We start from the raw sequence: 111,519 nt of genomic DNA, 5'->3' as shown, positions 1-111,519 counted from the left end.
GCGGTCAGACCATTCGCTACTGGACGGCAGGGCAAGGCGAACCGCTGCTGCTGATCCACGGATTTCCCACTGCGAGTTGGGATTGGCACTACTTGTGGGCGCCCCTGGCCCAACGATTCCGGGTGATAGCCTGTGACATGCTCGGGTTTGGCGACTCGGCCAAGCCTGTGCAACATGGTTACAGTCTGATCGAGCAGGCCGATCTACAGCAGGCGTTGCTTGAGCACCTGAAGGTCGATCAGGCAGTGCACCTGCTCGCCCATGACTATGGTGACAGCGTCTCCCAGGAGTTGTTGGCGCGCCACCATGAAGGGCAGGCGCATATCGCCAGCTGTGTGTTTCTCAACGGTGGTTTGTTTCCCGAGCGCCATCGAGCGTTGCTGATCCAGAAGTTGCTGCTCAGTCGACTGGGCTGGCTGGTGGCACGCTCGTTTGGCCGCGATGACCTGGTGCGCCATGTCAGCCAGATCTATGGCCCGTGCACGCAGCCCAGCGAAAGTGCGCTGGATGACTATTGGAGCCTGGTTGCGTCGAACCGCGGCACGCGGATTCTGCACAAGCTGGTTTGCTACGTGCCTGAGCGTGCGGTCCATCGCGAACGTTGGGTCGGCGCTTTGCAAAAAGAGGGTGTGCCGCTGCGTTTCATCAATGGTGCGGTCGATCCGGTATCCGGCGCCCATATGCACGAGCGCTACCTGCAACTGGTGCCGAATCCCGATACTGTGCTGCTGCCAGGCATCGGCCATTACCCCCATACCGAAGCGCCGGCACAGGTGCTGCGCCACTATCTGGCTTTTCGCCAGCAATCACGGGAGCCTGTTGCGCAGAAGGTGGCCTGGTCCTGAAGGACCAGGCCGGTTGCATCATCTTCTGGCCTTATCGCCTGCCATTCACTCTGTGCCCGCTTGATTGTGCGCTGGCCGGTGCTGGCCGACACTCGGGCATTCCTTGCTGATTTCCGTGGAGTGTTGAGCATGAGCGATTCTGTGCGCCTGGACGATAAAGTGGTGATTGTCACCGGAGCTGGCGGCGGCCTGGGGCAGGCGCATGCCTTGCTGTTTGCCCGCCACGGTGCGCGGGTTGTGGTCAATGATCTGGGCGGTTCGACTCATGGCGAAGGTGCCAGCGCCTCTGCGGCCGACCGGGTGGTGGCGCAGATACGTGAAGCGGGTGGCACGGCGGTGGCTAACCATGATTCAGTGGCCGACGGGGAGTGTATTGTCGAGCAGGCACTGGATACCTTTGGCCGGGTCGATGTGCTGATCAACAATGCCGGGATCCTGCGCGACAAGACTTTCCACAAGATGGAAGACAGCGACTGGGAGCAGGTGTACCAGGTGCATGTCGAAGGCGCCTACAAAGTGACCCGTGCGGCCTGGCCGCATCTGCGCGAACAGAACTGGGGGCGGGTGATTTTCACTGCCTCGACCTCAGGCATCTATGGCAACTTCGGCCAGGCCAACTATGGCATGGCCAAACTGGGGCTCTATGGCCTGACTCGAACCCTGGCCATTGAAGGACGCAAACACAACATTCTGGTTAACGCCATCGCCCCCACCGGTGGTACCCGTATGACTGAAGGGTTGATTGCGCCGCAGGTATTCGAGCAGCTCAAGCCGGAATTGGTCAGCCCGCTGGTGGTTTATCTGGGCAGTGAGCAGTGCCAGGACAGCGGTGGTCTGTACGAAGTGGGGGGTGGCTGGGTGGGCAAAGTGCGCTGGGAGCGTAGCCTGGGCGTGGGTTTCAACCCGCATCAGGGGTTCAGCCCAGAGGATGTTGCGGCCAACTGGCAGGCAATTGGCGATTTTAATGATGCCGTACATCCACGCGACAGTCTTGAGGCCTTGCAGCAGATGATGGCCAATCTGCAGAAGTTTCCCCGGTAGAGAAGACTGTCTGAGGTTGTGGCCGCCGAATGATCTTGCCTATGCTGGGCGGCCATGATCGATGCAGGAGTACAAAGGATGTACGAGTCCAGAACCGAAGCGGTCATTTCGTCCCGCCAATTCCGCTTTCGATTGCTGCGCCATGCGCTTGCGGCCTGCCTGCTGCTGGTTGCCTCGATTCTCTTCGGTGTGCTGGGACACCTGTACTTCGAACCGAACATTCCCTTGCACGACGCGATCTTCAACGCCACCTTGCTGTTGGGTGGGGTAGGGCCGGTGATCTTGCCCGAGAGTATTGGCGGCAAGCTGTTCTTTGCCGGTTATGGCCTGTATGTCGGGTTGGTGTTTGTCGCCAGCATCGGCTTGATCCTGGCGCCCATCGCGCATCGGCTGTTGCATCGGTTTCACTTTGATGATGCGGATGATGATTGATTGGCGAGAGGGAGCCTCACCACCAGACAGGTTTGTGCAGCAATAAAAAAGGCCGCTGGATTGCAGCGGCCAAGTAAGACGTAGATCAAGGAGCTTCAAAATCAACGTCGGTGAACCTGTTGCCGGGAGGCGGGGTGTGCACGCCTGAAATGCCCAGGCCAGAGAGGCTGCCAGTGATGGCGCGGTCCAGCTGCAAACAGCATAAGCGGCTGACCCGGAAGGAAAAATAGCCAATTGTGACATTCACTGTTGCGCCTCTGGCAACAGTGCTGTCTTGCTCACACTGGCGCAGCATTGTGTGAATGAGTGTGAGCATTCGTAAGCGAATCAAGGGGCTTGTTCGTAGCCCATGCGCCAGCTGATCATCTTCGCCGCTGCCAGCAATTGCTGCGCTGCCGGGCCCTGCTCGTCGGCATGGAAAATCGACGTCGGGCCGACCACGGTCAACACCGCGACAATCTGGCCAAAGGCATTGAACACCGGTGCTGATAGGGCGTCGACGCCAGGCATCAGCAAGCCATGAACATGGTGCAGGCCACGCTGACGGATGCTGGCAAACAGCGCCTCATACTCGCTGGCGGAGTGCCCCAGAGCGGCCAGCTCCTGGTCACGCAGCTCGACAGTCTCACGCTCCGGCAGGTAGGCACCGAACACCAGCCCGGTCGATGAGCTGAGCAGTGGCAATACTGAACCAATCTGGGTAACGACGGTGACTGCGCGGACTGCCGGCTCAATATTGACCACTGTTGCTCCCTGGTTCCCCCAGACGGCAATAAAGCAGCTTTCGTTAAGCGCGTCGCGCAACTGCGACAGGGGCATGGCTGCGACTTTCAGCACATCCATCCCGCCGAGGGCAGCGAGGCCCACGCGCAGCGCTTCGCGGCCCAGGCCATAGTGGTTGGTGGCCGGGTTCTGTTCGGCAAATCCACTGGCAATCAGCGCCTGCAAGTAGCGGTGCACCTTGCTCGCCGGCATGTCGACATGCTCGGCCAGACGCGACAGTGAGGTTGAGGGCGACAGCTGGGCCAGGGCCTTGAGGATGTCGGTGCCGACTTCGGCCGAGCGGACCTTCTGTTTGCCGCTGTTGTCGGCGGCAGGGCTGGCTTTGCTCATGGGAGACAGTTCCGAGTTGACAGGTGGGCGTCTTTATATCTTGACGGCGCCGGGGGATCAAATTACGTTGTGCGTAATTTAGTTACGATAAAAATAACGCAGACGCACTCTCTCCCTTGCGGGGTGAGCAGTTAACTGCTACTAGCCGGCCCAGATGCGGCCAGGAGGCTCGATGAACCTCGATAGCACCCCCGTCCTCGACTACTTGAGCGGTTTCGGTAACGAATTCGCTAGCGAAGCATTGCCTGGCGCCCTGCCGGTGGGGCAGAACTCGCCGCAAAAGGCTCCGTACGGCCTTTATGCCGAATTGTTCTCCGGCACCGCCTTCACCATGACCCGCAGCGAGATGCGCCGTACCTGGCTGTATCGCATCCGCCCGTCGGCCCTGCATCCGCGCTTCGAGCGCCTGGAGCGGCAGCTGGCCGGTGGCCCGTTGGGCGCGGTAACGCCAAACCGTTTGCGCTGGAGCCCGCAGGCTATTGCGAACGAGCCGACCGACTTCATTGATGGCTGGGTCGCCATGGCCGCTAATGCTGGCAGCGAAAAACCTGCCGGTATCAGCATCTACAACTACTGCGCGAACCGCTCCATGCAGCGGGTGTTCTTCAACGCCGACGGTGAGCTGTTGCTGGTACCGGAGCTGGGCCGCCTGCGTCTGGTTACCGAACTGGGTGTGCTGGAAGTCGAACCGCTGGAAATCGCCGTGGTCCCGCGTGGCTTGAAGTTCCGTGTCGAGTTGCTCGACAGTCAGGCCCGCGGCTACATCGCCGAGAACCATGGCGCGCCGCTGCGAATTCCGGACCTGGGCCCGATCGGCAGCAACGGCCTGGCCAATCCACGGGATTTTCTCGCACCGGTCGCGCACTATGAGGATCATCAGGGCCCGGTGCAGTTGGTGCAGAAGTTCCTCGGTGAACTGTGGGGCTGCGAGCTCAATCATTCGCCACTGGACGTGGTCGCCTGGCATGGCAATAACGTGCCGTACAAGTACGACCTGCGCCGTTTCAACACCATCGGCACAGTCAGCTTCGACCACCCGGACCCGTCGATTTTCACCGTGCTCACCTCACCGACCAGTGTGCCGGGCATGGCCAATCTCGACTTCGTGATTTTCCCGCCACGCTGGATGGTGGCCGAGAACACCTTCCGTCCGCCATGGTTCCACCGCAACTTGATGAACGAGTTCATGGGCCTGATCAAGGGCGAATACGATGCCAAGGCCGGAGGCTTCCTGCCCGGCGGCGCGTCCCTGCACAGTTGCATGAGTGCCCATGGCCCGGATGCGGAAACCTGCGCCAAGGCCATCGCCGTCGAACTTGCGCCAAACAAGATCGACAACACCATGGCTTTCATGTTCGAGACCAGCCAGGTGCTGCGTCCGAGCCGCCATGCTCTTGAGTGCCCGCAGCTGCAGGCCGACTACGATAGTTGCTGGGCCTCGTTGCCGAGCACCTTCACCCCGAATCGGAGATAACCCATGAATCAGTCCGCAATTGCCCGCAGCTGGGTCGAACACGCCAACGGGCATCGCGATTTTCCGCTGCAGAACCTGCCGCTGGGGATCTTCACTCACAAGGATCAGGCCAAGCGCTGCGGCGTGGCCATTGGCGATGCGATTCTCGACCTTGAAGGCGCGCTGGCTGCCGGTCTGTTCGAGGGCCAGGCGCGTGCCGCCGTCGAGGCGACCCGTGGTGGTGCCCTGAACGCGTTCTTCGCCCTGGGCCGTGTGGCTCGCGTGGCACTGCGCGAGCGTCTGCTGGAATTGCTCGGCGAGCACAGTCAGTATCAGGCAGCACTCAAACCACTGCTGCTTGCCAGTGCCGAGTGCCAACTGCACTTGCCGGCACAGATCGGCGACTACACCGATTTCTATGTCGGCATTGAGCACGCCAAGAACGTTGGCAAGCTGTTCCGCCCGGACAACCCGTTGTTGCCCAACTACAAGTATGTGCCAATCGGTTATCACGGCCGTGCTTCGACCATTCGCCCGTCCGGCACCGACGTGCGCCGGCCCAAGGGCCAGACCCTGCCAGCCGGGCAGAGCGAGCCAAGCTTCGGCCCCTGCGCGCGTCTGGACTACGAGCTGGAGCTGGGTATCTGGATTGGCCAGGGCAACGAGATGGGCGAGTCGATTCCGGTCGCCGAAGCGGCTGAGCACATTGCCGGCTTCTGTCTGCTCAACGACTGGTCTGCGCGTGACATTCAGGCCTGGGAATACCAGCCGCTGGGCCCGTTCCTGTCCAAGAGCTTCATCTCGACGGTTTCCCCTTGGGTGGTGACTGCCGAGGCGCTGGAGCCTTTCCGTTGTGCTCAACCTTCGCGCCCTGAAGGTGATCCGCAACCGCTGTCGTATCTGCTGGACAAACGCGATCAGGCTGGCGGTGCCTTCGACATCGAGCTGGAAGTGCTGTTGTTGACCGAGCGCATGCGCGAGCAAAACCTGCCGGCCCATCGCCTGACCTTGAGCAATACGTTAAGCATGTACTGGACCGTCGCGCAGATGGTCGCTCACCACAGCGTCAACGGTTGCCAGCTGCAAGCGGGTGACCTGTTTGGTTCCGGTACCTTGTCGGGCGCCCAGCCTGGCCAGTTTGGCAGCCTGCTGGAAATTACCCAGGGCGGCAAAGAACCGGTGCAACTGGCGTCGGGTGAAGTGCGCAAGTTCCTCGAGGACGGTGACGAGATCATTTTGCGTGCCCGTTGCGTGCGTGAGGGTGTGGCATCGATCGGTTTCGGTGAGTGCCGCGGCAAGATTCTTCCAGCCAAGTAAGAGGGCAGGACCATGGATCTGTTCAACTACTTCCGTTCAACTTCGTCCTATCGGGTAAGGATCGCCCTGGCGCTCAAGCAGCTTGAGTACCAGTACGTGCCGATCAATCTGCTCAAGGGGGAGCAGCGCGAAGAACACTTCGTTGCGCTCAATCCTCAGGGGCGGGTGCCGGCCCTGAAGATCGACACCGGTGAACTGCTGGTGCAGTCACCGGCGATCATCGAGTACCTGGAGGAGGTTTATCCACAGCCGGCGCTGCTGCCTGAGGAGCCTGTGTTGCGCGCCCAGGTTCGAGGTGTGGCAGCGTTGATCGGTTGCGATGTGCATCCGCTGCACAACGTCAGTGTGCTCAATCAGCTGCGCGGGTTGGGCCATGACGAGGAACAGGTCAATGCCTGGATCGCGCACTGGATCAGCCAAGGGCTGGCGGCGGTGGAGCAACTGATCGGTGATTGCGGCTATTGCTTTGGTGAAGAGCCAGGGTTGGCAGATGTCTACCTTATTCCGCAGTTGTATGCCGCAGAGCGCTTCAATATCAGCCTGGGTGACTATCCACGGATCAGCCGGGTCAAGGCGCTGGCCGAGGCGCATTCTGCCTTTGTTCAGGCTCATCCGGCAAAACAGCCTGATGCGTCCTGAGGCCTGATGGCTAATGCACCGAGGGGGGCGGTTGATGCAACTGCCCCAGACGCTCGGTCAAGCGTAGGCGCTGGATTGGATCGTCACTGAGCAGCAGCGCGTACTCCAGGTCGTAGCGTTCGGCCTGGGGGCAGTCAAGGTGTTGGTAAAGGGTGGCACGGGCCAGGTAGTCGCTGGCGATGGCCGGTCCCAGTTGCAGCACCCGTTCAGCGTCCTTGAGCGCTGCCAGGTCATCGTCGTGGGTTGAATGCAACTGGCGCAGGTTGCGCGACAGGCGCTGGAGCATCTGCTTGGGGCTGGCGGTGAGCAGGTGATCGGCGTTGAGCTGCAGTTGCGGGCCGAACTGGCGGCCGAGCAGTTCGCGACAGTCGGCAGGGTAGAGCCTGCGACCGCCGCAGGGGTCGAGCAAATGGTCGGCGCCGGGGACGCGCAGGAGAAAATGTCCGGGAAAATTCACCCCTTCCAGCGGAATCGACAGGCCACGCGCCAGCTCCAGGGTCAGTAAAGCCAGGGCCAGAGGCTGGCCGCGGCGCCGCTCCAGCACCTTGTCGAGCAGGGCCGCTTGTGGGCGTATCGGGTGATATTCATCCTGCTGGAACCCCAAGGCATTGAGGCGGCGCAATAACGGCTGGGCCAGCTCACTGAGCGGCAGCATCGGCAGGCCGGCGCTGACTTCCTGTTGCAGCGTTTTGACCTGGAGCATGATGAGCTGGGGCTGGACGCTGCTGTCGTGTTCGGCGGCGACCCATAGCGCGGCCTCCAGCAAGGCAACCGGATCACGTTCCAGGCAGGCGATACAGGCTTGGCGTGGGGTCATGACAATCTCCGCTCAAGCTTATTTTGTAGCGCTGGCCAAGGCTTTCGTCCAGTGGTCCGGGTGTTGTCATCAATCGGCAAAGCGCGGCCTATACTGGGATCAGCACCTCACTGAGGAGCCGATGATGTTCGCGCTGATGCAAAGCACTCGCACGCAATCGCTGCACTTGTGCGTCGACCCGCCAACCGGTCTGAAAGCGGTGGTCGCCATTCACAGCGAGCACTTGGGACCGGCCATGGGCGGCTGTCGTTACCTGGCTTATCCAGACGATGACAGCGCCATGATCGATGCCATACGCCTGGCTCAGGGCATGAGCTACAAAGCTGCGCTGGCCGGCCTGCCACTGGGTGGCGGCAAGGCGGTGATCATACGCAACCCGCATGTGGAAAACCGCGCGGCCTTGTTTGAGGCCTTTGGTCGTTTTGTCGAGACGTTACAAGGACGCTTTATCACCGCAGTAGACAGCGGCACCTCGACGCTGGACATGGATTGTATTGCCCAGACTACCCAGCATGTCACCAGCACCACGGCAGCTGGTGATCCTTCACCGCACGCCGCCATGGGGGTGTTCGCCGGCATTCGCGCTACTTCCATGGCACGTTTGGGCAGCGACAACCTGGAAGGCTTGCGGGTAGCAGTGCAGGGGCTGGGTAACGTCGGTTATGCACTGGCCGAGCAGTTACATGCGGCAGGCGCCGAGTTGCTGGTCAGCGACCATGACTCGGGGAAGGTGCAACTGGCCATTGAGCAGTTCAATGCGCGCCCGGTAGCCAACGAGATGTTGATCAGTACGCCCTGCGACATTTTCGCACCGTGCGGTGTCGGGCCGGTGCTCAATGGGCAGAGTGTGATGCAACTGCGCTGTGCGGCAGTGGCGGGGGCGGCCAACAACCAACTGACCACGTTACAGGTGGCCGATCAACTGGAAAGCCGCGGGATCCTCTATGCGCCTGACTACGTCATCAATGCCGGTGGGCTGATCTACGTGGCGCTCAAGCACCGTGGCGAAGACCTGGGCACCATCACCGCGCACCTGGCGCGGATACCATTGAGACTGACCGAAGTGTTTGCCCACGCCCAGGCAGAAAAGCGCTCACCGGCGCGGGTGGCGCAGATGCTTGCCGAGCAATTGATCTACCGCTGAGCGGCGTTACTCGTCGGCAGTGCCTGCAAGCAGCTCGGACAAGGCGTCTGGCTGGCTCTTGAACGCCTTGGCAAATACGTCGCGGTTCTTGGCCATATAGATGCCGGCGTCCTCGACCTGTTGTTCGCTGAGCGACGGTACGGCTTTTTTCAGGACCTCAGCGAGCAGCTCGGCCAGCTCGAGCATCTTGTCGTGACGGTCAGCTTCGGCTTTATCCATGAACAAGCGCTCCAGATCGCGGCTGCTGCGGTATACCACTTCGACGGCCATTCATCACCTCACATGCCTTTTGAATATCGATGTGTTCGACACTGTTTATTTGTACAGTGTTAATGATAGGGTAATCCACAGGACTAAGATAGTGGCAATTCAGCATTCTGCTTTGCGCCGCCGCTCAAACCAGCCTGAGCGAGTCTGGCGCGGCACTTTTACCGTTCTTGAAGGTCTGGTTGAGCGTGTAGAATTGCGGGCAGGCAGTTGAGCCATTCAGTCAACCAAGGATATGCAATGAACGAGCAAACATCGCGCCTGAACCGGGAACGGCGCTTTCTGGTACTGCTGGGGGTAATCTGCCTGGCCTTGATCGGCGGTGCCTTGTATATGCAGGTGGTGCTCGGCGAGGCGCCTTGCCCACTGTGTATCCTGCAACGCTATGCGCTGTTGTTGATTGCCTTGTTTGCCTTTATTGGCGCTGCTATGCCAGGGCGCCGCAGTCTGACCGTCCTCGAAGGGCTGGTGGTGCTCAGTGCCATCGGCGGCATCGCCGCCGCCAGCAACCATGTGTATATTCTGGCCAACCCTGCGGTCAGTTGCGGTATCGATACCTTGCAGCCTATCGTCGATGGTTTGCCGCTGGCCTCAGTGTTGCCGCTGGTGTTCCAGGTCGATGGATTCTGTTCCACGCCCTACCCACCGGTGTTGGGGCTTTCACTGGCGCAGTGGGCGCTGCTGGCCTTCATCCTCACGGCTGTCCTGGTGCCTTTGGGCATCTATCGCAACCGTCGCAAGCCTTAGACAAAAGTCATGGGTTGATGCAAGCCTGACGTGCAATGGAACTTTCATTCGGTGTCGCACTTGCATTGACCTGGGTCAAGCTTTAAGCCTTGTAATACATGGGCTTCAGGGGTATTGAGCAGGGTGCGACAAACTGTCGCGAAACTGATTTTCCAGACTTGATTGTTGTCAATTCTGTAAAAGACTGTTGCTCAATTAGTCATAGTCATTGAATGACGACCTATCTACAATCGCCCCCAATTTCCGTTCGGCACCGCTTGCGAGTCGCAGGATTAAAGGAGCTTCAGGGCTCTTTTTGCTGACTCTGACGAGCATCGCCTGCGGCGATGCCGGGCTGACCCCCCTCCGTGATTTCCCGCACCAAATGGAATTGGTCTGAACACAGGCCTGTTGCCTACGAAGTCAAAACAATAGACACCGTAATACCCGGTTTATGCCGAGCCGCCGCAGCTGGCCTCAAGGCATGACCGTATTCGATCCCATAAATGCTGACGCTTGGCAGGACGAAGTGTTGGCGACCAAAACACAAATTGCATTGAAGCAAGCTGCTCTAGAGGTCGTGAGATGAGTAAAAAGCGTTACCCCAGACTGTTTGGCATTCTGCCCTTTTTAGGCATGCTTTTACTCAGTGGGTGCAACTGGACCCTGCTCGACCCGAAGGGCCAGGTCGGCATTGAGCAAAAGAACCTTATCCTCATCGCTACCGGCTTGATGTTGCTGGTGGTGATTCCTGTCATTTTCATGACCATCGCGTTCGCCTGGAAGTATCGTGCGTCCAACAAGGCAGCCACCTACACTCCCGACTGGTCGCACTCGACCAAGATCGAAGTGGCGGTCTGGACCATTCCGGTGCTGATCATCATTGCCCTGGGCTATGTGACCTACAAGACCACCCACGAGCTGGACCCGTATCGTCCGCTGGTTTCCGACGTGAAACCGGTGCAGATCGACGTGGTCGCGCTGGACTGGAAATGGCTGTTCATCTACCCGGAACAAGGCATTGCCACGGTCAACAAGATCGTCTTCCCGGCCAACACGCCGGTTAACTTCCGCGTGACCTCCGACTCGGTGATGAACTCGTTCTTCATTCCGGGCCTGGGCGGCCAGATCTACGCGATGGCGGGCATGACCACCAAGCTGCACCTGATCGCCAACGAGAACGGCGAGTTCGACGGTATCTCGGCGAACTACAGCGGTGCTGGCTTCACCGGTATGAAGTTCAAGGCAACCGCCACCTCCCAGGCCGATTTCGAGGCATGGGTGAACGAAGTCAAGCAATCGCCTAAACAGCTGGATGCGGCTGAATACGCGGCATTGGCCAAAACGAGCGAAAACAATCCAGTCGCGCTGTACAGCGTGGCCTCGCCTGAGCAGTTCCAGACCATCGTCGACAAGTACGAAGGCATGAACCGCGGTCGGCCGGTCCACGAAAAAGAGCAGAGCAAAGAAGCGGCCGGTACCGAAGGGATGGACGTGAGTATGCATTCAGCTGCTGGGGCAGAGGAGTAAGAGATGTTCGGTAAACTAAGTCTGGATGCGATTCCGTATCACGAGCCGATAGTCATGGTGACACTCGCCATGATCGCGCTCGGCGGTATTGCGTTGATCGGTGCAATCACCTATTTCAAAAAATGGTCCTACTTGTGGACCGAGTGGCTGACTTCGGTCGACCACAAGAAAATCGGGGTGATGTACATCATCGTCGCGATGGTCATGCTGCTGCGCGGCTTCGCCGACGCCATCATGATGCGCACGCAGCTGGCCATGGCCACCGGCGGCTCCGAGGGCTACCTGCCTCCCGAACACTATGACCAGATCTTCACCGCCCACGGTGTGATCATGATCATCTTCATGGCCATGCCATTCTTCACCGGCCTGATGAACCTGGCCCTGCCTCTGCAGATCGGTGCGCGTGACGTTGCCTACCCGTTCCTGAACTCCCTGAGCTTCTACCTGCTGCTGGCAGGCGTGCTGCTGGTCAACATCTCCCTGGGTGTTGGTGAGTTCGCCAAGACCGGTTGGGTTGCCTATCCGCCGCTTGCGGGTATCCAGTACAGTCCGGGCGTGGGTGTGGATTACTACATCTGGGCGCTACAGCTATCCGGCCTCGGGACAACACTGACGGGCGTCAACTTCCTGGTCACCGTGCTGAAAATGCGCGCGCCTGGCATGAAGCTGATGGACATGCCGATCTTCACTTGGACCTGCACCTGGGCCAACGTCCTGATCGTCGCTTCGTTCCCGATTCTGACCGCTGCTCTGGCACTGCTGACGCTTGACCGTTACATGGATTTCCACATTTTCACCAATGAACTTGGTGGCAATCCGATGATGTACGTCAACCTGTTCTGGGCCTGGGGTCACCCTGAGGTTTACATCCTGATCCTGCCGGCCTTCGGCGTGTTCTCGGAAGTCACCTCGACCTTCGCTGGCAAACGCCTGTTCGGCCACAAGTCGATGATCTACGCTTCCGGCGCGATCGCGGTACTGGGCTTTGCGGTATGGCTGCACCACTTCTTCACCATGGGTTCGGGCGCCAGCGTCAACACCTTCTTCGGTCTGGCGACCATGCTGATCTCGATTCCGACCGGGGTGAAGCTGTTCAACTGGCTGTTCACCATCTACCAGGGCCGTCTGCGCTTCACTGCGCCAGTGCTGTGGACCCTGGGCTTCATGGTTACCTTCTCGATCGGTGGTATGACCGGCGTACTGCTGGCTGTTCCAGGTGCTGACTTCGTTCTGCACAACAGCCTGTTCGTTATCGCTCACTTCCACAACGTGATCATCGGTGGTGCGGTATTCGGCTACATTGCCGGCTTCGCCTTCTGGTTCCCGAAAGCCTTCGGTTTCACCCTGAACGAGAAGTGGGGCAAAGCTGCCTTCTGGTTCTGGATCTCCGGTTTCTACGTGGCTTTCATGCCGCTGTACGCCCTGGGCTTCATGGGTATGACCCGTCGTCTGAACCACTCCGACAACCCACTGTGGGAACCCTACCTGTACGTGGCCGTGTTCGGCGCCGTGCTGATCCTGTTCGGTATCGCTTGCCAGCTGATCCAGCTGTACGTGTCGATTCGCGATCGCAAGGACAACATGGACGTGACCGGCGACCCATGGGGCGGCCGTACCCTGGAATGGTCGACTTCGTCGCCACCACCGTTCTACAACTTCGCCACCATGCCTGAGAACGTCGATCTGGACGCCTGGCACGAAACCAAGCAAGCCGGTAAGGCTTACAAGGTTCCAGCCAAGTACGAAGCGATCCACATGCCGAACAACACCTCTACCGGTGTGTTCATGGGTGCGTTGCTCACCGTATTCGGTTTCGCCTTCATCTGGCACATCTGGTGGCTGGTTGCAGCCAGCCTGGTTGGCACCATCGCTGTCTTCGTTGCTCACGCCGCGCGTGACGACCAGGGCTACATGGTTCCTGCCGAAGAAGTGGCGCGTATCGAAGGTGAGCGCATGAAGGCCCTGGGCCTGGCTACCGGTTCGCCGGCTGGCGCACGTGTCAAATCGTTTGAGCAGGTTTAATCAATGTCCAGTCATGTAATCAATGCAGACACTCATGCTCATGGTCACGACCATGGGCATGACGATCACCACCACGACTCGGGCCAGATGACCGTCTTCGGTTTCTGGCTGTACCTGATGACCGACTGCATCCTGTTTGCGTCGCTCTTCGCCACCTATGCGGTGCTGTCCGGCAGTTTTGCCGGCGGCCCGTCGGGTCACGACATTTTCCAGCTGGACTTTGTCGCGGTTGAAACCGCACTGCTGTTGTTCTCGAGTATCACCTTCGGCTTCGCCATGTTGCAGATGTTCAAAGGCAACAAGGGCGGCGTGCTGGGCTGGTTGGCCATCACCTTCCTGTTCGGTGCCGGCTTCATCGCGATGGAAATCTATGAGTTCCATCACCTGATCGCCGAGGGCTTCGGCCCGCAGCGCAGTGGCTTCCTGTCGGCGTTCTTCGCGCTGGTCGGTACTCACGGTCTGCACGTAACCGCAGGTCTGATCTGGATGGCGGTGATGATGTACCAGATCAACAAGCACGGTATCACTGGCACCGCCAAGACCCGCATGAGCTGCCTGAGCCTGTTCTGGCACTTCCTGGACGTGGTCTGGATCTGCGTGTTCACCGTTGTGTATCTGCTGGGGGTTCTGTAAATGGCTAACGCACATAACAGCCACGCCGAGGGCAACCACGGTAGCGTCAAGTCCTATGTGATCGGTTTCATCCTGTCGGTGATCCTGACCGCGATTCCGTTCGGCCTGGTGATGTTCCCGAGCATGCCGAAGGACATCACCATCATGATCGTGGTGGCCCTGGCGGTCATCCAGGTCGTGGTGCACCTGGTGTACTTCCTGCACATGGACCGTTCCGCCGAGCAGCGTTCCAATGTGTCGACCTTCCTGTTCACAGCGATGGTCATTGCACTGTTGGTCGGCCTGTCGCTGTGGATCATGTTCAGCATCCACACCAGCATGATGGCGAAGTGAGGTAAGACGACATGTCCGTTAAGCACTTTATCCAAATCACCAAACCGGGGATCATTTTCGGTAACGTGCTTTCTGTGGCAGGCGGTTTTTTCCTTGCCGCGCAAGGGCATGTCGACTTCATGCTGTTCCTGGCCACGGTGATTGGCACTTCGCTGGTGGTGGCGTCCGGTTGCGTGTTCAACAACTGCATCGACCGTGACATCGACATCAAGATGGAGCGCACCAAGAACCGGGCCATGGTTCAGGGCCAGATCTCGCTGAAAGTCGCGTTGGCCTACGCCACCCTGCTCGGGGTGGCCGGCCTTGGCCTGCTGTATGTGCAGGCCAATGCCCTGGCGGCGCTGTTCGGCCTGATCGGTTTCATCATCTATGTAGGTTTCTACAGCCTGTACCTGAAGCGCAAATCGGTGCACGGCACCCTGGTTGGCAGCCTGTCCGGTGCCATGCCTCCGGTGATCGGCTACTGCGCCGTGAGCAACAGCTTCGACCTGGCTGCGCTGACCCTGCTGGTGATGTTCAGCCTCTGGCAGATGCCGCATTCCTATGCCATCGCAATCTTCCGCTTCAACGACTACCTGGCGGCCTCGATTCCGGTACTACCGGTCAAACGTGGCATCCTGGTGGCGAAGAAGCACATCCTCTGGTACATCGTGGCGTTCCTGGTGGCGACCTTGATGCTGACCCTGGGCGGTTATGCCGGTATGAGCTACATGGCGGTTGCCGCTGCCATGGGCATGTACTGGCTGTACATGGCCTGGACCGGCTACAAGGCTGTCGATGATCGCCTGTGGGCCCGCAAGCTGTTCGTGTTCTCGATCTTCACCATCACTGCCCTGAGCGTGATGATGTCGCTGGATACCAAGGTGCCGACCGAGCTGTTGCTGACCTACGCACATTGAGTGTGACGGGTTGAACAAAAACGCCCCGGGCCGCAAGCCCCGGGGCGTTTTTGTTTGTGCCCCTGGCAGCGGCGCGGGGCAGGCTTGCCCTCTGCTGCTGCACAGGCTCCGTGAATAGAGTGCGCCAATACTCATCCACGGAGGAAAATCACATGAGTGTACTGACCGTTTATTTCTGCGGAACCGGTTCGCATCGTTTCGATGTTGCCAACCCGAATTTCTGGAATGGCGAGCTGGTCTCGACCCTGGCCGCCAATGATCTGGGCAAGGAATACGCCCATTGGATTGCCGTTGACGGGCCCGGCAGTGGCAACCTGCAAGCCGATGAGCTGTTCGTTGAGCCTGGTGGCTATTACAACTGGAACCAGACCTTGTTCGGCAAAGGCTGGGAAGAGAACGTCCAGCATGCCCTGCAGATCATCAAGGGCCGCAGCAACTGGCAGCGCAAGGAATTGAGCGAAGATGAGTACCAGCGTTTGAAAGCTGCCGGTGTACCTATTCCCAGCTCGACTGCAACGGCCTCCTGGTTCTGGCGCACCTACAGCTACGGAGATCGCAAGATCACTCCTCAGATGCTCCAGGAGCAGATCATCAAACAGTTTCGCAAGGATGGCATCATTCCCACGCAGATCAATCTGGTGGGGTGGAGCCGTGGCGGTGTCAGCTGTCACATGCTGGCCAATGCCTTGCTTGCTGATAGCGAGTTGAAAAAGCTTCCGGTCAATATTTTTGCCATCGACCCAGTGCCAGGAATCGGCAATTTTGATAGCCATCGCGTGCAGTTGGGCGAAAACGTGAAGCAATATGTGGGCTTCTTCTCCCGTGATGAGCGCTCCAAGGGCTTTTCCTGCGTGATTCCGAAAACGCATGCCCGCACACGTTGCCATGTTTATCCGATGCCGGGCCGCCATGCGACGCTGGTGGGTAATGCTTCGGTGGATGGTGCGGCAGGTGGCAAAGTGCTCGCTGAACCAGGTTTGATTGTCCGGCACCTTGCCGAAGTCTGCCTGACCCGCTGGGGGGTAAAATTGGACAAGATGCTCAAACTCAGTGAGCAAGACTTGAAGAGTTGCCATGAGGTGCTGAATCGGGACGATGGCAAGTACCAGGCAATGCGCAAACATTCCTACACGCTGCTGACCGAGTCCAGGAAGGATGAGCGCCTGGTCAGTCTTGGCGACAAGGGGGCAGCGTTCTCTAGTGTCAAAGGCGCGACCTTTCAACCCGACAGTGCCCTGGCGACCCCGGTTGCATGGGGGGCATCGGCGTATAAAGAGATACGCTGACCCATAACGGAGCACGCCAAGGTGTTGGGCCTGCGCTGTCAGTGGTGTAGGCCCACGTTTGTTTTCCTTCGCCGACTGGACAGCCATACCCCCCAGGCTCTATTGTTGGCACTGGCCACCACAGTGGCCAACGTCGCTCGGACGGTTCCGGGCGCTTACGTCTTCGAGGAAGCCATGGCTGACCAAGGTTCGCCGCGCCGCTTTGCGCGCATTGATCGTCTCCCCCCTTACGTCTTCAACATCACCGCCGAGCTAAAGATGGCCGCACGCCGTCGTGGCGAGGACATCATCGACCTGAGCATGGGCAACCCTGACGGGGCCACGCCGCCGCACATCGTCGAAAAACTGGTGCAGGTCGCCCAGCGTGAAGACACCCACGGCTACTCGACATCCCGCGGCATTCCACGCCTGCGCCGGGCCATCTCGCGCTGGTACAAAGAGCGCTACGAGGTCGAGATCGACCCGGAAAGCGAAGCCATTGTCACTATCGGCTCCAAGGAGGGCCTGGCTCACCTGATGCTCGCCACCCTGGACCATGGCGACACGGTGCTGGTGCCCAATCCCAGCTACCCGATCCATATCTACGGCGCAGTGATTGCCGGTGCCCAGGTGCGTTCGGTGCCGTTGGTGCCGGGCGTGGACTTCTTCAACGAGCTGGAACGGGCGATTCGCGAGTCGATCCCCAAGCCGAAGATGATGATTCTCGGCTTTCCCTCCAACCCGACCGCGCAGTGCGTCGAGCTGGACTTCTTCGAACGGGTGGTAGCGCTGGCCAAGCAGTACGATGTGCTGGTGATTCACGACCTGGCCTACGCCGATATCGTTTATGACGGTTGGAAAGCGCCGTCGATCATGCAAGTGCCAGGTGCCAAGGACATCGCGGTGGAGTTTTTCACCCTGTCCAAGAGCTACAACATGGCCGGCTGGCGTATCGGTTTCATGGTCGGAAACCCGGAGCTGGTCAGCGCCCTGGCGCGGATCAAGAGCTATCACGACTACGGCACCTTCACCCCACTGCAGGTGGCGGCGATTGCCGCCCTGGAAGGTGATCAGCAATGCGTGCGGGATATTGCCGAGCAGTATCGCCAGCGTCGCAACGTGCTGGTCAAGGGCCTGCACGAACTGGGCTGGATGGTCGAAAACCCCAAGGCATCGATGTACGTCTGGGCGAAAATTCCCGAAGAGTACGCCCACTTGGGTTCACTGGAGTTCGCCAAGAAGCTGCTGGCCGAGGCCAAGGTGTGCGTGTCGCCGGGCATCGGCTTTGGTGACTACGGCGACGATCATGTGCGCTTTGCCTTGATTGAGAACCAGGACCGTATTCGCCAGGCCGTGCGGGGCATCCGGCAGATGTTCCGCGCCGATGGTGTGGGTAAGGTTCAGAAGTAAAAATCGCGGGGCAAGCCCGCTCCTGCATTCTGTGGGAGTGGGCCTGGCTGCAGTAAAGGCGCTTGTTGAAAGGCTTTAACAAACTGCGTTTCACTTGCGGTGGCGATTGGGTGGAATCTTAGAAGCTCGTTTCGATCCGGCGGAGTAACGAGATCCGCTGACAACCTCCAGCTGTCCGCCGTCACGCACAAAATCACTCACCTCTTTGACCCGGCGACTGCGTAGCCAGGTAATCCAACGAGCAAGCTCGGCGTGCCCCTGCTGCTCAATAATCTGCATAAAGCGCACCTGCCAGCGCTTACAGGCAGCCCCGCAGAGTCCGGTGCGTCGCTGCAAGTCAACGATGCTCTCGCCATTGATCAGCCCCTGGGCAAAGCCCAGCCAGTGTTCTGGATAGCCCAATCGGCACAGCAACGTGCCTTTAATTAAGCTCACCTTGGTCCAACAGCCAGGACAGCGGAAATTAGGGCGTCGTTGATCAATTCGCTGCATATCAGGCGAACCACACTTCGGACAGACAGCCTGCCGAGTGGTCAGCAAGTGCTCTAACCGACCCAGGAACGCCTGGGCTTGAGCGGCAATATGCGCGGGTGGTTCCAGGCTGGTGCGATCTTGTCGCGCAGACCACCAGTGGTACAGCGCTGGAAACTCTTTGGCCATCACCGCACGGCAGGGCTTGATCCAGCGCCACGTGGTAGAGGGGGAAATACCCATGGCTTTGGCAATAGCGGGCGTCGGCCAACCCGCTAGCAAGTAATGACCATAGGTCGACCACAGGTGCATATGCCCATAGTTCGAAAAGGGGTGCTTCGTCAGGCAGTTAAAGCCTTTATTGCACGCGACGCAGCGGTAGAAGGGCAGGCGCAGGTTTGGCTGGGTATCCAGCCTGAAGCGTGGATGGTCGCACTCCGGACACTTGACCGGTGATCTATTGGGTAGCTCATGCAGATAGTGGATGAAGGCATCCGCCTGGCTGTGAAGCTCGACGGGCAGGCACCGGTGATAGTCGGGTGGAGTCTGGGCATCGGACATCGAGCTTGAGTTTTCCATATCACTGCTTTTCACTCTGTTCCTTCCCCTTTTTCACATTCCAGATCGACAAGGCGGGTGGTGGGGCCATTGGCTTTCAATCGCTCAGAAACAAGGCTGGGCCAGCGGTTGCGGGAACGGCGTTTGGCAATGCTGTGGGTGAATTCCTGGATTCGCTCCTGGGGGTAGAGCATTGGCTCGATTATCAGCATTGCAACATCACTACCGCCTAAGTAATTCTTACCACCTGCCTCCTTGTTCGCCTGTTTTATCCGCGCCAGGGTATGTTTGTAGCTGTCGCTCATTTTGAATACACACCGCCCTTTTTGATCGCGTCAATCTGGCCACTGAGCGGCGCCACACCCGGCACAAAAGTACGCATGATGCGCTGACGCACAGCGGGGTCTTGTTTGGCGGCCTGATATTGCGGCTCACCCCAACGCACCGGCGACCACACCAAACCGGCAGGCACCCCGGCCCTGAGCCGCAGGTGGGGTTGGGTCCGGGTATCAATCACCCGCCCTGCACGTGAGGTTTGGGTGAGTTGCGCCGATTCGACCTGATACTCCACCAGCTTGGGGGGCGTGCTTTCCCAAACGTAAAGCCAACCATCACACAGCAAGCGCGAGGTGTAATTCAGCGCTCGCCCGCTCACGTCAGGATGGCGCGGGCCAAGCGCTGGAAACTGACCGGTCAGTGGCGGCCGACCATAGGCACGGGTATCGACAGCTGCCGTGGGCCCACGGCATAGCTTGGGCAAGCTCAAATTTCAGCGCACGCTACCAAGGCAGCAAAGGAATTGATGTAAGACGCATCCTAAAACTCGTGGGAATTTTCGTTATTTCAGATTTTCGAGCGAGCAACGCTCATCCTGCGCGAAACCAACCGCCCGTCAGACGCAATATATTTCTGCATCTCCCCCCTTCTCAAAGCGCTGGCGAAGCATAGAATGGCGGCGGGTTTTCTCCCAATAACGATAAACTTGCCCCCCGTTTCCTCATCATGTCCGAACATAATCCTTGTTTGAACTGCGGCGCCTGCTGCGGGTTTTTCCGTGTGTCTTTTTTCTGGGGTGAGTGCACATCGGCGGGAGGCTTGGTGCCCGACGATCTGGTGGTGCAGATCAACCCTACCCGGGTGGCGATGATCGGCACCGACAGCAAACCCTGCCGTTGTATCAGTCTTGAGGGCGAGATCGGTAAAGGTGTCAGTTGCAGCATTTATGAACAGCGTTCCAGCCCTTGCCGCGAGTTCGAGGCGGCCTGGGTCGATGGTCAGCCCAACCCGAGTTGCGACGCCGCTCGGGCAGCCTATGGCTTGCCACCGCTGGAAGCCAACGAGCCGATCTGGCCAGATGAGGGGGCAGAAGTCGCCTGAAAGTTGAACACGTCAGGCCGCTGTCCTCACGGGCAGCACCTGGCACGCTTGGGGTAGACTGTGCGGCTCTTCGGACAGGACAGGCGTTCTACCCGTGTCGCACCCTCACGCATATCTCTGTGATCATTGATGATCGCTAGCCGCTACGTCTCAATCACACTGGTGCTGTTTTTGGCGAGCCTGTGTTTCAACGCCATGTACATGACGGGCGACGGGCGCCTGCACGCGTTGCAAGCGTTGTTGTATGGTCCTTGGGGCCTGGTGTTCGGCATGTTTGGCTGGTTTGCAAACCCTTTGCTGGGATTGGCGATTCTTTTGCACCGTCGTTGGCGCTGGGTATCGTTGGTGCTGGGGTTCGGCGCGCTGTACCTGGCGTTGACCAGCTTGGGGATCGAGCGGATGCCCGACAACCGCAGCTACAACTTCGTCAACCTGACCCACTTTGCTCCAGGGTTCTATATCTGGCTGCTGTCGATCTTCGGCTTTTGCCTGGGACAAGCCTGGTGGTGTCGTCAGGCACGTCAGGGCGTGCCAGTGCCTGGCTGGCACTGGCTGGATGGCAGCCTGGTCGTGGTACTGGGCTTGGTGATCAGTTTCGCCATTCAGGCCCCCAGCCTCAGGTTCAAGATTGATCGGGCTCTGGAGCCGCCGCATCCTGTTCAACCGCTTGACCGCAACACTATCTAGTCGACGTCGAAGTCCCCATTGCACCACCAGCATGCCCAGCACGATCAGGCCGCTCCTACAGGTTCTACCTGCGGGGTCCTATTGTCGGAGATGCTTGCGCCCTGCATTCTGAGCGCCCCTTACAAGGAGTTTCCACAATGAAGCATCCTCTGCTGCTGGTCACGCTGATAACCGCCATTGCACCCTTCGCCGTCGCCCAAAACGATTCGCCCGCCTATAGCCAATGCATGCAAACCGCTCAAACCACTCTGGACATGAACAACTGCAACGGTGCCGAGATCAAGCGTCAGGACGCTCGCCTCAACAGCGCTTACAAGAAGGCCAAGGCTGCGCTTGAACCGGCTCAGCAGGCCAAATTGCTTGACGCCCAACGTTTGTGGATCAAATACCGCGACGCCAATTGCAAGCTGTACTACAGCCTCACCGGCGGCACCATCGATCAGCTCAATGGCGCAGGTTGTGTGCTGGACATGACCAAGGCGCGTGCAGATGAATTGCTCAAGCTGATCGAGCCTTCATAAGCCAGGTTATCGATGCCGTGCAGCGCGGGCCCGCAAGTATTCACGCACTTCGACCTGATTGCCGGAAAACTCGATGCGCTCAGCCTTGCTGTCGCGATGGAAGGCGTACATCGGGTCGTAGTATTCGCTGAGCAGGCCGCTGATCCAGGCGCGGTGCAGATCGACCGCACCGCTGCGCTGCTGTTCTTCCAGCGCTTGTTGCAGCAGCGCTGAAAGACGCTGGTAACGTTCACCGCCCAGGCGCTTGAGGATGTTGCCCATGCTTTGCTGCAGGCGTTCTGCGAACAGCTTGAAGCCTTGTTCGCCACCGTGCAGGGCAACGAACTCGGCACACAGGTTGATCACGTAGTCGCCCAAGATGCGTTCGACACGGTTGTCGAAACTGTCTTCCAGCCACACCAGCGGGTAGTGCTGCATGCCCTGGTACAGTTCCAGTGGCAGCGAGCAACTGCCGACGATACGGCCTTCGTCTTCCAGTACGAACTGATCGATACCCTGAGCACGCTTTTTCAGCACATCGATGGCCAAGCGGTTTTCGAAGTCGATTTGTGCCGGCTGCCCCGTGGCGCGTTTGCCGAAACTGGAGCCACGATGGTTGGCGTGGCCTTCCAGGTCTACCGCGTTATCCAGCACCTGCAGCACTTCGGTTTTTCCGGTGCCGGTAAGGCCGCCGATCAGTACGAAGTCGCATTCGGTCACCGCTTGCTGGGTGGTTTCAAGCAGGAAATTACGCATGGCTTTGTAGCCACCGATTACCTTGGGGTAGTGAATGCCGGCTTCATCCTTGAGCCACTGCTGGACGATCTGCGAGCGCAGGCCGCCGCGAAAACAGTAGAGATAACCCTCAGGGTTGGCCCGGGCGAAGGCCGCCCAGGCGGCAATGCGCTGATCTTTGGTCTGGCCGCTGACCAGTTGATGGCCGAGGGCAATGGCAGCCTGCTGGCCCTGCTGTTTGTAGCAGGTTCCCACCTTCTGCCGCTCAAGGTCGGTCATCAGCGGCAGGTTGATCACATGGGGAAAGGCGCCCTTGGTAAACTCGATCGGGGCGCGCATGTCCATCATTGCAACATCGTTCAGGAACAGCTGGCGGTAGTCGGTGGTGTCGTCACGCATTACAGCACCTCAACCGCATGGCGCTGTCGCTCGACCAGCTCGCCAATCGGCGCCAGGGTCAGGCCCAGCTCGACGGCGACCGCCAGAAACTCTGCTTCGCCTTCAGGTGTCACTGCCACCAGCAGACCACCACTGGTTTGCGGGTCGCACAACAGGTGCTTCTGTTCATCGCTCAGCGGGGCGATTTTCTCGCCGTAGCTGTCGAAGTTGCGCAGCGTACCGCCCGGTACACAGCCTTCGGCCAGGTAGTGCTCGACGCTCGGCAGGCGCGGTACGGCGCTGTAGTTCAGGCACGCACTCAAGCCGCTACCGTCAGCCAGTTCCACCAGGTGGCCGAGCAAGCCAAAGCCGGTAACATCGGTCATCGCTTTGACGCCTGCCAGCTTGCCGAAGCGGCTGCCGGGGGTGTTGAGGGTGCACATCCAGTCGCGGGCCAGGCCCTTGTCCTGCTCGCGCAATTTGGATTTTTTCTCGGCAGTGGTGAGGATGCCGATGCCCAGGGGCTTGGTCAGGTACAGGCGGCAGCCTTGAGTAGCGGTATCGTTGCGCTTCATGTGGCGCTTTTGCACCACGCCGGTCACCGCCAGGCCAAAGATCGGCTCGGGGGCATCGATGGAGTGACCGCCAGCCAGTGGAATACCGGCCTCGGCGCACACCGCGCGACCGCCGCGAATCACTTCGCGGGCCACTTCCGGGGCCAGGAGATTGATCGGCCAGCCGAGAATGGCGATGGCCATCAACGGGTCCCCCCCCATTGCGTAGATATCGCTGATGGCGTTGGTGGCGGCGATGCGGCCGAAGTCGTACGGGTCATCGACAATCGGCATGAAGAAGTCAGTGGTCGAGACCACACCGCGCTCGTCATCAAGGGCGTAGACTGCCGCGTCATCGCGCGAGGCATTACCGACCCACAGGTTAGGGTCCAGGGCCTGGGTGCCGCTTTCGGCGAGAATCACCTCAAGCATCTTCGGAGAGATCTTGCAGCCGCAACCGGCGCCGTGGCTGTACTGGGTCAGACGAATCGGCTCGCTCATACGCACCTCGAAAAATCGTGAGGCCCGATTGTAGCAAAGCTGGTCTTTGCGCCGATGCCTCTTATAATTCCGGGGCCAGCCTGATGCTGGCTCTTTCCCCGCTATTGAACCGGAGAATCCCTCATGCTCAAACGTCCCCTGGCGCTGTTCGCCGGCCTCGTGCTGTCTTGCTCGTCCCTTTTGGCCCAGGCGGCCGATACCCTGAAGGTCAGTGCCATCCCTGACGAGGCACCGACTGAACTGCTGCGCAAGTTCAAGCCACTGGGCCAATACCTGGAGCAGAGGCTGGGCATGAAGGTTGAGTTCGTGCCGGTCGCGGACTACCCGGCAGTGGTCGAGGCGCTGGCCACCGACCGTCTGGACATGGCCTGGCTGGGCGGTTTTACCTTCGTTCAGGTACACCTGAAGAGCCCGACCGCGACGCCTTTGGTACAGCGTGAGCAGGACGCCAAGTTCACCAGCAAGTTCATCACCGCCAATCCCGAGGTCAAGAGCCTGGCCGACCTCAAGGGCAAGACCTTTGCCTTCGGTTCGATCTCGTCCACTTCCGGTAGCCTGATGCCGCGCTACTTCATGCTCAAGGATGACAAGATCAAACCCGAGAGCTACTTCAGCCGGGTTGCCTATTCCGGCGCCCACGACGCCACCGCCGCCTGGGTGCAGGCCGGTAAGGTCGATGCGGGTGTGCTCAACGCCAGTGTCTGGGACAAACTGGTGGCCTCGGGCAAGGTCGACACCAGCAAGGTCAAGGTATTCGCCACCACCCCGAGCTACTACGACTACAACTGGACCGTGCGCGGTAGCCTCGATCCTGCGTTGAAAGAGAAGATCAAACAGGCCTTCCTGGCCCTCGATCCGGCCAAGCCAGCGGACAAGGCGATCCTCGACCTGCAAGCCGCCAGCCGCTTCATCGAAACCAGCCCGGACAACTACAAGGGCATTGAGGAGGCTGCGCGCGCTGCTGAGTTGCTCAAGTGACAATCAAGCTCAACGGTACGAGTCTGCGTCATGGTCAGGTTCAGGCATTGCACGCGATCAACCTGCGCGTAGAAGTTGGCGAGCGGGTGGCGATCATTGGCCCTTCGGGCGCCGGCAAGTCCAGCTTGCTGCAACTGATCGCCAGCGCCATGGCGCCAACCACCGGCAGCGTTGAGTTGTTCGGTGAAGCGCCGTGGCGGCTGTCGGCGCGTGCGCGCCAGCGTCTGCGTGCGCGGATCGCTCTGATCCATCAGGCGCCGCCGCTGCCACCGCGGCAGCGGGTGGTGACTGCAGTACTGGCCGGGCGTCTGGGGCAGTGGAGCACCCTGCGCGGGCTGCTCAATCTGTTGCACCCCTCGGATGTCCCGGGCGTGCGTGCAGTGCTGGCCAGGCTGGGCATGGCCGACAAGCTCTTCGCCCAGTGCGGGCAGCTGTCTGGCGGACAATTGCAGCGGGTCGGCATCGCCAGGGCGCTGTACCAGCAGTCGGAAATTCTGCTCGCCGACGAGCCGGTCTCGGCCATGGACCCGGTGCTGGCCGAGCACAGCCTGAAAACCCTCAATCAGCATGCCAGCGAGCGAGGTATTACTCTGGTCGCCAGCTTGCATGCGGTGGATCTGGCGCTGACGCATTTTCCGCGGGTGGTCGGTATCCGCGAAGGGCAGGTGGCATTCGATCGCCCGGCTACTGAGGTTTCCAGCGAGATGCTCGATGCGCTCTATGCCAACGAGCACCTGGGCTCGCCACCGCTGCCTGTGCCGACGCTGAACCTGCAGATCCCGCGATGCTGACGGCTGACAAACGCGACCCGGCAGCGCTGCCCAGGCTGCTGCTGACGCTGCTGGCCATTGCCTTGCTGTGGCCCGGCATCCATGTGAGCGAGCTCAATCCCGGTGTGCTGCTGGAGGCTGAAAATCGTCGCCAGATGGGCAATTTCGTCAGCGGTTTCTGGCCGCCTGCGCATGATCGCGAGTTTCTCGCCCTGTTATGGGAAGCGATTTTACAAACCCTGGCGATGGCTACGGCAGGCATGACCCTGGCCTTGTTGTTAGCGATACCGGCCAGCCTGCTTGCCAGCCGGGCGCTGTCCCTGGGCGCCGCCTCGCGCGCGGGTCGCCTGGGGTTCTGGTCGCGCACGGTGCGTTTGCCGGTACGCGGGTTGCTGATCTTCCTGCGTAGCGTGCCGGAAATCGTCTGGGCACTGCTTTTTGTCCGCGCGGTAGGCCTGGGGCCGACCGCCGGTGTGCTAGCCATCGCCATCACCTACAGCGGCATGCTCGGCAAGGTTTACGCAGAGATCTTCGAATCGATCAACCAGCGTCCCGCCCACGCGCTGTTGCAGGCCGGCAGTAGTCGCCTGGGCGCCTTCTTCTACGGCATCCTGCCGGATGCGGCAGCGGAGCTGGTGTCTTATACGGTCTATCGCTGGGAGTGCGCGATCCGTGCATCGGTGGTGATGGGCTTTGTCGGCGCGGGCGGGCTGGGACAGCAGATTGATTTGTCGCTGCGCATGTTCGCGGGCGCCGAGGTGGCGAGCATGTTGCTGGCCTTCCTGGTGCTGGTATGGCTTGCAGATCAACTGAGCCGGTTGTTACGCGGGAGGTTGGCATGAGGCAACTGATCAATGCCACGCTGATTCTCGCCTTGATGGCGGCGGTGCTGGGTTCGTTTGCCTACTTGAGTCTCGACTTGCAGGCGCTGTTCGGTAATGGTGGGTTAGGGCAGATGGGCGCTTATGCGGCGCGCTTCCTCAGCCCTGACCTGAGCGCTGAACATATGCGCGCGGTGGGCAAGGGCGCCTTGGAAACCCTGGCCATGTCCGGCCTGGGCACTTTACTCGCGGTCATGCTTGGCCTGTTGATAGCCTTGCCGGCGGCCGGGCGTTTCGGTTGGCCGCTGCAGGGGGCTGCGCGTTTACTGCTCAATGCCCTGCGGGCAATACCGGAGTTGGTCTGGGCGGCGCTGACCGTGCTGGCGGCGGGGCTGGGGCCGAATGCCGGAACCCTGGCGTTGGCCTTGCACACGACCGGTGTGCTTGGTCGGCTGTTTGCCGAAGCATTGGAAAATACCCCGCCAGAACCGGCTGCGGCCATCCGCCTGCAGGGCGGTAGTCAGGTGGCAGCGTTTTGCTTCGGTACTTTGCCCAATCTCTGGCCGCAGTTGTTGGCGTACAGCCTGTACCGCTGGGAAAACAACATCCGCATGGCCAGCGTGCTTGGCTTTGTCGGCGCCGGTGGTCTGGGGCAGATGCTCTACACCACCTTGAGCCTGTTCCAGGAAGCGCAGGCCAGCACGGTGATTATTTCCATGCTGGTGCTGGTGTTGTTGGTGGATGCCTTGAGTGATTTGCTCAGGCAGCGTTTCGTGCGGGCCTAGCGGATGCCCAGGTAACGGTCCAGCGACCAGCGTCCGCCACCGCGACCGACCACCACCAGTAACAAGCCCGCCCAGCTCAAATGGGTAGGCCAGGCATCGGGGTAAACGAACACCTGGATGACCAGGGTCATGCCCAGTAGCGCCAAGCCGGCAAAACGGGTGAACAGGCCGAGCGCCAGCAACAACGGAAACAGGTGCTCGGCATAGGTGGCCAGGTGAGCTGCCAGCCAGGGCGACAGCACAGGTAGCATGTACTCGGTACGAAACAGCTCATAAGTACTGGGGGTGATGCTCAACAGTCCTTCGACCTTGGTTCGCCCGGAGAGAAAGAAGATCGAGGCAATGCCCAGGCGTGCAACCAGCGATAACAGCGAATCACTGATCAAGCCTTGCAACTGCTCGGCGCAGCGCGACCAGCGTGTGCTGACAGGGGCGGGGTGTTGGTGAGGGGTATTACTGAGTGAGTGCATGGCATGCTCCAATCAAGGCCGCGCAGGCCCTTGGCTGTTCAAGCAAATACTCCGGCCGCGAGCAAGCGGCTGAGCAGAGTAGTGAAGTCAATCGACGAATCGAAGGTCAGTACGGCGTTGGTGGCCTCCTCCAGTGATTGGCCCGCAGCACAGGCGTCAAGAAAGACACATTCGGCTTCGCTTAACAGTTGCCACCGCACCTGACCGCACTGACGGCGTAACAGCAAGCCTTCACCCTTCCAGACCAGCGGTTCGGGCAATGCCGATCCCTGGCGGTTGCAGTGCCAGATGCTGTAGATCGGCTGCCCGCTGAACCACTGCCAGCGCACGTCGAGGCGCGGTCGCAAGTGTTGCTGGCCGAGGTGTGCAGGGCTGATGCCAGTCATCGCTACCAGGTCCAGAGCACGGTCTTCAGGAGCGATGTGGACCTCTATCCACAAACGATCAGCGCGTGCCACATCCGCCAGATAAGGCAGGCTTTGCGCGGGCTCGAATTGTTCGAGGAACCTTGCAAACTGGTCACCGTAAAGGATCAAACGAGCGTCGTGGGGTGGCGATTGCATTACATGAATGGCTGCTGCGGCACGAAACCAATCGGTGCCGACCAGGCGTTCGACGGTCGGGAAGTTGGCCTGTAAGGCATCGACACAACCTTTGAATACCGTGTTGCGATACACCGTGAAACCGGCCTGTTGGCTCAGCGGCAACCGTTCGGCCGAGCCCGGCTGGCCATACAATGCCGCGGTGAAGGCCGACTGGAATGCGCCTAGTGATGAGCTGCTCATGGCCGGGTACCGAGGCAATCGAGCAGACGCTGGGCAGTGTAGCGCTCACCCAGCAACGCTTCGAACGGTGGAATTTGATCATCGCGCTCAATCAACGTCGGGCGCGGTCCGGTCCGCTGTATCAGATGCCGATACAGTGCCCAGACCTCAGCGGCGATGGGCGTGTCATGGGAGTCGATCAATAGGTCACTGTTGGCGTCCTGGCTGAATCCGGCCAGGTGTATTTCGCTGATCAGGTGCGCCGGAAATGCATCCAGATAGGCGCGGGCCTCGAAGCCCATGTTGTGGGCGCTGACGTGAACATTGTTGACGTCCAGCAACAAACTGCAGCCGGTGCGTTGGGCAAGCTCGGTGAGAAAGTCGATCTCACTGAAGTCGTGCCCCTCCAGATGCACGTAGTGGCTGGGGTTTTCGATCGCCAGCGGACGGGCAAGGATGTCCTGGGCGTAATGAATGTTTTCGGCAATGCGTAACAGTGCAGCCTGGCTACGTGGGAAAGGCAGCAGGTCAGGGTGGTACTGGCCTTGCCAGGCGGACCAGGCCAGGTGTTCCGAAAGCAGCTGTGGTTGTACCCGGTTGGTCAGGGCCCTGAGTCGATACAGGTGCTCAGCGTCAGGCAGTTGATCAGCGGCCAGTGACATTGACACACCATGCAAGGACAGTGGATGGCGCTCGGCGATGGCGTCCAGCCAGCTCAGCCTGGGGCCTGCGACCATGTAGTTCTCCGGATGAACCTCAAACCACAACCCGGGGGCATCACAGGCATTGGCGTGTTCGTAATGCTCAGCCTTGAGCCCGAGACCCGCGCCCAGGTGGACGTCGAGGGGTGGTGCAGAGAAACTGTTCATGGTCGCTTCGCCCTATGCGGGTGGCTATGGATCAGGGCTGTTTTGGCGTCAATGAGCCCATGCCGTTGGGCGTCTTGATCGACGTGCAGGTACCGGCAGGCACGTTTTTCCAGGCGTCGGCCTGATAGTCCATTTTTGAAGTCCCGGCGCAGCTGGTGCCGGCTCCGGCTTTACAGTCGTTTTTACCGGCCATGGCCACGCCGTAGCATTTCTCCATGGCAGGCGCCGGGGTATCGGTGGAGGAAGCAGCAATGGCAGTCCCGGCGATCGATGCGAAAGCGAGGGCGGCAGCGGTAGCGGCGAAAGTTTTCATGACGACATACTCCCAAAAGGTGGGGTGGCCGAGCATCTTTGCTTGCGGCTCGTGAAGTAGTTCGTCGGGGTTTGCCGATCGGTTACAGCGCTGGATAATTTTTTCGAGTCATTTCTCCAGGTAGCTAAAACCGCTATGGTTCCTAGCACCATTGTCCGGCTTGCGGACAATTTCTTTTGCCCCCTGTAACCAGAGCCCTGGATGGATCGAACTACTCAGAGTGAACTGTTGCGCGCGCGTGAGGCGGCGCTGCAAGGCTTGCTGGTGTCGGGACTGGACGGCGATGCGCAGGCGTATCGACAGTTTCTGCAGCAACTGAGCGGACACCTGCGCAGCTTTTTGCGCAAACGCCTGCATGCTCGCCCGGATGACTTGGAGGACCTGCTCCAGGAGGTGCTCCTGGCGGTGCATAACGCCCGTCACAGCTATCAGCGCGAACAGCCATTGACCGCCTGGGTGCAGGCTATTGCTCGCTATAAACTGGCTGACCATTTGCGTGGCCAGGGCCGTCGGCAGGCCTTGAACGATCCACTGGACGACAGCGATGAATTGTTTGCCCAAGAGCAGCAAGAGCCGGCTCAAGCCCAGCGCGACCTGGGAAAACTGCTGCAGCAGCTGCCGGACAAACAGCGTTTGCCGATCGTACACGTCAAGCTTGAAGGCTTGTCGGTCGAGGAAACCGCCGAGCTGACCGGGCTGTCCGGTTCAGCGGTTAAGGTCGGCATACATCGGGGGCTCAAGGCACTCGCAGCGTTGATTAGAGGTACCTGATGAAAACTGACGACTTGATTTCCCTGCTTGCAACTGGCATCGAGCCGATTGACCGGCGGCAGTTCGCGCGTCGCCTGAGTCTCGCCATGCTGGTCGCCGTTGTGGGCGCGTGCCTGCTGACGGTGGTGGTGTTCGGCGTGCGTGCCGACATTGTTGCGGTGGCAACGACCCCGTTGTTCTGGGCCAAACTTGCTTTGCCGGCAACGCTGTTGGTTGCGGCGCTGCTGGTGTTCATCCGCCTGGCGCGCCCCGGCCTTGACGTCGGCGTACGCTGGGGCGGCATTGCGATGCCGGTGCTCGGCGTCTGGGCGGCGACGCTGCTGGTGCTGAGCGGGGTACCGGAGGATCAGCAATTGGGCCTGATCTTTGGCCGTACCTGGCGCACCTGTCCGTTCAATATTGTCTTGTTGTCGATACCGGGATTCTTCGCGCTGTTGCGGGTGATGCGGGAGCTTGCCCCGACACGCTTGCGTCTGGCCGGTGGCGTGGCCGGCCTGTTGGCCAGTTCCACGGCGACATTGGCTTACTGCCTGCATTGCCCGGAGATGGAGGTGCCGTTCTGGGGTGTCTGGTATGTGCTGGGTATGGCCATTGCGACCCTGATAGGTGTTTTGCTCGGGCCTCGTTGGCTGCGCTGGTGATTGAGTGTGGGAGCTGGCATTACCTGCGATGCAGGCACCGCGCAACCTGGCTCCTGCATTAGCCAATCAATTCCCCACACTGCGCATCACGCTGCATCGATTCACCGCAACGCTTGCTTCATCTGTACCAACGCCACCCGGGTATTGCCCGGTCCCTGGCGTTCTTCAATGACGAAGGGGGTAAAACCCAGCTGTGGATACAGCAACAACCCCGCGGTGTTGTTGTTGAAGCAGGACACCCAGACTTCGCGGGCATCGTACTGGCAGCGGGCCAGCTCAATCATGCTTTGCACCAGATAGCGTGCCACCCCATGGCCACGGGCCGCGGGAGCTACCACCACATTGCCAAGGGCGCAGACACCGCCGTGCTCAGCCTTGTAGAAGTTGGCAAACGCCAGCACCGTGCCGTCGCCCTCGACCACCGTCGAGCCTTGACGCTGAGCGATGGCGTCGCTCAGTTGTGCCGGAGTCAGCGGGTATTGGGCCTTGGGGAACATGTAGAACAGTTCGTCCGGCCCTTGGGGGAAACAGCAGATAGTGGCGATGTCCGTGGCCTGGACGGGGCGATGGGTCAGCTGCATAAAGTGGCTCGCTCAAGCAGGAGGGGGACTGGAATCCTACACTGCCTGGCGACCAGCGCAGATGCAATCGCCACCCAGGTTCACATCATCGACAATCACCTTGGCCATCTCGCCTAGAAAATGCGCGAAGCGCTCGCAATCAGTTTTGCATTTGAACGCAGACCAGCGCCTGCTCAACACGGCTGCGTGCCGTCTCAATCTCATGCACTGCAGCGCGTACCAGCGCTTGCTCGTGCAGGTCAGGGTGCAGCAGCACCGCCTGCTGGGTTACGGCCAGGGCACAGGTCAGATGCTCGGAGGCATAGACCAAGGCGTCTACAAGACAATAAGGAGAGTCGGTGGGGAGAAGCGGGGGATCGGGGAAGATTTTTAGCATGGTCAACTCCTGTATCAGTGGAGCCGCTACAAACCCGCTGTCAAACAGGAGGGTGGCAGATGTATGTGGGTTGAAAGACCGGTGATACAGGAACCGGCACACACGAGTGGCCCCACGCATAGCTGCCATAAAGCAGTGCGGCTGTATCAATAGCGGTCTGTCAAAACGGGTCGTTGAATGAGCAACGACCGGCCAAGACTAGGCAGCTACCGAGGCAGGTGCAACAGCTGAAGTGCCCGGGGATTATGCTTGGGAAATGGACTACACGAAATAGCGAAACGGATGCGCGCACCACCATATTAGGCAGTGGCATCGTGAGAAAAATCTTCGCACCCGACGATATTCAACTGGCTAGAATACTGGTCAAGGACAATTGATCATGAGCCTGACACTCAGCACATTCGATATGGCAACATTGCTGGACAGCGATGAGGCGATCATGAGTACCTTACCCAAGTGTTAGCTGGTGGTGATCGTGAAGAACTCATCAGGGCAGTTGGATATATGGCGAAAGCCCGTGGCACCGTCTGAGTCAATCAACGCCTTCAGCCGCCAGACTAGCCTGCAACCAAGTACTGAAACTCCGCGTCAACGGGCTCTTCTCACTGTCCCGATGTATCAAACAACTCCAGTCGGGCCCGCGCACCGTTTGCGCACACAACGGCTGTAACAGCCCTTGCGTACACGCCTGCGTGGCAAGCAACTGGCTGACCAGCGCAATGCCATGGCCAGCACACGCCGCATCAAGCAGTAACCCAGGGTCAGAGAAGTTCAAGCCGTTGCTGCGCTGACCTACATCCTCACCGCCCTCAACCACCCAATGACTCCAGTCCATTTCCCGTTCGCCATGCAAGGTGGTGCGCTGCGCTGCGGGCAACTTGAGCAAATCAGGATGGCAGGCCGGATACAGACGGTCGCGGAACAGGGTCTGGTGACTGCACTCGGCCTGGGCGCTGAGGTCATCGCGCAGGCTCAGGTCGATGGTTTGCGTGGCCATGTCCGGCGGATCGAAGCTGGTGAACAACCACAGATCCACCTCGGGATGCTGGCGATGGAAATCCCCTAGCCGTGGCAGCAACCAGTGCCGGGCGAACGCCGGGGTGGTGTTGACCACCAGTTGATTGGGTTTGCGGTACTGCTCCAGACGCCGGATGCCGACCGACAACTGCTGCAGCATCGCCTGGGTGGTGCTTTGCAGGTCGTAACCGGCGTCGGTCAGGCTGACGCTGCGGCCGTTGCGAAAGAACAGCGGCTGCTCGAGGAAAGTCTCCAGGCTACGTATCTGCTGGCTGATCGCCGATTGGGTCAGGTGCAGCTCTTCGGCGGCTTTGTGAAAGCTGCCCAGGCGCGCGGCAGCTTCAAAGCCGCGCAGCGCATTCAAGGGAGGCCAGTGCTTTAGCATTGATAAGCTCTACTGATCAGTTGTCGGCTAAATCTATCGTTTGTTCGCGCAATTATGAAGCCATAGCATTGTGTTAATCACCGCAGCAGCGGTTTTCAGTAATAAATATCCCTTAACTGAAAGGTGAGAAGCATGCAGCGCAATGGCGATCTGAGCAGTGGTTGGTTCATGCCCGCAGAGTGGGTGAACCATGCAGCGACCTGGATGGTCTGGCCTCACAACCAGGCGTTGTGGGAGTCCGGCTGGGGCGTGACCCTGGAGCAGGTTCAGGTGGACTTTGCCCGTGTTGCCAATGCCATTGCCCGCTTCGAACCGGTGAAGATGGTGGTGGATCCTTCCGCCCGAGCCAGTGCCAGCGATCTGTGCGGAGCGAACATCGAGCTGATCGAGCTGGCGGTCAACGACAGCTGGTGCCGCGACTCCGGCCCGAGCTTTATCTGCCATCCGCAGCAAGGGCTGGCCGGTGTCAGCTGGCGCTTCAACGCCTGGGGCGGCAAGTCGGCGCATGACCTCGACGAAAGCCTGGCGCGGCGCGTGCTCAACCAGCTCGGCCTGGACTGCTTTGGCACGGCCTTGAGCAATGAAGGCGGCGCCATTCATGTTGACGGCGAGGGTACCCTGATCACCACCGAATCGGTGTTGCTCAATCCCAACCGTAATCCGGGAATGACCAAGGCCGAGATCGAGGAAATTTTCACCCGTTTTCTCGGCGTGAAGAAAACCATCTGGCTGCCAGGCGATCCGGACTACGTCACCGGCGATATGACCGACGGCCACGTCGATGGCGTCTGCGCCTTTGCCCGTCCCGGCGTCTTGCTGGTTGATGCGACCCATGACCAGAACTTGGTGTATGCCAAGGTTGCGCGAGAGAACCGTCGGGCGCTGGAACTGGCCACCGATGCTCAAGGCCGGCGTTTTGAAATGCTTGAACTGTATGAAGCCAGCGAGGCGGTGGATGTCGATGCCGAGGTGTTCTGCGCCTCCTACACCAACTTCTACATCGCCAATGGCGCGATCATTATGCCGGCCTACGGCATTGAGGCCGACCAGGTAGCTGCAGAAGTATTGGCCAAGGCGTTCCCGGGGCGCGAAGTGGTGCCGGTGCAGATCAACAACCTGGCCCACGGCGGCGGCGGTGTGCATTGCATCACCCAACAGCAGCCCGCCTGGCCAGTGAAAGGGTGATGCCATGACGCTACTGACCGTCGCCAGCACGCAGATGCCGTGCACCTGGAACTTGCAGCACAACCTTGATCGGGCCGAGCAACTGGTACGCGAAGCGGCCGCTCAAGGGGCTCAGGTGATTCTGCTGCAGGAGTTGTTTGCCACACCGTACTTTTGCATTGAGCAGCATCACAAACATTTGGCACTGGCCGAAGAGTATCAACACAGCCAGGTACTCAAACGCTTTGCCGCGCTGGCGCGGGAGTTGGGTGTGGTATTGCCGTTGAGCTGGTTCGAGAAGGCCGGCAATGCCTACTTCAACTCGCTGAGTGTGGCCGACGCCGATGGCCGTTTGCTGGGTGTGTATCGCAAGACTCATATCCCCAACGCTATCGGCTATCAGGAGAAGGAGTACTTCAGTCCTGGCGATACCGGCTTCCGCGTTTGGGATACGGCCTTCGGGCGCCTCGGTGTGGGCATCTGCTGGGACCAGTGGTTCCCCGAGACCGCACGCTGCCTGGCGCTGATGGGCGCCGAGGTGTTGCTGTTCCCGACCGCTATCGGCTCCGAGCCGGGCGCGACCGAGCTGGATTCGCGTGATCACTGGCAGATGGCGATGCGCGGTCACGCAGCGGCAAACATCCTGCCAGTCGTGGCCGCCAACCGCGTGGGGCTTGAGGCAGCAACCACAGACCCCGAATTGCAGATGACCTTCTACGGCTCGTCCTTCATCAGCAACCATAAAGGCAAATTGCTGGTCGAAGCCGACCGCAGCACGCCTGGTGTTCTGGTGCAGCAGCTGGACCTGGCAGCGATGCGCGAGGAGCGCCTGACCTGGGGGATCTACCGCGATCGTCGTCCGGAAATGTACGCCGCGCTGCTGGGGCTCGATGGCCGTCAAGTCAATGCATGCTGGAAGACTCAAGGGGTGTGACATGAACATCAGCCAAAAGCATTTGCTGCTCACCCTCGGCCTCGCGCTGGGGGCCACCCTGACCACGGCGCAGGCCGAGGACAAGACCCTGCGTCTGTACAACTGGGCGGATTACTTTGCCGAAGACACCCTGTCCAGGTTCACCGCCGAAACCGGGATCAAGGTGATCTATGACGTCATGGATAGCAGTGAAGTGCTGGAAGCCAAGCTGATGACCGGTGGCAGTGGCTACGACCTGATCTTCCCCGGCGATACGGTGGCCGAGCGCCTGATGCGTGCCGGCAGCCTGCAGGCGCTGGATCCTGCGAAGCTTGAGGCGCTGGCTGATGTCGAACCGGGCTTGCAGCAGCTGCGCAGCCATTACCCGCACGCCAGCAAAGCCACGGTGCCCTATACCTGGGGCACCATCGGCCTGACCTACAACGACGAGCAGATCCGCCAGCGTATGGCGGATGCTCCGGTGGCGAGCCTGGATCTGCTGTTCAAGCCTGAGCTTGCCGCCAGGTTCGCGGACTGCGGGATCTCGATGATCGATTCGCCGGACGAAGTGCTGGCCGTGGTCCTCAACTACCTGGGCCGCGATCCGCGCAGCGCCAAGCGTGAAGACCTGGCCGCCGCCAGCGAACTGTTGCTGAAGATTCGGCCGTACATCCGCAAGTTCCAGTCGCAACCGGTAACCGACCTGGTCAACGGCAACCTGTGCCTGTCGCTCGGTTACAGCGGCGACATGACCCAGGCCCAGCGCACGGCGGACTCAGCCAGCAAGCAAGTCAGCTTCCAGTACCGTATCCCCAAGGAGGGCACCACGGTGTGGATGGACAACATGGCGATTCCGGTGGATGCCAAACACCCGGAGTACGCCTATACCTTCATCAACTTCGTCATGCGTCCGGAGAACATGGCGGCCATCAGCAATTTCACCGGTTACCCGACCTCCAACGCCAAGGCGCGCCCGGATGTCGACCCACAGATGCGCAACAACCCGGATATCTACCCGCCAGAAGCCACCTTCGAACGCCTGGTTACCGGCAAGGATATTCCGCAGTCCGACATGCGTGCGCGGATGCGCGTGTGGACCAAGTTCAAGGCCGCACCGGGCAGTTGATTGCACGGCGCACGTAAACGAATTGAAAGAGAGTCAAACAGATGCCAACGCGTCGTGAGTTCATAAAACAGGTTTCAGCGACTGCCGGCTTGGGTCTGGTCGCCTCCATGGGGTTTGGTCTGAGCGTACCCCGGTCGCTGGCGGCCGGCGGCAAACAATGGTTCATGCCTGACGAGGGCGACAAGCAGCAGTGCGCTTTCGTCTCTTTTGGCGCGCAGGAGGCCATCTGGGAAGACTTTACCGCCGACGTGCAGGAGGCCGTCGGCCTGATCGCCAGCACCATCGCCCGTTACCAGCCGGTCACTGTGCTTTGCCGTGCCAGCGAGCGTGATCTGGCGGAAGAACTGTGCGGCAGCAAGAACACCACTTTTGTCACCACCGAACTGGATGACATCTGGATGCGTGACATTGGTGCCAACTTCGTCATTACCGAGCAGGGTGATCTGGGCGCGGTCGACTTCAACTTCAATGGTTGGGGCAACAAGCAACAGCACACTTATGATGCCCGTGTGGCGCGGCTGTTAGCTGACAACGCCGAGGCGACCTACCTGCGTAGTGAACTGGTGGGCGAGGGCGGCGGCATTGAAGTGGATGGCCACGGCAGCGCGATCATGACCGAAAGTTGCTGGATCAATGCCAACCGCAACCCCGACTGGAGCAAGGCTGAAGTTGAAGAAGAGCTGAAGGCGCGTCTGGGGTTGCGCAAGATCATCTGGCTACCGGGTATCAAGGGCAAGGACATCACCGATGCGCATGTCGATTTCTATGCGCGCTTTGTTGAACCTGGTGTGATCATCGCCAACCTCGATACCGATTCCGATTCCTACGACCACAAGGTAACCAAGGCGCACCTGGCAATACTCAACAACGCGACAGACGCCGATGGCCGCAAGCTCAAGGTACATACCGTGTCGCCACCGCTGAATCCGCGCAACAGCAAGTTCAGCAAGAACAACCCGGACTTTGCCGCCGGCTACCTCAACTACTTCGTTATCAACGGCGCGGTGATTGCCCCGCAGTTTGGCGACAAGGCCGCTGATGCCAAGGCCTTCGACCTGCTGACGGAGCTGTACCCGGACCGTGAGGTGGTACAGCTCAATATCGATGCCATTGCCGCGGGTGGGGGCGGTATTCACTGCGTGACCCACCAGCTGCCAGTGGTTTGAACTCAGGTTTCACCGAGCTGTTGAGCTGACCGCGCCGGCTGCCCGTGCTTTGGTGGGAATGACCAGCACTCAGAACTACCAGTAGATCCAGTCAATGCTAAAGCCCGAGCCTGGTCGGCATATGGTGTTTGAACTTGGGGCGTACTGACTGAGCGTTAGGCGAACATCTCTCCTTCCGCTTCGAACACCTTTGAAGTTGCATGGCTGAAACACACAAGTTGTTCTAGTCGATCAGTTATCACGATGAACGCACGGCTAAAAAAGGCCAGGCCACATTACCCATGAATATCGATTGGCGTGTTTGTCGATTGCGCCGTGATTGACTCCGATTGCGCCATCGGGGTGAAGGCTTTTTATCGTTCAAGATGGCCTGCAAGCGAGCGCCGTAGCCGACTGGAGAGTTTTACCTGCTTTCCGTATAATCGCGCTTCCGCCATTAAGGCGGTGCTTCATAATTTAAAGGACTTTGTATGAAAAAGCTGTTGAAAGCATCGGTTGCTGTAGCTGTAGTTTCGGGCGTTGCACTGCTCTCGGGTTGCACTGGTCAAGTCTACAACCAGCCAAAGAACTGCTCGTACGACTACCTGTTCCACCCTTCGGTTTCCGTTTCTAAAATTATTGGCGGTTGCGGCCCGATCGACAAGCTGCCACAACAGCAGTAATTTTAGCGCTGCACTGATTAATCCATTCAAGGTTTAATCCAAAGCCCCCTGTTACGAATGTAACAGGGGGTTTTTGTTTTCTGCTTTCCATTTGGGGGCGGGCTTACCCCGCGATGGCGGTTTGTCAGCCACATCGGATCGCGGGGCAAGCCCGCTCTCACCGGAATAGCGCCCACAAAAAAGCCGACTTTTCAGTCGGCTTTTTCATGTGTTTGGTGCCCCGAGGGAGACTCGAACTCCCACTCCTTTCGAAAACGGATTTTGAATCCGCCGCGTCTACCAATTCCGCCATCAGGGCTTGTGGCGGCGAAGTATAGAGAGGTGACTACCGTTGGTCAATCAGGTTTCATGGTCAATTTTAGTCTTTTCGGCTAAACTTTGCGGCCCTGTCGAACCGAACACCATCATGCGCGTCGCCGATTTTTCCTTTGAGCTCCCTGATTCCCTGATCGCTCGCCATCCGCTGGCGCAGCGCCATAGCAGCCGGCTGTTGACCCTGGACGGGCCGAGCGGGGCACTGGCTCATCGCCAGTTCACCGATCTGCTCGAGCACCTGCGCCCGGGCGATCTGATGGTGTTCAACAATACCCGGGTGATTCCGGCGCGTCTGTTTGGCCAGAAGGCTAGCGGTGGCAAGCTGGAAATCCTCATTGAACGCGTGCTCGACAGCCATCGGGTACTGGCCCATGTGCGCTCCAGCAAGTCGCCCAAGCCGGGTACGCAGATTCTCATCGACGGTGGTGGCGAGGCCGAGATGGTCGCCCGTCACGACACCCTGTTCGAGCTGCGCTTTGCCGAAGAAGTGCTGCCGCTGCTTGAGCGCGTCGGGCATATGCCGTTGCCGCCTTATATCGACCGTCCGGATGAAGGCACCGACCGCGAGCGCTACCAGACGGTGTATGCCGAGCGCGCCGGTGCGGTTGCTGCACCGACTGCCGGGCTGCATTTCGATGAAGAACTGATGGCCAGCATCGCTGCCAAGGGTGTGGAAACCGCTTTTGTTACCCTGCACGTCGGCGCTGGCACCTTCCAGCCGGTGCGGGTCGAGCGCATCGAAGACCACCACATGCATAAAGAGTGGCTGGAGGTCGGCCAGGACGTGGTCGACGCCGTGGCTGCCTGCCGTGCGCGTGGCGGGCGGGTGATCGCCGTGGGTACCACCAGCGTGCGTTCGCTGGAAAGCGCTGCCCGTGACGGCGTGCTCAAGGCGTTCAGTGGCGATACCGACATCTTTATCTTCCCGGGCCGGCCATTCCATGTGGTCGATGCCTTGGTCACCAACTTCCACTTGCCTGAATCCACGCTGCTGATGCTGGTTTCGGCCTTCGCCGGTTACCCCGAGACCATGGCTGCCTACGCGGCGGCGGTCGAAAACGGATACCGTTTCTTCAGTTACGGTGATGCCATGTTCATCACCCGCAATCCGGCGCCGCGCGGCCCCGAGGATCAAGCATGAGTCGCACCTGTCGTATGTCCTTCGAACTGCTGGCCACCGACGGCAAGGCCCGTCGCGGCCGCCTGACGTTCCCCCGTGGTGTGGTCGAGACCCCGGCGTTCATGCCGGTGGGCACCTATGGCACGGTCAAGGGCATGTTGCCGCGTGACATCGAGGCCATCGGCGCGCAAATGATCCTTGGTAACACCTTCCACCTGTGGCTGCGCCCGGGTACCGAGGTGATCAAGGCGCACGGCGACCTGCACGATTTCATGAAGTGGCAGGGCCCGATTCTTACCGACTCCGGTGGCTTCCAGGTGTTCAGTCTGGGTGCCATGCGCAAGATCAAGGAAGAAGGCGTGACCTTCGCCTCGCCGGTCGATGGTTCCAAGGTGTTCATGGGCCCTGAAGAGTCGATGCAGGTGCAACGCGACCTGGGTTCCGACGTGGTGATGATCTTCGACGAGTGCACCCCGTATCCGGCCGATGAAGACGTCGCGCGCATCTCCATGGAGCTCTCGCTGCGCTGGGCCCAGCGTTCGAAGAACGCTCATGGCGACAACACTGCGGCACTGTTCGGTATCGTTCAGGGCGGCATGCACCAGGACCTGCGCATGCGCTCGCTCGAAGGCCTGGACAAGATCGGCTTCGACGGCCTGGCCATTGGTGGTCTGTCGGTGGGCGAACCCAAGCATGAAATGATCAAGGTGCTGGATTACCTGCCAGGCCAGATGCCGGCTGACAAACCTCGTTACCTTATGGGGGTAGGCAAGCCGGAAGATCTCGTTGAGGGTGTGCGCCGCGGCGTCGACATGTTCGATTGCGTGATGCCCACGCGCAACGCGCGCAACGGTCATCTGTTTGTCGATACCGGCGTGCTGAAAATCCGTAACGCGTTCCATCGCCACGATGATTCGCCACTGGATCCGACCTGTGACTGCTACACCTGCCAGAACTTCTCCCGTGCTTATCTGCACCACTTGGATAAGTGCGGCGAAATGTTGGGCAGTATGTTGAATACGATCCATAACTTGCGCCATTACCAGCGTTTGATGGCTGGTTTACGCGAGGCTATTCAACAAGGTACATTGGCCGCCTTTGTCGATGCCTTTTACGCCAAGCGCGGGCTGCCTGTGCCGCCCTTGGACTGATGTTCTGTCGATCCCTAACAAGTACTGACTTGCAACTGGAGTGCTAAATGAGCTTTTTGATCCCTGCCGCTTACGCGGACGCCGCTGCCCCTGCCGCCGGCCCAGCCGGAACCGGTTTTGAGTGGATTTTCCTGGTCGGTTTCCTGGTCATCTTCTACCTGATGATCTGGCGCCCACAGGCCAAACGTGCCAAAGAGCAGAAAAACCTGCTGAGCAACCTGCAAAAAGGTGATGAAGTTGTCACCAACGGCGGTATCGCTGGCAAGATCGTTAAAGTTGCCGATGACTTTGTAGTACTGGAAGTGTCCGACAACGTTGAACTGAAGTTCCAGAAGGGCGCCGTTGCCGCGACCCTGCCAAAAGGTACGCTCAAAGCGATCTAAGTTTCAGTTTTTTACCAATCGACGGGGCGCGCAAGGCGCCCCGCGTCTTGAACGGGCGGCGTGATGCTGAACAAATACCCTCTGTGGAAATACGTACTGATCCTGGCGGTACTGGCGATCGGTTTTATTTATTCCGCTCCCAACCTTTACCCTGATGATCCGGCCGTCCAGGTCAGTGGTGCCAACACGGCACTGCAGGTCACTCAGGCGGATCTGGATCGCGCGAGCAAAGCGCTCGTCGAAGCTGGTATCCAGGTCAAGGCCGCGAGCCTGGGCGAGAAGGGCAAAGGCGCACTTTTGCGTCTGACCAAGCAAGAAGATCAACTGCCAGCCAAGGATGTTGTGCGCAAGGCACTGGGCGATGACTACGTAGTCGCACTGAACCTGGCCCCGACTACCCCGCAATGGCTGCGTAATCTGGGCGCAAGCCCGATGAAACTGGGTCTGGACCTGTCCGGTGGTGTGCACTTCCTCCTCGAAGTGGACATGGACAAGGCCATGCAGGCCCGTCTGAAAGTCTATGAAGGCGAAGTCAAAAGCCTGCTGCGCAAAGAGCGCGTGCGCTATCGCAGCCTGCCGCAACAAGATGGCGGCATTCAACTGGGCTTCTCCGATGAAGATGCCCGCGAACAGGCCCGCAGCCTGATCCGCAAGAATTTCAACGATTTCGAGCTGACCACCACCGAGCGTAATGGCCTGTCGGTGCTGCGTCTGGCGATTACCCCGGCCAAGGTCGCGGAAATCCGTGAATACTCGATCAAGCAGAACCTGACCACGGTACGTAACCGGGTCAACGAACTGGGTGTAGCCGAGCCGCTGGTGCAGCGCCAGGGCGCCAACCGTATCGTGGTCGAGCTGCCCGGCGTGCAGGACACTGCCGAAGCCAAGCGTATCCTTGGTAAGACTGCCAACCTGGAGTTCCGTCTGGGTGCCGAGCCGGGTGCCTCGAAAGCCACCACCGAAACCTTCGAGTTCCGTGAGGGGGGGCGTTCGGCAGCCGTCGAGCGAGGCCTGATCATCACTGGTGACCAGGTGACCGACGCCCAGGCCAGCTTCGACGAACAGGGTCGTCCACAGGTGAACATCCGTCTGGATGGTCATGGTGGTGAACTGATGAGTCGTGCCACCCGCAGCAACGTCGGTCGCAGCATGGCGGTGATCTTTATCGAGCAGCGTCCAACCACGCGCTATGTGAAGCAGATGGTTGATGGCGTGGAGAAAGACGTCGCCGTCCAGACCTTCACCGAAGAGAAGAAGATCATCAGCCTGGCGACCATTCAGTCGCCGCTGGGCAGCCAGTTCCGTATCACTGGCCTGAACGGTCAGGGCGAGTCCTCTGAATTGGCCCTGCTGCTGCGTGCTGGTGGTCTGGCTGCGCCGATGTACTTTGCTGAAGAGCGCACCATCGGCCCGAGCCTGGGTGCCGACAACATCACCAAGGGTATCGATGCGTCGTTGTGGGGCATGCTGTTCGTCTCGCTGTTCATCATGGCCATCTACCGCTTCTTCGGGGTAATTGCCACTGTCGCACTGGCCGGTAACATGGTCATGCTGCTGGCGCTGATGTCGCTGTTGGGGGCAACCCTGACCCTGCCGGGTATCGCCGGTATCGTATTGACCATGGGTATGGCGGTCGACGCCAACGTGCTGATCTTCTCGCGGATCCGCGAAGAGCTGGCCAATGGCATGTCGGTCCAGCGCGCTATCCATGAAGGCTTCAACCGTGCTTACTCAGCGATTGTCGATGCCAACCTGACTACCTTGCTGGTGGGCGGCATCCTCTTCGCCATGGGTACCGGTCCGGTCAAGGGCTTCGCGGTCACCATGTCCCTCGGGATTTTCACCTCGATGTTCACGGCCGTAATGGTTACCCGTGCAATGGTCAACCTGACCTGCGGCGGGCGTGATATCAAGAAGCTGTGGGTTTAAGGGGCTGCCATGTTACGTACCATTAACTTCATGGGTGTGCGCAACGTTGCGTTCGGCGTCACCCTGCTTCTTACTGTGCTGGCGCTGTTCAGCTGGTTCTACAAGGGCCTCAACTTTGGCTTGGACTTCACCGGCGGTACGCTCATCGAGCTGACCTACGAGCGTCCAGCCAACCTCGGTCAGGTGCGCGAAGAGCTGGTCAAGGCCGGTTTCGAAGACGCTGTTGTACAGAGCTTTGGCGCGACCACCGACTTGCTGGTGCGTATGCCGGGCGATGACCCGATGCTGGGCAACCGCGTTTCCGAGGCCTTGCAGAAAGTCAGCAGCGACAACCCGGCTGTGGTCAAGCGCGTCGAGTTCGTCGGGCCGCAGGTCGGTGAAGAGCTGCGTGATCAGGGTGGTCTGGGTATGTTGCTGGCCCTGGGCGGCATCATGATCTACCTGGCGTTCCGCTTTCAGTGGAAATTCGCCTTGGGTGCGATCCTGTCGCTGATCCACGACGTGGTCGTGACCCTGGGTATCCTGTCGTTCTTCCAGATTACCTTCGATCTGACGGTGTTGGCGGCGGTATTGGCGATTATCGGTTACTCGCTAAACGACACCATCGTCGTCTTCGACCGGGTGCGAGAGAACTTCCGCGTGCTGCGCAAGGCTTCGCTGATCGAGAACATCAACATCTCGACCACCCAGACTTTGCTGCGGACCGTAGCCACGTCGGTGTCGACCCTGCTGGCCATCGCTGCGCTGCTGTTCTTTGGTGGTGATAACCTGTGGGGCTTCTCGCTGGCCCTGTTCATCGGTGTCATGGCCGGTACCTACTCGTCGATCTACATCGCCAACGTGGTACTGATCTGGCTGAACCTGAGCAGTGAAGATCTGATTCCTCCGGTCAAGGCTGAAGGCGTGGACGATCTTCCATAAGGGTTTTTTCCACGCTGTCCATCGTAGGCGAAGGCGCGAGTATTGAACTCGCGCCTTTTTTTATGCTCCAAGGCAGGGAGAAGGCGGGCAAAGTACCGCAGGCGCGATCAGGAGGTTCACGTGAACAAGTCAATGCTGGTGGGTGCGGTTCTGGGGGCTGTCGGAGTGACCGCCGGAGGTGCTGTAGCCACTTACAACCTGGTCAAGAGTGGGCCGGAGTACGCTGAAGTGCTGGCGGTGCAGCCGGTCAAGCAGACCGTCAAGACGCCGCGCGAAGTGTGCAAGGACGTGACCGTTACGCGTCAGGCGCCGGTCAAGGACCAGCATCAAATTACTGGTACCGTGCTCGGTGCTGTGGCAGGTGGCCTGCTGGGCAACCAGATCGGTGGTGGTACCGGTAAGAAGATTGCCACGGTGGCCGGTGCGGTCGGTGGTGGCTATGCCGGTAACAAGGTGCAGGAAGGTATGCAGGAGCGTGATACCTACACCACTACACAAACACGCTGCAATACCGTCAATGACCTGAGTGAGAAGGTGGTTGGCTATGACGTGAAGTACTCGATTGGCGACAAGGTCGGCCAGGTGCGTATGGATCGTGATCCGGGTGCGCAGATTCCGCTGGATAAAGAGGGCAAGCTGATCCTGGGTGAGGCCCAGCCAGCCCAGTAAGCTCCCGCAGCCATAAAAAAAGCACCCCGAAGGGTGCTTTTTTATGTTCGACCGACGCTTAGCGTTTGATCGAAGCCGGTAGGTGCGGCTGGATAGCGGTCAGTACGGCCTTGAAACACTTGATGTTGCCGGCAACGATATGACCCTTTTCAAGGAAGTCGTGGCCGCCGGTGAAGTCGCTCACCAGGCCGCCAGCTTCCTGGATCAGCAGGGCGCCTGCAGCCATGTCATATTCCGACAGGCCTGACTCCCAGAAGGCATCGAAGCGGCCGGCGGCGACGTAGGCCAGGTCCAGGCTGGCAGCGCCAGCGCGGCGGATGCCGGCGGTCTGGCCGACCAGGGCGCGGAACATGCCCAGGTAGTTGTCCAGGTCAGCCATCTGGTTGTCGCGGAACGGGAAGCCGGTACCCAGCAGAGCGCCTTCCAGGCTGGTGCGGGAGCTGACGCGCAGGCGACGACCGTTCAGTTGGGCGCCACGGCCACGGCTGGCGGTGAATTCTTCCTGGCGAACTGGGTCCAGAACCACGGCGTGCTCAAGGCGGCCACGGTATTTGCAGGCAATGCTGACAGCAAAGTGCGGAATGCCACGCAGGAAGTTGGTGGTGCCGTCCAGTGGGTCGATGATCCACAGGTAGTCCTTGCCTTCCTCGCCGGTGCCGGCGTGCAGGCCGGTTTCTTCGCCGTAGATGGAGTGGTTCGGGTAGGCCTTGCGCAGGGCATCAATGATTTTCTGCTCTGCGGCGCGATCGACTTCCGAGACGTAATCCTTGGCGTCTTTTTCATCAACCTTGATGGTATCCAGGCGCTCGATGGAGCGGAAAATCAATTCACTGGCGCTGCGGGCGGCGCGCAGCGCGATATTCAGCATGGGCTGCATGGACGTTTCACCTGGGTCGTTAAAGAAAGCCGAACATTCTAGCAGAAAACTTTGCGCGAAGAAGGGTGACATTTGCTTTCGTAGCGTAAAGCCGGTCTGTTCTGTAAGATTTGCTGTCTCTTTCCCGTGTCTGTGAGCGCTCGCCTTGCTGCAAAATATTCGTGTTGTTCTGGTCAATACCAGCCACCCCGGCAATATCGGCGGCGCTGCGCGTGCCATGAAAAACATGGGCTTGTCGCGCCTGGTGCTGGTCGACCCGCAGGATTTTCCGTCGCATGAGGCCGATGCCCGTGCGTCGGGTGCCGATGATGTGCTGGGCGGCGCCCAGGTGGTTGCCACCCTCGAAGAGGCGCTGGTCGGTTGCAGTCTGGTGTTTGGCACCAGTGCCCGCGAGCGCCGCATCCCTTGGCCGCTGGTTGACCCGCGCGAATGCGGCAGTAAAGTCATCGAGCATGCCGTGCAGGGTGAGGAGATCGCTTTGGTGTTTGGTCGTGAGTACGCCGGCCTGACTAATGAAGAGCTGCAGCGTTGCCATTTTCATGTGCACATTCCCTCCAATCCCGACTTCAGCTCGCTTAACCTGGGTGCCGCGGTGCAGGTACTGGCCTACGAAGTGCGCATGGCCTGGCTGGCCGCCGAAGGCCAGCCTTCGAAGGTGGAGAAGTTCGAAGTGACGTCGGTGCGCAGTAGCGAGCTGGCGACCATGGATGAGATGGAGCTGTTTTACGAGCATCTGGAAAAGACCCTGGTCGACATCGGTTTCCTCGACCCGGAAAAGCCCAAGCACCTGATGCCGCGTCTGCGCCGGCTGTATGGGCGCAGTTCGGTCAATCGTTCGGAAATGAGTATTTTGCGCGGCATTCTCACGGAAACCCAGAAAGTGGCCCGTGGCGAGCCGCATAAGCGCAAGGATCAATAAATGTTCGAGCGTCTGCGTGAAGATATCCAGAGCGTTTTCCACCGTGATCCGGCGGCGCGCAATGCCTTTGAAGTGCTGACCTGCTATCCGGGCATGCATGCGATCTGGCTGCACCGGGCGGCTCACGCGCTGTGGAAGCGTGACTGGAAGTGGCTGGCCCGGCTGGTATCGAACTTCGGACGCTGGATGACGGGTATCGAGATTCATCCGGGGGCCAAGGTGGGGCGGCGCTTCTTTATCGACCATGGCATGGGTATCGTTATCGGTGAAACGGCCGAGATTGGCGACGATGTCACGCTGTATCAGGGTGTGACCCTGGGTGGCACCAGCTGGAACAAAGGCAAGCGCCACCCGACGCTGGAGGATGGTGTTGTGGTCGGTGCTGGCGCCAAGGTGCTGGGACCGTTCACCGTTGGTGCCGGGGCCAAGATCGGCTCTAACGCAGTGGTTACCAAGGCGGTGCCGGCGGGCGCTACTGCGGTGGGTATTCCTGGGCGCATCATTGTCAAGTCCGACGCTGAGGTCGAAGCCAAGCGCAAGGCCATGGCCGAGAAAATTGGCTTTGATGCCTATGGTGTCAGCGAAGATATGCCGGATCCGGTGGCCCGCGCTATTGGTCAGTTGCTCGATCACCTGCAGGCGGTGGACGGGCGGCTGGAGGGCATGTGTGGTGCGCTGAAAAACCTTGGCAGTGACTACTGCGCCAAGGAGTTGCCAGTCCTGCGCGAGGAAGACTTCGCCCAGATCAAGGACGAAGCCCGCAGCGACGCGTCGACGCATTGACAGAAGGGGCGTGTGCAGGCGCCCCTTAGTTTGCTATCATTCGGCCGCCGTCTTGCGATAAACCCGACTAAAGCACTAGGTCTTATAGTTGACTTAAATGCTCGGGAATAGCATACTCGCTCCCATCCCGTAACCCCGTGGTACCTACTAGCCATGCGACTGACTACAAAAGGCCGATACGCCGTGACCGCCATGCTCGACCTGGCGTTGCACGCGCAGCATGGGCCGGTGTCTCTGGCCGACATTTCCGAGCGCCAAGGCATCTCCCTCTCTTATCTGGAGCAGCTGTTTGCAAAGCTGCGCCGCAGCAGCCTGGTTTCCAGCGTGCGCGGCCCTGGCGGCGGCTATCAGCTGTCGCGAAGCATGGAGAGCATTCAGGTCGCCCAGGTTATCGACGCGGTCAATGAATCGGTCGACGCCACGCGCTGCCAGGGTCTGGGTGATTGCCACGCTGGCGACACCTGCCTGACTCACCACTTGTGGTGTGACCTGAGCCAGCAGATTCACGAGTTTCTCAGCGGCATCAGCCTGGCTGACCTTGTTACTCGCCGTGAGGTACAAGAAGTCGCCCAGCGCCAGGATCTGCGTCGTTTTGCAGGCCGGGCACCGCAGTTGGAAAAGATTGAGACGTCCGCCGTCGAATGAGCATTTCGACGCGCGGCGCGACCGCCTGATAGGAGATATTCAATGAAGTTGCCGATCTACCTCGATTACTCCGCGACCACACCGGTCGACCCGCGTGTTGCCCAGAAGATGAGCGACTGCCTGCTGGTCGACGGAAACTTCGGTAACCCGGCGTCGCGCTCCCACGTCTTTGGCTGGAAAGCCGAAGAAGCGGTCGAGAACGCTCGCCGTCAGGTCGCTGACCTGGTCAATGCCGACCCGCGGGAAATTGTCTGGACCAGCGGTGCCACCGAGTCCGACAACCTGGCAATCAAGGGCGTCGCGCACTTCTACAGCACCAAGGGCAAGCACCTGATCACCTCCAAGATCGAGCACAAGGCTGTTCTGGACAGCACTCGTCAGCTGGAGCGTGAAGGCTTCGAAGTGACCTACATCGAGCCAGGCGCCGATGGCCTGATCACCCCGGCCATGGTTGAAGCTGCCCTGCGTGACGACACCATCCTCGTGTCAATCATGCATGTGAACAACGAAATCGGCACCATCAACGACATCGCCGCCATCGGCGAACTGACCCGCGCCCGCGGCGTCATGTTCCACGTTGACGCTGCTCAGTCGACCGGCAAGGTCGAAATCGACCTGCAAAAGCTGAAAGTCGACCTGATGTCGTTCTCCGCGCATAAAACCTACGGCCCTAAAGGTATCGGCGCGCTGTACGTCAGCCGCAAGCCTCGCGTGCGCCTGGAAGCCACCATGCACGGCGGCGGTCACGAGCGCGGCATGCGTTCGGGCACCCTGGCGACCCACCAGATCGTCGGCATGGGTGAAGCTTTCGCTATCGCCAAAGAGCTGATGGCCAGCGAGAACCTGCGCATCAAGGCCTTGAGCGACCGCTTCTACAAGCAGGTCGAAGGTCTGGAAGAGCTGTACATCAACGGCAGCATGACCGCGCGCATCCCGCACAACCTGAATCTGAGCTTCAACTACGTCGAAGGCGAGTCGCTGATCATGGCGCTCAAGGACCTGGCCGTTTCGTCCGGCTCGGCCTGTACTTCGGCTTCGCTTGAGCCGTCCTACGTGCTGCGCGCCCTGGGCCGCAACGACGAACTGGCACACAGCTCGATCCGCTTCACCTTCGGTCGTTTCACCACCGAAGAAGAAATCGACTACGCCGCGCAGAAAGTCTGCGAGGCCGTGACCAAGCTGCGCGAACTGTCGCCGCTGTGGGATATGTACAAAGACGGCGTCGACATCTCCAAGATCGAGTGGGCTGCGCACTAAGTAGTCGCCGGCAAGAGCGGCTCTCTGATGAGGAAGGAATTGCACCATGGCATACAGTGAAAAGGTCATCGACCACTACGAAAACCCGCGTAACGTCGGCAAGATGAATGCCGAGGACCCGGATGTCGGCACCGGCATGGTCGGCGCTCCGGCGTGCGGCGACGTAATGCGCCTGCAGATCAAGGTCAACGAGCAGGGCGTCATCGAAGATGCCAAGTTCAAGACCTATGGCTGTGGTTCGGCCATCGCCTCCAGCTCCCTGGCCACTGAGTGGATGAAGGGCAAGACCCTGGACGAAGCCGAAACCATCAAGAACACCCAGCTGGCCGAAGAACTGGCGCTGCCGCCAGTTAAAATTCACTGCTCGGTACTCGCCGAGGACGCCATCAAGGCGGCCGTACGCGATTACAAGCAGAAGAAAGGTTTGCTCTAAGTTCGCCTGTTGCAGGTAAGGAGTTTCGATGGCTATCAGCATGACAGAAGCCGCCGCCAACCATGTGCGGCGCTCCATTGATGGGCGCGGCAAAGGCGTTGGAATTCGCCTTGGCGTGCGCACCACCGGCTGCTCGGGCCTGGCCTATGTGCTGGAGTTCGTCGATGAGCTGGCCGACGAAGACCAGGTCTTCGAAAGCCATGGTCAGAAGGTGATCATCGATCCGAAAAGCCTGACGTACCTCGACGGCACTGAACTGGATTTCGTCAAGGAAGGGTTGAACGAAGGCTTCAAGTTCAACAACCCCAACGTGCGCGGTGAGTGTGGCTGCGGCGAAAGCTTCAACGTCTGAGGCTGCGCGTGGGTACTCCTTGTCATTTCGCCCTGTTTGACCTGCAACCTGGCTTCCGCCTGGATCTCGACAAGTTGGCCGTTCGCTATCGCGAGCTGGCCCGCGAGGTCCATCCGGATCGCTTCGCCGATGCCTCCGAACGTGAACAGCGCATTGCGCTGGAGCGCTCGGCTGCGTTGAACGAGGCCTACCAGACTCTCAAGAGCGCGCCCCGGCGTGCCCGCTACCTGTTGGCGATCGGCGGCCATGAAGTGCCGCAGGAAGTCACCGTCCATGATCCCGAGTTCCTGCTGCAGCAGATGCAGCTGCGCGAAGAACTTGAAGATCTGCAGGACAGTGCCGACCTCGATGGCGTTGCCACCTTCAAGCGCCGCTTGAAGATCGCGCAGGAAGCGCTCAACGAGGACTTCGCCGCCTGCTGGGATGTTGCTGCGCAGCGCGAGCAGGCCGAGCGCCTGATGCGCCGCATGCAGTTTCTCGACAAGCTCGCCTATGAAGTGCGCCAGCTGGAAGAGCGCCTCGACGATTAACCCGGCGCTGCCTCTGGCGGCGCCCCTGGTATTCAGATAAGCATGGCCCTACTGCAGATTGCCGAACCCGGTCAGAGTCCTCAGCCGCACCAGCGCCGCCTGGCGGTGGGTATTGACCTAGGTACCACCAACTCCCTGGTTGCCGCCCTGCGCAGCGGCCGTAGCGAGCCCCTGCCTGACGCTCAAGGCCGGGTCATCCTGCCTTCGGCGGTGCGTTATCACGCTGACCACATCGATGTCGGTCAGCCGGCGCGTGATGCCGCTTCCCGCGATCCGCTCAATACCGTGCTGTCGGTCAAGCGCCTGATGGGCCGTGGCCTGGCGGACGTCAAGCAGCTGGGTGAGCAACTGCCTTACCGCTTTGTCGGCGGTGAATCGCATATGCCGTTCATCGACACCATTCAGGGCCCGAAAAGCCCGGTGGAAGTTTCGGCCGATATCCTCAAGGTGCTGCGCCAGCGCGCCGAAGAGACTTTGGGGGGCGAGCTGGTTGGCGCAGTGATCACCGTGCCGGCGTATTTCGACGACGCCCAGCGTCAGGCCACCAAGGACGCCGCGCGTCTGGCCGGCCTGAACGTATTGCGCCTGCTCAACGAGCCGACCGCGGCCGCCGTGGCCTATGGCTTGGACCAGAACGCCGAAGGCGTGGTGGCTATCTATGACCTGGGTGGCGGAACCTTCGATATTTCGATTCTGCGTCTGACAGGCGGTGTCTTTGAAGTACTGGCTACCGGTGGCGACAGCGCCCTGGGTGGTGACGACTTCGACCACGCGATTGCCAGCTGGATCGTCGAGCAGGCCAGCCTGTCCTCGGACCTTGATCCGGGGGCTCAACGCCAGCTGCTGCAAACCGCTTGCGCGGCCAAGGAAGCCCTGACTGATGCCGATTCAGTCAATGTCGCCTACGGCAACTGGCAGGCTGAGCTGACCCGCAGCGCTTTTGATGCGCTGATCGAGCCGATGATCGCCCGTAGCCTCAAGGCCTGCCGTCGCGCTGTGCGTGACAGTGGCGTCGAGCTTGAAGAAGTCGGTGCCGTGGTCATGGTCGGTGGCTCGACCCGCGTGCCGCGCGTGCGTGAGGCTGTCGGTACCTTGTTTGGCCGTACCCCGTTGACCGAAATCGATCCGGATCAGGTGGTCGCCATCGGTGCCGCGATCCAGGCCGATACCCTGGCCGGCAATCGTCGCGATGGTGGCGAACTGCTTCTGCTTGATGTGATCCCGCTGTCCCTGGGGCTTGAAACCATGGGCGGGCTGATGGAAAAGGTGATTCCGCGCAACACCACCATTCCGGTCGCCCGTGCCCAGGAGTTCACCACCTATAAAGACGGCCAGTCGGCGATGATGATCCACGTGCTGCAAGGCGAGCGTGAGTTGATCAGTGACTGCCGTTCGTTGGCGCGCTTCGAGCTGCGTGGTATTCCGGCGATGGTGGCCGGTGCCGCGAAGATTCGTGTGACGTTCCAGGTCGATGCCGATGGTCTGCTCAGCGTTTCGGCGCGTGAACTGGGCTCGGGTGTCGAGTCGAGCATCCAGGTCAAACCGTCCTACGGCCTGACCGATGGCGAAATCGCGCGCATGCTCAAGGACTCCTTCGAGCATGCCGGTTTCGACAAGGTGGCCCGCCAGTTGCGTGAGCACCAGGTCGATGCCGAGCGTCTGCTTGAAGCGGTGCAGGGCGCCCTGGACGCCGATGGCGAGCGCCTGCTGGACGCCGAAGAGCGTCTGGCTATCGAACAACAAATGCAAGATTTGCGTGATTTGATCAACGGCACCGATGGCGCCGCCATCGAGCAGCAGACCAAGCGTCTGTCGCAGGTGACCGATGCCTTTGCCGCCCGTCGCCTTGATTCGACGGTAAAAGCCGCGTTGGCCGGGCGCAACCTGAATGAGATCGAGGAGTAACTGATGCCGCAGGTGATTTTTCTGCCTCACGAGAAGTTCTGCCCGGATGGCATGGTCGTGGAGGCCGAGACAGGTAAGTCCATTCTCGAAGTGGCGCATGACAACCACATCGAAATCGAAAGCGCCTGCGGCGGCGTCTGCGCCTGCACCACGTGCCACTGCGTCATCCGCGAAGGCTTCGACTCGCTCAATGAGGCCGACGAGCTGGAAGAGGACTATCTTGACCGTGCCTGGGGCCTGGAACCGACGTCGCGCCTGACCTGCCAGGCCAGGGTCGGCACCGAAGACCTGACGGTCGAGATTCCCAAGTACTCCCTCAACCACGCCGCCGAAGCGCCGCATTGATCTGGAGCTGACATGAGCCTGAAATGGGTTGATGTACTTGAAATTGCAATCCAGCTTGCCGAAAGCAAGCCGGAAGTCGATCCTCGTTATGTGAACTTCGTCGATCTGCACCAGTGGGTGCTGGCATTGCCGGAGTTCAGTGACGATCCGCAGCGTGGTGGCGAGAAGGTTCTCGAAGCCATCCAGGCGGCCTGGATCGAAGAAGCCGACTGAGCGCGCTCGGCAGGTTAGGCAATCCCCCGGAACCCGCGTATAATTCGCGGGTTTAATTTTTCGCTTCACTCAACGTTTCTGGAGTTTCACCATGGCTGTTCAACGTACTTTCTCGATCATCAAGCCTGACGCCGTTGCCAAGAATGTGATCGGCAAGATCACCACTCGCTTCGAAGACGCTGGCCTGAAAATCGTTGCTTCGAAAATCAAGCAGCTGTCCAAAGCCGAAGCCGAAGGCTTCTACGCCGAGCACAAAGAGCGCGGTTTCTTCGCTGACCTGGTTGCTTTCATGACCTCCGGTCCAGTTGTTGTTCAGGTTCTGGAAGGCGAAAACGCCATCGCTCTGAACCGTGAGCTGATGGGCGCTACCAACCCTAAAGAAGCTGCTCCTGGCACCATCCGCGCTGACTTCGCTGAATCCATCGACGCCAACGCCGTTCACGGTTCGGACTCCGAAGCCGCTGCCGCTCGCGAAATCGCTTACTTCTTCGCAGCTACCGAGGTAACCACTCGCTAAGCGAAAGCTTACGGGTGAGGGTGAATCCATGACGACATCGACTGGCAAAACTAACCTGTTGGGGCTGACCCAGCCGGAAATGGAAAAATTCTTCGACTCTATCGGGGAGAAGCGTTTCCGTGCCGGTCAGGTAATGAAATGGATTCACCACTTTGGCGTCGATGATTTCGATGCCATGACGAATGTCGGCAAGGCCTTGCGCGAAAAGCTCAAGGCGGTTGCCGAGATTCGCGGTCCGGAAGTGGTCAGCGAGGACATCTCCAGCGACGGCACCCGTAAATGGGTGGTGCGCGTGGCGTCCGGCAGCTGCGTCGAGACCGTGTACATCCCCCAGGGCAAGCGTGGCACTTTGTGTGTCTCGTCTCAGGCCGGTTGTGCCCTGGACTGCAGTTTCTGCTCCACCGGCAAGCAAGGATTCAACAGCAACCTCACCGCCGCCGAAGTCATCGGCCAGGTGTGGATTGCCAACAAATCGTTCGGCAGCATTCCCGCCACCATCGACCGCGCCATCACCAACGTGGTGATGATGGGCATGGGTGAGCCGCTGCTGAACTTCGACAACGTGGTCGCCGCCATGCATTTGATGATGGACGACCTCGGCTATGGCATTTCCAAGCGCCGGGTGACCCTGTCCACCTCCGGCGTGGTACCGATGATCGATGAGCTGGCCAAGCATATCGACGTCTCCCTGGCCCTGTCGCTGCACGCACCGAACGATGCGTTGCGCAACGAACTGGTGCCGATCAACAAGAAGTACCCGCTCAAGGTTCTGCTCGAGTCGTGCATGAACTACATGTCGCAACTCGGTGAAAAACGTGTATTGACCATCGAGTACACCCTGCTCAAGGACGTCAACGACAAGCTCGAACACGCTGTGGAGATGGCCGAGCTGCTCAAGAACGTGCCGTGCAAGATTAACCTGATCCCGTTCAATCCGTTCCCGCATTCCGGTTACGAGCGGCCGAGCAACAACGCCATCCGCCGTTTCCAGGACCACCTGCATCACGCCGGCTACAACGTGACGGTGCGCACCACCCGTGGTGAAGACATCGATGCCGCCTGTGGCCAGCTGGTTGGTCAGGTGATGGACCGCACCCGCCGTAGCGAGCGCTATATCGCCGTGCGTCAGTTGAACGCTGATGGCGACATGCAAGACAGCGCCGTTCGCAACTGAAGAGAGGAACGCCATGATCTTGCGCGTCGCGCTGTCGATTCTGTCGCTCGCCCTGCTTGCAGGCTGCGTGTCCGGCGGGAGTCCGGACACGCTGGCGACGCGCGAGGGGCGGGCGCAGGCCGGGCAGGCCTACGTGCAGTTGGGGCTGGGTTATTTGCAACAAGGTTTGACCGAGCAGGCCAAAGGGCCGCTGAAAAAAGCGCTTGATCTCGATAGCCAGGACGCCGCTGCAAACGGCGCCCTGGCTTTGGTGTATCAGGCCGAGGACGAGTCGGAACTGGCGCAGAAGCACTACCGCAAGGCCCTGGCCAGTCGCCCGGACGATACGCGGACCCGCAACAATTACGGCAGTTTCCTTTATGCTCGGGGGCAATACGCCCAAGCGCAGCAGATGTTTGCCCAAGCTGCGGCCGATACCCTGTATCCTGAGCGTTCACGAGTATTCGAGAGTCTCGGCCTGACCGCATTGCGGCTGGGCCAGCGCGACCAGGCGCAGGAATACCTGGTAAAAGCTTTACGGCTCAACCAGCAGCAACCACGCGCGTTGCTGGAAATGGCTGAGTTGTCTTACGAAGACAGGCATTATGTGCCGGCCCGTGACTACTACGATCGTTTCAGCCAGCTGAGCGACCACAGTGCCCGCAGTTTGCTGCTGGGCAGTCGCCTGGCCAGCGTCTTCGAAGAGCGGAACAAGGCCACCGATCTGGGCCTGCAATTACAACGACTTTATCCCGGTACGCCGGAATATCAGCAATACCTGTCGGAGCAATGATGAAAGCGGCGCATCCCGAAGTAGCAGCAGCGACTCGCGAGAATCCAGGTGAGACTCTGCGTCAGGCCCGTGAGAACAGGGGCTGGTCGCAAGCCGAAGTGGCTCTCAAGCTGAACCTGACCGTGAGTTCCTTGAACAACCTTGAAACCGGCGCCTTCGACAAGCTGCCCGGGCACACCTTTGCCCGCGGCTACATCCGTGCCTATGCCAAGCTGCTGGACATGGATCAGGCCACGCTGGTGCAAGCTTTTGACCAGTGTACCGGTACCGACGCCCAGGGCAGCGACGTGCACGCGCTGGGTCGAATTGAAGAGCCGGTGCGGCTGTCGCACAACATTCTGCGCGTCGTCAGCCTGTTGCTGTTGGTGGTGGTGATTGGTGGTGGTTTCTTCTGGTGGCAGGACCAGAGCAGCCAGAGCAGCAAGGACCTGGTCAACATGGCCCTGGAACATGTCGAGGTCGAAAGCGCCGACGGCACTACCCAGATTCATCCGCTGGACGAGCCGGAAGACCAAGCGGTCAGCGCCGCCCAGCAACCGGAAAGCACCCCGCTGAGCCTGGAGCAGGCCCCGGCGACCACTGAGCAGACTGAAACTGCACCCGCGCCGCAAGCACCGGCCAGCACCCCGGCTGCTCCAGTGGCACCGGCTGTCAGCACGCCTGTTGCCCCCGTCGCTGCACCAGCCGCTCCAGCAGCGGCGGCGACCGCGCCTGCTCCGGTAGCTCCTGTCGCCCCAGTGGTGGTTGCGACTGCGGCGGCCGCTACGCCGGCACCAACGGCCCCGGCGCCTGCCGGCAGCGGCAAGTTGCATCTGCAATTCACCGCCGATTGCTGGACCTCGGTCACCGACGGCAATGGCAAGGTGCTGTTCAGCGCCATCAAGCGCAAAGGCGACAGCCTGGACCTGACCGGCAAACCGCCGTTTGCGGTACGCCTGGGCTTTGCCCGGGGCGTGCAGGTCAGCTACAACGGCCAGCCTGTTGACGTTGCGCCGTTCACCAGTGGCGAGACTGCTCGCCTGAAGTTGGGACAATAAGTCATGCACGGCGAATCACCGATCAAACGTCGCGAATCGCGAAAAATCTGGGTAGGTAATGTTCCTGTCGGCGGCGATGCCCCCATCGCCGTGCAGAGCATGACCAACACCGACACCAACGATGTCGCCGCCACCGTGGCACAGATCAACCGCCTGGTTGATGCCGGTGTCGATATCGTTCGTGTTTCGGTACCGGACATGGACGCGGCCGAAGCCTTTGGCCGGATCAAGCAGCAGGTCAGCGTGCCGCTGGTCGCCGATATTCACTTCGACTACCGCATTGCATTGCGCGTGGCCGAGCTGGGTGTCGACTGCCTGCGAATCAACCCGGGCAACATCGGTCGTGAAGACCGCGTGCGTGCAGTTGTCGACGCTGCCCGTGACCGCGGCATCCCGATCCGTATCGGCGTCAACGCCGGTTCTCTGGAAAAGGACCTGCAGAAAAAGTACGGCGAACCGACCCCGGCGGCGCTGGTCGAGTCGGCCATGCGCCACGTCGAGCACCTCGATCGCCTGGATTTCCAGGACTTCAAGGTCAGTGTCAAGGCTTCCGACGTGTTCATGGCCGTTGAAGCCTATCGGCTGCTGGCCAAGCAGATCATCCAGCCGCTGCACCTGGGTATCACCGAAGCCGGTGGCCTGCGCTCGGGCACGGTGAAATCCGCAGTTGGCCTCGGTATGCTGCTTGCCGAAGGGATTGGCGATACTATTCGCATCTCCCTGGCGGCAGACCCGGTTGAGGAAGTAAAAGTCGGTTACGACATCCTCAAGTCCCTGCACCTGCGTTCGCGTGGTATCAACTTCATCGCCTGCCCGAGCTGCTCGCGGCAGAATTTCGATGTGGTCAAGACCATGAACGAGCTGGAAGGGCGCCTGGAAGACCTGCTGGTACCGATGGACGTGGCCGTGATCGGCTGCGTGGTCAATGGCCCAGGTGAAGCCAAGGAGGCCCATGTGGGGCTGACCGGCGGTACGCCGAACCTGATCTACATCGATGGCAAGCCTGCGCAGAAGCTGACCAATGACAACCTGGTCGATGAGCTGGAAAGACTCATCCGCCAGAAAGCGGCCGAAAAGGCCGAGGCCGACGCAGCGTTGATCGCCCGTGGCTGATACCCAGATTCGTAAGGATTTTCCGTGAGCAAATCGCTGCAAGCCATCCGTGGCATGAACGACATCCTGCCTGAGCAGACACCGCTGTGGCGCTACTTCGAGAGCACCGTCGCCGGCCTGCTGGACACCTACGGCTATCGTCAGATCCGCACGCCGATCGTCGAGTTCACCGAGCTGTTCAAGCGCTCGATCGGTGAAGTGACCGACATCGTCGAAAAAGAGATGTATACCTTCGCCGACCGCAATGGTGACTCCCTGACCCTGCGTCCGGAAGGCACTGCGGCCTGCGTGCGTGCAGTGCTTGAGCACGGCATCAGCGGCGGTGGCCAGGTGCAGAAACTCTGGTACATCGGCCAGATGTTCCGTCACGAGCGCCCGCAAAAAGGTCGTTATCGCCAGTTCAACCAGATCGGCGTCGAAGTCTTCAACCTCGACGGCCCGGACATCGACGCCGAGTTGATCGTGCTCACCTGGCGCCTGTGGGGCCTGTTGGGCATCCGTGACGCGGTCAAACTTGAGCTCAACAGCCTGGGTACCAGTGAAGCCCGTGCCCGCTACCGTGATGCGCTGGTCGAGTTCCTCTCGGCGCGTCTGGAACAGCTGGACGAAGACAGCCAGCGTCGCTTGAAAACCAACCCGCTGCGCATCCTCGACAGCAAGGACGCCAACACCCAGGCGGTACTGGTTGGTGCGCCGAAGCTCGAAGACTACCTGGACGAAGAGTCGCGGGTACATTTCGATGGCCTCAAGGCACGTCTGGATGCCGCCGGTATCCCGTTCGTGATCAACACCAAGCTGGTGCGTGGCCTGGACTACTACAGCAAGACCGTGTTCGAGTGGGTCACCGACAAGCTCGGCTCCCAGGGCACTGTCTGCGCTGGTGGCCGCTACGACGGCCTGGTTGAGCAGATGGGCGGCAAGCCAACCCCGGGCGTTGGTTTCGCCATGGGTATCGAGCGCCTGATCTTGTTGCTCGAAACCCTGGAACAGGTGCCCGAGTCGATCAACCGTCAGATCGATGTCTACCTGTGCGCCTTCGGTGAGCAGGCAGAGCTGGCGGGCCTGGCCCTGACCGAACGTCTGCGTGATCGCCTGCCGAACCTGCGCTTGCAGGTCAATGCCGGTGCCGGCAGCTTCAAGAGTCAGTTCAAGAAGGCCGACAAGAGCAACGCGCTGTTCGCCTTGATCCTGGGGGACGACGAACTGGCGCAACAAGTGGTAGGTTTCAAACCCCTGCGTGGCCAGGGCGAACAACAAAACATTGCCTGGGATGCTCTGGCAGAGCACCTGGAAGCTTCCCTCGCGCAGGCGTGAAGCGGGTCAACAGCCGATTTGGTGAAAAGGAGTATTGGGGTGTCGAGTACCGATGATGAACAGCTGGCGGCATTCAAGGACTGGTGGCAGCGTAATGGCAAGCCACTGGTAACCGGCGGCCTGCTGGCACTGGTGATAGTGTTCGGCTGGCAAGCCTTCCAGAAGTACCAGAGCAACCAGTCGCAAGGCGCCTCGAACCTTTATCAGGCCCTGCTGGAAACCACCCTGACGCCAAGCGGCGAGCCGGACGCGGCTAAAGTTGCCGAACTGGCCGGCAAACTCAAGAACGAGTTTGGCGGTAGCGCCTATGCCCAGTATGGCAGCCTGTTCGTGGCCAAGGTCGCGGTCGAGGCCGGCAAGCTTGATGACGCCGCTGCTGAGCTCAAGTCGGTTGTAGACAAGCCGGCTGACGCTACGCTGGGCGAAATCGCCCGTCAGCGTCTGGCCCGTGTCCTGGCTGCCCAGAACAAGGTTGAAGAAGCGCTGAAGCTGCTGGAAGGCGACGCCGACAAGGCGTTCCTGGCCAGCCGTGAAGAGCTCAAGGGCGACCTGCTGGTACAGCTGGGTCGTGCTGCTGATGCCCATGCCGCTTACGAAAAGGCCAAGGCCGCGCTGTCTGACGACGCCGCGATCGGTGGTTTGCAACTCAAGCTCGACGACCTGGCCAAAGGGGATGCGTGACGTGATCGGTTGGAAACATGCAGCAGTGCTGACCCTGGCCATTCTGGCCGCGGGTTGCAGCAGCAACAGCAAAAAGGAATTGCCGCCGGCCGAGCTGACCAAGTTCACCGAAGAGGTGGTCCTGAAGAAGCAATGGAGCCGTTCGATCGGTGACGGTCAGGGCGAATCCTTCAACATGTTGGTTCCGGCGATCGAGAACGATCGTATCTACGCCGCCGATGTGACCGGCGTGGTGATGGCCATGGATCGCAATACCGGCGACGTGGCCTGGAAAAAGGACCTTGAACTGCCTGTCTCCGGTGCCGTTGGCGTCGGTTACGGCATGGTCATGCTCGGTACGCTGCGCGGCGAAGTGATCGCCCTGGATGCCAGCACCGGTGAACAGCGCTGGCGTTCGCGCGTTACCAGTGAAGTGCTGGCGCCGCCTGCCACCAACGGTGATGTGGTGGTCGTGCAAACCCAGGACGACCGTGTGATCGGCCTGGATGCCAGCACCGGTGATCGCCGTTGGATCTACGAAAGCACTCCAGCGGTACTGACCCTGCGTGGTACCGGTGCGCCGATCGTGACCAATCGCCTGGCTGTCGCAGGCCTGTCGACCGGTAAGGTCATCGCCCTGGATACCCGCAACGGTGTGCCGGTCTGGGAGCAGCGTGTGGCTATCCCGCAAGGTCGCTCGGAGCTTGACCGCGTTGTCGATATCGACGGTGGCCTGCTGCTGTCTGGCGGTACCTTGTACGTGACCAGCTACCAGGGTCGGGTTGCCGGTCTGGATCTGGAAAGCGGCCGGGTGTTGTGGCAGCGTGATGCTTCCAGCTACACCGGCGTGGCTCAGGGCTTCGGTAACGTCTACGTGAGCCTGGCTTCGGGTACCGTGGAAGGCATCGACGAGCGCTCATCAAGCGCCTTGTGGAGCAACGATTCGCTGGCACGCCGCCAGTTGTCGGCGCCGGAAGTGTTCTCCAGCTATGTAGCAGTAGGTGACCTGGAAGGCTACCTGCACCTGCTCAGCCAGGTCGACGGTCGCTTCGTCGGTCGTGAGCGTATCGACAGCGATGGCCTGCGCGCCCGTCCGCTGGTGGTGGGTGACACCATCTATGTGTACGGCAACAGCGGCAAGCTCGAGGCGCTGACCATCCGCTGAGGCTATGCTTGAGGCCGTACAGGCCTCGGGCTGCGGCACTTCGGGTGCCGCCCGAACTCCGGCCGCTGCAGTGCAGCGGCCTTTGTATTTTCTGAATTTATGCAGTGGAGAGCCGCATGGTTCCCGTAATCGCCCTGGTGGGCCGACCGAACGTCGGTAAATCCACCATGTTCAACCGCCTGACCAGGACCCGTGACGCTATCGTCGGCGACCTGTCCGGGCTGACCCGTGACCGTCAGTACGGTGAAGCGCGCTGGCAAGGCCGCTCGTACATCCTGGTCGACACCGGTGGTATTTCCGGTGACGAACAAGGCATGGACGAGAAAATGGCCGAGCAGTCGCTGCTGGCCATCGAAGAAGCCGACGTGGTGTTGTTCCTCGTTGATGCCCGTGCCGGCCTGACCGCCGCCGACCAGATGATTTCCGAGCACCTGCGCAAGCGCAACAAGCGCTCGTTCCTGGTGGCGAACAAAATCGACAACATCGATCCGCAGATTGCCGTCGCCGAGTTCTCGCCGTTGGGCATGGGTAACGCCATTGGCGTGGCCGGCGCTCAGGGCCGTGGCGTCAACAACCTGCTGGAGGCCGTACTCAGCGACTTCCCGCGCGACAACGACGAGGAAGAGATCGATACCGACGTCGCCGAAGGCGAGGAAGCGGTACGTATTCCTGGCCCGAGCGAAAAAGACGGGATCAAGATCGCCATCATCGGCCGGCCGAACGTCGGCAAGTCGACCCTGGTCAACCGCATGCTCGGTGAAGAGCGGGTTATCGTCTATGACCAGCCGGGCACCACGCGTGACAGTATCTATATTCCCTTCGAGCGTAATGAAGAGAAGTACACCCTGATCGACACTGCCGGGGTGCGCAAGCGCGGCAAGATCCACGAAGAAGTCGAGAAGTTCTCCGTGGTCAAAACCCTGCAGGCGATCAAGGATGCCAACGTGGTCATCTTCGTCATGGATGCCCGCGAAGGCGTGGTTGACCATGACCTGAACCTGCTGGGCTTTGCCCTGGAAGCCGGTCGCGCCATTGTCATCGCCCTGAACAAGTGGGATGGCATGCAGCCGGGCGAACGTGACTATGTGAAGACCGAGCTGGAGCGTCGGCTGTTCTTCGTCGACTTCGCCGACATCCACTTCATTTCGGCGCTGCACGGCACTGGCGTGGGCAACCTGTACCAGTCGGTGCAGAACTCCTTCAAGTCGGCGGTCACCCGCTGGCCGACCAGCCGCCTGACCCAGATCCTCGAAGACGCGGTCAGCGATCACCAGCCGCCGATGGTCAACGGTCGCCGGATCAAGCTGCGCTACGCCCACCTCGGTGGTGCCAACCCGCCGATCATCGTGATCCACGGCAACCAGGTCGAGAAGGTACCCAAGTCCTACTCGCGCTATCTGGAAAACACTTATCGCCGGGTGCTCAAGCTGGTCGGTACGCCGATCCGTATCGAGTACAAGGGCAGCGACAACCCGTACGAAGGCAACAAGAACACCTTGACTGACCGCCAGGTCAACAAGAAGCGTCGCTTGATGTCGCACCACAAGAAAGCCGAGAAGAAGCGCAAGGACAAGCGTTAAACACATCGCGGGGCAAGCCCGCTCCCACAAGGTGAGCTGAGCCTGTGGGAGCGGGCTTGCCCCGCGATAGGCCTGCGACGGTCACAACCTTTTTCCTGACCACTCAATCCGCTATGCTCGGTCTCTGACCGCCGGATTGTTCAGCAGGAAAGAGGGCTTCATGATCAGTAGCAAGTTGCCGAACGTCGGCACGACCATCTTTACCACCATGTCCCAGCTCGCCGTGCAAACCGGCGCCTTGAACCTGTCCCAGGGTTTTCCCGATTTCAACGGTCCCCAGGCCCTGCTCGATGCGGTAGGCCGGCATGTCAATGCCGGACACAACCAGTATTGCCCGATGACCGGTTTGCCTGCGTTGCGCCAGCAGGTCGCGACCAAGATCGCCCGTAGTTATGGCGTCAGTGTCGATGCCGAGACGGAGATCACTATTACCCCGGGCGCCACTGAAGCGATCTTTTGTGCCATCCATGCCGTTATTCGTGGCGGTGATGAAGTGATTGTCTTCGACCCGTGCTACGACAGCTACGAGCCTTCGGTCGAACTGGCTGGTGGACGGTGCGTGCATGTGCAGCTCACCGATGGCCAATTTGCCATTGACTGGCAGAAGCTCACCGACGCCCTGAGCCCGCGTACACGGATGATCATCCTCAACTCGCCGCATAACCCCAGCGGCGCGCTGATCAGCCGCGATGACCTGGAAAAACTGGCGCTGTTGATCGCCGACCGCGATATCTACCTGATCAGTGACGAGGTCTACGAACACCTGGTGTTCGATGGCGTGCAGCATGCCAGTGTGCTGGCCGTAGAAGCGCTGTACCAGCGGGCCTTTGTTGTCAGCTCGTTCGGCAAGACCTATCACGTTACTGGCTGGAAGACCGGTTATGTGGTCGCCCCGCCAGCGTTGAGCGCTGAGCTGCGCAAGGTTCATCAGTACGTCAACTTCTGTGGCGTGACCCCGCTGCAATGGGCGCTGGCCGATTTCATGGCTGAGCATCCAGAGCACGTCGAAGAACTCCCGGCCTTCTACCAGGCCAAGCGCGACCTGTTCTGCGATCTGCTGGCCACATCGCGCTTCCAGTTCACCCGCACCGCCGGTACGTACTTCCAGCTGGTTGACTATTCAGCCATCCGCCCGGACCTGAACGACGTCGAGATGTCTCTGTGGCTCACCCGTGAACACGGGGTGGCGACCATCCCGGTATCGGTGTTCTACCAGCAAGCCATTCCTGAGCAGCACCTGGTGCGCCTGTGTTTTGCCAAACGCGAGGAGACGCTGCGTCAGGCAGCGGAGAAATTATGCGCGATCTGAGTGCTCTGCCTAACCTGAAAGTCGCCCTGGTGCAGACAACCCTGGCCTGGCAGGACCGCCTGGCCAACTACGAGCATTTCGATAGTTTGTTGGAGCAGGCCCGTGGCGCCGATCTGATCATCCTGCCGGAAATGTTCACCACCGGTTTCTCCATGGATTCCGAGCGCCTGGCCGAGCCGGAAAACGGCCCGACCTACAAGTGGCTCAAGAACCAGGCGAAAAAGCTCGATGCCGTGATCACTGGCAGTGTGATCATCCAGGCCGCCGATGGCAGTCACCGCAATCGCCTGCTGTGGGCGCGACCGGACGGCGAGATCCTGTTCTACGACAAGCGCCATCTGTTCCGTATGGCTGGCGAGCATAAGCACTACACCCCGGGTGAGCGTCAGGTGCAGTTCGAGGTCAAGGGCTGGCGGGTGCGCACGCTGATCTGCTACGACCTGCGCTTCCCGGTGTGGAGCCGCGATGCGCAAGACACCGACCTGTTGCTGTATACCGCCAACTGGCCGGCAGCGCGGCGCCAGCACTGGAACCGTTTGTTGCCAGCACGGGGCATCGAAAACCTGTGTTATGTGGCGGCAGTGAACCGGGTTGGCACAGACGGCAAGGGCTTTGCCTATTCTGGCGACAGCCAGGTGCTGGACTTTCAGGGGGAGAGTCTGCTTAGCGCGGGGGAGGCAGATGGGGTCTTTACCGTGATACTCAATGCCGCAGACCTGGCAGCCTATCGCACGCGTTTTCCGGCCAATCTGGATGCTGACACGTTCGATCTGCATTGACCGCAATCGCGGGGCAAGCCCGTTCCCACTGGCTGTGGGAGCGGGCTTGCCCCGCGATATGGCCCTTAAGCCTTAATACACATCCCGCCGATAGCGCCCAAGATCAATCAAGCGCTCTACTTCGGTCACACCAAGCACTTCCCCAAGCACCTGATCGACCCCGCTGGCCATGCCCTGCAGGCTGCCACAGATATAAATCGAGGCCCCCTCAGCCAGCCAGCGCCGAAGCTCAGCGGCCTGTTCGCGCAAGCGATCCTGGACATACACCTTGTGTGCCTGATCGCGCGAGAATGCCAGGTCAAGGCGCGCCAGTTCACTGCTGCGCAGCCACCCTTGCAATTCTTCCTCACAGAGAAAATCATGGTCCTGGTTGCGTTCACCGAACAGCAGCCAGTTGCGCTGTTCGCCTGCTGTGATCCGGGCCTTGAGCAGGCTGCGCAGCCCGGCTAGCCCGGTGCCGTTGCCGATCAGGATCATCGGTGTCGCTGGCGCCGGCAAATGGAAGCTGCTGTTGCTGCGCAGGCGCAAGCTGACACTGTTATCCACAGCAAGGTACTCAGTCAGCCAGCCGGAGCCGAGCCCGAGGCTGCCGTCGGGGTGTCGCTCCTGGCGCACGATCAGCTCCAGCACGCCATCGCTAGCGATCGAGGCGATCGAGTATTCCCGTGCCGCCAGCGGAATCAGTGCATCGACCAAGGCCTGTGCATGCAGGCCGACCAGATGCTCGCGGCTGTTGGGCAATTGCCGGCTGGCCAAGGCTTGCAGCAGGCTTTCTTGCAGGCCGTCGACCTGTACGGCAGATTCACCATCGAGCCCCAGCCCGCGCAGGAACTGTTCAAGGTGTTGTGGGCTGTTGCGCGGCAGGATTTCCACCAGGTCTCCGGCTTGCCATTGCGCCGGTTGCTGTGGCTTGAGGCCGAGCAGATACACCGCTGAGCCTTGGCTGCCAGGGTTCATCAATGTGCGCTCGACCAAGGTCCAGTTGGCGAACTCAGGCGTCTGCCAGGCGGCCGGTGGCTTACTGCCAGTCAACTGTGCCAGATGCTGTTGCCAGCGTTGCAGGGCAGCAGGGTCTGCGCTGTCGACTTCCACCGCAGCGAAAGCGCTGGTGGCGCCACGCTCGCCAAGCCAAGCCTGCAGGCGACGGGCAAAGCCACAGAAATGGGGATATTGCCGGTCACCCAGAGCGAGCAGGGCGTAGTTCAGGTTGCCCAGGGCCCAAGGCTGGCCGAGCACTTTGCGTTCGAAGCCACGGGCACTGTCCGGCGCCTCGCCATCGCCGAAGGTACTGACCACGAACAGCGCACGTGCAGCTTGGTTAAGATCGCTTTCGGTCAGTTCGGCCAGTGGGCGCACCTGTACTGGCAAACCGGCAGCCTGCAGTTGTCCGGCACTCTGCCAGGCCAATTGTTCGGCGAAACCGCTCTGGCTGGCAAAGCCCACAAGCCAGCTGTTGTCCTGGGCGTTCGATGGCGCCAAGGTGCTGCGTGCAGCCCTCACCTGGCGCTTCTTGCGTCGACGATCAAGGTAGAGCATCCAGCCGGTGACAAAGAACAATGGCATGGTCAGGCTGGCGATGGTCACCAGGATGCGCCCGGCCAGGCCAAAGTAGCTGCCCACGTGCAGCGCATAGACGCTGGCCAGCAGCTGCGCCTTGAACGACTTGTCGGCGTAGCGATCGTGTTTTTTCACCTGGCCGTTGGCCGGGTCGAGGGTGAGGGTGTTGAGCGCACGTTCGTGCTCGGCGCCTTCGAGCAGGTAGAAGAGGGTCGCCGGTTGTCCACCGGCAGGCGGCAGCCGCAGGTTGTAGCTGGTCATGTTTGGGCCGGCCGCGGCTTGCAGATTGCTCCAGATGGCGTCGTAGTCGACCACCAGAGGCTTGGCGTCTTTGCCCGGCGCGCCACCTGGACGGCCGCGGCCTTCGCCACGCTTGTGCTGCTGGCCAGCGGCGGGGCCATCGGCCAGCAGTTTGTTCAGGCCTTCGCGGTACCACTCATACGACCAGAACAGGCCGGTGACGGCGAACAACAGATAGAACAGCAGGCACCAGGTGCCGAATACGGCATGCAGGTCCCAGTTGAAGGCCCGGCCCTTTTTGGCCCAGTCCAGGGTCAGCCAGACCCGCCAGTTCAGCGCTTTGCGCGGCCAGCGCAGGTACAGGCCGGAGAGACAGAAGAAAATCAGCATGAGTGTGCAGGCGCCGGTGATCTGCCGCCCCGTGTCGCCCATGGCCAGAAAACGGTGCAGTTGCAGCATCAGGTCGAAGAAGCCTTGACCGGCAACCTCGCCCTGCAGCTTACCGGTATAAGGATCGGCATAGCGCATCAAGCCCCGGCGTTCACCGGGAGGAGGGGTGAAGAAGACGCGTGCCGCCTTATCGCTACGAGGCTGGACCGAGATCATGGCAACCTTGTCACCCTGTTCGGCCTCGATCCGCCTGACCAGCTCCGGCAGTGGCAACACCCCCTCCTGGAGCACCTCGACCTTGAGCACGTCAGGATTGAACAGCTGCAGCAGTTCATCCTGAAACGACCAGATCGCCCCGGTGATGCCCATCAATGCCAGCACCAGGCCGGCGCTGATACCGAAGAACCAGTGCAGCTGAAACAACGATTTCTTCACCACATCGCTCACCTTGTCTTGCTGCAAATACGAATGCGTCGCGCATTATGCCTTGATACACAAAAGCCCCGGTCACTGAAATGAACGGGGCTTGCCGGTCAGTACATCCCGGTCGGCTCGGTCTCTGCGGCATAAGCCAGGTGTCCGGCAGAGGTAGCAGTAATCGCTACACCAATGACAGAGGCGAGCAAGCGTGATGAACTGACAGCGGTTGGCACAGAGTGACGCGGCATGGTGGTCCCCTTCCCCAGGTTTTCAAGGCTGCGAAATATAGTGTAAACAAATATGAGTAACAATTGAGAACGCCTGCTATTTACTGTGAATTTACGTTCCTTACAATTTGTTTCTGCGGGTTTCTATGGCTGAAACGTCCCGGCCTTCAGAAAAGGCTTGTAGTAAGTCAATGGGAATCAATATCATTGACGTCTTTTCTGCTTTCGGGAACCTGGGCCATGCTGCTACACATTTGCGGACTGTTCTCCACAGAGGAAGTCACGCGTATTCGCGAGGCGCTGGAGCAGACCGAGTGGGCTGACGGCAAGGTCACTGCGGGCTATCAGTCGGCCAAGGCCAAGCACAATCTGCAGCTCCCTGAAGGCCATCCGCTGGCCAAGGAAATCGGCACGGCGCTGATCGAGCGTTTGTGGCAGCACCCACAATTCATGTCGGCAGCGTTGCCGCACAAGGTCTTCCCGCCGTTGATCAACTGCTATCGCGAAGGTGGCAATTTCGGCTTTCACATTGATAACGCCCTGCGCCAGCCCCGTGGCAGCCATGAGCGGGTGCGTACCGATCTGTCCTCGACCCTGTTCCTGAGCAATCCCGACGACTATGACGGTGGTGAGCTGGTGATCCAGGACACCTATGGCGTGCAGCAGGTGAAGCTGGCAGCAGGGGACTTGGTGCTTTATCCGGGTACCAGCCTGCACAAGGTCAACCCGGTCACGCGTGGCGCACGTTATGCCGCATTCTTCTGGACTCAGAGCCTGATTCGCGAAGACAGTCAGCGCGCTTTGCTGTTCGAGATGGATAACGCTATTCAGCAACTGACAGCAGACATGCCCGAGCACCCGGCGTTGGTCCAGTTGACCGGTACCTATCACAATCTGCTGCGCCGCTGGGTCGAGGTCTGACAGTGAGTTTCAATCTGCGTCGTGAACAGATTCTGGATGCCGATCAATTGCGCGCAATGCTCGAAGAAAGTCCGGGCAAGGCAGCTCAGGGTATTCTTGCCGCAGCGGGGCAGGGGATTGTCGAAGCACAGCTGTTGCTCGGGCAGATTCTGCTGGATGGGCGCGGTATCGAGCAGGACCTGGCGTTGGCGCGTACCTGGTTTGCAATTGCCAGCAACGCTGACAGCGCTATGGCCCACAACATGCTCGGACGGTGCCTGGAGCATGGCTGGGGCGGTGATGTTGACCTGCCCGGCGCTGCCCGCCATTACCGTTTCGCCGCGCAGGCTGGGCTGGACTGGGGCTTGTACAACCTGGCCAATCTGCTGGCAGCCGGGCGTGGCCTTGGCCAGGACCACACTCAGGCTCTAGCCTGTTATCGGCAGGCCGCGCTGATGGGTCACGCCAAGTCAATGAACCTTTACGGGCGTTACCTCGAAGAAGGTCTGGGCGGTTTGACGGTGGACCTGCAGGCAGCTTGCGAGTGGTATCGGCGCTCAGCCGAGGCGGGTGATTTTCGCGGAATGTTCAGCCTGGCGATGGTGCTGGCCGAGCGCGGACAGCTGCTTCAAGCCAGTTCCTGGTTGGAGCGGGCCAGGCAGCAGGGCAACCTGAGATTCTTGCACAGTAGCCTGAGCACACTGCTTGCGGCGGGGCCGCTGCTGGCCGATCAAGCGGCTGGATACGCAAGAGAAATCAAATTGCGCAGCAGTCCTTGCCAGGAAACGCTACAACCTTAACAGGCTTGGCTGCAGCGCAGATGCTTCAGCGTACTTCCAGGCCAGCCAGGGGTGGCAACCATGCAATATGTTCCAGAACGCTCCTTCATCGCTTCGCTAACCTCAACTACACCGGGTTATGAGGGTATTCTCGACTCGGTGGAATCTAAATCTGACGAGTCTACCCGGCGTAACCATCAGTGGTTGACGGTATCAGCGTTCAGCTCTGTCGAGTCTCAGCAGCGTTTCTGGTTCGGCTACTTTGCTGGTGAAAACCCTGGCTATCGTGTGCGCGCTGTGGGGGGTTCGAACGGCGATGCGCACTACGATGCTTGGGATCTGAGTGCTAACGGCTATGTTGGCTATTATCCGACCAGCAAAAAACCGGTGCTGTGGCGACTATGGGTCAATGGTGCATCTGGTGTGCCGACGCGTGGTGCGCAAGAGGGCGTAACCATCGCTGCGGTCGGTAGCGTCCCGATTGGTGTGCGTAACAGGAAATCGTGGGAAGACCGTTATGTGCAAGCAGGTGCTCCGAACAAGTTGATCATGAGCTTGGGCGTAGAGCATGTGAATGTTCCGCTGTTCGATAGTTGGAGCAAGTTGACCAACTATCGGCGCTGAGAACTGATACTACAAAAAAAACGGGGCCTTGCGGCCCCGTTCTCGTTACAGGTAGTAGGCTTTCAACGGCGGGAAGCCATTGAATTCTACCGCGCTGTAGCTGGTGGTGTAGGCACCGGTCGACAGCCAGTACAGGCGGTCACCGATAGCCAGGTTCAGCGGCAGGCCGTACTTGTAGTGTTCGTACATGATGTCGGCGCTGTCGCAGGTCGGGCCGGCGATCACTACTTCTTCCATCTCGCCTTTCTTCTCGGTCCAGATCGGGAACTTGATCGACTCGTCCATGGTTTCGATCAGGCCGGAGAACTTGCCGACGTCGGTGTAGACCCAGCGCTCGACTGCGGTGCGCGACTTGCGCGCCACCAGCACCACTTCGCTGACCAGGATGCCGGCGTTGGCAATCAGCGAACGGCCTGGCTCGAGGATGATTTCCGGCAGGTCGTCACCGAAGTCTTCCTTGAGGAAGCGGATGATTTCTTCGGCGTAGGTTTCCAGGCTGTTGGTGCGGGTGATGTAGTTGGCCGGGAAGCCGCCACCCATGTTGATCAGCTTGAGTTCGATACCGTCTTCTTCCTTCAGGCGTTCGAAGATCACTTTGACCTTGGCGATCGCCGCATCCCAGACGCTGATGTCGCGCTGCTGCGAACCGACGTGGAAGGATACGCCGTAAGGTACCAGGCCCAGGTCGCGGGCGAGGATCAGCAGGTCCATGGCCATGTCGGTCTGGCAGCCGAACTTGCGCGACAGTGGCCAGTCCGCAGTGGTCGAGCCTTCGGTGAGGATTCGCACGTAAACTTTCGAACCCGGAGCGGCCTTGGCGATGTTGCGCAGGTCGGCTTCGGAGTCGGTGGCATACAGACGCACGCCCTTCTCATAGAAGTAGCGGATGTCTTTGGATTTCTTGATGGTGTTGCCGTAGCTGATGCGTTCGGCGCTGACGCCACGGCCCATCACCTTGTCCAGCTCATAGATCGAGGCGATATCGAAGCTCGAGCCTTTTTCCTTGAGCAGGTCGATGATTTCCACGGCCGGGTTGGCCTTGACCGCGTAGTAGACCTTGGCGAATTCGAAACCGGCGCGCAGGTCATCGTAGGCCTGGCTGATCATCTGGGTGTCGATGAGCACGAACGGGGTTTCTTGCTTGTCGGCGAAAGCCTTCATTTTCTGAAAGGTATCGCGCGCGAAGTAGTCTTCGACCTGAATCGACATGCTTAGGGACTCCATGGGCAAACTGAATAAAAAAGTGGCTGCAACTGAACGCCCTCCGTATCCCCACTTTGGTTCGCCTACTTCCCAAGGCATGTCGCCGAAAGCAAAAAGGCCACCGTGCGTGATAAAGCGAGCTACGGGTGACCTTGCTGTCTCGTCGTCAGTACTTGAGCCGGATGGATCGTTTCCAGCATGGACGTTCGGCGCGAACTTTAGGACCTGAGGGGCTCAAGATCAACAAAAAATGTCGCGATTTTGCACACGTCTGTCGCCCCGCCTTGCTCAGCCACTTTTTAACCGACCCAGGTAAACAGCAGATGTTCAATTTGATGACAAAAGCGTTAAAAATACCGAAATGCCCGGGGATCTTTCCAGTATTCGGCCAGATTGCTTTCATGCCGTGTGATCGGCGAAATTAGCGACGAAAGTGGCAAAAAAACGTCTGTTGTCCGGCAATTAATGACCCAGGTGTTGTAGGAGCAAGCCAGCAGTGGCGTTCAATTTTTTTTTCGTGCTCAGCTGCCATCAAGCGCGTTGGCAGCAGGACATTTTTTTCCCCGATCACGCTTCGTCGCCTGCCATGATCTTCGATCTCTGTTGTTAATGAGAGAAATTACTATTCGCGTCATTCCTCACCGCTTGGCCAAGCCCCCCCCGCATCGTGTCGCGACACAAAGGCTTTCTCGACCACTACCAAGAGCTGATCGGCGCCTGGTGGCTACGATTTCGGCCAGCAGCTGTCGAACCTGAGGTTAGCGGCAGGGGTGAAGAACATCTTCGACAAGCAGTGCTACACCCGATCCAGCGACAACAACTTGGGGATTTACCTGGGTGAGACGCGCACCTTCTATGTGCAGGCCAGTGTAGGGTTCTGAATAGCTGGGGCTGCTGTCACAGCCCATCGCCGGCAAGGCCGGCTCCTACAGGAACCGGCCTTGCCGGCGATGCTCTTCAAGGTCAGGCCAAGGCTTCAGCCGGGGAAACAATACTGGTTTTGCCCCCGCGCGAACGCCCGGAGCTCAGGTAAGCCGCAATCGACTCCTGCGTCACTTCGCCAAGAAACACCTGTTCGGCATCGAGCACCGGCAACCATGAGCGGTTGAACTCGTACATCCGCGACAGCAAGATGCGCAGGTGCTCGTCATGGGACGCTGTGGCGTTGAAGGTGCGCAGGAAATTGGCGCAACTACCTTGCTGGCGATGCAGGTCGCGCCGACGCACATAGCCCATGGCCTTGTTCTGCGCATCGGTGACCACTACGTAGCGCCGGTCATGCTCGTCCATCAGTTCCAGCGCATCGCTGACCGGCGTTTGCGGGCTGACTGACGGTGCGTTGTCGGCGGCGTCTTCGGCGCGCACCAGCAGTAGGCGTTTGAGCGTGCTGTCCTGACCGACGAAGTTGCTGACAAAATCATCGACCGGGTGCGCCAAGAGCGTATCGGGATGGTCGATCTGGATCAGCTTACCGGCACGGAAAATGGCGATCTTGTCACCCAGTTTGACCGCCTCGTCGATGTCGTGGCTGACCATGATCACGGTCTTGTTCAGCGCCCGCTGCATCTCGAAAAACTCGTTCTGGATCATCTCGCGGTTGATCGGGTCGACCGCGCCGAACGGCTCGTCCATCAACAGCAGCGGTGCCTCGGCGGCCAGGGCGCGGATCACCCCGATACGCTGTTGCTGGCCCCCGGACAATTCGCGCGGGTAGCGCTGCAGGTACTGCTTGGGTTCGAGCTTGATCATGCTCATCAGCTCGCGGGCACGCTCATGGCACTTTTGCTTGTCCCAGCCGAGCAAGCGCGGGACCACGGTGATGTTTTCTTCGATGGTCATGTTGGGGAACAGACCGATCTGCTGGATCACATAGCCGATGCGCCGGCGCAGGGTGACTTCGTCCAGATCCGTGGTGTCTTCGCCGTTGATCAGCACCTTGCCGGAGGTTGGCGTGATCAGGCGATTGATCATTTTCAGCGTGGTGCTTTTGCCGCAACCGGACGGGCCGAGGAACACGCAGATTTCGCCTTCATTGACGGTCAGGCTGACAGCATCGACGGCTTTGACATCTTTACCGTTGGCGTGAAAGGTCTTGCTCAGGTTCTGGAGTTCGATCATTTGCGCAGTCCTTCTGGAGTCAGGGCACGTTGCAGGGTTTGCAGCAGCAGGTCAGCGAAGATGGCCAGCAGGCTCACCAGCAAGGCACCGACCAGCAGCATCGACATGTCGCTACGGCTGATGGAGGTGAGGATCAGTACGCCCAGGCCACCGGCGCCGATGGTCGCGGCGATGGTCATGACGCCGATGTTCATCACCACAGCGGTACGTACGCCGGCGAGAATCACCGGTACGGCGATGGGCAGTTCGACCATGCGCAGGCGCTGGCCGAAGGTCATGCCGATGCCGCGTGCGGCTTCACGAATCCCTGGCTCGACGTTGGTCAGCGCCAGGTAGGTGTTGCGCAGGATCGGCAGCAATGAATAAAGGAACACCGCAGTGATCGCCGGCAATGGCCCCAGGCCCTGGCCGAACTTGGAGTAGAACGGCAACAGCAGGCCGAACAGGGCAATCGAGGGGATGGTCAGCAGCACCGTGGCGCACGCCTGCAAGGGACCGGCGAGGGCAGGGAAGCGGGTCATCAGGATGCCCAGCGGTACGCCGAACAGAATCGCCAGGCTGACGGCGATGCCGACCAGGGTGATGTGCTGCCAGGTCAGGTGCAGGACCGGGGCCCAGTCCAGGTGAGCGAAGGTATCGAACATGGTCATGGCAGCTCCTGTGCAGGTGGATGCTGGCGCAGGTACTCGGCGGCGACCTTGCCCGGGCTCTGGTGCTCGACGTCGACTTTGGCGTTGAGCTCGCGCAGGGTCTGGTCATCCAGTTGCTCGGCCAGCGGCTTGAGCAGGGTGGCCAGTTGCGGGTGGGCGTCGAGGACTTCCTTACGCACCACCGGGGCGGCGGTGTAGTCGGGGAAGTAGTGTTTGTCGTCTTCGAGCAGCTTCAGGTCAAAGGCGCTCAGACGTCCGTCGGTGGTGTAGACCAGGCCACTGAATACCTGGCCGTTGCGCAGCGCGGTGTAGACCAGGCCGGCGTCCATCTGGCGGATGTTACGGCGGGTCAGTTGCAGGTCGTAGGTTTCGGTGAGGCCGACCAGTCCGTCGGGGCGGTTGGCGAACTCCGTGTCCAGGGCGATCACATGCGTGCGCTCCTTCTCCTCGCGCAATACCTGGTTCAGCTGGCTGATGGTGTTCACCTGCGGATACTGCTCGGCAATCTTGCGCGGCAGGGCCAGGGCGTAGGTGTTGCTGAATTTCGACGGCGCCAGCCAGATCAGACCTTTCCTGGCATCCAGTTCCTTGACCTTGGCATAAGTGGCTGCGGCGCTGGGCATGCGCTCGTCGATGTGGTTATAGGACACCAGCGACACACCGGTGTATTCCCAAACCATGTCCAGTTGGCCGGTTTCATGGGCGCTACGGGCCAGATTGCTGCCCAGCCCACCGGTGATGCGTACATCGAAGCCGTTCTGGTTGAGGTAACGGGCGGTGATTTCCGCCAGCACGGTCTGTTCGGTGAAGACCCGTGCGCCGAGACGGATCACAGGTTTTGTCGCGGCCTGGGCAAATCCCGAGAACAGCAGGGCCGTGCCCAGTAACAAGGCGATTCTTTTCATTGGAATTCCTTCGCTTAGTGGGCCAGGCCGCGTTCAAGCCAGCGCCGGCTGCCTTGCGCCACCAGGGCGTCGAGCAAGAGGGCGAGCAAAGCGGTGCAGGCAGCGCCGAGCAGCAGTTGCGGCTGATTGTTCAGGGCGATGCCGGGAAAAATCAGGCTGCCGAGACTGTTGGCGCCGATCAGGAACGACAGCGGTGCGGTGCCGACGTTGATCGCCAGGGCCACCCGTACGCCGCCGATGATGATCGGCACGGCATTGGGTAGCTCGACTTGCCACAGGCGTTGGCGGGGTGTCATGCCGATACCGGTGGCGGCTTCCTTGAGCGAGGCGGGAACATTTTTAAGGCCCTCGTAGGTGTTGCGCACGATGGGCAGAAGGGAGGCGAGGAACAAGGCGAAGATCGCCGGACCTGCACCGATGCCGAGGAAACTCAGGGCAATGGCTAGAACGGCCAGGGGTGGGATGGTGTTGCCAATATTGAAAAGCTGCATGAAACGTTCGGCGCGGTCGACCCGGTGTGGTCGACTCAAGGCAATGCCAGCGGGTATGCCCACGGCTAATGCCGCCACCATCGACAGCAGCACCAGCATCAGGTGCGCTTGCAGGTAGAACCACAGATCGGCGCGGTAGTGCGCGATCGTATCGATGCCGATCCAGTGGATCAGCAGGGCCAGGATGACGAGCGCAAAGGCACATCCCATCAGCCCCTTGCCATAGCTTTTAGCCACAGGCGGACTCCTTTTGTTGTCGGCGAACACACTCCCGTGGCGGCCATCATTCCAGGTGGCAGGCAGTGCGATCGCGATAAGCAGCGCGTTGTCCGAAACGGAGCGAAACACGCCATAAGCGAAGCCTCGTCAGGCTCGTGTTGCCGGTGAAACCACCCCTGACGAACGGTCATTAGCGGTTGCCTATCAGGGGAGTGGACGCCTCCACTGCCGTAAAGGTTCCCATCTGAAGCAGCGTTTGGCCAGGGCTACTTGCTTGATGGCACCCTGTTTCCCTCTGCGCTTTTCCTCGTCAGTCCCCTTGAATGCTGGGCTGGAGGAGACTCCGACGAGTGGTCTGCGGACCGTGAAAAATCTCAGAAAGGAAAACCAACAATGCTCAAACATAACTATGATCGTTCGTTCATTGCTCACGTTGCTTGTACGACGCCGGGTTACGAGGGTTATCTTGATTGCGCCAAGCTAGCGATCAAGAACGGCGAGGCTGCACGTGTCGCCGACGACTGGATGATCGTGACGTCAATTCTGGGGCCTGAGCCTCATTACTTCTGGTTTCGTTGCCTGTTTGACGAATCCATTGGCCGTCCCTACTACGACATCCAGTCTTGGAGCCGTCGAACCGGTCGGGACTTCAACTCCAAGAAGCGTCACTTGGACTGCAGTTATAACGGATCCCCTGGGCTGTACGCTGAGTCTCCCGAAGATCAGCGCCTCTGGAAGGTGATGACCCGTCAGGACGGTCGTTTCGCCAGCATGACCTCGATTGTGGCAGTCGGGCAGAAGATCGAGGCGCGAATTTGGACACGCTCGAATTGTGAACTTCAGGCGGCCGACCGCCAACGGGTGGGCGATCACTGGTTCGCCTGCGCGGCGACCAGTGGCGGGCAGGCGTTGGACTTGTGTCTGGAAATTACTCACATCGGCGAAGAACTGCTCGACGATCATTGACCGAGGCAGCCGCATTCCGGCCATTTCGGCCGGGATGCAGGCGCCGCTGTTTGGGTCCGCTGCTGGTTTCGGGTATAATCTGCGCCCTTTTTTGAATCCCTTGCCAGGCGATTTCCCATGACCAACCAGGCCGCCGAAGTCGCGAAACGCCGCACCTTCGCTATTATTTCCCACCCCGACGCGGGTAAAACCACCATCACCGAGAAGCTGTTGCTGATGGGCAAGGCGATTGCCATTGCCGGTACGGTGAAATCGCGAAAGTCCGACCGCCATGCCACCTCCGACTGGATGGAAATGGAGAAGCAGCGTGGTATTTCCATCACCACCTCGGTGATGCAGTTCCCGTACCGCGAGCACATGATCAACCTGCTCGACACCCCGGGTCACGAAGACTTCTCCGAAGATACCTACCGCACTCTGACCGCCGTCGACTCGGCGCTGATGGTGCTCGACGGTGGTAAAGGCGTCGAGCCACGGACCATCGCCCTGATGGATGTCTGCCGTCTGCGTGATACGCCGATCGTCAGCTTCATCAACAAACTCGACCGCGATATCCGCGACCCGATCGAACTGCTCGACGAAATCGAGGCGGTACTGAAGATCAAGGCGGCGCCGATCACCTGGCCGATCGGTTGCTACCGCGACTTCAAAGGCGTGTACCACCTGGCCGGCGACTACATCATCGTTTACACCCCGGGCCACGGCCACGAGCGTACCGAGGTGAAGATCATCGAAAAGCTCGACTCCGACGAAGCCCGGGCGCACCTGGGTGACGAGTACGAGCGCTTTCTCGAACAACTGGAACTGGTGCAGGGTGCCTGCCACGAATTCGACCAGGACGAGTTCATGCGCGGCGAGCTGACCCCGGTGTTCTTCGGTACCGCACTGGGTAACTTCGGTGTTGACCATGTGCTCGATGCCGTCGTCGACTGGGCGCCACGCCCGTTGCCACGGGTTGCCAACGAGCGCAGCGTCGAGCCGGTGGAAGAGAAATTCAGCGGTTTCGTGTTCAAGATCCAGGCGAACATGGACCCCAAGCACCGCGACCGTATTGCCTTCATGCGTATCTGCTCGGGTAAGTACGAGAAAGGCATGAAAATGCGTCACGTGCGCACCGGCAAGGACCTGCGCATCGGCGACGCACTGACCTTCTTCTCCTCCGAACGTGAGCAGCTGGAAGAAGCCTGGGCCGGTGACATCATCGGTCTGCACAACCATGGCACCATCCAGATTGGCGACACCTTCACCGAAGGCGAAGCGCTGGGCTTCACCGGTATTCCGCACTTCGCCCCGGAACTGTTCCGCCGCGTACGCCTGAAAGATCCGCTCAAGTCCAAGCAACTGCGCCAGGGTTTGCAGCAGCTGGCTGAAGAGGGCGCGACCCAGGTGTTTTTCCCCGAGCGCAGCAACGACATCATCCTCGGCGCCGTCGGTGTGCTGCAGTTCGATGTGGTCGCCAGCCGCCTGAAGGAAGAGTACAAGGTCGAATGCGCCTACGAGCCGATCACCGTCTGGTCCGCGCGCTGGATCAGCTGTGACGACAAGAAGAAGCTTGAGGAATTCAAGAACAAGGCAGTGGAAAACCTGGCCATCGACGGCGGTGGTCACCTGACCTACCTGGCCCCGACCCGGGTCAACCTGGCGCTGATGGAAGAGCGCTGGCCGGATGTGAAGTTCCGCGCTACTCGCGAGCACCATTAAGTAGAAAGTATCGCGGGGCAAGCCCGCTCCCACAGGGCTATCAATAACCCAGTGGGAGCGGGCTTGCCCCGCGATTGCCTCAATTTCCCGCTTTAATGCTGGTCCAGATCCGCGTACGAATGCGATCGATCTTGGCTGGCATCGCCTCCAGTGCATACAGCTTGCCGAGCATCTCGTCGCTCGGGTAAATCATGGTGTTGGCTTTCAGCGCCGAGTCCACCAGGGTGTCGGCCTTGAGGTTGCCGTTGGCGTACTGCACATGGTCGCTGATGTTGGCCATCACCGCCGGTTGCAGCAGGTAGTTCATGTAGGCATAGCCGGCTTTTTCGTCCGGTGCATCCGCCGGCATGGCAACCATGTCGAACCACATCGGCGCACCTTCCTTGGGAATCGAGTAGCCGACGTTGATGCCGTTCTTCGCTTCCTCTGCACGGTTTTTCGCCTGCAGCACGTCGCCCGAGAAACCCACCACTACGCAGACATCACCGTTAGCCAGGTCACCGGTGTACTTGGATGAATGGAAGTAGCTGATGTACGGGCGCACCTTCATCAGTAGCTCTTTGGCTTTGTCATAGTCCTTCGGGTCCTGGCTGTGGTGCGCAAGCCCCAGGTAGTTGAGGGCAATTGGCAGCAGCTCCGGACCGTTGTCCAGCACCGCCACGCCGCAACGCTTGAGCTTGCTGATGTACTCGGGCTTGAAGATCAGGTCCCAGGAATCCACCGGGGCGTCGTCGCCCAGCACCGCCTTGACCTTGTCGATGTTGTAACCGATACCGGTACTGCCCCACAGATACGGGAAGCCGTACTGGTTGCCCGGATCGTTGACCTCCAGCGCCTTGAGCAGCAGCGGATTGAGGTTCTGCCAGTTCGGTAGCTGGCTCTTGTCGAGTTTTTTCAGCGCCTTGCCCTGGATCTGCCGGGCCATGAAGTGGTTGGACGGAAACACCACGTCATAGCCGGAGTTGCCGGTCATCAGCTTGCCGTCGAGGGTCTCGTTGCTGTCGAACACGTCGTAGGTCGGCACGATACCGCTGGCTTGCTGGAAGTTCTTCAGGGTATCGGGGGCGATATAGCTGGACCAGTTGTAGATTTTCACCGAATCGGCCGCCTGGGCCATGGCGGTAGCCAACAACAGGGGGGCGATGAGCAATGCGCGCATGTCTGGATTCCTTGCTTTGTCTGTTTTTATCGAAGGAGGCAGGCGATCAAACGATCAGAAAATCAGTACGTAGGTTTTGCGCACGGTTTCCTGGATATCCCAGATACCGGTGCTGTTGGCCGGCAGCATGATGGCGTCGCCGGCTTCGATGGTCAGCGGCTCGCCGCCGTCGGGGGTGAAGGTGCAGCGGCCCTTGATGAAGTGGCAGAACTCCTGCTGCACAATCTGCCGCCGCCAGCGCCCTGGGGTGCACTCCCAGATGCCGGTTTCGACGCCGTCGCAGCGCTCGACAGCGGTCACCGAGGCAACCGACACCGGCTCGCCGAGGGGCACGGCAACCGGATTCGATTCTTGCAAGGCGACAGTGTCGGTGTTCTTGAACTGGGTAATGCTCATATCGGTGGATCCTGTGCAGGGGGAACGAAAAGTCAGCGCATGAAGCCTTCCATGAAGTCCGCCACGCCACTGGCCAGGCGTCGGCGCCAAGGGGCGCTGGTCGGGTCGGCGAGGGTCTGGTCCTCATGGACGAAACTCTTGATGATGGCGTTGTAGCCCAGCCAGCGGCACGGCTCCGGCTCCCAGCCTTTGAGGCTGGACAGCGTGCGGTCGGGGTTCACCCAGGGTTGCTCGGTCAGCTCGCTGCGCCGTTCCAGAATCAGCTCGGCCAGGGTGCGGCCACCCAGGTTGCTGGCACCGACCCCTTCGCCGCCGTAGCCACCGGCCAGGGCGATGCCTTGCTTGCGGTCACACAGCATGTGCGGCTGGAAGCGCCGGGCCATACCCAGGTTGCCGCCCCAGGCGTGGGTGATGGCGACGTCCTTGAGCTGCGGGAACAGCTCGCCAAACAGGTAGCGGCGTAGCTCGATCTCGCTGTTGGTGAGGTCGAAGTTTTCTCGCAGGCGTCCGGCAAAGCGGTAGCCGCCACGGGCGCCGAACACCAGGCGATTGTCGGCGCTGCGCTGGCCATAGGTGACCTGGCGGCTGTTTTCACTGAAGGCCTGGCCGCGGTTCAGGCCAATCTTTTCCCAGACCTGCTCCGGCAACGGCTCAGTGGCTACCAGCAGGCTCTGGACCGGCATCTGGTAATGGCCCAGCGGCGGCAGGTTGACCGAGTAGCCTTCGACGGCCGGCACCAGCCACTGACACTTGACCCGTGCTTGCGCCGTGCGCACTTCACCTGCACGCCAGTCGAGCACCGGGCTGTTCTCGTACAGTCGCACGCCCAAGCGTTCCACTGTGCGGGCCAGGCTGCGCACCAGTTTGGCCGGTTGAATGGTTGCCACATTGGGATTGAAGATCGCCCCATAGGGTTTGCTGATGCGCAGTTGGCTGGCCAGTTGCTCAGGGCTCAGCCAGCGGTAGTCGGCTTCGTTCAGGCCTTGCTTGTAGAGTTTGTCCAGATAGGCGCGAAGGGTCGCTTGCTGTTCTGGATAACGTGCCGCGCAATACAGCACGCCGCCTTTGCGATAGTCGCAGTCGATGTCTTCGCGCTCGAGTACGCGCTGCACTTCATCGGGAATGCCATGCAGCAGGTCGTAGGAGGCGCGGCGTTGCTCGGGAGAGCTGGCCGCGAGCAGGCGGTCCTCGCCCAGCAGGTTACCCATCAGCCAGCCACCGTTGCGACCGGAGGCGCCGAAGCCGGCGATGTTGGCTTCGATGATGGCAATGTTCAGATGCGGTGCGTGTTGTTTCAGGTAGTAGGCGGTCCACAGCCCGGTGTAGCCGGCGCCGATGATGCAGACATCCACGTCCAGGTCCTGCTGCAGGGCTGCACGCGCGCTCAGCGTCTCATCCAGCTGGTCCATCCAAAGGCTTATCTTGCGCCATGCCTGCATTGTTTTCGGCTCCACATCCGTTACGGTCTGTGGGCGATCCTAGAAGCTGGCGGGGGGCGTTGTCTTAGCTGCGTGCACGCAGAGAATTCTGCTTGACCCAGGCCTTGGGCGAGAGCCCGGTGTGCTGGCGGAAACACTTGTAGAAGGCCGACAGTGAATTGAAGCCGGCGGCGAACGCCAGGTCGTCGATCTTGGCGTTGCTCGGCGCTTGTTCCAGGCCATTGAGCAGGTGCTGCAGGCGCGCCTGGTTGACGTAGCGGTAGAAACTCTGGCCGAGTACCTGGTTGAGCAGGTAGGAGATCTGATTACGGCTGTAGCCGCTGGCGTCGGCGACTTGCTGCAGGTTCAGCTCCGGGTCGAGGTAGGGGCGCTGGCGCTGGAAGTAGTGCTCCAGGTCCTGGGCCATGGTCGATAGCTGGCGTGGCGACAGGCCCAGGCGGCTGGTGGCCGGGCGTGGGCCGGAACGGGCGCTGCCGTAGCTGTCTCTGCGAATCAGAGTGGCGTATTCATTGACCCGCCAGATCAGCCCCTCCTTCACGGTAATGGCTTCGCTGGACTGGAACGCCACCAGGCCTTCGCCGCCCTGGACCGTGACCTGGTACTGGATGAACGCCGTGCAGCCGTCGACGCGGATGCGATCGCTGTGAACGATGTCTTCGCCAGCTTCGTGGGGTAGGCAGGCGCATACGTAATCGCGCAGCTCGCTGTGGCCGAGCACGCGATTCTGGAAGAAGTCGTGGTACTGAACGTCCGGGTGATAGAGCGCGATCACACCGTCGAGGTCGCGATGCTTCCAGCACAGGTGGTAGCGCAGGACAGTGTCGGCGGTAATCGGGGTTTGTTCAGGGCCGTCAGGCAGGTTGTTTGAGTTCATGTGGCAATAGTGCCGAGCGTCTAGAGCCCAGGCAACCCTGTGCAAGCGGCCTACCCTTGGTATTGATGCTACTTGGGGCCGCACCGCCCCCAAGTGGCGGGTATCGCTATTGCGCTTCCTGGTAGCGCGGGAACATCACGCGGGTCTCCTTTATGCGATAGCCGCCGGTAACGGGTCGCCCAAAGTCGTAACTAGGTAGTTCGCCCTCAGTGAGGCAGCCGAGGCTCTGCAGCAGTTCAGCCATGCTCGTTGGCATCACTGGCCACAGTGCTAACGCACCCTGGCGCAGGGCTTCCAGGCAGTCATGCAGAATGTTGCCGACTTGTTCGAGGTTTTCCGGTTGTTTGATCAATATGTAGGGCTCAGTGAGATTCACGTACTGGTCGATCGAACGGAAGATAGAAAGCGCTGAGGCAATCATCTTGTCGTATTGGAAGGCCCGGCCCTTTTCCCGGGTGGATAGGCTGAGTTGCAGGATTTCCTCGGCAAAACTGGTGGTGTTGGCTGCTTTGGGGGGCACCACACCCTCAAAATAGAGATTGATCATGCCCACTACCCGGTTGAAGCAGTTACCCACCGTGTTGGCCAGATTGGCGTTGTAGCTTTCAATGAAGCGCGTGTGGGCAAAATCTGCGTCGCTGGCACCTACGGGGCCTGCACTGGCAAGAAAGAAACGTGTGCCGTCCACACCGAAATCATTGCAGTAACGTTGCAAATCCGAAATGCCGACAAAATTGCCCATGCTTTTCGACATCTTCTCGCCTTCGCGTATCCAGAAGCCGTGGGCCAATATATTGCGTGGCAGCTCGAGCCATTGATTGCCTTCGATCTGTTTCAGTGCCAGCAACATCGCTGGCCAGATGACTGCGTGGAACCAGAGAATGTCCTTGCCGACCACCTGGAGCGTTGCGGGCCAGAGATGACGGCGTTCATCGGTATCGATCACGGTGAGGTAATTGAACAGGGCATCGACCCAGACATACACCACATGTGATGCGTTGCCTGGGACAGTGATACCCCAAGATTCACTGGAGTGCCGCGAGATAGGGATATCGCTGAGCCCGTCCCGAACCCTGGCGACCACCTCGGCAGTGCGACTGGCCGGATGGATTTTAAACTCACCGTTCTCCAGCAACGCCAGCAGGACATCCTGATAGCGACTGAGTCGGAAGAAGTAGTTCTTCTCAGTGCGTTGAACCAGAGGCTTTTTGTTGAACGGGGACTTGAAATCATACTGCTTGGCTTTGGCCTCTGAAACGTATTCTTCCTGGCCTGCATCGTACCAGCCGGAGTATTCGCCTAGGTAGACATCACCGGTTGCCATCAGTTGTTCGATTCGTGCACGTACGCTCGATTCGTGGCGTGGCTCGCTGGTTCTGATGAAATCATCGAAATCAATATTGAAATACTTGAATGTCTGGCGGAATGCATCGGCATTTCTCTGCGCCCAGGCTTCTACTGGCATCCCCCGTGCTTGGGCGGATTCTATGACTTTTGCCGAGTGTTCATCTGTACCTGTCAGCAGGAATTTCTCGTGACCTTCAAGTAGTGCGGTACGTGCGCCGATATCGGCGAGCAGGGTGGAGAAGACGTGCCCAATATGTGGGGAGTCGTTGACGTAGTAAATGGGAGCGGTGAAATAATTGGATGTTTTCATTGCAGGCGTCCATGGTCTTCGATGTTTGGATAAATGTAGCGATAGAAGAGTGTGAACTAATTATGTGTGTATGGTTGCTAATGCCTGGCTCTGAATAAGGCCTGGCAAGGGGTTGGATAGTAACAGGGGTTGTGGTTTTGTATTTGCGTGAAACCCCTGATGGTTTTGTAAGTTGTTTCTTACAGGTGTTTTTGTAAGTTGTTTCTTGCGGGGGCTTCAAGAAGTTAAACTGTATGTGTCTGGTTTGTTTTGTACGGGTTCAAAGTTGGTTGTAGATGCAAGCTGAGTTTTCTATGTGGTGATCGTGAAACTAGTAGTTTAGAGATCAAGTGGATCTGGCATTGCATGGTTGTCTGAATGGTTGGCTATGGTTTTGTGTGGCGTGCATTTGCCGGGTTTGGAGTGCATTGATTGATGAGCGTCTGCAGAAGACTGATGGCTCGCGCTACGTGGTGCAGAAAGTAGCGTTTCCAGTGCATCAGCTTGGTGATCAATCAGGGCAATGGTGCTGCTGCTGGGCCGGTCACCGGCGAATGAGCGAAGGTATGTGGCACAAAGATTCTTGATCGCGATCTTCAATGATGGATTGTTGGAGCCGCTTCTGCGGCCTTTCGCGGGCAAGCCCGCGAAGAGGCTCACATCGATCTAGAGAAACTGCTCGGCGTAGTGACACGCCACCTGCCGTGTTCCTACCGGCCTGAACGCCGGCTCCTCAGAGGCACAGCGCTCGGTGGCATACGGGCAGCGCTTGTGGAACGCGCAGCCGGGTGGTGGGTTCAACGGATTGGGCAGCTCGCCGGCGATCTTGATCTTCGGCTTGAGCGGGTCCGGGTGAATGGTTGGCGTGGCCGACAACAAGGCCTGGGTGTAAGGGTGCAACGGCTTGTTGTAGATATCTTCCTTGGGCCCCATTTCCGCCGGACGCCCCAGGTACATCACCAGCACCTGGTCGGCCACATGACGCACCACCGCCAGGTTGTGGGAAATGAACACGTAGGCGGTGTTGAACTCCTTCTGCAGGTCCATGAACAGGTTCAGCACTTGGGCCTGGATCGACACGTCAAGGGCCGAGGTCGGCTCATCGGCCACCAGCACTTTCGGTTGCAGCATCATCGCCCGGGCCAGAGCGATACGCTGACGCTGACCACCGGAAAACATGTGCGGATAACGCTGGTAATGCTCCGGACGCAGACCGACCTGTTGCATCATGGCCTGGACCTTTTCCCGCCGTTCGCTCTTCGACAGGTTGGTATTGATCAGCAGCGGTTCGGCCAACTGGTCACCAATCTTTTGCCGTGGGTTGAGCGAGGCGTAGGGGCTCTGGAATACCATCTGCACGTCTTTGCGCAGTTGCTTGCGTTCAGTCTTGTTGGCCCCGGCGACTTCCTGGCCGGCAATTTTCAGCGAGCCGGAAGAGGGCTCCTCGATCAGGGTCAGGGCTCGCGCCAGGGTCGATTTGCCACAACCGGATTCGCCGACCACGGCCAGGGTCTTGCCCGCTTCTAGTTCAAAGGAGACGCCATTGAGCGCACGGACCAGGGCGTGGCCCTTGAACAGGCCACGGGAAACTTCATAGTGACGGGTCAGTTCACGGGCGGTAAGGACGACAGTCATTACGCCACCTCCTGGTTCAACGGGTAGAAACAACGGACCTGGCTGTGGGCCTGGGGATCGAGGGTTGGACGTTGGCGGCGGCAATTGTCCTGAGCGTACGGGCAACGTGGCGACAGCAGGCAGCCTTCGGGGCGGTCGTAGCGGCCGGGGACGATACCGGGCAGGGTTGCCAGGCGCTCGGCACCTTCGCTGTGCTCGGGAATCGCTGCCAGCAGCGCTTCGCTGTAGGGGTGCGCGGGGACGTCGAACAACTCCGGCACCTGGCCTACTTCCACGGCTTGCCCTGCATACATCACACAGACCCGCTTGGCGGTCTCGGCGACCACCGCCAGGTCGTGGGTGATCAGGATCAGCGCCATGTTCTGTTCTTTCTGCAGGTTGAGCAGCAGCTCCATGATCTGCGCCTGAATGGTCACATCGAGAGCGGTGGTCGGTTCGTCGGCGATCAGCAGCTTGGGTTCGCCGGCGATAGCCATGGCGATGGCCACGCGCTGACTCATGCCACCCGAGAGTTGATGCGGGTAGGCGTCCAGACGACTTTCGGCCGCTGGAATCTCGACTTTCTTGAGCAGCTCCAAGGCGCGTTGGCGCGCAGCCTTGCCGCGCAGACCGAGGTGCTGACGCAGAACTTCCTCGATCTGGAAGCCCACGGTGTAGCTAGGGTTGAGGGCGGTCATCGGGTCCTGAAAGACCATCGCCATATCCTTGCCGACCACCTTGCGCCGTTGCCGACCGCTGAGTTTGAGCATGTTGCTGCCGTCGAAGGTCAGAGCGTCGGCGGTGATTCGCCCGGGGGCGTCGATCAGGCCCATCAACGCCATCATGGTCACTGACTTGCCCGAACCGGACTCGCCGACAATGGCCAGGACCTCGCCTTCGTTTACCGTCAGGTCGAGACCGTCGACCACCGGCACCGCGCTGGCATCGCCAAAGCGCACATTCAGATTCTTGATTTCTAGAAGTGACATGGCAATCTCCTCAGGCAGCATTCTTGAGTTTCGGGTCCAGCGCATCGCGCAGTCCGTCACCCATCAGGTTGATTGCCAGTACGCTGAGCAAAATGGTCAGCCCCGGCAGGCTCACGACCCACCAGGCGCGTTCGATGTAATCGCGGGCCGAGGCCAGCATGGTGCCCCACTCCGGGGTCGGCGGCTGGACTCCCAGGCCAAGGAAGCCCAGGGCTGCGGCATCGAGAATCGCTGAGGAGAAACTCAAGGTCGCCTGGACGATCAGCGGCGCCATGCAGTTGGGCAGCACGGTGACGAACATCAGCCGCGGCAGGCTGGCACCGGCCAGGCGTGCGGCAGTGACATAGTCGCGGTTCAGTTCACCCATCACCGCAGCGCGGGTCAGACGCACATAGGACGGCAGCGACACGATGGCAATGGCGATCACCGTGTTGATCAGGCCAGGGCCGAGGATGGCGACGATGGCCACGGCCAGCAGCAGCGATGGCAGGGCCAGCATCACGTCCATCAAGCGCATGATCGACGGGCCGAGTATGCGCGGGAAGAACCCGGCCAGCAGGCCGAGGAAGATTCCCGGGATCAGTGAAATCACCACCGACGACAAGCCGATCAGCAGTGACAAGCGCGAGCCCTGGATCAGCCTCGACAGCAGATCGCGGCCCAGTTCGTCGGTGCCGAGAATAAACTGCCAATTACCGCCTTCAAGCCATACCGGTGGGGTCAGCAGGAAATCACGGTACTGTTCGCTGGGGTTGTGTGGCGCCACCCAGGGGGCGAACAGCGCGCAGAACACGATCAGGCTCATGAACATCAGCCCCGCGACCGCGCCTTTGTTACGCGAAAAGGCCTGCCAGAATTCCTTGTAGGGCGAGGGGTAGAGCAGGCTCTGGTCGACAGCGGTGGCCGGGGTGGTGACAGACTTTGCAAGTGGGGTTGTCATGACGGGGCCCTCAGCGCTGATGACGGATGCGTGGGTTGGCCAGGCCGTAGAGGATATCCACGACGAAGTTGACCAGGATCACCAGGCAGGCAATCAACAGGATGCCGTTCTGTACCACGGGGTAATCACGGGCGCCGATGGCTTCGATCAACCATTTGCCGATGCCCGGCCAGGAAAAGATGGTTTCGGTCAGTACTGCGCCAGCCAGCAAGGTGCCGACCTGCAGGCCAAATACGGTCAGTACCGGAATCAAGGCATTGCGCAGGCCGTGGACGAACACTACCCGCGCAGGCGACAGGCCTTTGGCCCGGGCGGTGCGAATGTAATCTTCGCGCAGCACTTCGAGCATCGACGAGCGGGTCATCCGGGCGATCACCGCCAGTGGAATGGTGCCGAGGACGATGGCCGGCAGAATCAGGTGCATCAGGGCGTCCTTGAACGCGCCTTCTTCATCGCTGAGCAGGGTATCGATGAGCATGAAGCCGGTTTTCGGCTCAATGTCGTACAGCAAGTCGATGCGTCCGGAAACCGGGGTCCAGCCCAGGCTTACGGAGAAGAACATGATCAGAATCAGGCCCCACCAGAAGATCGGCATCGAATAGCCGGCCAGGGAAATGCCCATGACGCCATGATCGAACAGCGAGCCGCGCTTGAGGGCGGCAATCACCCCGGCCAGCAGGCCGATCACCCCGGCGAAAAACAACGCCGCGATGGCCAGTTCCAGGGTCGCCGGGAACAGTGCGAGGAACTCGGTCCAGACGCTTTCACGGGTACGCAGCGATTCACCCAGATCGCCCTGGGCGAGCTTGCCGACATAGTCCAGGTACTGCGCTGGCAACGGCTTGTTCAAGCCAAGGCGCTCCATGGCCTGGGCATGCATCTCGGGGTCAACCCGGCGCTCACCCATCATGACTTCCACCGGGTCACCGGGTATCAGCCGTATGAGCGCGAACGTCAGCAAGGTGATGCCGAAAAGGGTCGGGATCAATAATCCCAGGCGCCGGGCAATAAAACTAAACATCTTCTGGTGTACCTCATCAGCCGGTCAGGCATGTCCGCCAACCCCGGGTTGGGGCCGGCGGCCGTTCTTGTTCTACTTCACCTGGGTGGTGGCAAAGTTGTTATTGGTGAGGGGGTTGATGTGGTACCCCTCAACGTTGTTGCGCATGGCGGTGAACATCTTCGGATGTGCCATGCTGATCCACGGTTGATCTTCATCGTACACCGCCAGCGCCTTTACATAGAGCGCTGCGCGCTCTTGCGTGTCGGTCACTACCCGGGCCTTGTCGATCAAACGCTGGAATTTCTGGTTGCACCAGCGGGCATAGTTCTCGCCGCTTTTCACTGCATCGCAACTGAGCAGCGGGGTGAGGAAGTTGTCCGGATCGCCGTTGTCGCCCACCCAGCCGGTAGACACCATGTCAGGCTCGCCCTTCTTGGCGCGGCGGAGCATTTCGGCCCATTCCATCACCCGGATATCGACTTTCAGGCCGATCTTGGCCAGGTCGGCCTGGAGCATCTGGGCGCTCAATTGCGGGTTGGGGTTGGTCGGGCCGCCGCCGTTGCGGGTGAACAGGGTCAGCACCGCGCCTTCCGGGACCCCGGCTTCCTTGAGCAGGGCACGGGCCTTGTCGAGGTCGCGGGGCGGATTCTGGTTGGCGGTGTTGTAGCCCATCAGCGTTGGTGGATAAGGGTTGATGCCGACCAGCGCATTACCCTTGCCGAATAGCTGGTCGACATGGGTCTGGCGGTCGAAGGCCATGTTGATGGCTTTACGCACACGCACGTCGCTCAGGTATTTGTGCTCGTTGTTGAGCGAGATGTAACCGGTGGTCAGGGCCTCCATCTCGGCGACTTTCAGCTTGGGGTCGGCCTTGATGCTGGGGATGTCATCAGGTTTGGGATACAGCGCCACCTGGCATTCGTTGGCCTTGAGCTTCTGCAGACGCACGTTGTTGTCGCTGGCGATGGCGAAAATCAGCGCATCGGCCGGTGGCTTGCCACGGAAGTAGTCGGGGTTGGGCTTGTAGCGGACCTGGGCGTCCTTGACGTAACGCTGGAAAATGAACGGGCCAGTGCCGATTGGTTTGCTGTTGAGCTCGGCGGTTTTGTTGGCCTTGAGCAGCTGGTCGCCGTACTCGGCGGAATAGATCGAGGTGAAGGCCATGGCCAGGTCAGGCAAGAACGGCGCTTCCGGGCGGGTGAGAGTGAAGACCACGGTGTGATCGTCGGTTTTCTCGACGCTCTTGAGCAAGTCTTTGAAGCCCATGCTCTCGAAATAGGGGAAGCCGATGCTGGTCTTGTTGTGCCACGGGTGGTTCGGGTCCAGCTGGCGTCGGAAACTCCACAGCACGTCGTCGGCATTCATCTCGCGGGTCGGCGTGAAGTAGTCGGTGGTGTGGAACTTCACTCCTTGGCGCAGATGGAAGGTGTAGGTCAGGCCGTCGTCGCTGATCTCCCAGCGTTCGGCCAGGGCTGGCTGAATCTCTGTGGTGCCGGGCTTGAAGTCGACCAGGCGGTTGAACACGGTTTCGGCGGAAGCGTCGGCGGTCACCGCCGTGGTGTACTGGACGATATCGAAGCCTTCCGGGCTGGCCTCGGTACACACCACCAGCGGCTTGGCCGCCAGGCCCGCCGCAGTACTCAACAGGATGGCTGCCAGGGCAGCCTGAAGCGGTAGCAATTTCATGAAACCTCCCTGCGATCAATTAAGCCAGCGTAGTCGCCACGACCGGTTCGGTGAACCGGTCGTGGCAGCTGACGCTTAGAGAATGTTGAATGGAATGGTGGTTACGATACGCAGCTCGTCCAGGCTACCGTCGCCCTGGTTCTTGCTGGCCCGGTGCGCGGTATAAGTGGCGCGGATGGTGGTGTCCTTGAGTGAACCGCTTTGTACCGCGTAGGTGGTACCGATACCCCACTCGTAGTGGTTCTCGCCGTCGAGGTTTTTCACGTCATAGCCGGTGCCGCTGTAGTGGGTGCCATCGATGCACCAACCACGGGCGTTGTACAGGTTGAACTTCAGGCCGGGTACGCCGTACTGGGCCATGTTCAGCACGTAGGCGATCTGTATCGATTTCTCGTTCGGGCCGTTGAAGTCCGAGAGCAGGGAGTTGGCCAGGTAGATCGCGTTGGTGTCGTGCAGGTAATCGAAGTATTCGTTACCGTTGACCTGCTGGTAGGAGAAGCTCAGGTTGTGTGCCTGATGCGTCAGGCCGAACGACAGACTGTAGGTATCGTTGTCGATCTCACCGAGCAGGCTTTTACCTTCATCTTTGGTCTTGTAGTAGTTCAGCCCCGTGGTAAGGCTCAATACCGAACTATCGCCCAGCTCATGGTTGGCGCCGAAATAGTACTGGTTCCACAAGTCTTCGACGTTGGACACGTAGACGCTGGTTTTCAAGCTCTTCAGTGGCTGGTAGTTCACACCGGCGATGTTGACGTGATCGGCTTCGAAGGCGCGATCACCGTACTCGGCGACAAATTTGCTGGTGCCCTGTTCGGTCCGCGTCGAGAGGCGGTCGAAGGTGCCGATATCAAAGGCCAGGTTGTCGAATTCTTCGCTGCGGATGCTCACGCCCTCGAAGCTCGACGGCAAGGCACGGTTGCCGATGTAGGCAATGACCGGGGTGTCGATGGACTGGCGACCGGCGGTCAAGGTGGTGTTGGAGACACGGGCCTTGACGTTCGCCAGGCCCATCTTGCTCCACTGGCCGATGACGTCACCGTCACTATGGGTCAGGGTGCGGTTGTTCGGCCCGGCCACCGCTGCGCGGCCCTGCTCAAGCGCGATGGCATTGTAGGCGGCGACTTCGGTTGCGAAACCAACGGCGCCCTCTGTGAAGCCCGAGCTGTAGTTGAGGATGGTGCCTTGCACCCAGTTGTCACGGCTATGGGTGTCGTGTTGGCTACCATCGCTCTTGTAGTACTTGAACAACGGCGCGCGAGTGGCGCGTTCGCGGGCGTACCAGTTGCGGGTCGAACCGGACAGACTCTGGCCTTCGATAAAGCCTTTGGCTTCACTCTGGGCACTGGTGGATTTGACGCTGACCGGAACAAAGTCCTGGCTCACGGGTTCGGCCTGAGCCACGGCTGACAGGCCACTCAGGGACAATGCCAGTATTGCGATTTTGGTTGGTCTCAAGGTAAAGCTCCCTTTCTTTTCTTTTTTTAGTTGCCGCCCGGCCTTGTGAGCTGGGCGTATTTCTGGGTGAAACAAGGGTTGCAATCGTTTGCCACGAGAAGATCTGGCATATTCAGGCTGAGTTCGGTCGCGAGGGTGGATTGCACCCCCGTGGCCGAATCAGGTGTTTACTCGATGCTGACGCCTGAGAAATTGTTGCGCCCGAAAGGACTTACCTTGAAACCCACGACCTTGGCACTGAGCGGTTGGTTGACCGTCGAGTGGGCGATCGGGGTAATCGGCACCTGCTGCTTGAGGCGTTGCTGGGCCTGTTGATAAAGCACGGTGCGCTGCTCACGATCAGTGATGGTCTTGGCTTTTTTGATCAGCGTGTCGTACTGCGGGTCGCACCACATGGAGTAGTTGTTGCTGCCGATGGCGTCGCAGCTGTACAGCGTGCCCAGCCAGTTGTCCGGGTCGCCGTTGTCGCCGGTCCAGCCGATCAGCGAGATATCATGTTCGCCATCCTTGGTGCGTTTGAGGTATTCGCCCCATTCGTAGCTGACGATCTTCACTTTCAGGCCGACCTTGGCCCAGTCAGCCTGAAGCATCTCGGCCATCAGCTTGGCGTTGGGGTTGTAGGGACGTTGCACGGGCATGGCCCACAGGGTGATTTCGGTACCTTCCTTGACCCCGGCAGCCTTGAGCAATTCGCGGGCCTTGTCCGGGTTGTAACCGGCGTCTTTGATGCTTTCGTCATAAGACCATTGGGTCGGCGGCATGCTGCCCACCGCCAGTTGTCCTGCCTGTTGATATACCGCCTTGACGATGGCCGGTTTGTTGACCGCCATGTCCATCGCCTGGCGTACTTCGAGCTGATCGAAGGGTTTGTGCTGCACGTTGTAGGCGATGTAGCCGAGGTTGAAACCGGGCTTTTCGATTACCTGCAACTGCGGGTCATTCTTCAATGCATCAAGGTCGGCCGGGCGTGGATGCAGGGTGATCTGGCACTCGTTCTTACGCAGTTTCTGGATACGCACTGAAGGGTCGATGTTGATCGAGAAGATCAACTGGTCGAGCTTGACCTGAGCCGGGTCCCAGTAGTCCTTGTTGCCGCGATAGCGGATCTGCGAATCCTTCTGGTAGCGCTGGAACACGAACGGACCGGTGCCGATCGGCTTCTGGTTGATGTCGCTGGGGCGGCCGGAGGTCATCAACTGATGGGCATACTCGGCTGACAGGATGGCGGCGAAACTCATCGCCAGGTTCTGCACGAACGCGGCATCAACGCTGTTGAGGGTGAACACCACGGTCATCGGCGCGGTCTTCTCGACCCGGGCAATGTTCTTGTCCAGGCTCATGCCGACGAAGTAGGGGAACTCGGTGGGGTAAGCCTTGCGAAACGGGTGCTCCCTGTCGAGCATTCGATTGAAGGTGAACAGCACATCGTCGGCATTCATCTCGCGGCCAGGGGTGAAGTCCTTGTTGCTGTGAAACTCGACCCCTTCGCGCAGGTGGAAGGTGTAGGTCAGGCCGTCATCGGACACCTCCCAGCTTTTTGCCAGGGCCGGTTTGACCGCAGTGGCTCCGCGCTCGAACTCGACCAGACGGTTGTAGATCGGCTCGGCGGCGTCGTTGTCGGTGGCGCTGGTGTACTGGGCGGTGTCGAAGCCACCGGGGCTGCCTTCGGAGCAGAACACCAGGTTGTTGGCCAGGCTTACGGGAGCCTGGGCGAGCAGGCCGAGGCCCAGTAATGCTGCAAAAAATGGCGTATGACGCATAACGATCCTTGGTTTCTTGTTGTTTTGAGCGGTCCATGGCACACAGCCGTACGAATCGCACCGACTGCGACGCTGCCTTGACGGTAGAGCCGTCACGGCGTTGTCGATAGGTACGATTACGCAAAGATGTGTAGGAGGCGTCCGACAGGGCGGAGCGACGTTTCCGTGTCGATGCACTAACGGTTGACCTGCCAGACCATCAGGCTATGGCTCCGGACCCCATTGGGGCCGGAACCAGGGCTGCTGGCTGCTATTTGGTCACGCTGACCCCATAGAAGGAATTCAAGCCGAACGGGCTGATCTTGAAGTCCTGTACGGTGTTACGCATCGGTTGATACACCGTCGAGTGCGCGATCGGTGTCATCGGCACCTGGTCTTTGAGGCGGTGCTGGGCTTGCTTGTACAGCTCGGTACGCTTGGCTTGGTCAGCGGTGGCCTTGGCCTGCTTGATCAGGTCGTCGTAGGGCTTGTCGCACCATTTGGAGAAGTTGTTGCCGGCAACGGCGTCGCAACCGAACAGGGTGCCGAGCCAGTTGTCCGGGTCACCGTTGTCACCGCTCCAGCCAATCAGCATGGCGCCGTTCTCGCCACCTTTGGAACGCTTGATGTATTCACCCCACTCGTAGCTGACGATCTTGGCGTTGATGCCGATTTTCTTCCAGTCGGACTGGAGCATCTCGGCCATCAGTTTGGCGTTGGGGTTGTACGGGCGTTGCACCGGCATGGCCCACAGGGTGATTTCGGTGCCTTCCTTGACCCCGGCTTCCTTGAGCAGTTGCTTGGCTTTTTCCGGGTCGAACGCTGCGTCCTTGATGGTGGTGTCGTAGGACCATTGGGTCGGCGGCATGGCGTTGACCGCCAGCTGACCTGCGCCCTGGTACACCGACTTGATGATTTCAGGCTTGTTCACCGCCATGTCCAGGGCCTGGCGGACCTTGAGCTGGGCCATCGGGTTGGCTTCGTTGCTGCCCTTGATCTTGTCCATCACGTTGTAGGCGATATAGCCGAGGTTGAAGCCTGCCTGGTCGGGCATCTTCAGGTTCGGGTCGGCCTTGAGCGGCTCGATGTCAGCGGGGCGCGGGAACAGGGTGACCTGGCATTCGTTCTTCTTCAGCTTCTGCATGCGCACCGAGGCGTCGGTGGTGATGGCGAAGATCAGGTTGTCGATCTTCACGTCATCGGGCTGCCAGTAGTCCTTGTTGCCCTTGAAGCGGATCTGCGCGTCCTTCTGGTACTTGCTGAACACGAACGGCCCGGTGCCGATCGGCTTCTGGTTGATGTCGGCGGGCTTGCCTTGCTTGAGCAGTTGGTCGGCGTATTCGGCCGACTGGATCGAGGCGAAGCTCATGGCCAGGTTCTGGATGAATGCGGCGTCGACACCGTTGAGGGTGAACTTGACGGTGTGGTCGTCGAGCTTCTCCACCTTGGCGATGTTCTTGTCCATGCCCATGTCGGTGAAGTACGGGAACTCGGTGGGGTAGGCCTTGCGGAACGGCATGTCCTTGTCGAGCATTCGCTTGAAGGTGAAGAGGACGTCGTCGGCGTTGAATTCGCGGGTCGGCTTGAAGAAGTCGGTGGTGTGGAACTTGACCCCTTTACGCAGGTGGAAGGTGTAGGTCAGGCCATCATCGGAAATGTCCCAGCTGGTTGCCAGGCCCGGAATGACAGCAGTACTGCCGCGCTCGAACTGGCTCAGGCGGTTGAAGACAGTCTCGGCTGAGGCGTCGAAGTCGGTTCCGGTGGTGTACTGGCCCGGGTCGAAGCCAGCGGGGCTGCCTTCGGAGCAGAACACCAGGTTAGTCGCCGCGAGGGCTGAAGGTGCGCCGGCAAGCAAGCCTGCGCCGACTAGAAACGGAATGACCGCGTGTTTGAGCATGGTGGCCTCATTGTTGTCATTTTTGATTTGAGGGGGGCCTTGTGAGCCGTCCTGCGGATACTTATGCAGGGCCCATACCCAATGCAACACTCAAAGGGATGTGTGGCGGCAAACAGTGGGACGAACGTACAGGAATGTCGCATTCGTATAATTTTTTACGAAGTTGAACGTTTGCGGATGGGTATTTCAGTATGTTTCGGAGACGTTATGCATCATGGTGGTCACGCCTGGCACCGCAACAGTGCACCTGGTTGCTACGCGTAACAGTGTTCGTGGCAGCCGCAGCTGCCACGAATCTGCACAACCGTAACGTTACTCAGGGCATCTGTACTTCGATGGTACCGTCGGCGCTGAGGCTCACCTGGCTAGTGCCGGCTTCGATGTCTGGCGCAGGTGCAGCGTCTTCGGCCATGCCGGCTTTCATCATCATAGGGGCACTTCGCGCATAGGGATGCGGATAGCCGCTGCTATTGAGGTTGAGGTTGACCACTTTGTAGCTTTTGCCACCCAGGGCTTCAGTGGCCAGCTGGGCGCGGGTCTTGAAGGCATTGACGGCGTCCTTGAGCAGTTCGTCCTCGCTGGTTTTGCGTGTGGCCGGGGCGATGGAGAAGTCCATGCCGCCCATTTTCAGGTCCTGCAGCAAGGTTCCGGTGAGTTTCGACAAGGCCGGGAAGTCGGCACTTTCCAGGCGCAGCTCGGCGCGCTCGCGCCAACCGGTGATCTTCTGACCCTTGTTGTCATAGATCGGGTAGCTGTTGCGGCTGCCCTGGCTGATCTTGACCTCCTTGACCTCGCGGGCCTGTTGCACCGCCTTGTTCATGGTTTCGGTGATTTCCTTGGCCAGCTTGCCCGGATCGGTGTTCTGCGCTTCGCTGTACAGGGTCACGATCATCAGATCGCGCGCCACTTCCTTGCTGACTTCGGCACGCAGCGAGATCTGGTTGTAACGCGGTTCTTCTGCCAGCGCGGGGAGGCTGGCGAGCAGGCTGGTGGCCATTACAAGGGTGGCGCTGCGGCGGGTGTTAAGCATGTGTGACTCCTTGAAAATGAGGCGTGGACGCAGTGAAATCCATTCCACGCAGGCCCATGAGACTCGCAAGAGTGTAGTGAGGTTCATAAAGGCCATCATTGTTGTGTAAAAAAGTGTGGCGCTTTGCCGCATGCCTGCAGAGCACAGCACAGCTTCGGTATACTCGCCACGATTCGCCCTGGAGCACTCATCAGGAGAGCTCATGCTCGCCCCCGTACAACTGCTGTCCGCAACCCGTCAGAACCTCTGGCGCCTGACCTTTATCCGCATTCTGGTATTGGCCGCCCAGGCCGGCTCGGTGGGCGTTGCCTACTGGACCGAACTGCTGCCACTGCCATGGTTGTCGTTGGTGATCACTCTCGGCCTGTCGAGCCTGCTGTGTGCGTTCACGGCCTTGCGCCTGCGCCTGTCGTTGCCGGTCACCGAGCTGGAATATGCCTTCCAGCTGGCCTGTGACCTGCTGATCCACAGCGCCTTGCTGTATTACTCTGGCGGCTCGACCAACCCCTTTGTTTCTTACTATCTGGTGCCGCTGGCGATTGCCGCAGTGACCTTGCCCTGGGTTTATTCACTGGTCCTCTCAGGTATCGCCCTGGCGGCTTACAGCTTGCTGCTGGTGCAGTTCTACCCGCTGGAGACCTTCCCTATGGCGCGGGAAAAGATGCAGGTCTACGGCATGTGGTTGAGTATTGCCCTGGCGGCGGCGGTGATCACCTTCTTTGCGGCGAAAATGGCCGAAGAGCTGCGCCGTCAGGAACAGTTGCGTGCCGAGCGGCGCGAAGAAGGCCTGCGCGACCAGCAACTGCTGGCAGTTGCCACCCAGGCCGCTGGTGCTGCTCATGAGCTGGGTACACCGCTGGCAACAATGAGTGTGTTGATCAAGGAAATGCGCCAGGACCACAACGACCCGTTGTTGCAGGAAGACCTGGCGGTGCTGCAGGATCAGGTCAAATTGTGTAAAGAGACCCTGCAGAACCTGGTGCGTGCCGCCGAGGCCAACCGGCGCATGGCGGTGGAAGATCAGGAGGTCACGGCCTGGCTGGATGAAGCCCTGAACCGCTGGCACCTGATGCGTCCCGAGGCCAGTTACCGTTTTCAGCGCCTGGGGCAGGGCAGTGTGCCGCGGCTGGCGCCACCACCTGATCTGACTCAGGCGTTACTGAACCTGTTGAACAATGCAGCTGATGCCTGTCCGGACGAGCTTGAAGTGCGCCTGGACTGGGATGCGCAAGATATGGTGATCAGCATCCGCGACCATGGTCCGGGTGTGCCGGTGGCCATTGCCGAGTCGATCGGCAAACCCTTCTTTACCACCAAGGGCAAAGGCTTTGGCCTCGGCCTGTTCTTGAGCAAGGCCAGCGTGACCCGTGCTGGCGGCTCGGTAAAACTCTATAGTCATGAGGAAGGCGGTACGCTCACCGAGCTGCGCCTGCCGCGTGACGCGCGAGGAGATGTGTGATGAGTGATGAAATCCAGGTTGAAGGCGAAGAGCTGCCGCACCTGTTGCTGGTAGATGACGATGCCACCTTTACCCGGGTGATGGCTCGGGCCATGAGTCGCCGCGGCTTTCGTGTGAGTACCGCCGGCTCCGCCGAAGAGGGCCTGAAAATCGCCCAGGACGACGTGCCGGATTACGCTACGCTGGACCTGAAAATGGACGGCGACTCGGGCCTGGTGTTGTTGCCCAAGCTACTCGAACTCGACCCGGAAATGCGCGTAGTGATCCTCACCGGTTACTCAAGCATCGCCACTGCCGTAGAAGCCATCAAGCGCGGTGCCTGCAACTATCTGTGCAAACCGGCCGATGCCGATGACGTACTGGCCGCCTTGCTGTCCGAGCACGCTGACCTGGACAGCCTGGTACCGGAAAACCCGATGTCGGTGGACCGCTTGCAGTGGGAGCACATCCAGCGTGTGCTGACCGAGCACGAAGGCAACATTTCCGCTACAGCCCGTGCGCTGGGTATGCACCGGCGGACCTTGCAACGTAAATTGCAGAAACGCCCGGTTCGCCGCTGACGCTATCGCGGGGCAAGCCCGCTCCCACAGAGGATGATTGGATTCCGGTGGGAGCGGGCTTGCCCCGTGATCAATTTATATCCGCCGCAAAACCTGCAGCCCTGAGCTGGCGTATCATTAGTCGCCTAACGACAGCCACCGGGACCGCCCTGCATGCTCGCCCTTTTTCTTCAGACGCTGAACATCACGGCGCCAGTGTTTGCCATGCTGTTCATGGGCGTGCTGCTCAAACGCATCAACGCGATCAACGATGGCTTCATCCATAGCGCCTCGGCACTGGTGTTCAACGTCTGTATGCCGGCGTTGTTGTTCCTGGGGATCTATCACGCTGATCTGACTTCAGCCGTGAAGCCGGGGCTGCTGCTCTATTTTGCCATCGCTACCCTGATCGGTTTTGGCCTCGCCTGGGGGCTGGCGATCTGGCGCTGCCCGCGACAAGACCGCGGGGTCTACACCCAGGGCGCGTTTCGCGGCAACAATGGGGTGATTGGTCTGGCGCTGGCTGCAAGCATGTATGGCGATTATGGCATTTCGCTGGGGGCGATCCTCGCCGGGCTGGTGATCCTGCTCTACAACTCGCTGTCGGTGGTGGTGCTGGCGGTGTACAGCCCAAGCGCCAAGTCCGACCCCTGGAGTATCTGCAAGAGCATCCTGCGCAACCCGCTGATCATCAGTGTGCTGCTGGCGGCTGTGCTGGCCTACGCACAGGTGGCACTGCCAAACTGGTTGCTGACCTCGGGCGACTACCTGGCGCAGATGACTTTGCCGCTGGCGCTGATCTGTATTGGTGGCACCTTGTCGCTCGCCTCGCTGCGCCAGAGTGGCGGGTTGGCCGTCAGTGTCAGTTTGCTGAAAATGGTCTGGCTGCCGTTGCTCGCCACCCTTGGCGCCTTTGTCTGTGGTTTTCGCGGGACCGAGCTGGGTATCTTGTTCCTTTACTTCGGTAGCCCGACGGCGGCGGCCAGCTATGTCATGGCCAGGTCGACCAACGGCAACCATGAGTTGGCGGCGGCGATCATCGTCATAACCACCCTGATGGCCGCCATTACCACCAATATCGGTATCTTTTTCTTGCAGTGGGGCGGTTGGATCTAGATTCTGTAGAAAATAATTCCAACACTGCCTCCTACCTCCGAGGACACTTCATGCAAGATGAAATCACCCCAGAGCGGTTGCACCGCGGGCTGAAGAATCGCCACATCCAGCTGATTGCGCTGGGTGGCGCGATTGGCACCGGACTGTTCCTCGGTATTGCCCAGACCATCCAGCTGGCCGGCCCGTCCGTGCTGCTGGGCTATGCCATTGCCGGCCTGATTGCCTTTTTCATCATGCGCCAGTTGGGTGAGATGGTGGTCGAAGAGCCGGTGTCCGGCACTTTCAGTCATTTTGCCCACCGCTACTGGAGCGAATTTGCCGGGTTCATGTCCGGCTGGAACTATTGGGTGCTGTATGTGCTGGTCGGCATGGCCGAGCTCACTGCCGTGGGGATCTATATCCAGTACTGGTGGCCCGGCTTCCCAACCTGGGCCACAGCGGCCATTTTCTTCGCCGTGATCAACCTGATCAACCTCAGCCAGGTGAAAGTCTACGGCGAGATGGAGTTCTGGTTTGCCCTGATCAAGGTGGTTGCCATCATCAGCATGATTGCCTTTGGTGGCTACCTGTTGATCAGCGGTAACGGTGGGCCCGATGCCAGCGTGGCCAACTTGTGGCAATACGGCGGCTTCTTCCCCAACGGCATCAGCGGCCTGATGATGGCGCTGGCGGTGATCATGTTTTCCTTTGGCGGCCTGGAGCTGGTGGGGATCACTGCCGCCGAAGCCGACAACCCCAAGTACAGCATTCCACGCGCCACCAATCAGGTGATCTACCGCATTCTGATTTTTTACATTGGTGCTCTGGCAGTGCTGCTGTCGCTGTATCCGTGGCAGAAAGTGGTGCAGGGTGGTAGCCCGTTCGTAATGATTTTCCATGCCCTGGACAGCAATCTGGTGGCCACCATCCTCAATCTGGTGGTGCTGACGGCGGCATTGTCGGTCTACAACAGCTGCGTGTATTGCAACAGCCGCATGCTCTTCGGTCTGGCAGTGCAGGGGGATGCGCCCAAGCGTCTGCTCAAGGTCAACGACCGCGGTGTACCGCTGGCGGCCCTGGGAATCTCGGCGCTGGCGACCGGGTTGTGCGTGTTGATCAACTACCTGATGCCGGCTGAAGCCTTTGGTTTGTTGATGGCGCTGGTGGTGTCGTCGCTGGTGATCAACTGGGGCATCATCAGCATCACCCACCTGAAATTCCGCCGCGCCAAGCAAGCGGCTGGCGAGACGACATTCTACAAAAGCTGGGGCTACCCGCTGACCAACTATGTCTGCCTGGCCTTCCTCACGCTGATTCTGGTCATCATGTACCTGACGCCGGGCATTCGCATTTCGGTGCTGTTGATTCCAGTGTGGCTAGCCGTGCTGGGCATGGCTTACTGGCTGAAGAAAAAGGGCCACAAGGCCGCCATCGCTGCCGACTGACGGCCCGTGCGAGAGTGATCGATCAGCTCTGCTGGTAGCTGTCGATCACTTCCTGGGCGGCGCGAAACGCATCGATGGCCGCTGGGACCCCGGCATACACTGCGCAATGCAGTAGTGCTTCGCGAATCTCTTCGACACTGCAGCCATTGTTCAAGGCGCCACGGACGTGGCCCTTGAGTTCCTGTGGGCACTTGAGCGCGGTCAGTGCGGCCAGGGTGATCAGGCTGCGGGTTTTCAGCGGTAAGCCTTCACGGCTCCAGACACTGCCCCAGGCATGTTCGTTGACGAAGTCCTGCAGCGGCTGAGTGAACTCGGTGGCATTTCCCAGTGCGCGATCGACAAACGCATCGCCCATGACCTGGCGGCGGACCTGTTCGCCGGTTTTGCTAGTGTCGCCCATATTGTTTTCCTTAGTGTTGGCGGCGCCAGGCGCGAAGGGTCGTAAACAGCAGCAACGCCCCGAGCACTGGCAGTGCATAGAACAGCATCAGTTTTTCCAGGCGGGTGGCCAGCGGCATGCCAGTGGTGAAGGCCACCACATGCAGACCATAAGCCAGGTACAAGCCAAGAAACACCAGACCTTCGGCGCGGGTGACGCGGTAGCCGGAGTAGAACACCGGCAGGCTCAAGGCGGCGACACCGAGCATCACCGGCAGGTCGAAATCCAGGGCGTTGGGCGAGATCGACAATGGCTCTGGCGCCACCAGGGCAGTCAAGCCGAGTACGGCCAGCAGGTTGAACAGATTGCTGCCGATGACGTTGCCCACGGCGATCTCGCGTTCGCCGCGCAGGGCGGCAATCAATGAGGTGGCCAGTTCCGGCAGCGAAGTACAGACCGCGACCACTGTCAGGCCGATGACCCGTTCAGACAGGCCCAGGTCGCTGGCCACTTCGACAGCAGCCTCAAGCAGCAGGTGTCCGGCCACGCTCAGCAAGCCCAATCCGGCCAGCATCAGCAGCAGGCTGGTGATCCAGAATCCGCTGCCTTGTTGTGGTCGTGGGCCGGGAGCAGGGAAGGTGCGGGCGTAGTGACGTGACTGGTGCCAGAGGATTGCCAGGTAGGCGAAAAGACCGAGCAGCAGCAACGCGCCTTCCAGGCGGCCAAGCAGTTCGTTGAACGCCAGCAGGTAGACCAGCAGGCTGGCAGCGATCATCAGCGGAATATCCAGGCGCACCAGCTGGCGCGAGACACGCAATGGAATGATCAGAGCGGCCAGGCCGAGGGTGACCAATATGTTGAAAATGTTACTGCCAATCACGCTACCCACCGCTACATCCGGGGCGCCGGTGTAGGCAGCTTGCAGGCTGACAGTCAGCTGCGGCGCGCTGCTGCCGAAGGCCACCAGGCTCAAGCCGATGATCAGTGGCCGGACCTGCAGACTGGACGCTACGCGCAGGGCGGAGCGCACCAGAAGCTCGGCGCCGATGACGAGCAGCAGCAAGCCAAAGGCCAGTTGCAGCAGGCTGAAGGTGGGTAAGGCGGCCAGGTCGAAAATGGTCGTGCTCCGTTGCAGGGTCAGTCGCTGAGACTTTGTACCCGTACGCGCGCCGTTCCGCTACGGATCATGCCCAGTTTTTCTGCGGCAGCGCGGGATAGGTCAATCAAGCGGCCGCGGGTGTGCGGACCACGGTCGTTGACGCGCACCACCACACTACGGTCGTTGTTCAGGTTGGTGACCTTGACCCGGGTGCCGAAGGGCAGGCTGCGATGGGCAGCGGTCATGGCATTTTGATTGAAGGGCTCGCCACTGGCAGTACGTTTGCCGTGGTGACGGGAGCCGTAATAGGAGGCGGTACCGGACTTGTCGTAGCCGCGAGGATCGATATCGTGACTGGCGCAGCCGGCCAGCAGGGTAAAGAGCGCGAGTGCGCTGAGGGGACGCCACATGGGGGTAGATGCTCCGAGGTGGGGCTATCGCCTGTAGGAGCCGACGTTGCCGGCTCCTACAGGCGATTTGCGAATTACCCTTCGAGCTTGCTCTTGAGCAATTGGTTCACTTGTTGCGGGTTGGCTTTGCCCTTGGAGGCTTTCATGGCCTGGCCGACGAAGAAACCGAACATCTTGCCACGCTTGGCCTCATCGGCGGCGCGGTACTGCTCGACCTGCTCGGCGTTGGCCGCGAGCATTTCGTCCAGGACCTTCTCGATCGCACCGCTGTCAGTCACCTGTTTCAGTCCTTCGGCCTCGATGATCTGGTCAGCATCGCCTTCGCCGGCTGCCATCTTCTCGAACACCACCTTGGCGATCTTGCCACTGATGGTGTTGTCGAGGATGCGCTTGAGCATGCCGCCCAAGTGCGCTGCGCTGACTGGCGACTGGTCGATTTCCAGGCCCAGCTTGTTGAGCAGGCTGCCCAACTCGACCATGACCCAGTTGGCTGCCAGCTTGGCATCGCCACACACACCGACCACTTCTTCGAAGTAATCGGCCTGCTCACGGCTGGAGGCCAGCACGTTGGCGTCATAGGCCGACAGGTTGAACTGGCTCTGGAAGCGCTCGCGCTTCTGCGGTGGCAGCTCCGGCAGGGTGGCGCGGATGGTGTCGAGGTAAGCGGCTTCGATCACCACCGGCAGCAGGTCCGGATCGGGGAAGTAACGGTAATCGTTGGCTTCCTCTTTGCTGCGCATCGAGCGCGTCTCGTCCTTGTTCGGGTCGTACAGGCGGGTTTCCTGGACGACCTTGCCGCCATCTTCGATCAGCTCGATCTGACGCTGGATTTCGCTGTTGATCGCGCGCTCGATGAAGCGGAACGAGTTGACGTTCTTGATCTCGCAGCGGGTACCGAACTCAACCTGGCCTTTTGGTCGCACCGAGACGTTACAGTCGCAACGCAGCGAGCCTTCGGCCATGTTGCCGTCGCAGATACCCAGGTAGCGCACCAGAGCGTGGATCGCCTTGACGTAGGCCACGGCTTCCTTGGCGTTACGCATGTCCGGCTCGGAAACGATTTCCAGCAGCGGCGTGCCGGCACGGTTCAGGTCGATACCGGTGGAGCCGCTGAAGTCTTCGTGCAGGCTCTTGCCGGCATCTTCTTCCAGGTGCGCACGGGTGATGCCGACGCGTTTGACCGTGCCGTCTTCGAGGGCGATGTCGAGGTGGCCCTTGCCGACGATCGGCAGTTCCATCTGGCTGATCTGGTAACCCTTGGGTAGGTCGGGGTAGAAGTAGTTTTTACGCGCGAACACGTTGTGCTGGCCGATCTCGGCGTCAATCGCCAGACCGAACATGCAGGCCATGCGCACCGCTTCCTGGTTGAGCACCGGCAATACGCCGGGCATCCCTAAGTCGATCAGGCTGGCCTGGGTGTTCGGCTCGGAACCGAACGTGGTGGCGCTGCCGGAGAAAATCTTCGACTGGGTGGCGAGCTGGGTGTGAATCTCCAGCCCGATGACAACTTCCCATTGCATGTGGTGATCCCTCAGAAGCCGTTAGGTGCGCGGGTGTGCCAGTCAGTCACTTGCTGATAGCGGTGCGCGACGTTGAGCAGGCGGCCTTCCTGGAAATACGGGGCGAGCAGTTGCACGCCAACCGGCAGACCCTCGACAAAACCGGCCGGCATCGACAGGCCCGGCAGGCCCGCCAGGTTGGCGGTAATGGTGTAGACGTCTTCCAGGTACTCTGCGACCGGGTCGTTGTTCTTGGCGCCGATTTTCCAGGCCAGGTTTGGCGTGGTCGGGCCGAGAATCACGTCGACCTCGTTGAAGGCGGCCATGAAGTCGTTCTTGATCAGGCGGCGGATTTTCTGCGCCTGCAGGTAATAGGCGTCGTAGTAGCCGGCCGAGAGGGCGTAGGCACCGACCATGATCCGGCGTTGTACTTCGCTACCGAAGCCTTCGCCACGGGAGCGCTTGTACAGGTCGGTGAGATCGACCGGGTTCTCGCAGCGGTAGCCGAAACGCACGCCATCAAAACGCGACAGGTTGGACGAAGCTTCAGCCGGGGCGATCACGTAGTAGGCCGGAATCGCGTGCTGCATGTTCGGCAGGCTGATTTCCTTGACCACGGCACCGAGCTTTTCCAGTTCCTTGACGCTGGCCTGGACCAAGTCGGCAATGCGCGGGTCGAGGCCGGCACCGAAGTACTCCTTCGGCAGGCCGATGCGCAAGCCTTGCAGCGAATTGTTGAGGCTGGCGCTGTAATCCGGCACCGGCTCATCGATGCAGGTGGAGTCTTTGGCATCGAAGCCGGCCATGCCCTGCAGCAGCAGGGCGCAGTCTTCGGCGGTGCGGGCGAGCGGGCCGCCCTGGTCGAGGCTCGACGCGTAGGCAATCATGCCCCAGCGCGAAACCCGGCCATACGTCGGTTTCAGCCCGGTCAGACTGGTTAGTGCCGCCGGCTGGCGGATCGAGCCGCCGGTGTCGGTGGCAGTGGCCGCTGGCAACAGGCGCGCCGCAACGGCAGCCGCCGAACCCCCTGAAGAACCACCAGGGACGTATTCCAGGTTCCACGGGTTCTTCACCGGACCGTAGTGGCTGGATTCGTTGGCCGAACCCATGGCGAACTCGTCCATGTTGGTCTTGCCCAGGGTCACCGTGCCGGCCTCGGCCAGCTTGCTGACCACGGTTGCGTCGTACGGAGCCTTGAAGTTGTCGAGCATCTTCGAGCCGCAGCTGGTACGGATGCCGTGGGTGCAGAACAGGTCTTTGTGGGCGATCGGAGCGCCGAGCAGGGGGCCGTTCTCACCGGCGGCACGACGGGCGTCGGCGGCGCGGGCCTGGCTGATGGCCAGTTCTTCGGTGACGCTGATGAAGCTGTTGAGTTGCGGGTCGAGCTGGTTGATCCGCGCCAGCAGGGTGCGGGTCAGCTCTTCGGAAGAAAACTTTTTGTCGGCGAGTCCGCGGGCGATCTCGGCCAGGGTCAGTTGATGCATGGCAGGCTCTATTCCCTTACTCGATGACTTTCGGAACCAGGTACAGGCCGTTTTCCGTCGCCGGGGCGATGGCCTGGTAGCTGTCTCGATGGTTACTTTCTGTTACCACGTCGGCGCGCAAGCGCTGATTGGCTTCCAGCGGGTGCGCCAGTGGCTCGATGCCAGTGGTGTCGACGGCTTGCATCTGGTCGACCAGTCCCAGAATACTGTTCAGGGCATCGGTAGTGCGTGGCAGATCGGCTTCATTCAGGCCCAGTCGGGCCAGATGGGCGATCTTTTCCACGTCGCAGCGTTCAAGCGCCATGGGGATCTCCTGGGGAAACAAAAAACGGATTTGGTCCGCGATGAGGAACATGCTGGCAGATTTACGGTCATAAGGCCGCGATTGTGTGCTGGCTTGCTCGGAAAAACTGCCAATTTAACATATTGGCGCCTTGCCCAAAATCCCCGCCGTTGTTAGAGTTTGCCGCACTTTTTTACCCACGCGTTGCCTAGGGTCACTTTCCCATGTTCAAGAAACTGCGTGGCATGTTTTCCAGCGATCTTTCCATCGACCTGGGCACTGCCAACACCCTTATTTACGTGCGTGAGCGCGGTATCGTCCTGAATGAGCCCTCGGTTGTGGCCATTCGTACTCACGGCAACCAGAAAAGTGTCGTCGCGGTAGGTACCGAGGCCAAGCGCATGCTGGGCCGTACGCCCGGCAACATTGCTGCCATTCGTCCGATGAAGGACGGCGTGATCGCCGACTTCAGCGTTTGCGAAAAAATGCTGCAGTACTTCATCAACAAGGTTCACGAGAACAGCTTCCTGCAGCCAAGTCCGCGCGTGCTGATCTGTGTGCCGTGCAAATCGACCCAGGTCGAGCGTCGCGCCATTCGCGAATCGGCGCTGGGCGCCGGTGCCCGCGAAGTGTTCCTGATCGAAGAGCCAATGGCTGCCGCTATCGGTGCCGGCCTGCCGGTCGAGGAAGCCCGTGGTTCGATGGTCGTCGATATCGGCGGCGGTACCACGGAAATCGCGCTGATCTCCCTCAATGGCGTAGTCTATGCCGAGTCCGTACGTGTCGGTGGTGACCGCTTCGACGAAGCGATCGTGACCTACGTGCGTCGTAACTACGGCAGCCTGATCGGCGAATCCACCGCCGAGCGCATCAAGCAGGAAATCGGTACCGCCTACCCAGGTGGCGAAGTGCGTGAAGTCGATGTTCGCGGCCGTAACTTGGCCGAGGGCGTACCACGTGCCTTCACCCTCAACTCCAACGAAGTGCTCGAAGCCCTGCAGGAATCCCTGGCGACTATCGTTCAGGCGGTCAAGAGTGCCCTGGAGCAATCGCCACCTGAGCTGGCTTCGGACATCGCTGAGCGTGGCCTGGTGCTGACCGGTGGTGGCGCCTTGCTGCGCGATCTCGACAAGCTGCTGGCCCAGGAAACCGGCCTGCCGGTGATCGTTGCCGAAGACCCGCTGACCTGTGTTGCCCGTGGCGGTGGCCGCGCCCTGGAAATGATGGACAAACACACCATGGACCTGCTCTCCAGCGAGTAAGCTGGTTGCAGCAAACATGCCGCCCGGTTTACAGGTAGTGCTCACAGTGCTACCTGTATGTGCTGGGCTGACGTCCGTGTGGGCGTCATTTTCCGTCAATCCACAAGCAGGCCGGTGCGTTGCCGTATGAATGACCTCTTGAATCGTCGTCCACGAGGAGCGGCTTATTAAACCGCTTTTCGCCAAGGGCCCTTCGCTGGGTGTGCGCGTGCTCGTGCTGGTTGTGCTGGCGATCACCCTGATGGTGGTCGATGCGCGCTTCACTCTGCTCAAGCCGGTGCGCAGCCAGATGGGGCTGGTGCTGATGGAGTCCTATCACATCACCGACTTGCCGCAGAGTCTGTGGCAGGGTTTCGCCAGCCAGTTCGGCAGTCGTACCGAGCTGATCGCCGAGAACGAAAAACTCAAGACTGAAGCCTTGCTGATGCAAGGGCGCGTTCAGAAACTGGCGGCCCTGACCGAACAGAACGTACGCCTGCGCGAGCTGCTCAATTCGTCGGCATTGGTCAATGAGAAGGTCGAGGTCGCCGAGCTGATCGGTGTCGACCCCAATCCGTTCACCCATCGCATCCTGATCAACAAGGGCGAGCGCGATGGCGTGGTGCTTGGCCAGCCGGTACTCGATGCCCGTGGTCTGATGGGCCAGGTGGTCGAGCTGATGCCTTATACCGCGCGGGTTCTGCTACTGACCGACACCACTCACAGTATTCCGGTGCAGGTCAACCGCAACGGTCTGCGGGCGATTGCCAGTGGTACCGGTAACCCGGAGCGCCTGGAACTGCGCCATGTTGCTGATACTGCGGATATCAAGGAAGGCGACTTGCTGGTTAGTTCGGGGCTGGGGCAGCGCTTTCCGGCCGGCTACCCGGTGGCCACGGTAAACGAAGTGATTCACGATTCCGGCCAGCCGTTCGCCATTGTTCGCGCGATTCCGACTGCAGCCCTCAACCGCAGCCGCTACCTGTTGCTGGTGTTTACCGACAGCCGTACCCCCGAGCAGCGTGCCACCGATGCGGCCATGGCCCAGGAGGCCGCTGATCGTCAGGGCTTGCCTGGCAATGCCGAAGCAGCGCAGCCTGGCGCGACTGCCGTCACGCCCGATCCGACTCCAGCTCCAACGCCCGTAACGGCTCCGGCGACACCTGCCAATGCGGTACCCGTCGTAGCGCCTGCAGCCCCGGCGCCAGCTCCGGCTGCCGCCAGCGGCGCTGCCTCGACGCCTTCCCGGGAGAGACACTGATGGTGAGTACTCGCAGTCGCAATGGCTGGGTGATCTGGCTGACGTTCGCGCTTGGCCTGCTGCTCAGCGTTTCGCCATTGCCGCAGTTCATGGAAGTCTTCCGGCCCATGTGGCTGGCCCTGCTCCTGGCATTCTGGACATTGGCCCTGCCGCACAAGGTCGGCATGACCACGGCGTTTGTTCTGGGTCTGGCCGAGGACGTGCTGTACGGCACGTTGCTTGGACAGAACGCCCTGGTGCTGACCCTGATTACCTTCCTGGTGCTGACCTTGCAACAACGCCTGCGGATGTTCCCGATGTGGCAGCAAAGCCTGGTCATCCTGGTGATTTTCGGCTTGGCCCAGCTGGTGCAACTGTGGCTCAGTGCGCTGACCGGCAACCGCCTGCCGACCCTGGCACTGATCTGGTCCGCAGTCATCAGCGCCTTGCTCTGGCCGTGGATCAGTTTTGCCCTGCGTGGGCTGCGTTTGCGTCTGAGCATCAACTGAGCCCGCTTCCCGACGTTGACAGGGAGAAGTCACGATGATCCCGCTGTACCTGGCCTCTGGTTCACCCCGCCGCCGGGAATTGCTGACCCAGATTGGCATTCCTTTCACCCCGCTCAGTGCTTCGGTCGACGAAAGCCCGCTGCCGAATGAGGCTGCGCCGGCTTACGTCGAGCGCCTGGCGCGGGCCAAGGCCTGCGCCGGACTGGCTGCGCTGCTGCCGCTTGCTGCGAATGCTGCCCTGGCGGTGCTCGGCGCGGACACCGCAGTGGTACTCAATGGGCAGATCCTGGGCAAACCCGTTGATCGCGATGATGCCCTGGCCATGCTTGCCGCGCTGTCGGGTCGCGAGCATCAGGTACTGACGGCCGTTGCAGTCGCCGATCAGCAGCGTTGCCTGAGCGTGTGTGTCACCAGCCAGGTGTGTTTTCGCCCGATTTCCTGCCAAGAAGCTGACGCCTACTGGGCCAGCGGCGAGCCGCTGGACAAAGCCGGGGCCTATGCCATCCAGGGCCTGGGCGCGGTGTTCGTGCAGCGCATCGAAGGCAGCTATTCGGCAGTGGTGGGCTTGCCGCTGAGTGAAACCGCCGAGCTGCTTGGACAATTCGCCATTCCCTGTTGGCAACCGTTGTCGGCCCGTTGAGCGAGGACAGGACAAGACTGCTGCTAGCCAGTCGTCCACAAGCGATCCATCATTACTGAAGTCCTTTGACGAGAGCCTGCCATGAGTGAAGAGATTCTGATCAATATCACACCGATGGAATCACGCGTGGCGGTGGTGGAGAACGGTGTTCTTCAGGAAGTGCATGTTGAGCGCACCCAACGGCGCGGCATTGTTGGCAATATTTACAAAGGTAAAGTGGTTCGCGTGTTGCCTGGGATGCAGGCGGCGTTCGTCGATATCGGCCTGGATCGTGCCGCTTTTATCCACGCCTCGGAAATCTCCCTGCGTGAAGGCTCGTCGGTGGAAAGCATCAGTGCGCTGGTGCATGAAGGCCAGAGCCTGGTGGTGCAGGTCACCAAAGACCCGATCGGCTCAAAAGGCGCGCGGCTGACGACCCAATTGTCAATTCCTTCGCGTTACCTGGTGTACATGCCGCGCACCAGTCATGTCGGTATTTCCCTGAAGATCGAAGACGAAGCTGAACGAGAGCGCCTCAAACAGGTGGTGACCGACTGCGTCGCCCAGGAAAATATCCAGGATGCCGGCGGTTTTATCCTGCGTACGGCGGCCGAGGGGGCGGGCGCCGATGAAATCCTAATGGACATCCGCTACCTGCGCAGGCTCTGGGATCAGATCGGTGCGCAGATCAAGACGGTCGGCGCGCCAACGGAAATCTATGAGGACCTGGGCCTGGCCTTGCGCACCCTGCGCGATCTGGTCAACCCGAAAATCGAGAAGATCCGCATCGACTCGCGGGAAACCTTCCAGAAAACCACGCAGTTCGTCGGCGAACTGATGCCGGAAATTGCCGACCGTCTTGAGCACTATCCGGGCGAACGGCCGATCTTTGATCTGTATGGCGTCGAAGACGAGATCCAGCGCGCGCTGGACCGCAAGGTGCCACTCAAATCCGGCGGCTACCTGGTGGTCGATCCGGCCGAAGCGATGACGACCATCGACGTCAACACCGGGGCATTTGTTGGTCACCGCAACCTGGAAGAGACGATCTTCAAGACCAACCTGGAGGCGGCCACCGCCATTGCCCGGCAGCTGCGCCTGCGCAATATCGGCGGCATCATCATCATCGACTTCATCGACATGGAAGATGAGGAGCACCAGCGCCAGGTGCTGCGCACCCTGGAAAAGCAGCTTGAACGCGACCACGCCAAGACCAACATCATCGGTATTACTGAGCTCGGCCTGGTGCAGATGACGCGCAAGCGCACCCGTGAAAGCCTTGAGCAGGTGCTGTGCGAGCCCTGCCTGTGCTGCCAGGGGCGCGGCAAGCTGAAAACCCCGGAGACAGTTTGTTACGAGATTTTCCGCGAAATTCTGCGCGAAGCCCGTGCCTACCAGGCCGAAGGCTATAGAGTGCTGGCCAACCAGAAAGTGGTCGACAGGCTGCTGGATGAAGAGTCGGGCAACGTCGCCGAGCTTGAGAGTTTCATCGGCCGAACCATTCGTTTTCAGGTCGAGTCGATGTACTCCCAGGAACAGTACGATGTGGTGCTGCTCTGAGGTCTGAATGCATCGGGCTGCTGCAAGGGCTGGCAAAGCGCCCGGTTACGGCCATAGTTAAGGCTCGAGTTGGAGGGCCATTGCCATGGAGCGTCTGATCCGCGTTCTAGGCGCGATGACCCGCTGGGGCCTGGGGATCTGTGCCTTGCTGGCTGTGCTGGTCGCGCTGTATGTCAGCCTGGGCCGGCAACTGGTGCCGCTGGTGGCCGAATACCGCGCTGAAGTCGAAGACAAAGCCGAACAGGCCTTGGGCCTGCCTGTGTACATCGGTAGCCTCGAAGGGCACTGGAGTGGCCTGGCGCCGGTGCTGGTGGTCAACGATATCCAGGTGGGCGAGGGTGTTACGGCGTTGCGTCTGGACGGGGTCAAGGTGGTGCCGGATCTATGGGCCAGTCTGCGTGAACGTCAGCTGCGCCTGGCCAACCTGGAAGTGGGCGGCTTGCACCTGAGCCTGCATGAAGATGAGCAAGGCGCCTGGACCCTCGACGGTCTGCCGAAAACCGATGACCAGCCGCTGGATCCGCAGCAGTTGCTGGAGCACATGCAAACGGTGGCGAAGATCACCGTGCTCGACAGTCAGGTCACCCTTGAGCCGTTTCAGCGCGATCCGATGACTCTCACGTATGTCAGCCTCGGCTTGCAGACCGGCAGCATTCGCCAGCGTCTGGACCTGCGCCTGACCTTGCCTGACGGTCAGCCGGTGGCCATGAGCGTGCGTAGCCGTGTGCGTCCGGCGCATTGGCGTGATGGTCAGCTCGATGCTTACCTCAGCTTGCCTCAGAGTGACTGGGCGCGCTGGCTGCCGCCGCGATTGCTGGGGCAATGGCAGGCCAAGGAGCTTAAAGCCGGGGGCGAGTTCTGGCTGAACTGGAGCAAGGGCCAGTTGCAGAGCACCGTGGTTCGGCTGAATGCACCGCAATTAAGCGGCGCCTATGCCGGTCGTAAAGAGGCCAAGGTGGAAAACCTTGCGCTCAATGGCTGGTTCCAGCGCCGGGAACAGGGTTTTGATGTGCAGCTCGATTCGT

At 60.0% G+C, this 111,519-nt stretch carries 114 protein-coding genes, 1 tRNA gene and 1 pseudogene (2 of these 116 running past the window's edge); 72 read left to right on the top strand and 44 right to left on the bottom strand.

Annotated elements, in window-relative coordinates; translation table 11 throughout:
- The 3 genes from C6382_RS06325 to C6382_RS06315 all read left to right on the top strand — a co-directional run.
- On the top strand, window positions 1-845 hold the 3' portion of the coding sequence (locus C6382_RS06325; RefSeq protein WP_107023674.1) for an alpha/beta fold hydrolase. The gene continues 61 nt to the left of window position 1, outside the view; the window shows 845 of its 906 coding nt (coding positions 62-906); its start codon lies off the left edge, out of view; it ends in the stop codon at window positions 843-845.
- 129 nt (window positions 846-974) lie between these two features.
- A complete protein-coding gene (locus tag C6382_RS06320; RefSeq protein WP_107023673.1) occupies window positions 975-1,886 on the top strand; it encodes an SDR family oxidoreductase in 912 nt (303 codons plus the stop codon).
- 78 nt (window positions 1,887-1,964) lie between these two features.
- The gene (locus C6382_RS06315) at window positions 1,965-2,318 is read left to right on the top strand and encodes a hypothetical protein (RefSeq protein ID WP_107023672.1); all 354 of its coding nucleotides are present in this window, start codon (window positions 1,965-1,967) and stop codon (window positions 2,316-2,318) included.
- A gap of 327 nt (window positions 2,319-2,645) precedes the next feature.
- Here C6382_RS06315 and C6382_RS06310 read toward each other — a convergent pair whose 3' ends face one another.
- A complete protein-coding gene (locus C6382_RS06310; protein ID WP_107023671.1) occupies window positions 2,646-3,431 on the bottom strand; it encodes an IclR family transcriptional regulator in 786 nt (261 codons plus the stop codon).
- 172 nt (window positions 3,432-3,603) lie between these two features.
- Between C6382_RS06310 and hmgA the strand changes: the two genes are divergently transcribed.
- From hmgA to maiA, 3 genes are read left to right on the top strand one after another with little or no spacing between them, the layout of a single operon-like run.
- Window positions 3,604-4,905 (top strand): homogentisate 1,2-dioxygenase, encoded by a 1,302-nt coding sequence (hmgA, locus tag C6382_RS06305; RefSeq protein ID WP_107023670.1) that lies wholly within the window; start codon window positions 3,604-3,606, stop codon window positions 4,903-4,905.
- A gap of 3 nt (window positions 4,906-4,908) precedes the next feature.
- The gene (gene fahA / locus C6382_RS06300; protein ID WP_107023669.1) at window positions 4,909-6,201 is read left to right on the top strand and encodes a fumarylacetoacetase; all 1,293 of its coding nucleotides are present in this window, start codon (window positions 4,909-4,911) and stop codon (window positions 6,199-6,201) included.
- A 12-nt stretch (window positions 6,202-6,213) separates the two neighbouring features.
- Window positions 6,214-6,840 carry a maleylacetoacetate isomerase gene (maiA, locus tag C6382_RS06295; RefSeq protein WP_107023668.1) on the top strand — a complete coding sequence of 209 codons (627 nt, stop codon included), beginning with the start codon at window positions 6,214-6,216 and terminating at the stop codon, window positions 6,838-6,840.
- A 10-nt stretch (window positions 6,841-6,850) separates the two neighbouring features.
- Here maiA and C6382_RS06290 read toward each other — a convergent pair whose 3' ends face one another.
- Window positions 6,851-7,657 carry a SirB1 family protein gene (locus C6382_RS06290; RefSeq protein ID WP_107023667.1) on the bottom strand — a complete coding sequence of 269 codons (807 nt, stop codon included), beginning with the start codon at window positions 7,655-7,657 and terminating at the stop codon, window positions 6,851-6,853.
- A 124-nt stretch (window positions 7,658-7,781) separates the two neighbouring features.
- On the opposite strand from C6382_RS06290, the gene C6382_RS06285 reads away from it, so the two are divergent.
- Window positions 7,782-8,801 carry a Glu/Leu/Phe/Val dehydrogenase dimerization domain-containing protein gene (locus tag C6382_RS06285; protein ID WP_107023666.1) on the top strand — a complete coding sequence of 340 codons (1,020 nt, stop codon included), beginning with the start codon at window positions 7,782-7,784 and terminating at the stop codon, window positions 8,799-8,801.
- Window positions 8,802-8,807: 6 nt separating this feature from the next.
- On the opposite strand, the gene C6382_RS06280 is transcribed toward C6382_RS06285, so the two are convergent.
- A complete protein-coding gene (locus tag C6382_RS06280) occupies window positions 8,808-9,071 on the bottom strand; it encodes a YebG family protein (protein ID WP_107023665.1) in 264 nt (87 codons plus the stop codon).
- A gap of 237 nt (window positions 9,072-9,308) precedes the next feature.
- On the opposite strand from C6382_RS06280, the gene C6382_RS06275 reads away from it, so the two are divergent.
- The 8 genes from C6382_RS06275 to alaC all read left to right on the top strand — a co-directional run bounded on the left by C6382_RS06275 (window position 9,309) and on the right by alaC (window position 17,886).
- Window positions 9,309-9,815 (top strand): disulfide bond formation protein B, encoded by a 507-nt coding sequence (locus C6382_RS06275; protein ID WP_107023664.1) that lies wholly within the window; start codon window positions 9,309-9,311, stop codon window positions 9,813-9,815.
- 564 nt (window positions 9,816-10,379) lie between these two features.
- Entirely contained in the window at window positions 10,380-11,324 is a 945-nt protein-coding gene (cyoA, locus tag C6382_RS06270; RefSeq protein WP_107023663.1) for a ubiquinol oxidase subunit II, read from the top strand.
- A gap of 3 nt (window positions 11,325-11,327) precedes the next feature.
- Window positions 11,328-13,346 (top strand): cytochrome o ubiquinol oxidase subunit I, encoded by a 2,019-nt coding sequence (gene cyoB, locus C6382_RS06265; protein WP_107023662.1) that lies wholly within the window; start codon window positions 11,328-11,330, stop codon window positions 13,344-13,346.
- A gap of 3 nt (window positions 13,347-13,349) precedes the next feature.
- Window positions 13,350-13,979 (top strand): cytochrome o ubiquinol oxidase subunit III, encoded by a 630-nt coding sequence (locus C6382_RS06260; protein ID WP_107023661.1) that lies wholly within the window; start codon window positions 13,350-13,352, stop codon window positions 13,977-13,979.
- Entirely contained in the window at window positions 13,980-14,312 is a 333-nt protein-coding gene (gene cyoD, locus C6382_RS06255; protein WP_010223513.1) for a cytochrome o ubiquinol oxidase subunit IV, read from the top strand.
- 11 nt (window positions 14,313-14,323) lie between these two features.
- The gene (gene cyoE / locus C6382_RS06250; protein ID WP_107023660.1) at window positions 14,324-15,211 is read left to right on the top strand and encodes a heme o synthase; all 888 of its coding nucleotides are present in this window, start codon (window positions 14,324-14,326) and stop codon (window positions 15,209-15,211) included.
- 152 nt (window positions 15,212-15,363) lie between these two features.
- On the top strand, window positions 15,364-16,497 hold the full coding sequence (locus C6382_RS06245) for a hypothetical protein (RefSeq protein WP_107023659.1): 1,134 nt from the start codon (window positions 15,364-15,366) through the stop codon (window positions 16,495-16,497).
- A gap of 174 nt (window positions 16,498-16,671) precedes the next feature.
- Window positions 16,672-17,886, top strand: a complete 1,215-nt coding sequence (gene alaC / locus C6382_RS06240) for an alanine transaminase (protein ID WP_107023812.1) — start codon at window positions 16,672-16,674, stop codon at window positions 17,884-17,886.
- Between the two features lie 90 nt (window positions 17,887-17,976).
- Here the strand turns inward: alaC and C6382_RS06235 are convergent, their stop codons facing one another.
- Genes C6382_RS06235 through C6382_RS23860 form a run of 3 tightly spaced genes read right to left on the bottom strand, consistent with a single transcriptional unit; the run spans window position 17,977 to window position 19,675 of the window.
- The gene (locus C6382_RS06235; protein ID WP_146146894.1) at window positions 17,977-18,951 is read right to left on the bottom strand and encodes a helix-turn-helix domain-containing protein; all 975 of its coding nucleotides are present in this window, start codon (window positions 18,949-18,951) and stop codon (window positions 17,977-17,979) included.
- Entirely contained in the window at window positions 18,948-19,220 is a 273-nt protein-coding gene (locus C6382_RS06230; protein WP_107023657.1) for a hypothetical protein, read from the bottom strand. Before C6382_RS06230 ends, C6382_RS06235 begins: the two co-directional genes overlap by 4 nt.
- Entirely contained in the window at window positions 19,217-19,675 is a 459-nt protein-coding gene (locus C6382_RS23860; RefSeq protein ID WP_146146893.1) for a toxin VasX, read from the bottom strand. The genes C6382_RS06230 and C6382_RS23860 overlap by 4 nt, the downstream gene beginning before the upstream one ends.
- 242 nt (window positions 19,676-19,917) lie before the next feature.
- Here C6382_RS23860 and C6382_RS06220 point away from each other — a divergent pair, with 242 nt between their 5' ends.
- The 3 genes from C6382_RS06220 to C6382_RS06210 all read left to right on the top strand — a co-directional run bounded on the left by C6382_RS06220 (window position 19,918) and on the right by C6382_RS06210 (window position 21,500).
- The gene (locus C6382_RS06220; protein ID WP_107023655.1) at window positions 19,918-20,292 is read left to right on the top strand and encodes a YkgJ family cysteine cluster protein; all 375 of its coding nucleotides are present in this window, start codon (window positions 19,918-19,920) and stop codon (window positions 20,290-20,292) included.
- 129 nt (window positions 20,293-20,421) lie between these two features.
- The gene (locus tag C6382_RS06215) at window positions 20,422-20,979 is read left to right on the top strand and encodes a hypothetical protein (RefSeq protein ID WP_371919571.1); all 558 of its coding nucleotides are present in this window, start codon (window positions 20,422-20,424) and stop codon (window positions 20,977-20,979) included.
- Window positions 20,980-21,116: 137 nt separating this feature from the next.
- A complete protein-coding gene (locus tag C6382_RS06210; RefSeq protein WP_107023654.1) occupies window positions 21,117-21,500 on the top strand; it encodes a lysozyme inhibitor LprI family protein in 384 nt (127 codons plus the stop codon).
- A 6-nt stretch (window positions 21,501-21,506) separates the two neighbouring features.
- Here C6382_RS06210 and mnmH read toward each other — a convergent pair whose 3' ends face one another.
- Window positions 21,507-22,613, bottom strand: coding sequence for a tRNA 2-selenouridine(34) synthase MnmH (gene mnmH, locus C6382_RS06205; RefSeq protein ID WP_107023653.1), 1,107 nt, complete (start codon window positions 22,611-22,613; stop codon window positions 21,507-21,509).
- Window positions 22,613-23,647, bottom strand: coding sequence for a selenide, water dikinase SelD (gene selD, locus C6382_RS06200; RefSeq protein WP_107023652.1), 1,035 nt, complete (start codon window positions 23,645-23,647; stop codon window positions 22,613-22,615). The genes mnmH and selD overlap by 1 nt, the downstream gene beginning before the upstream one ends.
- Window positions 23,648-23,770: 123 nt before the next feature.
- Between selD and C6382_RS06195 the strand changes: the two genes are divergently transcribed.
- From C6382_RS06195 to phnE, 4 genes are read left to right on the top strand one after another with little or no spacing between them, the layout of a single operon-like run.
- On the top strand, window positions 23,771-24,625 hold the full coding sequence (locus C6382_RS06195; RefSeq protein WP_107023651.1) for a putative selenate ABC transporter substrate-binding protein: 855 nt from the start codon (window positions 23,771-23,773) through the stop codon (window positions 24,623-24,625).
- Window positions 24,622-25,416, top strand: a complete 795-nt coding sequence (locus C6382_RS06190; RefSeq protein ID WP_107023650.1) for a phosphonate ABC transporter ATP-binding protein — start codon at window positions 24,622-24,624, stop codon at window positions 25,414-25,416. Before C6382_RS06195 ends, C6382_RS06190 begins: the two co-directional genes overlap by 4 nt.
- The gene (locus C6382_RS06185) at window positions 25,410-26,237 is read left to right on the top strand and encodes an ABC transporter permease (RefSeq protein WP_107023649.1); all 828 of its coding nucleotides are present in this window, start codon (window positions 25,410-25,412) and stop codon (window positions 26,235-26,237) included. The genes C6382_RS06190 and C6382_RS06185 overlap by 7 nt, the downstream gene beginning before the upstream one ends.
- A complete protein-coding gene (phnE, locus tag C6382_RS06180) occupies window positions 26,234-27,001 on the top strand; it encodes a phosphonate ABC transporter, permease protein PhnE (RefSeq protein WP_107023648.1) in 768 nt (255 codons plus the stop codon). The genes C6382_RS06185 and phnE overlap by 4 nt, the downstream gene beginning before the upstream one ends.
- On the opposite strand, the gene C6382_RS06175 is transcribed toward phnE, so the two are convergent.
- The 4 genes from C6382_RS06175 to C6382_RS06160 are packed head-to-tail and all read right to left on the bottom strand — an operon-like array spanning window position 26,998 to window position 29,417.
- Entirely contained in the window at window positions 26,998-27,471 is a 474-nt protein-coding gene (locus tag C6382_RS06175; protein WP_107023647.1) for a DoxX family protein, read from the bottom strand. The two genes, phnE and C6382_RS06175, sit on opposite strands and share 4 nt — an antisense overlap.
- 38 nt (window positions 27,472-27,509) lie before the next feature.
- The gene (locus tag C6382_RS06170; RefSeq protein WP_107023646.1) at window positions 27,510-28,256 is read right to left on the bottom strand and encodes a DNA-binding domain-containing protein; all 747 of its coding nucleotides are present in this window, start codon (window positions 28,254-28,256) and stop codon (window positions 27,510-27,512) included.
- On the bottom strand, window positions 28,253-29,104 hold the full coding sequence (locus tag C6382_RS06165) for a DUF692 domain-containing protein (protein WP_107023645.1): 852 nt from the start codon (window positions 29,102-29,104) through the stop codon (window positions 28,253-28,255). Before C6382_RS06165 ends, C6382_RS06170 begins: the two co-directional genes overlap by 4 nt.
- Before the next feature lie 31 nt (window positions 29,105-29,135).
- A complete protein-coding gene (locus C6382_RS06160; protein WP_107023810.1) occupies window positions 29,136-29,417 on the bottom strand; it encodes a DUF2282 domain-containing protein in 282 nt (93 codons plus the stop codon).
- Window positions 29,418-29,618: 201 nt separating this feature from the next.
- Here C6382_RS06160 and C6382_RS06155 point away from each other — a divergent pair, with 201 nt between their 5' ends.
- Together C6382_RS06155 and C6382_RS06150 are read left to right on the top strand one after the other, a co-directional pair.
- On the top strand, window positions 29,619-30,188 hold the full coding sequence (locus tag C6382_RS06155; RefSeq protein ID WP_107023644.1) for a sigma-70 family RNA polymerase sigma factor: 570 nt from the start codon (window positions 29,619-29,621) through the stop codon (window positions 30,186-30,188).
- The gene (locus tag C6382_RS06150; protein WP_107023643.1) at window positions 30,188-30,829 is read left to right on the top strand and encodes a DUF1109 domain-containing protein; all 642 of its coding nucleotides are present in this window, start codon (window positions 30,188-30,190) and stop codon (window positions 30,827-30,829) included. Before C6382_RS06155 ends, C6382_RS06150 begins: the two co-directional genes overlap by 1 nt.
- Window positions 30,830-30,930: 101 nt before the next feature.
- Here C6382_RS06150 and C6382_RS06145 read toward each other — a convergent pair whose 3' ends face one another.
- Both C6382_RS06145 and C6382_RS06140 read right to left on the bottom strand, forming a co-directional pair.
- Window positions 30,931-31,410 carry a GNAT family N-acetyltransferase gene (locus C6382_RS06145; RefSeq protein ID WP_107023642.1) on the bottom strand — a complete coding sequence of 160 codons (480 nt, stop codon included), beginning with the start codon at window positions 31,408-31,410 and terminating at the stop codon, window positions 30,931-30,933.
- 139 nt (window positions 31,411-31,549) lie between these two features.
- Window positions 31,550-31,786 (bottom strand): hypothetical protein, encoded by a 237-nt coding sequence (locus C6382_RS06140; protein WP_107023641.1) that lies wholly within the window; start codon window positions 31,784-31,786, stop codon window positions 31,550-31,552.
- Between the two features lie 379 nt (window positions 31,787-32,165).
- Here C6382_RS06140 and C6382_RS24305 point away from each other — a divergent pair.
- Window positions 32,166-32,308: pseudogene (locus C6382_RS24305) on the top strand (DNA-binding protein); the annotation flags it as partial.
- Window positions 32,309-32,318: 10 nt separating this feature from the next.
- Here C6382_RS24305 and C6382_RS06130 read toward each other — a convergent pair.
- Window positions 32,319-33,188: a LysR substrate-binding domain-containing protein gene (locus C6382_RS06130; RefSeq protein ID WP_107023640.1), complete on the bottom strand. Its 870-nt coding sequence runs from the start codon at window positions 33,186-33,188 to the stop codon at window positions 32,319-32,321.
- A 132-nt stretch (window positions 33,189-33,320) separates the two neighbouring features.
- On the opposite strand from C6382_RS06130, the gene C6382_RS06125 reads away from it, so the two are divergent.
- The 5 genes from C6382_RS06125 to C6382_RS06105 all read left to right on the top strand — a co-directional run bounded on the left by C6382_RS06125 (window position 33,321) and on the right by C6382_RS06105 (window position 38,219).
- Window positions 33,321-34,373: an agmatine/peptidylarginine deiminase gene (locus tag C6382_RS06125; RefSeq protein ID WP_107023639.1), complete on the top strand. Its 1,053-nt coding sequence runs from the start codon at window positions 33,321-33,323 to the stop codon at window positions 34,371-34,373.
- 4 nt (window positions 34,374-34,377) lie between these two features.
- Complete coding sequence (gene aguB / locus C6382_RS06120; RefSeq protein ID WP_107023638.1) at window positions 34,378-35,286, top strand: N-carbamoylputrescine amidase; 909 nt, start codon at window positions 34,378-34,380, stop codon at window positions 35,284-35,286.
- A gap of 1 nt (window position 35,287) precedes the next feature.
- Entirely contained in the window at window positions 35,288-36,391 is a 1,104-nt protein-coding gene (locus C6382_RS06115; RefSeq protein WP_107023637.1) for an extracellular solute-binding protein, read from the top strand.
- Window positions 36,392-36,432: 41 nt separating this feature from the next.
- Window positions 36,433-37,557: an agmatine/peptidylarginine deiminase gene (locus C6382_RS06110; RefSeq protein ID WP_107023636.1), complete on the top strand. Its 1,125-nt coding sequence runs from the start codon at window positions 36,433-36,435 to the stop codon at window positions 37,555-37,557.
- Between the two features lie 470 nt (window positions 37,558-38,027).
- Window positions 38,028-38,219, top strand: a complete 192-nt coding sequence (locus C6382_RS06105) for a DUF4223 family protein (RefSeq protein ID WP_075226586.1) — start codon at window positions 38,028-38,030, stop codon at window positions 38,217-38,219.
- A 213-nt stretch (window positions 38,220-38,432) separates the two neighbouring features.
- Here C6382_RS06105 and C6382_RS06100 read toward each other — a convergent pair.
- Window positions 38,433-38,517, bottom strand: a tRNA-Leu gene (locus C6382_RS06100).
- Window positions 38,518-38,625: 108 nt separating this feature from the next.
- On the opposite strand from C6382_RS06100, the gene queA reads away from it, so the two are divergent.
- The 6 genes from queA (at window position 38,626) to C6382_RS06070 (ending at window position 44,707) form a co-directional block, all read left to right on the top strand.
- A complete protein-coding gene (queA, locus tag C6382_RS06095) occupies window positions 38,626-39,675 on the top strand; it encodes a tRNA preQ1(34) S-adenosylmethionine ribosyltransferase-isomerase QueA (RefSeq protein ID WP_107023635.1) in 1,050 nt (349 codons plus the stop codon).
- Window positions 39,676-39,689: 14 nt separating this feature from the next.
- A complete protein-coding gene (tgt, locus tag C6382_RS06090) occupies window positions 39,690-40,805 on the top strand; it encodes a tRNA guanosine(34) transglycosylase Tgt (RefSeq protein WP_178082753.1) in 1,116 nt (371 codons plus the stop codon).
- Between the two features lie 47 nt (window positions 40,806-40,852).
- Window positions 40,853-41,188 carry a preprotein translocase subunit YajC gene (yajC, locus tag C6382_RS06085; RefSeq protein WP_010223473.1) on the top strand — a complete coding sequence of 112 codons (336 nt, stop codon included), beginning with the start codon at window positions 40,853-40,855 and terminating at the stop codon, window positions 41,186-41,188.
- Between the two features lie 63 nt (window positions 41,189-41,251).
- The gene (gene secD / locus C6382_RS06080) at window positions 41,252-43,117 is read left to right on the top strand and encodes a protein translocase subunit SecD (protein WP_107023633.1); all 1,866 of its coding nucleotides are present in this window, start codon (window positions 41,252-41,254) and stop codon (window positions 43,115-43,117) included.
- 9 nt (window positions 43,118-43,126) lie between these two features.
- The gene (gene secF, locus C6382_RS06075) at window positions 43,127-44,038 is read left to right on the top strand and encodes a protein translocase subunit SecF (RefSeq protein WP_107023632.1); all 912 of its coding nucleotides are present in this window, start codon (window positions 43,127-43,129) and stop codon (window positions 44,036-44,038) included.
- Between the two features lie 120 nt (window positions 44,039-44,158).
- Window positions 44,159-44,707, top strand: a complete 549-nt coding sequence (locus C6382_RS06070) for a glycine zipper 2TM domain-containing protein (RefSeq protein WP_107023631.1) — start codon at window positions 44,159-44,161, stop codon at window positions 44,705-44,707.
- 58 nt (window positions 44,708-44,765) lie between these two features.
- Here C6382_RS06070 and suhB read toward each other — a convergent pair whose 3' ends face one another.
- Complete coding sequence (gene suhB, locus C6382_RS06065; protein WP_107023630.1) at window positions 44,766-45,584, bottom strand: inositol-phosphate phosphatase; 819 nt, start codon at window positions 45,582-45,584, stop codon at window positions 44,766-44,768.
- Between the two features lie 145 nt (window positions 45,585-45,729).
- On the opposite strand from suhB, the gene trmJ reads away from it, so the two are divergent.
- From trmJ to C6382_RS05960, 21 genes are all read left to right on the top strand, one after another.
- Window positions 45,730-46,503, top strand: coding sequence for a tRNA (cytosine(32)/uridine(32)-2'-O)-methyltransferase TrmJ (trmJ, locus tag C6382_RS06060; RefSeq protein WP_107023629.1), 774 nt, complete (start codon window positions 45,730-45,732; stop codon window positions 46,501-46,503).
- Complete coding sequence (cysE, locus tag C6382_RS06055; protein WP_107023628.1) at window positions 46,504-47,286, top strand: serine O-acetyltransferase; 783 nt, start codon at window positions 46,504-46,506, stop codon at window positions 47,284-47,286.
- Window positions 47,287-47,439: 153 nt separating this feature from the next.
- Window positions 47,440-47,931 (top strand): Fe-S cluster assembly transcriptional regulator IscR, encoded by a 492-nt coding sequence (gene iscR, locus C6382_RS06050; RefSeq protein WP_107023627.1) that lies wholly within the window; start codon window positions 47,440-47,442, stop codon window positions 47,929-47,931.
- A 42-nt stretch (window positions 47,932-47,973) separates the two neighbouring features.
- On the top strand, window positions 47,974-49,188 hold the full coding sequence (locus C6382_RS06045; RefSeq protein ID WP_107023626.1) for an IscS subfamily cysteine desulfurase: 1,215 nt from the start codon (window positions 47,974-47,976) through the stop codon (window positions 49,186-49,188).
- Between the two features lie 46 nt (window positions 49,189-49,234).
- Window positions 49,235-49,621, top strand: coding sequence for a Fe-S cluster assembly scaffold IscU (iscU, locus tag C6382_RS06040; RefSeq protein WP_002552476.1), 387 nt, complete (start codon window positions 49,235-49,237; stop codon window positions 49,619-49,621).
- A 28-nt stretch (window positions 49,622-49,649) separates the two neighbouring features.
- Window positions 49,650-49,973 (top strand): iron-sulfur cluster assembly protein IscA, encoded by a 324-nt coding sequence (gene iscA, locus C6382_RS06035; RefSeq protein WP_038614517.1) that lies wholly within the window; start codon window positions 49,650-49,652, stop codon window positions 49,971-49,973.
- An 8-nt stretch (window positions 49,974-49,981) separates the two neighbouring features.
- Window positions 49,982-50,503 carry a co-chaperone HscB gene (gene hscB / locus C6382_RS06030; protein ID WP_107023625.1) on the top strand — a complete coding sequence of 174 codons (522 nt, stop codon included), beginning with the start codon at window positions 49,982-49,984 and terminating at the stop codon, window positions 50,501-50,503.
- A 42-nt stretch (window positions 50,504-50,545) separates the two neighbouring features.
- Window positions 50,546-52,408 carry a Fe-S protein assembly chaperone HscA gene (hscA, locus tag C6382_RS06025; RefSeq protein WP_107023624.1) on the top strand — a complete coding sequence of 621 codons (1,863 nt, stop codon included), beginning with the start codon at window positions 50,546-50,548 and terminating at the stop codon, window positions 52,406-52,408.
- 3 nt (window positions 52,409-52,411) lie between these two features.
- A complete protein-coding gene (gene fdx / locus C6382_RS06020) occupies window positions 52,412-52,753 on the top strand; it encodes an ISC system 2Fe-2S type ferredoxin (protein WP_107023623.1) in 342 nt (113 codons plus the stop codon).
- A 12-nt stretch (window positions 52,754-52,765) separates the two neighbouring features.
- Window positions 52,766-52,966 carry a Fe-S cluster assembly protein IscX gene (iscX, locus tag C6382_RS06015; protein WP_028942766.1) on the top strand — a complete coding sequence of 67 codons (201 nt, stop codon included), beginning with the start codon at window positions 52,766-52,768 and terminating at the stop codon, window positions 52,964-52,966.
- Window positions 52,967-53,057: 91 nt separating this feature from the next.
- Complete coding sequence (gene ndk, locus C6382_RS06010) at window positions 53,058-53,483, top strand: nucleoside-diphosphate kinase (protein ID WP_107023622.1); 426 nt, start codon at window positions 53,058-53,060, stop codon at window positions 53,481-53,483.
- A 28-nt stretch (window positions 53,484-53,511) separates the two neighbouring features.
- Window positions 53,512-54,657 (top strand): 23S rRNA (adenine(2503)-C(2))-methyltransferase RlmN, encoded by a 1,146-nt coding sequence (rlmN, locus tag C6382_RS06005; RefSeq protein WP_107023621.1) that lies wholly within the window; start codon window positions 53,512-53,514, stop codon window positions 54,655-54,657.
- A gap of 13 nt (window positions 54,658-54,670) precedes the next feature.
- Window positions 54,671-55,429 (top strand): type IV pilus biogenesis/stability protein PilW, encoded by a 759-nt coding sequence (pilW, locus tag C6382_RS06000; protein ID WP_107023620.1) that lies wholly within the window; start codon window positions 54,671-54,673, stop codon window positions 55,427-55,429.
- Complete coding sequence (locus tag C6382_RS05995) at window positions 55,429-56,466, top strand: RodZ family helix-turn-helix domain-containing protein (RefSeq protein WP_107023619.1); 1,038 nt, start codon at window positions 55,429-55,431, stop codon at window positions 56,464-56,466. The genes pilW and C6382_RS05995 overlap by 1 nt, the downstream gene beginning before the upstream one ends.
- A 3-nt stretch (window positions 56,467-56,469) precedes the next feature.
- Window positions 56,470-57,579 carry a flavodoxin-dependent (E)-4-hydroxy-3-methylbut-2-enyl-diphosphate synthase gene (gene ispG, locus C6382_RS05990; RefSeq protein WP_038614506.1) on the top strand — a complete coding sequence of 370 codons (1,110 nt, stop codon included), beginning with the start codon at window positions 56,470-56,472 and terminating at the stop codon, window positions 57,577-57,579.
- A gap of 24 nt (window positions 57,580-57,603) precedes the next feature.
- Entirely contained in the window at window positions 57,604-58,893 is a 1,290-nt protein-coding gene (hisS, locus tag C6382_RS05985) for a histidine--tRNA ligase (protein WP_107023618.1), read from the top strand.
- A 39-nt stretch (window positions 58,894-58,932) separates the two neighbouring features.
- On the top strand, window positions 58,933-59,574 hold the full coding sequence (locus tag C6382_RS05980; protein WP_107023617.1) for a tetratricopeptide repeat protein: 642 nt from the start codon (window positions 58,933-58,935) through the stop codon (window positions 59,572-59,574).
- Window positions 59,567-60,718 (top strand): outer membrane protein assembly factor BamB, encoded by a 1,152-nt coding sequence (gene bamB, locus C6382_RS05975; RefSeq protein WP_107023616.1) that lies wholly within the window; start codon window positions 59,567-59,569, stop codon window positions 60,716-60,718. Before C6382_RS05980 ends, bamB begins: the two co-directional genes overlap by 8 nt.
- Before the next feature lie 116 nt (window positions 60,719-60,834).
- Window positions 60,835-62,298 (top strand): ribosome biogenesis GTPase Der, encoded by a 1,464-nt coding sequence (der, locus tag C6382_RS05970; protein ID WP_107023615.1) that lies wholly within the window; start codon window positions 60,835-60,837, stop codon window positions 62,296-62,298.
- Between the two features lie 160 nt (window positions 62,299-62,458).
- On the top strand, window positions 62,459-63,607 hold the full coding sequence (locus C6382_RS05965; RefSeq protein WP_107023614.1) for a pyridoxal phosphate-dependent aminotransferase: 1,149 nt from the start codon (window positions 62,459-62,461) through the stop codon (window positions 63,605-63,607).
- Window positions 63,595-64,386, top strand: coding sequence for an amidohydrolase (locus C6382_RS05960; protein ID WP_107023613.1), 792 nt, complete (start codon window positions 63,595-63,597; stop codon window positions 64,384-64,386). The genes C6382_RS05965 and C6382_RS05960 overlap by 13 nt, the downstream gene beginning before the upstream one ends.
- 72 nt (window positions 64,387-64,458) lie before the next feature.
- On the opposite strand, the gene C6382_RS05955 is transcribed toward C6382_RS05960, so the two are convergent.
- Together C6382_RS05955 and C6382_RS24300 are read right to left on the bottom strand one after the other, a co-directional pair.
- A complete protein-coding gene (locus C6382_RS05955; RefSeq protein WP_107023809.1) occupies window positions 64,459-67,011 on the bottom strand; it encodes a sulfite reductase flavoprotein subunit alpha in 2,553 nt (850 codons plus the stop codon).
- Window positions 67,012-67,106: 95 nt separating this feature from the next.
- The gene (locus tag C6382_RS24300; RefSeq protein WP_256589021.1) at window positions 67,107-67,241 is read right to left on the bottom strand and encodes a hypothetical protein; all 135 of its coding nucleotides are present in this window, start codon (window positions 67,239-67,241) and stop codon (window positions 67,107-67,109) included.
- Window positions 67,242-67,460: 219 nt separating this feature from the next.
- On the opposite strand from C6382_RS24300, the gene C6382_RS05945 reads away from it, so the two are divergent.
- From C6382_RS05945 to C6382_RS05935, 3 genes are read left to right on the top strand one after another with little or no spacing between them, the layout of a single operon-like run.
- Window positions 67,461-68,141: a Fe2+-dependent dioxygenase gene (locus tag C6382_RS05945; protein WP_107023611.1), complete on the top strand. Its 681-nt coding sequence runs from the start codon at window positions 67,461-67,463 to the stop codon at window positions 68,139-68,141.
- A 2-nt stretch (window positions 68,142-68,143) separates the two neighbouring features.
- A complete protein-coding gene (locus tag C6382_RS05940) occupies window positions 68,144-68,920 on the top strand; it encodes a tetratricopeptide repeat protein (RefSeq protein ID WP_107023610.1) in 777 nt (258 codons plus the stop codon).
- A 60-nt stretch (window positions 68,921-68,980) separates the two neighbouring features.
- Complete coding sequence (locus tag C6382_RS05935) at window positions 68,981-69,523, top strand: hypothetical protein (protein ID WP_146146892.1); 543 nt, start codon at window positions 68,981-68,983, stop codon at window positions 69,521-69,523.
- Between the two features lie 45 nt (window positions 69,524-69,568).
- On the opposite strand, the gene C6382_RS05930 is transcribed toward C6382_RS05935, so the two are convergent.
- The 5 genes from C6382_RS05930 to C6382_RS05905 form a co-directional block, all read right to left on the bottom strand.
- Window positions 69,569-70,732 carry a type III PLP-dependent enzyme gene (locus tag C6382_RS05930; RefSeq protein WP_107023608.1) on the bottom strand — a complete coding sequence of 388 codons (1,164 nt, stop codon included), beginning with the start codon at window positions 70,730-70,732 and terminating at the stop codon, window positions 69,569-69,571.
- Window positions 70,733-71,689: 957 nt separating this feature from the next.
- Window positions 71,690-72,844 (bottom strand): betaine/proline/choline family ABC transporter ATP-binding protein, encoded by a 1,155-nt coding sequence (locus C6382_RS05920; protein ID WP_107023607.1) that lies wholly within the window; start codon window positions 72,842-72,844, stop codon window positions 71,690-71,692.
- Complete coding sequence (locus tag C6382_RS05915; RefSeq protein WP_107023606.1) at window positions 72,841-73,494, bottom strand: ABC transporter permease; 654 nt, start codon at window positions 73,492-73,494, stop codon at window positions 72,841-72,843. The genes C6382_RS05920 and C6382_RS05915 overlap by 4 nt, the downstream gene beginning before the upstream one ends.
- Window positions 73,491-74,399: a glycine betaine ABC transporter substrate-binding protein gene (locus C6382_RS05910; protein WP_107023605.1), complete on the bottom strand. Its 909-nt coding sequence runs from the start codon at window positions 74,397-74,399 to the stop codon at window positions 73,491-73,493. Before C6382_RS05910 ends, C6382_RS05915 begins: the two co-directional genes overlap by 4 nt.
- A 14-nt stretch (window positions 74,400-74,413) precedes the next feature.
- Window positions 74,414-75,127: an ABC transporter permease gene (locus C6382_RS05905; RefSeq protein WP_107023604.1), complete on the bottom strand. Its 714-nt coding sequence runs from the start codon at window positions 75,125-75,127 to the stop codon at window positions 74,414-74,416.
- A gap of 375 nt (window positions 75,128-75,502) precedes the next feature.
- On the opposite strand from C6382_RS05905, the gene C6382_RS05900 reads away from it, so the two are divergent.
- Together C6382_RS05900 and C6382_RS05895 are read left to right on the top strand one after the other, a co-directional pair.
- The gene (locus C6382_RS05900; protein ID WP_107023603.1) at window positions 75,503-76,075 is read left to right on the top strand and encodes a hypothetical protein; all 573 of its coding nucleotides are present in this window, start codon (window positions 75,503-75,505) and stop codon (window positions 76,073-76,075) included.
- Window positions 76,076-76,192: 117 nt separating this feature from the next.
- The gene (locus C6382_RS05895; RefSeq protein WP_107023602.1) at window positions 76,193-77,776 is read left to right on the top strand and encodes a peptide chain release factor 3; all 1,584 of its coding nucleotides are present in this window, start codon (window positions 76,193-76,195) and stop codon (window positions 77,774-77,776) included.
- 79 nt (window positions 77,777-77,855) lie between these two features.
- On the opposite strand, the gene C6382_RS05890 is transcribed toward C6382_RS05895, so the two are convergent.
- The 14 genes from C6382_RS05890 to C6382_RS05825 all read right to left on the bottom strand — a co-directional run bounded on the left by C6382_RS05890 (window position 77,856) and on the right by C6382_RS05825 (window position 95,633).
- Window positions 77,856-78,935 (bottom strand): polyamine ABC transporter substrate-binding protein, encoded by a 1,080-nt coding sequence (locus tag C6382_RS05890; RefSeq protein WP_107023601.1) that lies wholly within the window; start codon window positions 78,933-78,935, stop codon window positions 77,856-77,858.
- Window positions 78,936-78,989: 54 nt separating this feature from the next.
- Window positions 78,990-79,331, bottom strand: a complete 342-nt coding sequence (locus C6382_RS05885; protein WP_107023600.1) for a cupin domain-containing protein — start codon at window positions 79,329-79,331, stop codon at window positions 78,990-78,992.
- 32 nt (window positions 79,332-79,363) lie between these two features.
- On the bottom strand, window positions 79,364-80,770 hold the full coding sequence (locus C6382_RS05880) for an FAD-binding oxidoreductase (RefSeq protein WP_107023599.1): 1,407 nt from the start codon (window positions 80,768-80,770) through the stop codon (window positions 79,364-79,366).
- Between the two features lie 64 nt (window positions 80,771-80,834).
- On the bottom strand, window positions 80,835-81,644 hold the full coding sequence (locus C6382_RS05875) for an AraC family transcriptional regulator (RefSeq protein WP_107023598.1): 810 nt from the start codon (window positions 81,642-81,644) through the stop codon (window positions 80,835-80,837).
- 106 nt (window positions 81,645-81,750) lie between these two features.
- Window positions 81,751-83,301 (bottom strand): methionine--tRNA ligase, encoded by a 1,551-nt coding sequence (metG, locus tag C6382_RS05870; RefSeq protein ID WP_107023597.1) that lies wholly within the window; start codon window positions 83,299-83,301, stop codon window positions 81,751-81,753.
- A 645-nt stretch (window positions 83,302-83,946) separates the two neighbouring features.
- Entirely contained in the window at window positions 83,947-84,915 is a 969-nt protein-coding gene (locus tag C6382_RS05865; protein WP_107023596.1) for a peptide ABC transporter ATP-binding protein, read from the bottom strand.
- Window positions 84,915-85,883, bottom strand: coding sequence for an ABC transporter ATP-binding protein (locus tag C6382_RS05860; protein WP_107023808.1), 969 nt, complete (start codon window positions 85,881-85,883; stop codon window positions 84,915-84,917). The genes C6382_RS05865 and C6382_RS05860 overlap by 1 nt, the downstream gene beginning before the upstream one ends.
- Window positions 85,884-85,893: 10 nt before the next feature.
- Window positions 85,894-86,823 carry an ABC transporter permease subunit gene (locus tag C6382_RS05855; RefSeq protein WP_107023595.1) on the bottom strand — a complete coding sequence of 310 codons (930 nt, stop codon included), beginning with the start codon at window positions 86,821-86,823 and terminating at the stop codon, window positions 85,894-85,896.
- A gap of 10 nt (window positions 86,824-86,833) precedes the next feature.
- On the bottom strand, window positions 86,834-87,844 hold the full coding sequence (locus C6382_RS05850) for an ABC transporter permease subunit (RefSeq protein WP_107023594.1): 1,011 nt from the start codon (window positions 87,842-87,844) through the stop codon (window positions 86,834-86,836).
- A 72-nt stretch (window positions 87,845-87,916) separates the two neighbouring features.
- Window positions 87,917-89,512: an ABC transporter substrate-binding protein gene (locus C6382_RS05845; protein WP_107023593.1), complete on the bottom strand. Its 1,596-nt coding sequence runs from the start codon at window positions 89,510-89,512 to the stop codon at window positions 87,917-87,919.
- Between the two features lie 75 nt (window positions 89,513-89,587).
- Complete coding sequence (locus tag C6382_RS05840) at window positions 89,588-90,967, bottom strand: OprD family porin (RefSeq protein ID WP_107023592.1); 1,380 nt, start codon at window positions 90,965-90,967, stop codon at window positions 89,588-89,590.
- Window positions 90,968-91,134: 167 nt separating this feature from the next.
- The gene (locus C6382_RS05835) at window positions 91,135-92,727 is read right to left on the bottom strand and encodes an ABC transporter substrate-binding protein (RefSeq protein WP_107023591.1); all 1,593 of its coding nucleotides are present in this window, start codon (window positions 92,725-92,727) and stop codon (window positions 91,135-91,137) included.
- A 250-nt stretch (window positions 92,728-92,977) separates the two neighbouring features.
- Window positions 92,978-94,603: an ABC transporter substrate-binding protein gene (locus C6382_RS05830; protein ID WP_107023590.1), complete on the bottom strand. Its 1,626-nt coding sequence runs from the start codon at window positions 94,601-94,603 to the stop codon at window positions 92,978-92,980.
- 316 nt (window positions 94,604-94,919) lie between these two features.
- A complete protein-coding gene (locus tag C6382_RS05825) occupies window positions 94,920-95,633 on the bottom strand; it encodes an SIMPL domain-containing protein (RefSeq protein ID WP_107023589.1) in 714 nt (237 codons plus the stop codon).
- A gap of 202 nt (window positions 95,634-95,835) precedes the next feature.
- On the opposite strand from C6382_RS05825, the gene C6382_RS05820 reads away from it, so the two are divergent.
- From C6382_RS05820 to C6382_RS05805, 4 genes are all read left to right on the top strand, one after another.
- Window positions 95,836-97,092 (top strand): ATP-binding protein, encoded by a 1,257-nt coding sequence (locus C6382_RS05820; protein WP_107023588.1) that lies wholly within the window; start codon window positions 95,836-95,838, stop codon window positions 97,090-97,092.
- Entirely contained in the window at window positions 97,092-97,652 is a 561-nt protein-coding gene (locus C6382_RS05815; protein WP_010223415.1) for a response regulator transcription factor, read from the top strand. Before C6382_RS05820 ends, C6382_RS05815 begins: the two co-directional genes overlap by 1 nt.
- Before the next feature lie 153 nt (window positions 97,653-97,805).
- Window positions 97,806-98,747: an AEC family transporter gene (locus C6382_RS05810; RefSeq protein ID WP_107023587.1), complete on the top strand. Its 942-nt coding sequence runs from the start codon at window positions 97,806-97,808 to the stop codon at window positions 98,745-98,747.
- Between the two features lie 50 nt (window positions 98,748-98,797).
- The gene (locus C6382_RS05805) at window positions 98,798-100,171 is read left to right on the top strand and encodes an amino acid permease (RefSeq protein ID WP_107023586.1); all 1,374 of its coding nucleotides are present in this window, start codon (window positions 98,798-98,800) and stop codon (window positions 100,169-100,171) included.
- Window positions 100,172-100,193: 22 nt separating this feature from the next.
- On the opposite strand, the gene C6382_RS05800 is transcribed toward C6382_RS05805, so the two are convergent.
- The 6 genes from C6382_RS05800 to gatC all read right to left on the bottom strand — a co-directional run bounded on the left by C6382_RS05800 (window position 100,194) and on the right by gatC (window position 105,346).
- The gene (locus C6382_RS05800; protein ID WP_107023585.1) at window positions 100,194-100,571 is read right to left on the bottom strand and encodes a carboxymuconolactone decarboxylase family protein; all 378 of its coding nucleotides are present in this window, start codon (window positions 100,569-100,571) and stop codon (window positions 100,194-100,196) included.
- Between the two features lie 10 nt (window positions 100,572-100,581).
- On the bottom strand, window positions 100,582-101,625 hold the full coding sequence (locus C6382_RS05795; RefSeq protein ID WP_107023584.1) for a calcium/sodium antiporter: 1,044 nt from the start codon (window positions 101,623-101,625) through the stop codon (window positions 100,582-100,584).
- Window positions 101,626-101,687: 62 nt separating this feature from the next.
- On the bottom strand, window positions 101,688-102,059 hold the full coding sequence (locus C6382_RS05790; protein ID WP_107023583.1) for a septal ring lytic transglycosylase RlpA family protein: 372 nt from the start codon (window positions 102,057-102,059) through the stop codon (window positions 101,688-101,690).
- A 74-nt stretch (window positions 102,060-102,133) separates the two neighbouring features.
- Window positions 102,134-103,579 carry an Asp-tRNA(Asn)/Glu-tRNA(Gln) amidotransferase subunit GatB gene (gatB, locus tag C6382_RS05785; RefSeq protein WP_107023582.1) on the bottom strand — a complete coding sequence of 482 codons (1,446 nt, stop codon included), beginning with the start codon at window positions 103,577-103,579 and terminating at the stop codon, window positions 102,134-102,136.
- 11 nt (window positions 103,580-103,590) lie between these two features.
- Window positions 103,591-105,042, bottom strand: coding sequence for an Asp-tRNA(Asn)/Glu-tRNA(Gln) amidotransferase subunit GatA (gene gatA, locus C6382_RS05780; RefSeq protein ID WP_107023581.1), 1,452 nt, complete (start codon window positions 105,040-105,042; stop codon window positions 103,591-103,593).
- Window positions 105,043-105,058: 16 nt separating this feature from the next.
- Window positions 105,059-105,346 (bottom strand): Asp-tRNA(Asn)/Glu-tRNA(Gln) amidotransferase subunit GatC, encoded by a 288-nt coding sequence (gene gatC, locus C6382_RS05775; protein WP_038614429.1) that lies wholly within the window; start codon window positions 105,344-105,346, stop codon window positions 105,059-105,061.
- Between the two features lie 203 nt (window positions 105,347-105,549).
- Here gatC and mreB point away from each other — a divergent pair, with 203 nt between their 5' ends.
- The 6 genes from mreB to C6382_RS05745 form a co-directional block, all read left to right on the top strand.
- Window positions 105,550-106,587, top strand: a complete 1,038-nt coding sequence (gene mreB / locus C6382_RS05770) for a rod shape-determining protein MreB (protein ID WP_008371426.1) — start codon at window positions 105,550-105,552, stop codon at window positions 106,585-106,587.
- A 202-nt stretch (window positions 106,588-106,789) separates the two neighbouring features.
- Window positions 106,790-107,827 (top strand): rod shape-determining protein MreC, encoded by a 1,038-nt coding sequence (mreC, locus tag C6382_RS05765; RefSeq protein ID WP_371919569.1) that lies wholly within the window; start codon window positions 106,790-106,792, stop codon window positions 107,825-107,827.
- Complete coding sequence (gene mreD / locus C6382_RS05760; RefSeq protein WP_107023579.1) at window positions 107,827-108,315, top strand: rod shape-determining protein MreD; 489 nt, start codon at window positions 107,827-107,829, stop codon at window positions 108,313-108,315. The genes mreC and mreD overlap by 1 nt, the downstream gene beginning before the upstream one ends.
- A 34-nt stretch (window positions 108,316-108,349) precedes the next feature.
- A complete protein-coding gene (locus C6382_RS05755) occupies window positions 108,350-108,955 on the top strand; it encodes a nucleoside triphosphate pyrophosphatase (RefSeq protein WP_107023578.1) in 606 nt (201 codons plus the stop codon).
- Window positions 108,956-109,036: 81 nt separating this feature from the next.
- Window positions 109,037-110,494, top strand: a complete 1,458-nt coding sequence (gene rng / locus C6382_RS05750) for a ribonuclease G (RefSeq protein WP_107023577.1) — start codon at window positions 109,037-109,039, stop codon at window positions 110,492-110,494.
- An 85-nt stretch (window positions 110,495-110,579) separates the two neighbouring features.
- On the top strand, window positions 110,580-111,519 hold the beginning of the coding sequence (locus tag C6382_RS05745) for a YhdP family protein (protein ID WP_107023576.1). The gene runs 2,870 nt beyond the window's last position; the window shows 940 of its 3,810 coding nt (coding positions 1-940); the start codon lies at window positions 110,580-110,582; the stop codon falls past the right edge of the window.

Origin of the sequence: Pseudomonas sp. BBP2017 (assembly GCF_003024385.1) — a bacterium.
Taxonomy (GTDB): Bacteria; Pseudomonadota; Gammaproteobacteria; order Pseudomonadales; family Pseudomonadaceae; genus Aquipseudomonas.
Note: the sequence above shows the minus strand (reverse complement) of the source record. Positions and strands in the feature narration are given on the sequence as shown.

Excerpts from the sequence above, each read along its gene's own strand:
- C6382_RS05860 (WP_107023808.1), bottom strand. The coding sequence starts at position 85,883 with ATGTCACTTCTAGAAATCAAGAATCTGAATGTGCGCTTTGGCGATGCC.
- C6382_RS05895 (WP_107023602.1), top strand. The coding sequence starts at position 76,193 with ATGACCAACCAGGCCGCCGAAGTCGCGAAACGCCGCACCTTCGCTATT.
- gatA (WP_107023581.1), bottom strand. The coding sequence starts at position 105,042 with ATGCATCAACTGACCCTGGCCGAGATCGCCCGCGGACTCGCCGACAAA.
- C6382_RS05810 (WP_107023587.1), top strand. The coding sequence starts at position 97,806 with ATGCTCGCCCTTTTTCTTCAGACGCTGAACATCACGGCGCCAGTGTTT.
- iscU (WP_002552476.1), top strand. The coding sequence starts at position 49,235 with ATGGCATACAGTGAAAAGGTCATCGACCACTACGAAAACCCGCGTAAC.
- C6382_RS06275 (WP_107023664.1), top strand. The coding sequence starts at position 9,309 with ATGAACGAGCAAACATCGCGCCTGAACCGGGAACGGCGCTTTCTGGTA.
- hmgA (WP_107023670.1), top strand. The coding sequence starts at position 3,604 with ATGAACCTCGATAGCACCCCCGTCCTCGACTACTTGAGCGGTTTCGGT.
- C6382_RS05910 (WP_107023605.1), bottom strand. The coding sequence starts at position 74,399 with ATGAAAAGAATCGCCTTGTTACTGGGCACGGCCCTGCTGTTCTCGGGA.
- gatB (WP_107023582.1), bottom strand. The coding sequence starts at position 103,579 with ATGCAATGGGAAGTTGTCATCGGGCTGGAGATTCACACCCAGCTCGCC.
- C6382_RS05850 (WP_107023594.1), bottom strand. The coding sequence starts at position 87,844 with ATGTTTAGTTTTATTGCCCGGCGCCTGGGATTATTGATCCCGACCCTT.
- cyoE (WP_107023660.1), top strand. The coding sequence starts at position 14,324 with ATGTCCGTTAAGCACTTTATCCAAATCACCAAACCGGGGATCATTTTC.
- C6382_RS06290 (WP_107023667.1), bottom strand. The coding sequence starts at position 7,657 with ATGACCCCACGCCAAGCCTGTATCGCCTGCCTGGAACGTGATCCGGTT.
- C6382_RS05820 (WP_107023588.1), top strand. The coding sequence starts at position 95,836 with ATGCTCGCCCCCGTACAACTGCTGTCCGCAACCCGTCAGAACCTCTGG.
- C6382_RS05965 (WP_107023614.1), top strand. The coding sequence starts at position 62,459 with ATGATCAGTAGCAAGTTGCCGAACGTCGGCACGACCATCTTTACCACC.
- C6382_RS06130 (WP_107023640.1), bottom strand. The coding sequence starts at position 33,188 with ATGCTAAAGCACTGGCCTCCCTTGAATGCGCTGCGCGGCTTTGAAGCT.
- fahA (WP_107023669.1), top strand. The coding sequence starts at position 4,909 with ATGAATCAGTCCGCAATTGCCCGCAGCTGGGTCGAACACGCCAACGGG.
- C6382_RS05755 (WP_107023578.1), top strand. The coding sequence starts at position 108,350 with ATGATCCCGCTGTACCTGGCCTCTGGTTCACCCCGCCGCCGGGAATTG.
- C6382_RS06105 (WP_075226586.1), top strand. The coding sequence starts at position 38,028 with ATGAAAAAGCTGTTGAAAGCATCGGTTGCTGTAGCTGTAGTTTCGGGC.
- iscX (WP_028942766.1), top strand. The coding sequence starts at position 52,766 with ATGAGCCTGAAATGGGTTGATGTACTTGAAATTGCAATCCAGCTTGCC.
- C6382_RS06115 (WP_107023637.1), top strand. The coding sequence starts at position 35,288 with ATGAACATCAGCCAAAAGCATTTGCTGCTCACCCTCGGCCTCGCGCTG.
- mreD (WP_107023579.1), top strand. The coding sequence starts at position 107,827 with ATGGTGAGTACTCGCAGTCGCAATGGCTGGGTGATCTGGCTGACGTTC.
- metG (WP_107023597.1), bottom strand. The coding sequence starts at position 83,301 with ATGAAAACATCCAATTATTTCACCGCTCCCATTTACTACGTCAACGAC.
- mnmH (WP_107023653.1), bottom strand. The coding sequence starts at position 22,613 with ATGCGTGACGACACCACCGACTACCGCCAGCTGTTCCTGAACGATGTT.
- rlmN (WP_107023621.1), top strand. The coding sequence starts at position 53,512 with ATGACGACATCGACTGGCAAAACTAACCTGTTGGGGCTGACCCAGCCG.
- selD (WP_107023652.1), bottom strand. The coding sequence starts at position 23,647 with ATGAGCGAGCCGATTCGTCTGACCCAGTACAGCCACGGCGCCGGTTGC.
- rng (WP_107023577.1), top strand. The coding sequence starts at position 109,037 with ATGAGTGAAGAGATTCTGATCAATATCACACCGATGGAATCACGCGTG.
- C6382_RS05825 (WP_107023589.1), bottom strand. The coding sequence starts at position 95,633 with ATGCTTAACACCCGCCGCAGCGCCACCCTTGTAATGGCCACCAGCCTG.
- C6382_RS05920 (WP_107023607.1), bottom strand. The coding sequence starts at position 72,844 with ATGATCGAACTCCAGAACCTGAGCAAGACCTTTCACGCCAACGGTAAA.
- C6382_RS06150 (WP_107023643.1), top strand. The coding sequence starts at position 30,188 with ATGAAAACTGACGACTTGATTTCCCTGCTTGCAACTGGCATCGAGCCG.
- C6382_RS06170 (WP_107023646.1), bottom strand. The coding sequence starts at position 28,256 with ATGAGCAGCTCATCACTAGGCGCATTCCAGTCGGCCTTCACCGCGGCA.
- queA (WP_107023635.1), top strand. The coding sequence starts at position 38,626 with ATGCGCGTCGCCGATTTTTCCTTTGAGCTCCCTGATTCCCTGATCGCT.
- C6382_RS06195 (WP_107023651.1), top strand. The coding sequence starts at position 23,771 with ATGCTCAAACGTCCCCTGGCGCTGTTCGCCGGCCTCGTGCTGTCTTGC.
- der (WP_107023615.1), top strand. The coding sequence starts at position 60,835 with ATGGTTCCCGTAATCGCCCTGGTGGGCCGACCGAACGTCGGTAAATCC.
- C6382_RS05890 (WP_107023601.1), bottom strand. The coding sequence starts at position 78,935 with ATGCGCGCATTGCTCATCGCCCCCCTGTTGTTGGCTACCGCCATGGCC.
- C6382_RS24300 (WP_256589021.1), bottom strand. The coding sequence starts at position 67,241 with ATGCCGCGTCACTCTGTGCCAACCGCTGTCAGTTCATCACGCTTGCTC.
- aguB (WP_107023638.1), top strand. The coding sequence starts at position 34,378 with ATGACGCTACTGACCGTCGCCAGCACGCAGATGCCGTGCACCTGGAAC.
- C6382_RS06045 (WP_107023626.1), top strand. The coding sequence starts at position 47,974 with ATGAAGTTGCCGATCTACCTCGATTACTCCGCGACCACACCGGTCGAC.
- C6382_RS05960 (WP_107023613.1), top strand. The coding sequence starts at position 63,595 with ATGCGCGATCTGAGTGCTCTGCCTAACCTGAAAGTCGCCCTGGTGCAG.
- hscA (WP_107023624.1), top strand. The coding sequence starts at position 50,546 with ATGGCCCTACTGCAGATTGCCGAACCCGGTCAGAGTCCTCAGCCGCAC.
- suhB (WP_107023630.1), bottom strand. The coding sequence starts at position 45,584 with ATGCAGCCCATGCTGAATATCGCGCTGCGCGCCGCCCGCAGCGCCAGT.
- C6382_RS05995 (WP_107023619.1), top strand. The coding sequence starts at position 55,429 with ATGAAAGCGGCGCATCCCGAAGTAGCAGCAGCGACTCGCGAGAATCCA.
- bamB (WP_107023616.1), top strand. The coding sequence starts at position 59,567 with ATGCGTGACGTGATCGGTTGGAAACATGCAGCAGTGCTGACCCTGGCC.
- C6382_RS06285 (WP_107023666.1), top strand. The coding sequence starts at position 7,782 with ATGTTCGCGCTGATGCAAAGCACTCGCACGCAATCGCTGCACTTGTGC.
- C6382_RS06315 (WP_107023672.1), top strand. The coding sequence starts at position 1,965 with ATGTACGAGTCCAGAACCGAAGCGGTCATTTCGTCCCGCCAATTCCGC.
- C6382_RS05800 (WP_107023585.1), bottom strand. The coding sequence starts at position 100,571 with ATGGGCGACACTAGCAAAACCGGCGAACAGGTCCGCCGCCAGGTCATG.
- C6382_RS06140 (WP_107023641.1), bottom strand. The coding sequence starts at position 31,786 with ATGCTAAAAATCTTCCCCGATCCCCCGCTTCTCCCCACCGACTCTCCT.
- C6382_RS05945 (WP_107023611.1), top strand. The coding sequence starts at position 67,461 with ATGCTGCTACACATTTGCGGACTGTTCTCCACAGAGGAAGTCACGCGT.
- C6382_RS05865 (WP_107023596.1), bottom strand. The coding sequence starts at position 84,915 with ATGACTGTCGTCCTTACCGCCCGTGAACTGACCCGTCACTATGAAGTT.
- fdx (WP_107023623.1), top strand. The coding sequence starts at position 52,412 with ATGCCGCAGGTGATTTTTCTGCCTCACGAGAAGTTCTGCCCGGATGGC.
- yajC (WP_010223473.1), top strand. The coding sequence starts at position 40,853 with ATGAGCTTTTTGATCCCTGCCGCTTACGCGGACGCCGCTGCCCCTGCC.
- C6382_RS06155 (WP_107023644.1), top strand. The coding sequence starts at position 29,619 with ATGGATCGAACTACTCAGAGTGAACTGTTGCGCGCGCGTGAGGCGGCG.
- C6382_RS05815 (WP_010223415.1), top strand. The coding sequence starts at position 97,092 with ATGAGTGATGAAATCCAGGTTGAAGGCGAAGAGCTGCCGCACCTGTTG.
- C6382_RS05900 (WP_107023603.1), top strand. The coding sequence starts at position 75,503 with ATGCTCAAACATAACTATGATCGTTCGTTCATTGCTCACGTTGCTTGT.
- C6382_RS05835 (WP_107023591.1), bottom strand. The coding sequence starts at position 92,727 with ATGCGTCATACGCCATTTTTTGCAGCATTACTGGGCCTCGGCCTGCTC.
- C6382_RS06175 (WP_107023647.1), bottom strand. The coding sequence starts at position 27,471 with ATGCACTCACTCAGTAATACCCCTCACCAACACCCCGCCCCTGTCAGC.
- C6382_RS06220 (WP_107023655.1), top strand. The coding sequence starts at position 19,918 with ATGTCCGAACATAATCCTTGTTTGAACTGCGGCGCCTGCTGCGGGTTT.
- alaC (WP_107023812.1), top strand. The coding sequence starts at position 16,672 with ATGGCTGACCAAGGTTCGCCGCGCCGCTTTGCGCGCATTGATCGTCTC.
- iscA (WP_038614517.1), top strand. The coding sequence starts at position 49,650 with ATGGCTATCAGCATGACAGAAGCCGCCGCCAACCATGTGCGGCGCTCC.
- C6382_RS06110 (WP_107023636.1), top strand. The coding sequence starts at position 36,433 with ATGCCAACGCGTCGTGAGTTCATAAAACAGGTTTCAGCGACTGCCGGC.
- ndk (WP_107023622.1), top strand. The coding sequence starts at position 53,058 with ATGGCTGTTCAACGTACTTTCTCGATCATCAAGCCTGACGCCGTTGCC.
- ispG (WP_038614506.1), top strand. The coding sequence starts at position 56,470 with ATGCACGGCGAATCACCGATCAAACGTCGCGAATCGCGAAAAATCTGG.
- pilW (WP_107023620.1), top strand. The coding sequence starts at position 54,671 with ATGATCTTGCGCGTCGCGCTGTCGATTCTGTCGCTCGCCCTGCTTGCA.
- C6382_RS06260 (WP_107023661.1), top strand. The coding sequence starts at position 13,350 with ATGTCCAGTCATGTAATCAATGCAGACACTCATGCTCATGGTCACGAC.
- C6382_RS06185 (WP_107023649.1), top strand. The coding sequence starts at position 25,410 with ATGCTGACGGCTGACAAACGCGACCCGGCAGCGCTGCCCAGGCTGCTG.
- C6382_RS05855 (WP_107023595.1), bottom strand. The coding sequence starts at position 86,823 with ATGACAACCCCACTTGCAAAGTCTGTCACCACCCCGGCCACCGCTGTC.
- C6382_RS05805 (WP_107023586.1), top strand. The coding sequence starts at position 98,798 with ATGCAAGATGAAATCACCCCAGAGCGGTTGCACCGCGGGCTGAAGAAT.
- C6382_RS06145 (WP_107023642.1), bottom strand. The coding sequence starts at position 31,410 with ATGCAGCTGACCCATCGCCCCGTCCAGGCCACGGACATCGCCACTATC.
- C6382_RS06165 (WP_107023645.1), bottom strand. The coding sequence starts at position 29,104 with ATGAACAGTTTCTCTGCACCACCCCTCGACGTCCACCTGGGCGCGGGT.
- C6382_RS06310 (WP_107023671.1), bottom strand. The coding sequence starts at position 3,431 with ATGAGCAAAGCCAGCCCTGCCGCCGACAACAGCGGCAAACAGAAGGTC.
- C6382_RS05880 (WP_107023599.1), bottom strand. The coding sequence starts at position 80,770 with ATGCAGGCATGGCGCAAGATAAGCCTTTGGATGGACCAGCTGGATGAG.
- maiA (WP_107023668.1), top strand. The coding sequence starts at position 6,214 with ATGGATCTGTTCAACTACTTCCGTTCAACTTCGTCCTATCGGGTAAGG.
- C6382_RS05790 (WP_107023583.1), bottom strand. The coding sequence starts at position 102,059 with ATGTGGCGTCCCCTCAGCGCACTCGCGCTCTTTACCCTGCTGGCCGGC.
- C6382_RS06125 (WP_107023639.1), top strand. The coding sequence starts at position 33,321 with ATGCAGCGCAATGGCGATCTGAGCAGTGGTTGGTTCATGCCCGCAGAG.
- cysE (WP_107023628.1), top strand. The coding sequence starts at position 46,504 with ATGTTCGAGCGTCTGCGTGAAGATATCCAGAGCGTTTTCCACCGTGAT.
- C6382_RS06215 (WP_371919571.1), top strand. The coding sequence starts at position 20,422 with ATGATCGCTAGCCGCTACGTCTCAATCACACTGGTGCTGTTTTTGGCG.
- tgt (WP_178082753.1), top strand. The coding sequence starts at position 39,690 with ATGTCCTTCGAACTGCTGGCCACCGACGGCAAGGCCCGTCGCGGCCGC.
- secD (WP_107023633.1), top strand. The coding sequence starts at position 41,252 with ATGCTGAACAAATACCCTCTGTGGAAATACGTACTGATCCTGGCGGTA.
- C6382_RS06230 (WP_107023657.1), bottom strand. The coding sequence starts at position 19,220 with ATGAGCGACAGCTACAAACATACCCTGGCGCGGATAAAACAGGCGAAC.
- cyoB (WP_107023662.1), top strand. The coding sequence starts at position 11,328 with ATGTTCGGTAAACTAAGTCTGGATGCGATTCCGTATCACGAGCCGATA.
- C6382_RS06160 (WP_107023810.1), bottom strand. The coding sequence starts at position 29,417 with ATGAAAACTTTCGCCGCTACCGCTGCCGCCCTCGCTTTCGCATCGATC.
- C6382_RS06280 (WP_107023665.1), bottom strand. The coding sequence starts at position 9,071 with ATGGCCGTCGAAGTGGTATACCGCAGCAGCCGCGATCTGGAGCGCTTG.
- C6382_RS05930 (WP_107023608.1), bottom strand. The coding sequence starts at position 70,732 with ATGTCGATTCAGGTCGAAGACTACTTCGCGCGCGATACCTTTCAGAAA.
- gatC (WP_038614429.1), bottom strand. The coding sequence starts at position 105,346 with ATGGCGCTTGAACGCTGCGACGTGGAAAAGATCGCCCATCTGGCCCGA.
- mreB (WP_008371426.1), top strand. The coding sequence starts at position 105,550 with ATGTTCAAGAAACTGCGTGGCATGTTTTCCAGCGATCTTTCCATCGAC.
- C6382_RS05935 (WP_146146892.1), top strand. The coding sequence starts at position 68,981 with ATGCAATATGTTCCAGAACGCTCCTTCATCGCTTCGCTAACCTCAACT.
- C6382_RS06245 (WP_107023659.1), top strand. The coding sequence starts at position 15,364 with ATGAGTGTACTGACCGTTTATTTCTGCGGAACCGGTTCGCATCGTTTC.
- C6382_RS06320 (WP_107023673.1), top strand. The coding sequence starts at position 975 with ATGAGCGATTCTGTGCGCCTGGACGATAAAGTGGTGATTGTCACCGGA.
- C6382_RS06210 (WP_107023654.1), top strand. The coding sequence starts at position 21,117 with ATGAAGCATCCTCTGCTGCTGGTCACGCTGATAACCGCCATTGCACCC.
- C6382_RS05830 (WP_107023590.1), bottom strand. The coding sequence starts at position 94,603 with ATGCTCAAACACGCGGTCATTCCGTTTCTAGTCGGCGCAGGCTTGCTT.
- C6382_RS05875 (WP_107023598.1), bottom strand. The coding sequence starts at position 81,644 with ATGAACTCAAACAACCTGCCTGACGGCCCTGAACAAACCCCGATTACC.
- iscR (WP_107023627.1), top strand. The coding sequence starts at position 47,440 with ATGCGACTGACTACAAAAGGCCGATACGCCGTGACCGCCATGCTCGAC.
- cyoD (WP_010223513.1), top strand. The coding sequence starts at position 13,980 with ATGGCTAACGCACATAACAGCCACGCCGAGGGCAACCACGGTAGCGTC.
- C6382_RS05915 (WP_107023606.1), bottom strand. The coding sequence starts at position 73,494 with ATGACCATGTTCGATACCTTCGCTCACCTGGACTGGGCCCCGGTCCTG.
- C6382_RS05885 (WP_107023600.1), bottom strand. The coding sequence starts at position 79,331 with ATGAGCATTACCCAGTTCAAGAACACCGACACTGTCGCCTTGCAAGAA.
- phnE (WP_107023648.1), top strand. The coding sequence starts at position 26,234 with ATGAGGCAACTGATCAATGCCACGCTGATTCTCGCCTTGATGGCGGCG.
- cyoA (WP_107023663.1), top strand. The coding sequence starts at position 10,380 with ATGAGTAAAAAGCGTTACCCCAGACTGTTTGGCATTCTGCCCTTTTTA.
- secF (WP_107023632.1), top strand. The coding sequence starts at position 43,127 with ATGTTACGTACCATTAACTTCATGGGTGTGCGCAACGTTGCGTTCGGC.
- C6382_RS05845 (WP_107023593.1), bottom strand. The coding sequence starts at position 89,512 with ATGAAATTGCTACCGCTTCAGGCTGCCCTGGCAGCCATCCTGTTGAGT.